This is a genomic window from Leeia oryzae DSM 17879, from assembly GCF_000376945.1.
GTDB lineage: Bacteria > Pseudomonadota > Gammaproteobacteria > Burkholderiales > Leeiaceae > Leeia > Leeia oryzae.
On the sequence record NZ_AQXU01000021.1, the window covers coordinates 171,419 to 253,198 of the forward strand.

Genomic DNA, 81,780 nt, shown 5'->3' on the forward strand with positions numbered 1-81,780 from the left:
CGCCTGTTACAGCGCAGCGACCTTGGCTGGACCGCCAGAGACCTGGACGACCTGCTGTTTTACGGCGCCATCGGCGTGATTCTGGGCGGGCGACTTGGCTATATCCTTTTCTACCAGTTCTCCGAATACGCAGCCCATCCGCTGGATATCCTGAAAGTCTGGCAAGGCGGCATGTCGTTTCATGGCGGCATGCTGGGCGTGATCTTTGCCATGCTGTTTTTTGCCCGCAAAAAGCAGGTCACCTGGATGACCGTCACCGACTTCATTGCCCCGACCGTACCGCTGGGACTAATGGTGGGCCGGATCGGCAATTTCATCAACGGCGAACTCTGGGGCCGGGTCACCCGTGCCGATGCCCCGTGGGCGATGCTGTTCCCGACCGCACGTGCAGAAGACCTGGCGTATGCCAAAGCTCACCCGGAGGTACAGAGCGTGCTGCTGCAACTGGGCGCCTTGCCAAGACATCCGTCCCAGCTGTATCAGGCCGCACTGGAAGGCCTGCTGCTGTTTATCGTGCTATGGATTTACGGGCGCAAGGTGCGGCCAACCGGCGCCGTGTCCGGCCTGTTCCTGTTCGGTTACGGCCTGCTACGCTTCATGGCCGAATTTGCCCGCGAACCGGATGATTTTCTGGGCTATCTGGCGCTGAACCTCTCCATGGGCCAATGGCTATGCCTGCCGATGATTCTGGTGGGCTACTGGATGCTGCATGTGTCTACCAAAAAGGGAAACCGCTACCGCTAAGCCCGGGTAGCGCGCAATCAAAAACAACAAGGCCGGGTCATGGTGACCCGGCCTTGTTGTTTTTGAATACCGGGCAAGTGGGCCCTTATTTGCTGTGCGAGCGTTTCCAGAAGCTGAGTTTGTCGGCCAGTTGCGCCAGCCAGCTATCCGGGAAATGCACCTTGGCCGGGTAGTACGGCTCGGCAATGATGTTTTCCGCCTCCACCCCTTTGCTAAGGGCTATCTTGGCCATATGCGGCAGCACCGCCGGCATGCCCGACAGGTACACGCGCAGCTGCTCAAAATCAGCCTCCAGCAACCGGAACGCCTCCAGAAACCCGTCCACCCCATACTCAGATACCGCAAACACCCGGTAGTCAAAGCCGTGCTTTTGCGCCAGCCGCTGGATATGCTCGTGATACAGCGGCGTCGCGGATTCACCGAAATGCCAGAAAGACAAGGTCGTCTGCCCGTCCGCCAGACTGGATTGCAAAATGGAGAGCGCCGACGCCATGCTGTCCCCCACCGCAGCAATCAGTGTGGGGCCATCGTGCCGGCCCCGCCAGTAGGCCTCTCCGTAAGGACCTTCAAACAGCACCTTGTCGCCGGGTTTTAGCAACCGCGCAAACTGCCGGGTGTAGGCACCATCCGGCCGTGCTTTGACCAGCAAGGTCAGCATCTGCTCGCCCGGCCGGTTGGCCAGCGAATAGCAGCGCCAGGGCAACCCGGCAATTTCGACACGGATGAACTGCCCGGGCGCAAACTGCAATGCGGCCCCCATCACCTGCAGCTCTACCTTCAGGTAACCGGTGTCGCCCAAGGGCTCGATGGCATGCACTTTGGCCTGACCGTAACGCACGGTAAAACAGGCTTCGTCATCGTCTGCCAGCCAGGCAATCGAGACCGGGCCGCGCGGGTAGGCCCGGCAGGCCAGGATTTCGCCACGGGCGGCATCCTCGGCGGTCAGGGCATCCGGACTGAACGCCTCCATCTCGACCTGGCCTTCGATCAGCTTGCATTTGCATTGGCCGCAATCACCGCCCTGACAGGCGTGCGGAAAAGGGACACCCGAACTCAAGATGGCTTCCAGCAAGGTACCATGACGGTAAGGGATTTCGGTGGGCCACTGCGCCAGGGTGATTTTTTGGGGCGCCAGGCGAGTTGTTGTATGTGGCAATCTGGTCATGCGTTAAATGGCCTTTGGAGAAAACAGACACCAGGGATATTAAAACTGCTTTCAAATGCCAATGCCTTGCCAGGGTGGCGGCAAAACACGGGCAGGCACTGCTACGTCAAAGTGTAGCACTTTCCGCCAAGCGGTACGGAACAATGCACCATTCATCCATCTGTCTGCACAAAAAATAGACAAATTTCTTTCGGATCAACCCGCTTCGAGTTACAATGCCTACCCCTGTGCATTATCTGTAACAAAGATATCCCTCAGGGCACATTTGCTCAACCCGGAAAAACACGCGCAGTTACCCGTATCATGCACATCGGCCCGATTACTCTTAAAAACAACGTCATCATGGCGCCAATGGCAGGAGTAACCGACAGACCGTTTCGCATGCTGGCCAAACGGCTGGGAGCAGGGCTGGCCGTCTCCGAGATGGTCACCTCCATTCCCGGCTTGTGGAAAACGGACAAAACCGTTCGCCGGGGTAACCATCAGGGTGAACCCGGGCCCATCGCGGTACAGATTGCCGGGGCAGAACCGACCATGATGGCAGAAGCCGCCCGCTACAATGTCGACAAAGGCGCCGAGATCATCGACATCAACATGGGTTGCCCGGCCAAAAAGGTTTGCAATGTGGCCGCCGGATCGGCCCTGATGCGCAATGAAGTGCTGGTGGGACAGATTCTGGAAGCCGTCGTCAATGCCGTACAGGTACCGGTGACGCTGAAGTTCCGGACCGGCTGGGATGCAGACAACAAAAACGCTGTCCGGATTGCACAGATTGCTGTCGAAAGCGGCATCCAGTCGCTGGCAGTACACGGGCGCACCCGCGCCTGCGGTTATACCGGTGCGGTGGAATACGACACCATCCGCGCGGTCAAATCGGCGGTATCCATCCCGGTGGTGGCCAACGGGGATATCGACTCGGCCCAGAAAGCTGCCGAGGTGCTGGCGTATACCGGCGCCGATGCGGTGATGATTGGCCGGGCCGCCCAAGGCCGGCCATGGCTGTTTCGCGAAGTGGTGCAGTACCTGCAGGACGGAACCCTCCCGCCCCCGCCCGGTTATGCGGAGATTCGGGACATTGTCCTGCATCATCTGGCCGATCTGTACGATTTTTACGGGGAAGCCCAGGGTTGCAAGATTGCCCGCAAGCATATTGGCTGGTACGTAAAACAATTGCCGGAAGGTGAGCTTTTCCGGCAGCGCATGAATCTGCTGACCGATGCGGGCAGCCAGCACCAGGCAGTGCATCAGTATTTCGATACGCTCATGACACAAAGCGGACACGCATGAGCGTCATCTCCTGTTGGTGAGTAGCCATCAGCAGGCCGGCCAGTCTTCCGCCCAAGCACAGACGGCCACACCCTAAAGACATATAAAGCAATAACAATAAGGATTTGCAAGTTATGAATTCACTCGATGTGCCAAACATCCAATTGACGCCCGTCACCGACAGCACCTGCGACCCGATCTCGGCGTGCGTCAACCAGGCGCTCAAGCAGTATTTTGCCGATCTGGATGGAGAAACGCCGGCCAATGTCTACGACATGGTCCTGCGCAGCATCGAAAAACCCCTGCTGCTGCACGTCTTGCAAGAGGCGGGCGGCAATCAGAGCAAGGCGGCCGACTGGCTGGGCCTTAACCGCAATACGCTTCGCAAGAAAATGAAGGAACATGGCCTGCTGTAACAGACAGCCCGCCATAGAATATCCTGCACCCCGTTTTATGTTAGTTCGACTATTTTTGCTCAGGAAAAACCATGGATCTCTGCAAAATCAAACGCGCGCTGATCAGCGTCTCCGATAAAACCGGCGTACTGGCATTTGCCCAGGCGCTGGCAGCCAACGGCGTTCACATTCTGTCTACTGGCGGTACCGCCAAACTGCTGGCAGACAATGGCGTGCCCGTCACCGAAGTCGCGGACTATACCGGCTTCCCGGAAATGCTGGATGGCCGCGTGAAAACCCTGCACCCGAAAATTCATGGTGGCATCCTGGGCCGTCGTGACCTGGAAAGCCATGTTGCCAAGATGGCCGAACACGACATCGGCAACATCGACCTGGTCTGCGTCAACCTGTACCCGTTTGAAGCCACCATCGCCAAGCCGGACTGCAGCTTTGAAGACGCGATTGAAAACATCGACATTGGCGGCCCGGCCATGGTGCGCTCTGCCGCCAAGAACCATGCCCATGTCGCCATCGTGACCGATGCCGAAGACTACGAAACACTGACCGCAGAAATGGCTGCGAACGATGGCGCGCTGAGCCTGAAAACCCGTCAGGCCCTGGCCAAAAAAGCCTTCAGCCACACCGCAGCTTACGATGGTGCCATCAGCAACTACCTGACCGCCCTGACCGAAGACGGCGAGAAACAATCCTTCCCGAACCGCCTGAACCTGCAGTTTGTCAAAGTGCAAGACATGCGTTACGGCGAAAACCCGCACCAGGGCGCTGCGTTCTATCGCGACCTGCACCCGGCCGCCGGCAGCCTGGCCCACTACCAGCAGTTGCAAGGCAAAGAACTGAGCTATAACAACATTGCCGATTCGGACGCCGCCTGGGAAGCCGTCAAGCAATTCGACGAACCAGCCTGTGTCATCGTCAAGCACGCCAACCCGTGCGGCGTTGCGGTTGCTGCCGACCCGCTGACCGCTTACCGTCTGGCCTTTACCACCGACACCACCAGCGCCTTTGGCGGCATCATCGCCTTTAACCGCGAAGTGGACGGCCAGACCGTAGAGGCCGTGACCGGCCAGTTCCTGGAAGTGCTGATTGCCCCGTCTTTCACCGCAGAAGCCAAAGAACTGATCGCCGCCAAGAAAAACGTGCGCGTACTGGAAGTACCGCTGACAGCCGGCGCCAACCACTTTGACCTGAAGCGCGTGGGTGGCGGCTTGCTGGTACAAACACCAGACCTGCACCAGATCACCGCAGCCGACCTGAAGGTCGTGACCAAACTGCAACCGACCGCAGCCCAGCTGAAAGACCTGCTGTTTGCGTGGCGCGTGGCCCACTTTGTGAAGTCTAACGCCATTGTCTTCTGTGGCAACGGCCAGACCCTGGGTGTGGGCGCCGGCCAGATGAGCCGTGTGGACTCTACCCGCATCGCCGCCATCAAGGCGAAAAATGCCGGCCTGGAACTGAAAGGCTCTGTCTGCGCTTCAGACGCGTTCTTCCCGTTCCGTGACGGTGTAGACGTGATTGCCGAAAACGGCGTATCCGCCATCATCCAGCCAGGCGGCTCGATGCGTGACGACGAAGTGATTGCCGCCGCCGACGACCATGGCATTGCCATGGTCGTGACCGGTATCCGCCACTTCCGCCACTAAGCAACACCAGACGCCAGATGCCTGTCTGACGGGCATCTGGCGTTTTGCTTTTTTGCCATTTGAAGAATGATTTGATTAATGTTGTCCACCTGCCAGACTGCAGTTGCAGGTGTCTAGTTTATCCGGAGTCCCCATGCCCATTGCACAGGTAGAATCACTCGATCACGAAGGTCACGGCGTTGCCCATGTCGAGGGAAAAACCATTTTCATTGACGGTGCATTGACGGGGGAAACCGTAGAATACAGCAGCTACCGCAAGAAACCGGCCTTCGAGAACGCCCAGATCAGCCGGGTGCTGAGCGAGAGCAGCCAGCGCGTGACCCCGAAATGCCAGCACTTTGGTGTGTGCGGCGGATGCTCGATGCAGCATCTGGAAGCCAGCGCCCAGGTGGCCGCCAAGCAGCGGGTACTGGAAGACAACCTGTGGCACATCGGCAAGGTCAAGGCCGAGCGCATTCTGCCCGCCATTTACGGCCCGACCTGGGGCTACCGTCACCGCGCCCGCCTGTCTGCCCGCTATGTCGAGAAAAAAGGCGGCATGCTGGTCGGTTTCCACGAAAAGCGCTCCAGTTTTATTGCCGACATGACCAAGTGCGAAATTCTGCCACCGCATGTCTCTGCCCTGCTGGTGCCGCTGCGCGGCCTGATTGCCGGTTTGTCGATTTCCCGCCGCATGCCGCAGGTCGAGCTGGCGGTGGGCGACAAGGTCACGGCGCTGGTGTTGCGCAACATGGACCCGATCACCCCGGAAGACGAAGCCCGCCTGGCCGACTTTGCCGCTAAGCACAGCAAACCGCACCCGATCCAGTTCTGGCTGCAGCCCAAAGGGCCGGATACTGTCTTCCCGCTGTGCCCGGCAGATGCGCCCAAGCTGACCTATACCCTGCCGGAATTCGGCATCGAAATGCCGTACAAACCGACCGAGTTCACCCAGGTTAACCCGTTTATCAACCGGGTAATGGTACGCCGTGCCATCGACCTGCTGGACCCGCAACCGGGCGAAGCCATTGCCGACATGTTCTGTGGTCTGGGCAACTTTACCTTGCCGATTGCCCGCCGTGGCGCAGAGGTACTGGGCATGGAAGGCAGCCGTCAGCTGTGCGAGCGCGCCGTCGAAAACGCCACCCACAACGGTTTGCAGGACAAGACCCGCTTTACCGAAGCCAACCTGTTTGAAATGACCGAAGAAGGCTTTCTGGCCCTGGGCGACTTTGACCGCATGCTGATCGACCCGCCGCGCGATGGCGCCATGGAGCTGGTCAAGTCCATCGGGCTGGCCATGCAGCGCCGCCCGGATGCCCTCAAGCGCATTGTGTACGTGTCTTGCAACCCGGCCACCCTGGCGCGCGACGCCAACGTGTTGGTACACGTACACGGCTACAAGCTGAAAGCCGCCGGCATCGTCAACATGTTCCCGCATACCGCCCACGTCGAAAGCATGGCTTGGTTCGAGCGTGACCCGGATTTTGTCCGCCCGGCCCCTGTCGAAGAGGTAAACGATGCAAACGAATGATGTCCTGCGCAGCGTGCGCTACATGCTCGACCTGAGCGAAGCCAAACTGGCAGCCGTCATTGCCGAAGGCGGCCAGGAAGTCTCGGTCGACGCGTTGCACCAGTACCTGAAAAAGGACGACGAGGCCGACTACCTGCCGTGCCCGGACGAGGTACTGGGTGCCTTGCTGGATGGGCTGGTGTATGTACGACGCGGCCGGGATGAAACCCGCCCGCAAGTGCCGGCCGAATTACCGGTGAGCAACAACACGGTGCTGAAGAAACTGCGGGTGGCTTTCGAGCTGAAAGATGTGGATATCCAGGCCATCCTGAAACAGGCCGGGTTTGATGTCTCTACCTCAGAACTGGGGGCGTTTTTCCGCAAGCCGGATCACCGCCACTATCGCCCGTGCGGCGACCAGTTCCTGCGCAACTTCCTCAAGGGGCTGACGCTGCGGGTACGCCGCTAAGCCGGGTGCCTTTACAGGTGGGACTCTGACTCGCGCATACGCTTGAACAGCCAGTCCCGCAAGATCGAGGCCGGCGCCGACTGCGACGACGCGCGGGTAGAAATCAGGTAGTAACCGCGTCCGGTTTTGACCCGCAACGGGTGCGGCATCACCAGCTTGCCGGTGCTCAGTTCATCGTGCACAAACAACGGGTCGATAATCGTCACCCCTACCCCGCGGCTGGCGGCTGCCACCGCCATGTAATCGGTATCAAAAATCTGTTCGGTCTGATGCCCGGTGGGCGTCTGCTCCAGCGCCGCCAGCCAGGAGGTCCAGTCTTGGCGGTCTCGGGTCGGGTGGATCAGCGTATTGGCCAGCAGCTGGGTGGTATCTAGCTTGCCATCGCTGCCGATCGGGCACAGGTCGGGCGAACACACCGGCGTAATGCATTCTTCGTGTAGCAACTCCACCTGGCCGGTCACCATCTGCGGCTCGCCGTAATGAATCACAAAATCGTACTCGTCCCAGCGCAGGTTGGGCGTTTCTTCCCACATGGTGGTCAGGTTGATCTCAATGCCCGGGTGATCCAGGTAAAAATCCCGCAGGCGCGGCATCAGCCACAAAAACGCCACTGACGGGTAGGACTTGACCCGGATCTGGTTACGCCGCGCATCCAGCAACTGCGCCGTGGTACTGGCAATTACCTGTAGCGCGCTTTGCGCGGCCTTTAACAACTGCTCGCCCGCCTCGTTCAGCTCTGGCAAACGGTTGCGCCGCTCCATTAGCGGAAAACCAAAGAAGTCTTCCAGATTCTTGATCTGGTGGCTGACCGCGCTTTGCGTCAGACACAGCTCGTTGGCCGCGGCGGTAAAACTGCGCAGACGGGCAACCGATTCAAATACTCTCAGGGCGTGTAAGGGCGGCAGGCGGTTCATGTAGTCTAGGCGAATGAGGGTTCCTCCCCGATTAGACAGACTGGCAGGCGCTTTGTCAAACCGCATTCCAGCGCCTCGCTCAGCACGCCGCTGTACTGCGACACCTCGGCAATCTGCAACTGGCTGTCGCCCCACAACACCACCGGGTCACCCAGCTTGATCGCATCCACGCCAGACAAATCCACCGCCATCACGTTCATGGCCACCTTGCCCACCACGCGGGTGCGGTTGCCCTTCACCAGTACCGGTGTGCCGGTCGGGGCCGTATAAGGGTAGCCATCACCATAGCCGCACCCCACCAGGCCGATCAGCATCGGTTTGTCGGCGGTAAAGGTGGCGCCGTAGCCCAGCGCCTCGCCGGCTTGCAGGTGCGACATGCCAATGATTTCGGACTGCAGACTCATCACCGGGCGGAAATCGTAACCCGCCGGCATCGGCTGACTGAACGGATTGTTGCCGTACACCAGCGACCCCACCCGGGCGATGGCACCATGGGTACGGGCATCGCGTAGTAATGCCGCGCTGTTGGCGGCGGTAAACGGCAATTGGTAGCGCTGCACGGCCTGGCTGAACACTTGCCATTGGCCTTCGATGTCGCTGTCCAGATCATCCGCACAGGCAAAGTGCGTCATCAGCCCACACAGGCGCACGGCCTTCAAGGCCTCGATACGCTGCAAAATGCCCGGCAACTGCTCGGGACGGAAACCGAAGCGGTTCATGCCGGAGTTCACCTTCAGCCAGATCTTGAGCGGTTGCGCATACACCGGCATGCATTCCAGCATCTGTAGCTGGGATTCGCTTCTCAGCACCATGTCGGCATTCAGCAGGCAGGCATCCTGCAAATCGGCTGCGTTCATCACCCCTTCCAGCAGCAGCACCGGGGTCTGAATGCCGTTCTCGCGCAGCGCGCGCAAGTCATCCATCTGGATCAGGGCAAAGCCGTCTGCATCCGGCAAGCCGGCCGCAATCCGCAGCAGGCCATGGCCGTAGGCATCCGACTTCACCACGGCAAACGCGCGGGATGCCCCGGCAATCTGGCGGATTTGCTGGTAGTTATGCCGCAGGGCGGCGAGATCGAGCTGGACTCGGGTGGTGGTATGCATGGTAACGCTCACAACAACAAAAAGGACCATCACACACTAACAACCAAAGCCCGGCGGCAAAAATGAATTGTTTACATCCGGTCATCGATTAAATTCATTCCACCCTGCACACCCCTGAAACAACCCATACCTTAACCTGCCTAAAACAGGGTATAAAGCCGCCTTGTCATTGAATAGCATCATAATATCCGGCCAACCATTTCGAGGCACCTCACCACATCCAGCAACCGTGACATTAGTTTTTTCGATCAGATCATGAGAATGATTCACTTCCGGCAGACCCGCAATCTGTGCAAAATGACTTTCAGATTTTCGGCATCAGGCACATGATGTCAGAATCCTTCCGGACAGTATGGATACGGGTAAAACAAGACGCCAACCCGCAATTGTGTTGTCAGCAAAAGTCATTTTTGGAGAGAGCATTGTCATGAAGATCAGTCGCATCGTTTTTGCCGCTTTAGCCTGTAGCAGCGTGGTTGCCCAAGCAGAAATCCCGGCCACCGTCCGTTTTGGTATCGACCCTACCTACCCGCCGTTTGAAGTCAAAAAATCCGATGGCAGCCTGGTCGGTTTTGACGTCGACCTTGGCAATGCCATTTGTGCAGAAATGAAACGCAAATGCGTATGGGTAGAAAGCGCGTTCGACAGTATGATCCCGGCGCTGAAAGCCAAGAAATTCGATGCCATCCTGTCTGGCATGTCCATGACCGAACAGCGCATGCAAGAGATCAACTTTTCTAACCGCCTGTTCCGCTCCCCTGCCCGCCTGATCGCCAAAGCCGGTAGCAACATCAAGCCAACCCCAGAATCTCTCAAAGGCAAGAGCATCGGTGTACTGCAAGGCTCTACCGAAGAAGTCTACGCCAAGACCTACTGGGCCACCAAAGGTGCCAACGTCCAACCTTACGAGAACCAGGACCAAGCCTATAACGATCTGGTCGCCGGCCGCCTGGACGCCACCCTGCAAGAAGCTGCCACTGCCGTGGACGGTTTTCTGAACAAGCCGCAAGGCAAAGGCTACGCCTTCACCGGCGCCATGCTGAAAGACGACAAGATTTTTGGTACTGGCTCTGGCATTGGTCTGCGTAAAGAAGACAAAGACCTGCAACTGGCCATCAACACCGCGCTGGCCAAAATCAAGAGCAACGGCACCTACACCAAGATCATGAAGAAATACTTCGACTACGATATTTCTGGTGACAAGTAAGCCCAGCTACTAAACCAGGTTGTCCGCCCCGGGAACTTCACCTTCTCCGCCCGGGGTAAGCAAGAAAAAGCGCAAGTCGTGTGAACGGCTTGCGCTTTTTTAATGGAGATAAGATTTGATGTACATCGCGCTAAACTGGCCATGGGCTGATGCTAACAATATGATGGAACTGTCTCGATTAATGCTAATTCTGAACAATAACCTTCCAATAAATTGCGCTTTATGCATCTGACAGTGGCCAAGTACCACCAAATACTCTTTCTGAGCTCACCCATGACTTTAAGGGGTAATGATATGGATTTCTATATTCACCAATTGTCCCTGGGTAAAAATCGCTTTCTTCGAGACGATATTCAATACTTAGGCCATTCTCATTTGCCAGATCCAAAAGATTATTTGGCAACAGCAGCGCTACTGTAGTATTTGACAAGCGAGAAGGTACGATATAACCGTAAAAATCATGACTCGTTAAATATTGATATTTCCTCATTGCAGCATCTGATAGGACACCATCAGAAAATTGGCGTCGAAGCTCATTTAGCACATTACTGATTGCTTTAATTTTTTTATTAGATAAGTTCCAGTATCTACTACCAAAGGCTGCATAATGATTGAAAATATCAGGGAATTTTACTAACTGAGGTGCGTCAGAGTCCCACGCTGAAAATATTGACAAATTATTAATATTTTCATTAGTAGTCTGCGCAGCTGCAATTGGCATCCACTTCCTACAAATAAGAGGAAGCTGCTCTTCACTAGGAGGGGTAACAGGATAAATTGTCGTTGGCTGCCAGCCAAGCCTTGTTATTACTTTATGGGCAATAATTAGAGCATAACTCAACCATGGGTGCTTCATACTTGAAAGTTTGGTAACCAGCACATCATGCCCGCCCCATTGAAAATCCTGAGAGATTTCTATTGATTTACTACCGTACTGATTGCCCCATGCGTATTCGATTTCAAATGGCGCTTCTAAAAACTCATCACCACAAGTGAAATCGCCAAGTCTTCTCCAATGCAGGCCTCTATTTGATCCCAATACCAAAATGGGAATTTCTTCAGGCGGAAGTAGGTAGCTAAGCACCTCCGTAGGAATCCCTCCAAAACATGCTAGCCCCCCCAATAGCTGTGCATCCTTTTCTGGGCCCTGCCCCAATCCTCCGAAGATGCTTGCAGCAAGTTTCTTTGCAATATCGGACTGAATTGTCAGCCTTAATTCTTCGCTCTTTAGGTTAATCGCAGATCTTGAAAGGTTGATAGCAACAAGAGAAGGCTCAACCAAATTAAGGAGTAGCGACGGGCTTATCCACTTTGAATGAGTCAAAAATGTCTCGACATAATCACGTAATCGCACACCAGGGGATACCGCACCAACCTGAATCCCTTTGAGAAACATTGACTCTTCATTTGAAATAAGTACATCATTGAGAACAACTTTCTCTCCCGCCAAAATCCAAGATTTATAATCAATAGATTCTTCAACATTACTTGGATCCCGTGGAAAAATCGCCCGGTAATATCCAGAATATAGCTCACCAATATTACCAATTTTGATATCAATTATGTCTGTATTCTTATAAATGATTTTCGCAGCGCTACCTTTTATATGCGTCACAATGTCACCGTCAAAAAGGCCGGCAGTATTTTCTTCTGACAAATAACCGGCATGAAGCACTTGACCATCAACGTGAATTTTAATCCTGTGCCGAACAAATCGTGATATCCGCACAATAGCATTACACAAGGCACTAGCTGAAAAATATTTGCTATGTGTCGAATTAATCATCATTCTTACAGAAGTACCGATAGGTATGTCAGATACTTTCAGTACACTAAAATGACTACTTCGTGATGGAATATTTATCAGAAGGCCACTACGGTTCTCTGATATATTCGGATCTCTACGAGTCTCAATTTCGATTTGATCGCTTACGGAGAAGCAACTCAAAAAACCAATACCAAATTGGGAAATAGCATCAAATCCTTTAAGCCTTTTTGCCTCTCGACTCTGATACCAACTTTGCCCGACTTGACAAAAGAATGACTTGAGAATTTTCTCGTCCATGCCAATCCCATTATCTTTCCATTCAAGCCTGAGTCCCTCTGTGCCAGTTGAAATTAGTATGTCAATTTCTCCTTTTAAAGATGCACATTCACCTCGCAGGATAGCCTCTCGGGCATCTATCGCATCAACACTGTTCTGAAGGAGCTCTCGGACAAAAACGAGTGGATCTCGGTCATATAGCTCATCGCTCAACAGTTGCAGAATTCGGTTTCGATCGAGTTCGAATCTGAGCACCAACGGTTCAAACCCGACAGCATGAATAGTCCAGCCAATTCGCGAATCGAGATCAATATCATAGATACTATTACTTGTACGTAATGTGTTTATAGACTCTTCAAATTGGACATCAACCCAAGATTGCAAATCAGCTATCGCGGCATATGTATGTGGGTCTGATGTGCTCCCAGTTATTACAATCCGACGAAATATATCTCCTTGCTTGACTGAGATTGGTGACAGTGCCCGGTGACGATCCCAATGCATCTTCGATACCCGATCTTTGGGAGAAATAAACCGCCAAAGAGCATATGGAGTTCTATCTTCCCCTATGTCAAGCAGGTCGACAATTCGGACATATGTAGCAATAGCTGCCAAGTTTACCGATTCGCCAAATACAGACATGGAAATGGGATAACGACTTGGATCACGGATATCTGAGGTATTAAGTGTGTGACCTTCTGCGATCTTTGCGACAGCTTCGGAGAAAACACTGCTAAATTGTTCCAAAAAATTACGAAGACGAGCACCACTACGCAGTCCGGATGTTTCACGGAGGTACTCACGCCAAGCCACATCCAAAGGTACCCCAGTCTCATCCGCAAGAGCTACGTACCTAAGTGCTGATTGAGGTTCCCCCGGCAATAATACAAAACTAGAACTACATACCTCCCCTCCATCTTTTAGAGCAGCAAGCTCAGATTCACTTACAGCCATACCCCAATCGTGAGCAACAAGGCCAAAGACTAGAAGGGTCAATTCAGCAGAGTTCAATCTCTCGAAAAGATTTGATCCAAGAATTCTATCGGCCAAGGAAAACAAATTGCTAATATGATCAACCCAGTCGTGGGGCGTATATTCAGGGAACACAGCTACGATATATTTACCCTCAGCCTCTAGCCGCTCTCGAAGTTGATTAAATAGAGCAAGCATGTTACTCGGCACTATAGTCGACGAAATCAATCTCTGAGAGAAAATCTGATATAAACGCGTCTGCTCAATTTTAGTAGTCATGGTTACTGTAATTCTCATTGGATTGTGTATTAAGAATTTTCATTTAATTACCATTAGAGCAACTTTGATAACTTCTCACCCGATTGGTAATGCGCTGCACACGAAATTAAAAGTCTAATTTAGAATTAAATTCTCATAATTTGAATAACATAATTTCGATTATATCACCGTAAATTTGAACACTATACTACTCAACGCTAGAGCAAGCTGAGTGATCCGGGTTACTCAACTTACAAAGGATAGATAATAGTGAAATATAGGTGGTTAAAATGCCCACTTCCAATTAAGTATAGTCAAAAATCGTTGTTACTCTCTTAGAATATTGGGAATAAATAAAAAAAAACGGGCCCCCTTACGGGGGCCCGTTTTTCAATCCAGAGAAAGTCCCGGATTAGTTCTTGCTTTGGTCAACCAGTTTGTTGGCTTTGATCCAAGGCATCATGTCACGCAGCTGGTTACCTACTTTTTCAATGGCGTGCTCGGCGTTCAGACGACGGCGGGCAGTCATTGAAGGATAGTTGGTGTGACCTTCCTGGATGAACATTTTTGCGTATTCACCGGTTTGGATGCGTTTCAGGGCGTTGCGCATGGCGGCACGAGACTGCTCGTTGATCACTTCCTGGCCGGTTACGTATTCACCGTATTCAGCGTTGTTAGAGATAGAGTAGTTCATGTTGGCGATACCGCCTTCGTACATCAGGTCCACGATCAGTTTCAGTTCGTGCAGACATTCGAAGTAGGCCATTTCTGGTGCGTAACCGGCTTCGGTCAGGGTCTCAAAACCCATTTTCACCAGTTCAACTGCGCCACCACACAATACGGCTTGTTCGCCGAACAAGTCGGTTTCGGTTTCTTCGCGGAAGTTGGTTTCGATCACGCCGCCTTTGGTGCCACCGTTAGCCGCAGCGTAAGACAGGGCCAGGTCACGTGCCTTGCCGGATTTGTCTTGGTAAACCGCGATCAGGGACGGTACACCGCCACCTTTCAGGTATTCTGAACGAACGGTGTGGCCCGGGCCTTTTGGCGCAACCATCACAACGTCCAGGTCAGCGCGTGGCACGATCTGGTTGTAATGGATGTTAAAGCCGTGAGCAAATGCCAATGTAGCGCCTTGCTTGATGTTTGGCTCAATGTCGTTACGGTAGACAGATGGCTGGCTTTCGTCTGGCAGCAGAATCATGACCAGGTCTGCAGTTTTCACTGCATCAGCTACTTCAGCCACTTTCAGGCCGGCAGCTTCTGCTTTTTTCCAGGATGCGCCGCTCTTGCGCAGACCGATGGTCACGTCCACGCCTGAGTCACGCAGGTTCAGTGCGTGTGCGTGGCCTTGTGAGCCGTAACCAACGATGGTTACCTGTTTGCCCTTGATCAGGGAGATGTCTGCGTCTTTATCGTAATAAACCTTCATTGTCGTTCCTTTATTTCAAGTCAGTGGCGGCTGCATATCGTGCATGCAACCGCCGATTTTCTAATGAGTACCAATCAGACCAGTCATTAACTGTCTGTTACAAAAAACTTCAGACCTTCAGAATCCGCTCGCCACGGCCAATGCCGGAGGCGCCGGTTCTTACCGTCTCAAGGATCAAAGCTTCGTCCACCGCCTTGATGAAGGCATCCAGTTTATGGCCCGGGCCTGTCATCTCGATGGTATAGGTTTTCTCGGTGACATCAATGATGTGCCCGCGGAAAATCTCGGCCATCCGCTTCATTTCTTCGCGGTCTTTCCCTGTTGCACGCACTTTGATCAGCATCAGCTCGCGCTCGATATGATCTGCCTCGTTCAGGTCAATCACCTTCACTACGTCAATCAGCTTGTTCAGCTGCTTGGTAATCTGCTCGATCACGTCATCAGAACCGGTGGTGACAATGGTCATGCGTGACAGGGTTTTGTCTTCTGTCGGCGCCACGGTCAGCGATTCGATGTTGTAGTTACGCGCCGAAAACAGGCCCGCAACACGAGACAGTGCACCCGCCTCGTTTTCTAGCAAGATAGATAGAATATGTCGCATGTTTCCGCCCTCTTAGCAAAGGTTACCGTAGTCACGCTCGCTCACCGGAGTGGGCGGGGCAACTTGCAGGTTACGCATGTGTGGAGGGAGATCCATCTGAGTCAGGCCTTTGCCGTTCTGAATCATCGGGAACACGTTTTCGGACTGGTCGGTGATGAAGTCCATGAATACCAGACGGTCTTTCATGGCCAGGGCTTCACGCAGCGCGCCTTCTACATCCGAAGGTTTCTCGATGCGCATGCCCACGTGACCATAGGCTTCGGCCAGTTTCACGAAGTCTGGCAGTGCATCCATGTAAGACTCGGAATAGCGGTTGCCATAGAAGAACTCTTGCCACTGGCGAACCATGCCCAGATAGCGGTTGTTCAGGTTAATCACCTTGACCGGTACATGGTATTGCTTGCAGGTAGACAGTTCCTGAATGTTCATCTGGATGGACGCTTCGCCGGTAATACAGCATACGTCGGCATCCGGATGTGCCAGTTTCACGCCCATGGCGGCTGGCAGGCCAAAGCCCATGGTGCCCAGACCACCGGAGTTGATCCAGCGTTTTGGCTCGGGGAACTGGTAATACTGCGCTGCAAACATCTGGTGCTGACCCACGTCGGACGTCACGAAGGCGTTGCCGCCGGTGATTTCACACAGTTTCTGTACCACATACTGCGGCTTGATGATGGTGTCGGAATTCTCGAAATACAGGGAATTCGGCGCACGCCATGCATCGATCTGCTTCCACCAAGGCGTAATGTCGGCCTGTTTGTGGTCGCTCTGTTTCAGCACGTTCAGCAAATCTGCCAGAACGTCTTTCACGTGACCCACGATAGGTACATCCACTTTCACGCGTTTGGCGATAGAGGATGGATCAATATCCACATGAATGATTTTTTTCGGGCTGGACAGGAAATGCTGTGGCACGGAGATCACGCGGTCGTCGAACCGGGCGCCTACCGCCAGCAATACGTCACAGTTCTGCATGGTCATGTTGGCTTCAAACGTGCCATGCATGCCCAGCATGCCCAGGTTTTGCGGATCTTTGCCCGGATGTGCGCCAAGGCCCATCAGGGTATTGGTCACTGGTACACCCAGCAGACGGGCCAGCTCGCGTACTTCGTCAGACGCATTGCCCATGACCACGCCACCACCCACGTAAATCAGCGGGCGCTTGGCATCCAGCAGCAGCTGGGCAGCCTTTTTGATCTGGCCTGGGTGGCCTTTTTGTACCGGTGTGTACGCACGCATCTGTACGCTGGTCGGATAGCTGTACTTGAATTTCTGCTGCGTGACGTCTTTAGGAATATCGACCACCACCGGGCCTGGACGGCCGGTAGACGCAATATAGAAAGCTTTCTTGATGGTGTCTGCCAGTTGGGAGACATCTTTGACCAGGAAGTTGTGTTTGACGCATGGACGGGTAATACCCACCATGTCGACTTCCTGAAAGGCATCCAGACCGATGGCCGGACGGTTTACCTGTCCGGAAATGACCACCATGGGAATGGAGTCCATGTAAGCAGTGGCAATACCGGTCACTGCGTTAGTGGCGCCAGGACCGCTAGTTACCAGTGCCACGCCAACTTTGTTGGAAGAACGTGAATAGGCATCAGCAGCATGTACAGCGGCTTGCTCGTGGCGAACCAGTACGTGGCGGAATTTGTCTTGCCGGAAAATAGCGTCGTAGATTTCTAGCACTGCACCGCCAGGATAACCAAAAACGTACTCGACGTTTTCGTCTTCCAGACAGCGAGTGAGAATTTCTGCACCTGTCAGTTCCATGATTTTGTGCACCCGAGGTAATGATAAAATTCGCTGAAATTACATAACACAGTGATCTGTCGCCGCCGATCAGGCGGTTCCGGGGTTGCCGAAAAGTTTGTCTGGCGTCGGCTTCGGGGCATCAGTTAAGCCAAGGGATGACAGGCTTTAGTGATTCGCGGGGTGTAGCGGGGTTGATGCTTTCCGAAGCAGCGGTATCGCCAGCTCGCGTTCCTCACCCAAGTAGTGACCCACCGGGGGAACGCTGCTAACTCGCGTTACGCAATGCGAACAAGCAAAATACATGATGACGAATATATTCGTCAAGCTGTTTGCACCTGATTGTATTTAAAAAGCTTTTCCCTCAGACAGAACGTCCAATTTGGGCGGGTTTTTGCGGTTTTTGAATATTCACGGGCAAGCGTGGTTTGATCAGGTAAAATACGCGCTCACTTATTATTTCATCTCTGGATTTCGCCAATGCGCAAGGATAACGCCCCCGTTCTGCAAGAAGTGACCCCCAGCCTGCCCCGCCGGCTGATTTCCATCGTGTACGAATCGTTCTTGCTGGCGGCCGTGCTGTTTCTGGTCGATCTGGTATTTTTGCTGGTGGTGCGCGCACTGGGCGGGCCGATCGAGCTGTACCAGCCGAATGCGCCGGTGGCCTTGCGTGTGTTGCAAGCCGTATTGCTGGGGGGCGTTTTGTGGGGGTATTTTGGCTACTGCTGGACCACCAGCGGCCAGACACTGGCCATGAAAACCTGGAAAATCGAGGTACTGGATCTGGCAGACCGGCGCCTGAAATGGAAACAGGCAAGCATTCGCTTTGCAATTGCTTTGGCGGGCACCGCTTTTTTTGGGGCCACCTACGTGTGGGCACTCTTCGACCGCGACGGCCAGTTTATGCATGACCGTCTGGCCGGTACCAAACAGATTACCTTCAAGCGCGTAAAAACCAAATAAGCGTCAGATAACGGGTCCGGGCACCCTGGCCTGCCAGCCCGGGCTAGCTGCCAAACCGAATCCGTCCGTATTCTTGCCACCACAACACCCCCACGGCCAGCAGCAACAGGGTCGTGGTCGGGGCAATGGCGGTCAGGATAGGCGAGAAGCCGTACAAAATGGACAAGTGCGCGACCAGCTGATTGGTCACAAAAAACAACAGTCCTAACAGCACACCAGCAATCAGCCGCCCACCGGCGTTACCGCTGCGCTTCTGGTACTGGGCAAACGGCAGGCTCAGCAGCACCAGCGCCAGACAGGTAAACGGATAACCCAGTTTGCCCCACAAGGCGGTTTCGTAGCGGCGGGTGTCCTGATGGTTGGCAGCCAGATGCTGGACAAACTGGTACAGCTGCCAGCTGGACATCTTGTCTGGCGTAGAGACCAGCACCCGCACCAGCTCCGGCGTCAGCCGCGAATGCCAGACGGCAGTCGGGATCATGGACGTTTGCACATGCCCGGCTACCAGCCGGATCTGGCGGATGTTCTGCAGCGACCACTGCCCGTTGCCGGCGTAACGCGCCTCTCCGGCAGAACTGATGGTATGAATCTGGCCCTGCTCGTTCAGTTCGAACAATTGCAGCTTGTGCACTACCTGGTCTGCCCCCAGCTCGCCCACACTGATGAATGTATTCTGGTCTTTCATCCACAGGTTATTGGCGATGGCGGTGGTGCCCATTTTGGCGGTGGCTTCTGCCCGATAACGCTTGGTCAGGTTGTCGGAAAACGGTACCGCCAGCTCGCCAATCAGAAACGTCAGCAGGGCAAACAGCAGCCCGACCCGGATCAGCATGCTGGCCAGCTGGGACAACGACACCCCGGCCATGCGGATTACCGGATATTCGGAGTCTCGCACCAGGGTAGACAGGGCAAACAACGAACCCAGCATCATGCTGATCGGCAACAGCTGATACATTTGCACCGGCAGCCGAAGTGCTACATAGATAAACGCCTGCTGCATGCTGCCAAACGCATCCAGCTCGTACATCATGTCGATAAAGCTGAACAGGCCCACCAGGGCCGCGCCCACCAGCAGGGTCGATCGGCTAATGCTGCTGATCAGGTATCTCATCAGAATCATGATGCGACACTCCGGCCAGCCAGCGATTGCAGCCCTTTCAGGCCGCCATAGGATTTCAGTACCAGCCAGGCCAGCGCAACAGCAGCCAGCAGATGCACCGGCCACAGTCCCAGTACAATCGACCACTTGCCTTTGACCAGCAGGGCTTGGGCAATCGACAGACCATTCATGTAGACCAGATACACCAGCAAGGCAATCACCACGTTCCAGGCACGGCCGCTGCGCGGGTTAAAACTGGCCAGTGGCACCGCCAGCAAAGCCAGCAGCAACGCAGAGATGGGCACCCCCAGCCGCCATTGCAGCTCGGCGCGCTTCTCTATGGTCTTGGCTTTCATCAGTGCGGCACTGGAGAGCGAGCGCACCTCGGCCGTGGGCATGGCGGCCTCTTTGGCCTTGATGCGTACCGAATACTTGTCGAATGAAATCAGGCGGTATTCTTTATCGTTGATTTCTTCATAACGCTGCCCCTTGTCGAGCGTCAGAAATTTGTCGCCACCCTTATCAGTTACCTGCGAGGCAAAGGCAGATACCATCACGCCGCGCTCCTGGTTGCGCTGCGACTCGACAAACACGCGCGCCACCTTGCCGCTTAAGCCGACATAATTTTCAATGAAATAGACGACATCACCACCGTGGGCGATCTTGAATACGCCGGGCGCGGCCAGCCCCAGATCGTCGCGTGTTTGCAACTGGGCCTCATAACGGTCTGACAGGCGTAACGCCCATGGCGTTACCACCATGCTGAGCGTGGCAATCACCAGAATGACAGGCATGGCAAACCAGAGTACGGGCTTGAACCAGGATAGCGGGGACACGCCCGCGGCCGACCAGACGTGCATTTCGTGGTCACGCCAGCTGCGCATGAACGTCATCAGGACAGCGACAAACAGGGTAATCGACAAAAAGACCGGGAGGGTTTGCAACAACTGGAAAGCGACGGTGGCGGCCACGGCATCGGCCGCGAGCTTGCCGACGGCGGCCTGGCCTAGCAGGCGGACAAACTGGATGGTCAACACGATGGCGAGCAGGGTGAGCAGCACACCAAGGGCGTTCAGTGTTAACTCTCGCAGTAAAGTACGACGATGCAACATATTGCGCTTTGACTTTATAGGGGGTCTCTGTGGATAATCGCTCTATCACCCGCAAGGCAATCGGACAGAATGGCGTAACATCATGTCTTACAGGTGTTAATAGCCTTTCATGCATACAGTGCGATAGGATACACGATTGTCAAACCGGTCTCACGCAATCATGGGCCTACGCGGGCGCCCACAAGGTAAACAATAAGGACATTGGCGATGGAATTTAGCATAAAAACAGGTGCAGCGGAGAAACAAAGCTATTCGACTGCAGTGGTTGGCATTTTTGAAAACGGGAAACTCAGCGCCGCTGCCAAGGCGCTGGACAGCCAGTGCAACGGCTTGATCAAGGCCGCCATTACCGATGGAGACATCACCGGCAAAGCGGGCAGCACCTTGCTGCTGCGTCACCTGCCAAACGTTGCTTGCCAGCGCGTATTGCTGGTAGGGCTGGGGGCAGACAGCAAAGCGGTAGAAGCCAAAGACTGGCTGGAGGCCATGCGCGCCGCCCTGAAAACCTTGCTGGACCTGGGCAGCACAGACGCCGCCATGTTCCTGACCGAACTGCCGGAAGATGCGGAATGGGCCGTCAGCCAGACCCTGGTGACGCTGGCCGACCTGCGCTACCGTCTGGAAGGCTTCAAAAAGCAGCCTGAGGTCAAAGTGGCACTGAACGCACTGCACCTGTTTGTGGGCAAGAAAGCCGTGGAAGACGGCGAAGCCGGCCTGAAACTGGGCCAGGCACTGGCCGCCGGCATGTCGCTGACCAAGGACCTGGGCAACCAGCCCTCCAACTATTGCACCCCTACCCACCTGGCCAACACGGCCCAGGCCATTGCGGACGACTACAAGCTGGACATCGAAGTGCTGGAACGCGCCGACATGGAAAAGCTGGGCATGGGTTCCCTGCTGTCGGTCGCCAAAGGCAGTATCGAACCGCCTAAACTGGTGAGCCTGCACTACCGTGGCGGCAACAAGAAAGACAAGCCGGTGGTGCTGGTAGGTAAAGGCATCACCTTTGACAGCGGCGGCATTTCCCTGAAGCCGGGCGAAGGCATGGACGAAATGAAATACGACATGCTGGGCGCCGGCACAGTGCTTGGCGTGATGAAAGCCGTGGCCGAAGCCGGTTTGCCAATTAACGTCACTGGCGTGGTTGTGACCTGCGAAAACATGCCGGCCGGTAACGCCAGCAAGCCGGGCGACATCGTCACCACCATGTCTGGCCAGACCATCGAGATTCTGAATACCGATGCCGAAGGTCGCCTGATTCTGTGCGACACGCTGACTTACGTGGCCAAGTTTGAACCTGCTGCCGTGATTGACATCGCCACCCTGACAGGGGCCTGCATCATTGCACTGGGTCATGTAAACACCGGCCTGTACGCCAACGACGATGCACTGGCCAATGACTTGCTGGCTGCTGCACAGGAAGCCCGCGACTGGGCATGGCGCATGCCGCTGAACCCGGAGTACGACGAGCAGCTGAAGAGCAACTTTGCCGATATCGCCAACATTGGTGGCCGGCCGGCTGGTAGCGTGACGGCTGCCATGTTCTTGCAGCGCTTTGCCAAAGACTACACCTGGGCGCACCTGGATATTGCCGGCACCGGCTGGAAGAGTGGTGCGGCCAAAGGGGCGACCGGTCGTCCGGTACCGCTGCTGGTATCCTTCCTGAAAAATCGCAGCAAGCGCAAAAAGTCTTAAGGCCGTATGACACAGGTTGATTTTTATGCACCTGTGGCAGACAAGCTGGCCATGGTTCACCGCCTGAGCAAAAAGGCGCTGGACCGTGGCTGGCGGGTCATGCTCTGGACGCACAATGAACTCCACGCCCAGTCGGTCTCTGACCAGTTGTGGAGTAACCCGCCCACGTCGTTTCTACCCCATGTCATGGTGGACCACCCGCAGGCTGCCGACACCGGCGTACTGATTGCCTGCAGCGACCAGCATGCCAGCGGCGCGTTACCGCACCACGACATGCTGATCAATTTTACCGATACGCCGCCTGCCCCGTTTGCCCGTTTCGAGCGGCTGGTGGAGCTGGTTGGCCCGTCTGATGAAGAGCGGCAACAGTACCGCGAGAGATACCGCTGGTATCGCGAGCGGGGTTACAAGCTGAACTTTTACGAACTGGAACCGAAGGCATGAGTCTCCCCCCGGATACGGGATTTCCGCTGGATGAAGACGAGGATGAATCTCCCGTCCTGTCCAAAATGGAAGCGCTGCTCAAACGTCACCGGCCGGGTGACCTGGCTGCCCCGGTATTAACGGAGGAAGCCCAGTCAACGGGGATGAGTGACTACCCTGTGCTGATGGACCCGGACATGCCATCCGTTGCGGACACCTTGTCCGGCGATGCCTGGTTTGACCCGGATGGCCCGATTCTGGATCTGGACAACATCCCCACCGATGATCTGCCTTTGCAGCTGGACATTGACGTCATCCCCACGATTGCGCCAGCCCCGGTGCTGCGGGACGATTTTGAGGCTGCCCCGCCACTAGAGACGCCAGGTGCTGAACCCAGCCCAGAGCCGGCCCCCCTGCCAGAGCCGCTGGCGGAGGACCTGGCGCAGCCTGAGGTGGTGCCGGATACGCCAGAGGCCATACCAGTTGCAGAGACTGCGATAGTTGATGCCACCGCATCCGATATTGTCCCTGCATCAGAAGCGCCACTGCCAACGGTTGAACCGGCACATGAGGACATCCCCACCCTACCAGTGCTGCAACAGGGCCCCGCCCATCACGCAGAGGAAGACGTGCCGGTCCTGACCGAACTGGCGCTGGAATATGACGAGCAGCACTTGCCCCTGCTGGACAACGAGACCCGGGCAGCGTGGGTAGCCGAGATGGTGGAAGAGGTGATTCGCGAGCTGACGCCAAGAATCACCGGACTGGTTCGCGCGCAGCTGGGACTGCAGATTGGCGCCCTGATGAAAACCGTGACCGAACATGCCACGACCCAATTGCAGGCGCATTGGCGCCAGGAACTGCAGCAGAAAATCGAACAGCGCGTGGTCGATGAAATCGACAGTACCTTGCGGCATCCGCTGCAAGGTCAGCATGACACCAAGCCGGCCGAGTAGACGTTTTTCCTGGCCCCGGCACCAGATCACCGGCCGGTGTCGCCTGCCGGGTTTTCCCCGACTACCGCCAGATACCTTGGTACTGGCGGTTTTTTGTTTCCCATCGCCTCGTCAGGTATAATTCGGGCAACTTTATCTCACATTTGACTGTAAGCACCCCTATGGAACTCGCAAAAAGCTTTGAACCCGGTGATATTGAACGCCGCTGGTATGAATTCTGGGCACAGAAAGACTATTTCAGCCCCTCCATGAACACCGAGGCACCCTCCTTTGCGATTCAGTTGCCGCCGCCCAACGTGACCGGCGTGCTGCACATGGGCCACGCCTTTAACCAGACCATCATGGATGGCCTGACCCGCTACCACCGCATGAAGGGCTACAACACGGTCTGGGTACCAGGTACCGACCACGCCGGGATTGCTACGCAGATTGTGGTAGAGCGCCAGCTGGCCGAACAGGGCAAGAACCGCCACGAGCTGGGCCGCGATGCCTTCATCGACAAAGTGTGGGAATGGAAAGACCAGTCTGGCTCTACCATTACCAGCCAGATGCGCCGCGTCGGGGCATCGGTAGACTGGAACCGCGAATACTTCACCATGGACGACAACATGTCCAAAGCGGTGACCGAAGTGTTCGTGCGCCTGTTTGAGCAAGGGCTGATCTACCGCGGCAAACGCCTGGTGAACTGGGACCCGAAACTGGGCACCGCCGTTTCTGATCTGGAAGTGGTGAGCGAAGAAGAAGACGGGTTCATGTGGCATATCCGCTACCCGGTGGTGGGTAGCGATGAAACAGTGGTGGTGGCAACGACGCGTCCGGAAACCCTGCTGGGTGACGTGGCCGTGGCGATCAACCCGACCGACGAGCGCTACCAGCACCTGTTGGGCAAACAGCTTGAATTGCCACTGACCGGACGCCAGATTCCGGTGATTGCCGATGATTATGTCGACGCGTCCTTCGGGACCGGGTTTGTAAAAATCACCCCGGCCCATGACTTTAACGATTATCAGGTGGGCAAACGCCACAACACGCCGCTGATCAACGTGATGGATCTGGAAGCACGCATTCTGGCCAAAGCCGATGTGTTTGCCTTTGACGGCAGCAGTACCCGCCAGATCGACCTGCCTGCCGCGTATGCCGGGCTGGACCGTCTGGAAGCGCGCAAGAAAGTGGTTGCCGACCTGCAAGCCCAGGGCCTGCTGGTTGAGACCAAACCGCACAAACTGATGGTGCCGCGCGGTGATCGTACCGGCTCCATCATTGAACCGCTGTTGACCGACCAATGGTTTGTCGCCATGCAAAAAGTAGGCGAAGGCGATGCCACCGGCAAATCCATCACCCAGAAAGCCATTGACGCGGTTGAGAGCGGCGAAGTCCGCTTTATCCCGGAAAACTGGGTCAACACCTACAACCAGTGGATGAACAACATCCAGGACTGGTGTATCTCTCGCCAGTTGTGGTGGGGGCATCAGATTCCGGCCTGGTACGACGCTGACGGCAAGGTGTATGTGGCACGTACCGAAGCCGACGCGCTGGCGCAATCTGGTGGCAAACCGCTGACCCGTGACGACGATGTACTGGATACCTGGTTCAGCTCTGCGCTGGTGCCGTTCTCCTCACTGGGCTGGCCAGAAAAGACCCCGGAACTGGATGCCTTTGTGCCGTCCGGCGTGCTGGTCACCGGTTACGAGATCATCTTCTTCTGGGTCGCCCGGATGATCATGATGACCACCCACTTTATGGGCAAAGTACCGTTCCGTGACGTGTACATCCACGGTATCGTGCGTGATCACGAAGGCAAGAAGATGTCCAAGTCTGAAGGCAACGTGATCGACCCGGTCGACCTGATCGACGGTGTGGCGCTGGACAAGTTGCTGGAAAAACGTACCACCGGCCTGCGCCGCCCGGAAAAGGCGCCGCAGATTGCCAAAGAAACCGAAAAGCTGTTCCCGGAAGGCATCCCGGCGTATGGCGCGGACGCTCTGCGTTTCAGCATGGCCAGTTACGCCACGCTGGGCCGTAACGTCAACTTTGACTTTAAACGCTGCGAAGGCTACCGCAACTTCTGCAACAAGATGTGGAACGCCACCCGTTTTGTGATGATGAACGTGGAAGGCAAAGACTGCGGCCAGGACGAATCGCTACCACTGGAATACAGCTTTGTGGACCAATGGATCATCGGCCGTCTGCAACAGGCCGAAGCCGACGTGACCACCGCGCTGGACACCTACCGTTTTGACATGGCCGCCCAAACCGTTTACGAATTCATCTGGAATGAATACTGCGACTGGTACGTGGAACTGGCCAAGGTACAGCTGCAAAAAGGCAACGAAGCCCAGCAGCGTGCTACCCGCCGTACGCTGGTCCGCGTACTGGAAGTGGCCTTGCGCCTGACCCATCCGCTGATGCCGTTCATCACCGAAGAACTGTGGCAGACCGTGGCCCCGCTGGCCAACGCCAAGAAGACCGACTCCATCATGGTCGCCAGCTGGCCGGTTGCTGTACCTGAAAAGATCAGTGCAGAAGCCAATGCCCGCATGGATGTGTTCAAGGAAATGGTCAACGCAGTGCGTAACCTGCGTGCCGAGATGAATATCGGCCCGGCCATCAAGGCGCCATTATTCATCGAAACCAAAGACAGCAGCCTGGCTGACTTTATCCCTTATCTGGCCCTGCTGGCCCGCGTGTCCGAAGGGCATATCGTGGCCACGCTACCGGAAGGTGATTCCCCTGTGGCCATGTGTGGTGATAACCGCCTGATGCTGAAAGTGGAAATCGACAAGGGCGCAGAAACCGCGCGTCTGACCAAGGAAATCACCAAGGTGGAAGGTGAACTGGAAAAACTGACCGCCAAGCTGGAAAAACCCGGCTACGTGGACAAAGCCCCGGCGCATCTGGTTGAACGTGATAAAACCCAGCTGGCGGACTTCACCGACAAGCTGGAAAAACTGAAAGTCCAGTTGGCGAAACTGGCCTAACAAAAAAGCCCGGTGTGAGCCGGGCTTCTTTTTTGCAACCTCGACCCGGTTTGTTTTCGACCGGTGAAACTTGATTACCCCGTTTAGCGAGCGTTGATTCCTGCTGGCGTGTTACTTGCGCCGCTGGTAAAACGCCATAACTTCTTCTCGAATCTGCCCAAGTTTTTGGCGTTGTTCGGCAGAGCGATAAAACAGATTGTATGCTTCAAACGGGATCATCTTCTCTTCGGTAGCAAAATGAATGCATGACTTCTTCAAGGCACGGATATCCATGGTATCTGCATCCATAAAGTTCACAATCAGCACCCGAAACACATTTTCATAACTCAGATTGACGTGCTGAATTTTTGGTAAGCAGCACATTAACTCAGAGAGGCAATTGGCTTGGCCCGCGGCATCCAGATTGGTTGAAAACGTCTTGAAAATATGTTCCTTGAGTCCGGGCTGGCTCTCGAACACAATTGTATTTTTTGAGGCTTCCAGCAAGATGGCAGGGTCAACCAACCCAGACAAAGGCATCACGTCATTATCCAGTTTCAATGCGTAAGCCATGGCCAGATTATCCGGATTACAGGGAACAGGAATAACGTCCTCCAGACTGAAAACGCTACTTTGCTCGGCAATTTTGCGGCGAATTTCTGAGATGGTGAGTTTATGCTTTGCAAATGAATAATCTTCAACACGCCCGGCTTGCTGAATAGGCTGAATGGTCACCCCCCGGACGCAAGCATAGCCCAGCGCATGCTGAATAACCGGACCGATTTCATCATCGTTCAGCCCCTTTTTCACCATCATCACCAAGGTGGTCGATATATTGAGCCGGTTCAGATTGGCAAGCGCCTGCTCCCGAATTTTCGCCAGTTCTGCACCACGCAGTACTTTGAGCCGATCATCTCTCAAAGAGTCAAATTGCAGGTAAATTTCCAGACCTTGCTTATAGGTCGCCAATCGCTCGACAAACGCCATATCTTTGGCCAGACGAATACCATTGGTGTTAATCATGACATGTCGGATTGGCCTGGTTTTAATTTCGTCTAGTATCTCGAAAAACTGGGGATGCAGGGTCGGCTCACCGCCCGACACTTGCAACACGTCGGGTTCCTTTTCATTGCGAACCACAACATCCAGCATTCTGCGTACAGCCTCCAGTGTCTTGTGGTTTTGCTTTTTGGGCCCCGATTCTGCATAACAGACGGGGCATTCCAGATTGCACTCCTCATTGATATCGATAATAGACAAGCAGGAATGCTGCATATGGTCAGGACACAAGCCGCAATCATATGGACAGCCGAACTCCATTTTTGTATTAAAGTAAAACGGCATCTCTGGTTTCTTGATGTAAACCTCTCTGCACTGCTTGTAATACGTGATGTCATCTGACAGGAGTACACGCTCTTCTCCATGTACGGGGCACCACTTGTCCATATACACGTGGTCATCCCGAAAAATCACGTGTGCCTGGATGGTTCGCAGGCAGGTCCCACACAGGGCTGTGGTTGTATCGTAAAACAGATAAGGACGTTCTTTTCTATCCATGAGCCGGGACTTTTACAGTGAAATATATGCGAATTACAAACCAGAGAGATGCAGCAAATGCGACCAATTGAATCCCGCTCCAGTTCATGCCTAGCAGATGGTAGGCAAACGGAACCGGCTTGATACTGTCGATACATAGCCGCCATGCCATATATCCAGCAGCAAATACTTTAAACATTAGGCCATTATGCTGCAGTAGCCTAGCGGACAATAAGCGCAAGACCCCCATGAACCCGGTCAAAAACAAGACTTCATAAATTTGGGTCGGATGACGTTTTATACCATCGCCAAAATCAATCCCCCATGGCAATGTTGTTTCCACGCCGTAAGTTGCATCATATTTACCAGCCAGGAAGCACCCTATACGGCCAATCGCGATACCCGACATGAGGCCGAATACCAAGAGATCACCGGTAGAACGCTGAATGCCGCAATACCGTTTGTACATTTCAATAAACAGATAAGCACCCAGCATGGCCCCCACGATGGTCCCTCCTCCTTGCGCCAGGGCTATCACGCTTTTTGCATGGAGATAAGACAGCGGTTCTTCAATAAAAGATACCAGTTTCAAGCCCAATCCAGCCCCGCTGAGTGCAATGAAGATCAGCAGCCAGGCATGACGGTGAATGAATTCATTGCCCGCCAATTTCTTGTTTTGATGGAATAAATAGGTTCCTGTAGCAATACCAAGCCACTGAAAAAATACATGCAATACGATAGACGACTGCTGAGAGATTGTAATGATTAACATCATAGATATGATACATGCATTTTCAACACAGATAAAATCATATGCGCATGCTAAAATCATTACTCAAACAACATAAGAATCTACTATTTCCTGCGGGGTAGACGTACTTCCCAAGTGAAATATTCCCTGCAAAAGCTTTCATAACCATTTGGGTTTTGACCACATTTCACGAAAAGCAGGTTTTCCGAATGCACTCATTTCTTTATTACATTGCACTTGTGCTCTTCGTATTCATAGGTATCGTTGTCTTTTTTTACCAACTGCTAATTAAAATTAGAAAAGCCATTAAAAAAGAATTTCCAGCAGAAGTTGACTTAATCAGGCATCAAGAACCCAACATAACAGAAAGTTCGGCATCAGAACTATCAAATGATTTGTTACGCCAACAGGCGGAATCTGGTGATGCCATATCACAGCTTGCACTCGCTAAGGCTTTTGCTAATGGAACAGGTGTCGAGCAAAGTTTCTCAGAAGCCGCGCGCTGGTGTCACAAAGCATCACAGCAAGGATTGCCTGAGGCCGTCTATATCATGTCTGAAAATTACCGACTGGGTTTAGGCGTTCCTAAAGATGAACAAATGGCAAAGTTATTACGTGCCAGAACCAGCTTTACCCCCCTAAAAGACAATCATATTCGCGAGCAACGTCATGATAAGGCGAAGAGCTTCTTGCATGTGACTGCAGCATTTATTGCTTATACCTTGCTAAGCATTGTATTAACCATATTATTTTTTATGTTGCTAATCACAATTTTGTGTAGTCAATTCCACCCGTACTGAAGACAGCTAAAAACTTCTTACATGGAACTGCGCCATTGATTGGGCATACGTTGCCAAGAGGTGTCAGAATCTTATTACTACTTTTATTCTGCTTCCTTTGCTGTCATGCCAAAGCTCTTGATGGATTCCGCGTTTCCCTATTCAACCTGCAAGGGCTGTCGGCTAAATGCCATTATCACTATTTTAGTGCTGCAGGACAGGACATGAACCCACCTTGGCCACTGCCATTCCAGATGCCGACGCTATCTTGCAAGCCTTGTTGTAGGTAGTCTTTTCCAACCCGTACCGCTTCCGTGAGGGGGAATCCACGAGCCAAGGCGGTGGCAATGGCGGATGACAGGGTGCAACCGGTGCCGTGGGTGTTCTGGCTGTGGATGACCGGGCCCGTGAAATACAGGGGTGACGGGGCACCGCGCATGCACAGGACATCGGTCATCTGCTGGCCAGTGACGTGACCGCCTTTGACCAGTACGGCGTTGGCGCCTTGGCGGATCAATTGCTGACCGGCGGCGGCGGCGCTGGCGGTATCGGTGACGGGCAAACCGGTCAGACAGGTGGCTTCGGGGACGTTGGGGGTGATCAGGGTCAGGATGGGTAACATCTGTAAAAGGGCCTGCACGCCGGCTTCATCCAGCAGGGCTTTGCCGCTGGTGGAGATCATCACTGGGTCGCACACGACGTTGGGGAGCTGCCAGCGCTGGATACAGTGGTGGATCAAACGTACGCGCGCGGCATCGACCAGCATGCCGAGCTTGGTTGCGTGCGGCGGGGTATCTTCGCAAAGGGCATCGATTTGTGCCTCGAGCTGGGCGACATCGACGGGATACACGGCGCTGACGCCCTTGGAGTTCTGCACGGTGAGCGCCGTGGGGACGGCCATGCCGTAGCCCCCGAGTTGCGCGATGGTGCGCAGGTCGGCTTGCAGGCCGGCGCCGCCACTGGGGTCGGAACCGGCGATGCTCAGCACCCGGGCAAACTCGCGCTGCTTCATCCCTGCATTGCCGCTTGCAGGGCGGCGACAGCGGCGGGCAAATCGGTTGCCTCAGTGACGGCCCGTACCACCGCGATGCTGCCGACGCCGGACTGCTGCACCATGGGCATTTCTGCCAGCGAAATGCCGCCAATGGCCACCAGCGGATAATGGCTGCGCATCAGGTCGACATAATGCTGCAGTTTGGTCACACCTTGCGGCTGGGTTGGCATCTGCTTGGTGGGGGTGGCAAACACGGCCCCCATGGCGATATAGCTGGGACGAATGGCATGCGCGCGCAGCATCTCGAAGTAGCCGTGGGTGGATACCCCCAGTCGCAGACCGGCGGCCCGGATAACGTCCAGCGAGGCGTCCTGCAGGTCTTCTTGCCCCAGATGTACGCCATAGGCCCCACACGCCACCGCGATTTCCCAATGATCGTTGATGAACAGCCGTACCGGGTCGTCCGGCCGGTCGTATGTGCGCGCGATGGCAACAGCCTGTTTGACTTCGGCCTCCACCACGGCAGCATCCGGATGCTTGCAGCGCAGCTGCACGGTACGAATGCCCAGTGCCAACAGTTTGCCGATCCAGTCTGCGGTTGGGACCACCGGGTATACGCCCAGCGCGGTCGGGCATGGTGCAAACGCCTGGTTTGATAACGGGTAGTCCCCCAGCAGCGGATAGTTGCTCAGGGTATCTGGCCAGTCTTCTCCCTGCCAGGCACACGCCAGTACCAGTGCATCGTGCAGATCAAAACCGTGGCACAGAAACGCGGCCAGGGTTTCCGGTAGCAGCGCCCCCTGCAGGCTGGACAACCGGTAGCGTTGCCCCTGGTAGCAGCAAGTCATCATCGCATACGGACCGTCCTGCCAAGTCACGATGGCAGCGCCACCGCGGGTCAGCCAGTCTTGCAATCGGTCATCTTCTTGCGCGGTCAGCCAGACGGTGGTGTGCGGGTCTGCAGTCTCGCCCGGGGCTGACTCTGTCAGATGCCAGTCTGGCACCGGGTGATCCGGCAACGGGGCCAGACGGCGAGCCAGCGGATACACGGTCAGGTTTTGCTCGGGGTGTTCCAGGGTTACGGCCATGCGCGCACCTCGGCCAGCGATGGTTGTGCAGGCTGCTGATGCCAGAACGGCGTACCTAGCACCGGCGTACTGGGGGCTGCTTGCAGCTGCGCCGGCATGGGGCCGGCGAGCCAGGCATCCCGCCCGGCGCGTACGCCAGCGGCAAACGCACCAGCCATGCGGACCGGGTCTACCGCCCGGGCGACGGCGGTGTTCAGCAACACGCCATCAAAACCCCACTCCATGACTTGCGCCGCGTGCGAGGGCAAGCCCAGCCCGGCATCGACAATCAGTGGTACATCGGCAAATCGCTGGCGCAAGGTCTGTAGCGCGCCGGGATTGCGCGGGCCTTGCCCGGTGCCGATCGGGGCGGCCCAGGGCATCAAGACTTCGCATCCGGCATCCAGCAGGCGACGACACAACACCAGATCATCGGTGCAATACGGCAGCACCTTGAACCCGGCCTTGACCAGATAAGCTGCGGCCTCGACCAGGCCGAAAGGATCCGGTTGCAGGGTGTCGTCGTCACCAATCACTTCGAGCTTGATCAGCGGGGTATCGAACAGCTCGCGGGCCATTTCGGCCGTGGTAATGGCCTCCTGCACCGAGTGGCAACCCGCGGTATTGGGCAGTAACGGTACCCCCAGCGTTTGCAGCAATTGCCAGAACGGTTGCCCGCTATCCGTTTGGCCCGCTTGCGTCTGACGCCTTACAGAGACGGTGAGCATGGCGGGTTGGGCAGCCTCTACGGCCTGTTGCAGAATGCGTGGCGAGTTGTAGCGTGCCGTGCCCAGCAGCATGCGGCTGGCAAAGGCTTGCCGGTATAAGGAAAAAGTATCGTTCATAGTGCTTGTCAGATTCTCCGGTGATCGGTCGAATTTGCTTGTGTTAGTGGATGCCCTTTAAGGGGATATCATGTCGTTCCATCCCCCTGTGGTGCGAAAGCAGTAGAGGGATGACGCAAAGCAATAGCCCCCCGCCAAGTCCTGTTAGCCACCGGCCATGGCCTGCACCACTTCGATGGCATCCCCGGCTTGTACTTGCAGCTGTGCGTATTGGCTACGCGGCACAAAGCTGGCGTTGACGGCGACCGCATAGGGTGGCACGGCGCCAATCTGGTCCAGGGCGCTTTGCAGGGTATCCACGTCTGGCAGGGTTCTTTCTTCGCCGTTGATCCACAGCTTCATGCGGCCTCCCGTTGCAAGTGGCTGCCGTACAGGGCGGGCCAGGCGGTTTGCTGATGCTGGCGGGCAAAGGCTAGCTGCGCATCAGGCTCGTTATCCAGCTGGCGGACCAGAGCAGCGAGTTCGTCCGCTACCACCGGGGCCAGCAAGAAGCCGTGCCGGTATAGCCCGTTGGCCGCAATGACGGTCTGACCGGTCTGCAGCTGTACCCGGATGGCCGGGTTGTTGTCCGGCAAGGCCGGGCGGCACTGGGTAGACATTTCTTCGATGCGGGCCTCGGCAAAACCGGGGTGAACGGCGTAGGCGGCGGAGAGCATCTCCAGCGCGGAGCGCACGCTCATCGGCGACATGTCTTCGGACTCCAGCGTGGTGGCGCCCATGACCACGCGGCCGTTTGCACGCGGCACCAGATACAGGCTATAGCGCGGGTGCAGCAGGCGTACCATGCGGCCGAGCTGGACGTCTGGCGCATACAGGCGCAGCACTTCGCCGCGTACCCCGCGCAACCCCGGCCAGCGGGCTTTTGCACCCAGCCCGCGGCAGTCGATGTGTAGACCGGCCGGCGGCAAGGCAGTATCGTCCACCGGATACTGCCAGTGACAGGTAACGCCTTCTGCGGCCAGCGTATCGGCCAGGGCGGCCAGCACCTGACGGTTGTCTACTTGTCCTTCATCCGGCAGGTACAGCCCCTCTGAGAAACGGTCAGCCAGGCTGGGGGCATGTGCTGCCAGACCGGCTGCATCGAGTCGCTGCATGCTGTCGGTTTTTTGCCCGGTCAGCGAATGCTGGCGCACCATGGCGACAAACTGGTGGGCCTCGGCCTGTTCCTGCCGGTGCCAGACCACCACCGTACCCTTGTGCTGGTAGAACACCGGGCGGGTCAGGGTGGCCAGTAGCTGCGGCCAGCGCGCCAGGCTATCGAACCCCATGGCGACGATATCGTTATCCGCCACGGCGGCTTCAGCCATCGGGGTGATCATGCCGGCGGCCACAAAGGCCGCAGCACCCTCGCCGGCCGGGCCAGCGGCGTCATACAGGGCAACCTGCCGTCCTTGCCGGCGAAGCGCCAGTGCGGTCAGCCGGCCCAGCAAGCCGCCACCGAGGACGGCGATCTCTGCACGGGTCGTCATTACAGGTACACCTCGCCGCCTTTTTTCAGGAACTCGATGCTCTTTTGCTGCATGCCTTCGAACTGGCCGTTAGCCGTGGCTTCGCGGATGTCCTGGGTGATTTTCATCGAGCAGAACTTTGGCCCGCACATGGAGCAGAAATGGGCGGTTTTGGCCCCTTCCTGCGGCAGGGTGGCGTCGTGGTATTCGCGGGCACGTTCCGGGTCCAGGCTCAGGTTGAACTGGTCTTCCCAGCGGAACTCAAAGCGCGCCTTGGACAACGCGTTGTCGCGCAGCTGGGCGCCCGGCCAGCCCTTGGCCAGATCGGCCGCGTGGGCGGCGACCTTGTACGTCACGATACCGACACGCACGTCTTCTTTGTCTGGCAGACCCAGATGTTCTTTAGGGGTGACATAACACAGCATGGAGGTACCATACCAGCCGATCTGGGCGGCACCGATGCCGCTGGTGATGTGGTCGTAACCCGGGGCGATGTCGGTGACCAGCGGGCCGAGGGTGTAGAACGGGGCTTCGAAACAATGTTTCAGTTCTTCGTCCATGTTCTCGCGGATACGCTGCATCGGCACGTGACCCGGGCCTTCAATCATCACCTGTACGTCGTGTTGCCAGGCTTTCTGGGTCAGTTCGCCCAGCGTGCGCAGTTCAGAGAACTGGGCTTCGTCGTTGGCGTCGTACACTGCCCCCGGACGCAAGCCGTCGCCCAGGCTGAACGACACGTCGTACGCCTTCATGATCTCGCAGATTTCGTCGAAATGGGTGTACAGGAAGTTTTCCTGATGATGCGCCAGACACCATTTGGCCATGATGGAGCCACCGCGGGAGACGATACCGGTCAGACGGCTGGCGGTCATCGGGATATACGCCAGGCGCACGCCGGCGTGCAGGGTGAAGTAATCCACGCCTTGTTCGGCCTGCTCGATCAGGGTATCGCGCACCAGTTCCCAGGTCAGGTCTTCGGCCTTGCCGCCGACTTTTTCCAGCGCCTGATAAATCGGCACGGTGCCGATAGGTACCGGTGCGTTGCGCAGGATCCATTCGCGGGTTTCGTGAATGTGCTTGCCGGTGGACAAATCCATGATGGTGTCCGCGCCCCAGCGGATGCCCCAGGCCATTTTGTCGACTTCTTCGGCCAGCGAGGAAGTCACGGCCGAGTTACCCAGGTTGCCGTTGATTTTTACGCGGAAATTGCGCCCGATGATCATCGGCTCCAGCTCCGGATGGTTGATGTTGGCCGGGATGATGGCGCGGCCGGCGGCGATTTCCTGACGCACAAACTCTGGCGTCATCTCGTCCGGAATATTGGCCCCCAGTGGTTGGCCGGCGTGCTGACGCAGCAGACCAGCGTAGCGCGGGTCGGCCCGCAGCTCAGCCAGTTTCATCGATTCGCGCAGGGCCACGAACTCCATTTCTGGCGTGATGATGCCCTGACGGGCGTAGTGCATCTGGCTAACGTTGGCACCGGCCTTGGCACGGCGTGGCGGACGGATATGCTCGAAACGCAGGTTTTTCGTCGCCGGGTCGATCAGGCGAGCCTGGCCAAATGCCGATGTCGGGCCGCTTAGCCATTCGGTATCACCACGCTCGTCGATCCAGGCTGCACGCAAGGCCGGCAGACCGCGCGCCAGATCAATGGCCTGGCTCAGGTCGGTATAGGGGCCGGAACAGTCATACACGGGGATGGGCGGGTTGCTGTCCACCTTGTCGCCCAGGCGGGTGTCGGTCTGGGAAATCTCGCGGTACGGGACGCGCAAGTCGTCACGGCTGCCCTGAATGTACTTTTTCTCGGAAGCAGGCAGTGGAGTCGGGCGGATCAGTGTGTCGATGGTCGGGTGTGTAATCGCGTTCATGGCATCCTCTTGTGTGTGGTGAGAAACAAGAGTGCTTACGCGGTACACCCAGTCTGACGGTTTCCGGTATGGAAACCTGTTTGGAAAAATCTGGATGGACTTCGAAAACTTCCCACGCTGGTATTATCCAGTTCGGGTGCAAAGGGTAACGTCTCAGCCCCACTGCCGTGGAGCACCCCTGTTTCGTTAATTTATTAGAGCATGGCTTTGGCGGGTCGTGCAAGTACCATTTATCGGCCATGCGACCAGTGGGCGAATGAACGCGAGAGGTGTTTCCGATTGGAAATAAACGAATAAATACCAGGGTAGATCACCCCGCACTACCCGCGCCAGACGGCGCGCATGCAGGATGGAGGTCACTCGCAGGCACGGGCTAGAAACGCCCGGCAATGCCTGAAACGGGTTGATCTAGATGCTAGGACGCTGGGTGGTCATCCACAGCACTTCGGCGTCTTCCTCGCTGGTTGAAACGGCACCGTGGCCCATCTTGGAATCGTAGTAAATGCTATCACCAGGCCCCAGATCGACCGGGGTATACAGCTCGGTATACACCCGAAGACTACCGGAAAGCACATAGATGAATTCTTCGCCTTCGTGGCGGGACCATTTGCCAATGTCTTCCGGACTGCGTGCGGTGATGGTGATCCGGAAAGGTAGCATCACCTTGTGTGCCAGTTCGTTGGCCAGCACCTCGAATTTGTAGGCCTTGCCTTGCGCATAACGTTCGCCTTCACCCTGCCGCGTGACCGCACGGCGACCACTGGCGGTCGGACCGGTTGCGGTACCAAACAGCGAATTGAACTCGATTTTCAGCCCGGCGACGATCTTCTGCAGCACGTCAAAGGTCGGTGACATTTGTTCGTTTTCGATCTTGGACAGGGTCGAACGGGACACGCCGCACAGCTTGCTGGCGTTCTCCAGCGTCAGCGCCTGCTCTTGACGCGCCTTTCGGACCCGTGCGCCCAGCGAGGTCGAAAAGGAGGCATCATTCGCCTCGAAACCGGCCAGTGCTTCGGTATCCAGCTTTTTCGGCTTGCTGATTTTGACTTCCATACGGTTCCTGCAAATGGTTTGTTTTCGCTATGGTAGCACCCCGCAAAATCGTTGCCAAACAGCTTCTTCCGGATGAACATCATCACAATGTTTATTATTGGAAACAAATCAAGCAAATCAGCGGCTTGCCCAACACCATCATCAAGGGCGAACGAGCGATCTGCACCATGACCAGCGCAGGCACAGAAGGTGTGCCAAAGGCAGATTGTCGGGCAACAGCCAACCTTCGCCGACACTAAGTTGACATGACAACGCCCCCGGCGGCGTCACACCTGAGGCATTGTGCAGGGAGAGAGATGGGCCCGGCGCAGAGACCGTGCTAGGCCAGCGTACCAGTCGTCCTTGCCTTGAGCAGCCGGTTCAGTACCGACACCGGATGCGGCAGGCTGGCACCGCTTTCGAGCTGGCTCTGGCAGCGGCAAGAATAACCGGTGGCCATCAACTGGCCCGCCTTGGACGGGTCTTCGACCTGCTTGCGCCAGCTCTGGTCATAAATGGTGGCAGACGTGGCACGATGCTGGCTTTCGTGCCCATAGGTACCCGCCATGCCGCAACAACCGGTTTTAGGCACCTGTAGCGTGACGCCCATGGCCGCAAACACCTGCTGCCACTGGCTGGCTGCCTGCGGCACGTTGGTTTTTTCACTGCAGTGGGGCAGTAACCAGGCCGGTGCGGATACCGTTGCAGCCGCCGGTAACGGATGGCGAGTCAGCCAGTCCGTCAGCCATTCCTGCACCAGTTGTACCGCCGGCAAGTCTTCATCCGGCAAGGCCTTGGCGTATTCGGAACGGTACGTGAGCGTCATCGACGGGTCGACCCCCACCAGCGGCACGCCGGTTCCGGCCAGCGCTTTCAGTTGTGCCGCGTTACGGCTGGCCACGCGCTGGAACCAGCCCAGAAAACCATGTACATGCAGCGGTTTGCCATTGGGCCGCAGCGGTGCCAGCCAGGGTTTGCCACCCAGCTGCCGGATCAGCTCGATCAGGTCCAGCAGCACTTGCGGCTCGAAAAAGCGGGTAAACGCATCCTGCACAATCACCACGCTACGGGCCAGGTCTTCACTGCGCTGCGCCCGCAAAGCGGCGGGCGATGCCATCTGCACCCCCTGCTGCCTGGCCAGCGCCAGCACATCTACCGTGGCCATGGCCGGCGTGTGTACCAGACCGATGCGGCGCAAGCCCCATTGCCCGGCCCGGCTCTGCGTCAGCAGGTTATACAGCGAGGGCGCTTTGGCCAGCACCGGCACCACAAACTCCAGTGCCGTCACGGCATAATCCTTGACCGGCCGCAGATAGCGCTGATGGTAGTGATAGAGGAATTTGGCCCGGAAGGTCGGCACATCCACCTTGATCGGGCATTGCCCCACACACGACTTGCAAGCCAGACAGCCATCCATGGCCGATTTGACCTGATGCGAAAAGTCCGCCTGCCCCAGCCGGCGGGAAAGCGTATGGAACACCTGCTTCGGCACCCGCGCCACGCTGGCCCAACCGGACCCGAGCGATACCTGCGGGTAATGGCCTTGCCCGGCCAGCAGCCGCAGCCATTCGCGCACCAGCGAGGCCCGGCCCTTGGGTGAATGCTGACGCTCGCGGGTGACTTTCCAGGACGGGCACATGGCGTCGTCCTGATCATAGTTGTAACAGGCACCGTTGCCGTTGCAATGCAGCGCTTCGTCGTATTGCTGCCGCACCGCAATCGGGATCTGGCGGTCGAACTGCCCCCGTAACGGTACTTCGTCCAGCCGGGTCAGCGCCTTGCCCGTGGGGGTGGCAATCTTGCCCGGATTGTACTGGTGGTGCGGATCAAAGCAGGCCTTGATCTGCTGCAACACCGGGTACAGCGGGCCAAAAAAACGGGGCGCGTATTCGGAACGCAAGCCTTTGCCGTGTTCACCCCACAACAGGCCATGGTATTTATGGGTCAGTGCCGCCACCCCGTCGGTAATCTGGCGGATCAGTACCTCCTGATCCGGGTCTTTCAGGTCCAGCGCCGGGCGGACATGCAACACCCCGGCATCCACATGGCCGAACATGCCGTAACGCAGGCCGTACTGGTCCAGCAGGGCGCGGAACTCGGCAATGTAGTCCGCCAGATGCTCCGGCGGTACGGCGGTGTCCTCCACAAACGGCACCGGACGGCGCCCGCCACTGGCGTTGCCCAGCAAACCGACCGCCTTCTTGCGCATCCCCCAGATGCGTCCGACGTCGGCGCTGCCACGAGCAATGGTATAGCCCAGATGGGTGCGCCCCCCGCCGTCTTCCCCTGCCAGATAGCGGGTAAAACGGTTCAGTTGCTGTTGCAGGCTGTCTTCATCCATGGCCAGACATTCAACCAGATTGATACCCTGAGTCGGGGTACCGTCGGCATTGTCGGGGAAGAACGCCCGCACTCCGTGCCAGACGCTGTCCTGCTGTGCCAGTTGCAGCACCAGCCCGTCCACCGTCTCGATGGAAGACGCTTGCTGCAGCATCAGCGCCGGCGCATCGCGCAGCGCCGCATCAAAGCTGGGGTAACGGATATTCACCAGCGCCGAGCAGGTCGGGATCGGCAAGACATTCAGGCGGGCCTCCACCACCATGCCCAGCGTCCCCTCCGAGCCGCACAGAATGGCGTTGAGGTCAAAGCGGCCATGCGCATCGTAAATGTGCGCCAGATCATAACCGGTCAGGCAGCGGTTGAGTTTGGGAAAACACGCTTCGATGTCCGCCTGGCGGGTATCGTGAATCTTGTCCAGCAGCCGGTGGATGTCCCCCACCCGGTCTGGCCGGCGCATGACGTCGTCCAGCGCCTCTCCGTCCAGCGGCGTACTTTCCCACAGGGTGCCATCCGGCAAGACGGTAGAAAGCGTCAGCACGTGGTCACGGGTTTTGCCATACAGGCACGACCCCTGACCGCTGGCATCGGTATTGATCATGCCGCCAATGGTCGCACGGTTAGATGTAGACAGCTCCGGTGCAAAAAACAGCCCGTGCCCGGCCAGCGCCGCGTTCAGCTGGTCCTTGACCACGCCTGCCTGCACCCGCACCCAGCGTTCTTCCACATTGATGTCCAGAATCCGGTTCATGTGGCGGGAGATATCCACCACGATGCCGCTGGTCAACGACTGTCCGTTGGTACCCGTTCCGCCACCACGGGCGGTCAGCACCACGGCAGAAAAGCGCGGCTGGGCGGCCAGTCTGGCCAGCAGCACCACATCGGCCGTGTGTCTGGGGTAAACCACCGCATCCGGCAGCCGCTGGTAGATCGAATTATCGGTCGACGGCAGCAGGCGGTCGGCGTACTGGTCACTAACCTCCCCGGCAAAACCGTGAACGGTCAGCTCGGTCAGGAATTCGGCATGGATCGGTAACACCGGCGCATCCGGGACAAGGCGAGGAATCATGGAGCTTACTTTACAAAAAACAGCTGAAAAACGGGCAGGTAGACCCTGCCCGGTATGGCGAGTGACGGATTAAACCAGATCCGCCAGGCTGCTGGCCAGACGCTGGAAGCCGTCATCAAGCTGCGTCAGCGGCATGGTCAGCGGGGGCAACAGGCGGATCACGTTACCATGTTCTCCGGCCGCAATCAGCAACAGGCCGTTGTCACGGGCCAGCACCAGCAACCGTTGCAGCTTGGCGGCGTCCGGTTTGCCGTCGGTGACGATCTCGAACGCCCGCATCGCCCCGACGCCACGGATGGCCCCCAGATGACGGCCAGCCGGGCCGGCGGCAATGGCGCGCAAATGCGTGTCGATCCGCTCGCCAATCTCATTGGCACGGGTCAGCAGGTCTTCCTCTACCATGGCATCGCATACCGCCAGCGCCGCCGCACACGCCACCACATTGCCGGCATAGGTGCCACCCAGGCCACCGGGCGGCAGGCAGTTCATCACCGCCCCGCGGCCACTCACGGCTGCCAGCGGGAAGCCGCCAGCCAGGCTTTTGCCCATCACCAGCAAGTCCGGCCGGACCCCGCTGTGCTCGATGGCAAACCACTTGCCGCTACGGCCAAACCCGCTCTGGATTTCGTCCACAATCAGCAGAATGCCGTGCTGGTCGCAGACTTGGCGCAGGTCTTGCAAGAAACCGGTATCGGCCTGCAAAAAGCCACCTTCGCCCTGGATGGGCTCGATGACAATCGCAGCGACGTCTGCCGGGTCAATCTCCACCTTGAACAGCCGTTCCAGCGAGGCCATGGCGGCTTCGCGGCTGACGCCATTGTCCGGGCTGGCAAAAGCGGCATGGTAAACCGGGCCGGGCAACGGGCCCAGATGGTGCTTGTAGGGCTTGACCTTGGCGGTCAGCGCCAGCGTCGCCAGCGTCCGCCCGTGAAAGCCGCCATCAAAGGCAATCATGGCAGTACGGCGGGTAAACGCCCGCGCCAGCTTGATGGCATTTTCCATGGCCTCGGCCCCGCTGCTGGTCAGCATGGTGCGCGGGTCATCCAGCATGTGGCACAGCTGGGCCAGCCGGCTGGTCAGCTGCACATACGGTGCATGCGGCATGGCGTTAAAGCAGCTGTGAGTAAAGCGTTCCATTTGTGCCATGGCGGCCGCCATCACACGCGGGTGGCGGTGGCCGGTGTTCAGCACCCCGATCCCGGCGACAAAATCCAGATACTGCTTGCCATCGGTATCCCATACCAAGGCATTCTCGGCCCGGTCCATATACACCGGATGCAGGGTCTTGATGCCCTGGCTGACCGAATCGGCCCGCAACTGGTTCAGCTGTGCAGTGGTCGTCATGGCAGTCTCCTTAGCACATGGCCGCGGTCATTTTGAAAATCCCCTGGGCGTTGCCGCTGTCAAAGCGCAAGTCCAGACGGGTTTCGCCACTTTGGGCATCCACGATGCGGTCACGGGTAATGAATTCGTAGAACGAGCCCGGTACGGTTTTCTCGACGATCTCTCCTTGCGGGCCAACAAAGCGGCGCTGCACCTGCGCGGCGCGGAAAGCGGTCTGGCGTACGGTGCCATCGCTGGAGACTTCTACCTGCGGCTTGATCGACCGGCCCAGCGCCGCCTGCTCTTCCGTCAGCGCAAACACGTCCGGCACGTGGTCGGTGGCATGGTTAAAGCAGTTACCCTCGGTGGTAATCCAGGCCATCTCGGCAGACTCCGCCAGAATGGTTTCATAATCCGCCAGCGCTGGCAGCGGGTGCTGCACGTCAAAACAGCCGACCAGTTTGGGCAGCAGACGCACGGCTTCCATTGTCGGCAAGGCGTGTTCTGCCTGCAAACGGGCCAGCAATTGCACATCGTCAGCCGTCAGCGGGTCGGCCGACTGACCCACCACGCGACCCACCGCCGCCTGGAACGCAGGCGTAAACTGGTCTACGTGCAGTTCAGACACAAAGAACTGGGCGATCTCTTCTGGCGCATCCAGATGCGCATACGCGCGGCCGGTCATGCGCAGCTTTGGCAGCGGATACACGCCCGCCACCGCAAACCCCAGGGGTTCCAGTACCCGCTTGAACGCCAGCTCCCCGGCTGGCAGTTGCCCCATGTCCGCCATCAGCACGGTCCGCAAGGCGCCATGGTCAAACACCACCTTGCCGCCACGCGCGACCTTGTCATCCACATAGGCTTTGCCTTCCGGTACGGCTTGCAGGTTTTTGTCAAACAGGGTCATGTTCATGGCTTGTGCCAATACCAGTCGTGACACGTTCGGTTTGACCGGTACCAGAGCGGCTGTCGGTACTTCGATCATCTGGAACAGCGCCTGGGTTTTGCCGGCACCCAGTACCGATTCCAGTAATGACCAAAGCTGGGATTCTTGCGGTTGCATTGCTTGCATGTTCACGTCTCTCTCATCAAAAGGGGGCAGTCATGGCAGGCAGAAACCGTGTTGCTGCCTGCATTTGTGTCTGGGTAGTGTGTCGGACTACCCAATCCCTCGCAAGCGATGTATAGTTGAAAGATCATAATGAAAACTCATGACCTGACCATGCGCCGAATCGTCCCCTCCCTGACTGCCCTGCAGTTTTTTGAAGCTGCCGTCCGGCACATGAGTTTTACCAGTGCCGCCAACGAACTGCATGTGACGCAAAGCGCGGTCAGCCGGCAAATCCGCCTGCTGGAGGACTTCTTGGGACAAGCCCTGTTCCAGCGGGTGAAACAGCGGCTGGTCCTGACGCCCGCCGGCGACCTGTACGCCAAAGCCGTACGCGACCTGATAGACCGGGCAGAAGCCGCCACCTTGCAGGTGATGGCCTACAACGGCGAAGCCGGCATCCTGAAAATCGCCCTGCTGCCGACGTTTGGCTCCCGCTGGCTGATCCCCCGTCTGGGCGACTTCAGCCGCCAGCATCCGGATATCCAACTGGAGCTCTCCACCGAAGTCCGGCCGTTCGATTTTGCCAACCACCATGCCGACGTGGCCATCCACTTTGGCTTGCCCACCTGGCCGGGCGCCGTCTGCCATCGGCTAATGGGCGAATCGATGATCCCGGTGTGTGCGCCATCGCTGCTGGCAGACCGTCCGCTCCCCTTGCAGCCGGCTGACCTGCAAGACTTTACCTTGCTGCAGCTCACCACCCGGCCGCAAGCCTGGCCGGAATGGCTGGAAGCCCAGCAGCTATCCCAGCAGACCGGCGTGCGCGGGCCGCGTTTTGAACAGTTTCATATGGTGATCCAGGCGGCGATTGCCGGGTTCGGCATGGCGGTACTGCCAGAATTTCTGATTCAGGAAGAGTTATCCAGCGGACGGCTGGTGAAGGCGTTTGATCAAACGGTTGAAAGCCGGCACGCCTACTATCTGGTCTACCCGGAGGCCCGGGCAGACATCGGCAAGATCAAGGCGTTCAAAGACTGGCTGCTGGCGTGCTGTGCCGCAGACCACACAGCCTAACTGCCTCGGCGCGCCTGCAGAATCCCGCCCAGAATCAGCACCCCGCCCAGCAGCTGGCCGGTCGTGAGTGTCTGGTTGAACAGCAGCCAAGCAGCAATGGCCGCCACCAGCGGTTGCACAAACAGGCCAATGGCAGAAAACCCGGCCGTCAGCCGCTGCATGGCACTGGCGATCAGGGTCTGGCCGATGATCTGGCACACCAGCGCCAGTGCCAGCAGTGGCCACCACAACACCAGTGACCCCGGCAGCCAGTTGGGTTCGACACCCAACGACAACGCCAGCAGCATCACCCCGCCAATGAGCGTATTGGTCCACATCACCCACAAGGTACTGTGCTTTCTGAGGGCCATTTTCAGGGCCAGCAGGTAACCGGTGTACATGCAGGCCGACACAAAGGCGATGAAGTCCCCCCAGCCGGCATGCGGCATGTCCGGGCTCGGCGCCACAATGTGCGGCCAGAGCAGCATCAGCATGCCGATCACCGCCAGCAGCAAGCCCACACCGTAGGTGCGCCATTGCAGCGGCTCGTTCAGCCATAGCCAGGCTATCAGCGTCATCAGCAGCGGGCCAACAGCCCCGATCAGGGTGGCATGCGCCACCGAGGTCAGCCGCAAAGAGGCATGCCACAGCGACAAATCACCGGCAAAGCAGAGGGCCGCCAGCACAATCATCAGGCTGACCTTTTGCTCGCCTTCACCGGGCGAACGCCGCCACAGCCAGAACAGGAACGGTGTGGCCAGCAGCATGCGCCAGGCGGCAATGGCAATCGGACCAACATCACTGAACAGCGGGAAAATAGGCGCAAAACCGATACTGGCCGCCCCCAGCAGCAAAGAGACCAGCGCCAGGGTATTCACACGGGAGGGGGAAGACATTCGGAACAACCTTAACTCAAGCCGCCATCAAACGCTGGAGGCACATATGACTTATCGCAGATGGCAGGTAGACAGAATCCGCCGGGGGATGGGGCGCCTGGCCAGTGCCAACGCCCCTCTGTTTTTACGTTTATTGCAGCACGATCGGCGCGTCACCATCCGTCTCGTCGGCGTCGCCCGTTTCATCATCCTCTTCTTCGCTGCCCTGCATCGCCCAGTATAGGCGGTCCGGCAGATAGCTACCCATCCCGAGCCGATAGGCTTCGTCCAGCGCCTGCCAGGTGTAATCCTGCGCATCCAGCACCGCTTCGCGCATCATCAGCCCGTTGGCCAGGCCGGTGGCAATCCCGGCCGACAAGGTGGCACTGGCGCCGTGGTAACTGTGCGGCAAACGCTGCCACGAAGTTTCCAGCACCTTGCCTTCCTGATCCTGATACAGGCGGTTGATAACCTCAGTGGTCGGGTCCATGGTGCCGGTAATCAGCACGTATTCTGCGCCCATGGCCAGAATCCCGGCAGCCAGGTCATCCACGCTCAGCTCTTCCGTACCATCTTCGTCTTCATCCTCGTCCGCATCATCAATCTGGTCACGCAGCAGGCGGCGGGCTTCCAGCAGGTTCAGCGTCACCAGCGTAGCTTGCGGCAACAGCATTTCATTCAGGGCATCGATCACGTCGTCTTCGGCCAGCTGGTCGCCACGGCGGGAGGCCAGACACGGGTCGATGATCAGCGGAATGTCCGGGTAATCGGCCACAATCTCGGCAATGGCGGCCACGCCTTCCACGCTGCCGACCATGCCGATCTTGAACGCCGCAACCGGCATGTCTTCCAGCAGGGTGCGGGCCTGATCGGCAATCCACTCGGCGTCGAGCTTGTGGACGGCTTCCACGCCCAGCGTATCCTGAATGGTAATGGCGGTAATCACGGACAAGGGATGACCACCCATGCTGGCGATGGTCATGATATCGGCCTGGACACCGTTGCCCCCCGTAGGATCAGAGGCGGCAAATGTTAAAACAATAGGAGGTGTATCCGACATGGTGGGCGCTTTGAGAACGTTCAAGTAGAATACCATTCTAACCGAAGCAGCCTGATTGTGCTGCCTGTTCGTACCGAGATTGGAAAAGGTAGAGAAATGAAAAGTTATATGTGCCTGATTTGCGGCTTTATCTATGATGAAGAAGCCGGCCGGCCGGAAGACAACATCCCCCCTGGCACCCGCTGGGAAGACGTCCCGATGAACTGGACCTGCCCGGACTGCGGCGCCCGCAAAGACGACTTTGAAATGGTGGAGATCTAAATCATGGCCCGACAACGCTGGGGCAAACTCGCCCTGATCGTACTGACCGCGGCGACCGTCGGGCTGACCGCCTGCAGGCATGTACAAACTACAAATAGTGGTAATGTCGATGTTAACCGCAAGCAGTACATGCTGGTCAGTGCACAAGAAACCGACCAGATGGCCGCTACCGCCTACCAGCAGACCCTGCAACAGGCGACCGGCAGCCATACACTCAACACCGACAAACGCATGACCGAGCGCGTGCGCGGCATCGCCCAGCGGCTGATTGCCCAAGTCGGCGTGTTCCGCAGCGACGCCAGCAAATGGCCGTGGGAAGTCAACGTCCAGCAAAGCAATGAGCTTAACGCCTATTGCATGGCCGGCGGCAAAATCATGGTTTATAGCGGCCTGATTACCCAGCTGAAACTGACCGACGACGAACTGGCCGCCGTGATGGGCCACGAAATGGCGCATGCGCTACGCGAACATTCGCGCGAGCGCCTGTCGCAAGCCTACGGTACTTCGCTGGCCCTCAGTATTGTCGGCAAGGCCGCTAAACTGGATACTGGCAGCCAGGATCTACTGGGAAAAGCCTTGGATGTAGCTTACATTCTGCCATACAGCCGCAAGCACGAAACGGAAGCCGATCTGATGGGCATCGAACTCTCCGCCCGCGCCGGTTTCGACCCGCGCGCCGCCATCAGCCTGTGGAAAAAAATGGGCAGCGCCGGTGGCAGCAAGCCGCCAGAACTGCTGTCCACCCACCCGTCAGACAAAACCCGTATGACCACCCTGGAAAATGCCATCCCCAAAGTGCTGCCGCTGTATGAAGCCGCACGCAAAACCCGCAAAGGCTAAGCGCAACGGATGAATACCTACGGCATCATCAAGGCACTGCACATCATCTTTGTCACCAGCTGGTTTGCGGGGCTGTTTTACCTGCCGCGCCTGTTTGTGAACATGGCCATGGTCACCGACGAAGCTACCCGCCAGCACCTGCAACTGATGGCCATCAAGCTGTACCGCTTCATGCGGCCATTGTCTTTGCTGGCCATCCTGTTTGGCGGCTGGCTGTGGCTGGGCTTGCATTTCCAGGGCGGCTGGCTGCATGCCAAGCTCACCCTGGTGCTGGGGCTGATCGGCTATCACCACTGGTGCGGCCGCATTTTGCGCCAGTTCATCGACGGCAAAAACCGGCACAGCCACGTCTGGTACCGCTACTTCAACGAGGTACCGGTACTGGTCCTGTTTGTCGTGGTGTTCCTGGTCGTGCTGAAACCGTTCTGATTCACACGTTGACACCTGCTCCGATCCACATTCACACATAAAGGCCTGACCATGGGCATGGAAATCGAACGACGCTTTAAAGTCAGTGGCGAAGCCTGGCGCGATCTGGCGCCGGGTGTCTGGTACAAACAGGGCTATCTCTCGGTAGAGGCCGCACGTACCGTGCGGGTGCGCGTAGTAGGCGACCAGGCCTGGCTGACCCTCAAGAGCCAGATTTCCCACATGAGCCGCCACGAGTTCGAATACAGCATCCCGCTGGCGGATGCAGAAACCATGCTCGCCACCATGTGCCCGATGCTTGTGGAAAAAAAACGCTACAAGATCTCGCTGGACGGTTTTCTCTGGGAGGTCGACGAGTTCTTCGGCGACAACCAGGGGCTGGTATTGGCGGAGATCGAGCTGCCCGATGAAAACACCGTCTTCACAAAACCCGACTGGATCGCTAAAGAAGTGACCGAAGATGGTCGATATACTAATGCATACCTGTCACAGCATTCGTATAACAGCTGGCCAGAGGAAAGCCGTTAACCACACCCCCGTGAGCGGCATCCGCAGACAGGTCACCCGAGGATGCCGTCATGACGTTCAAACCCATCAGCAACGACAGCTGGAATCTTGCCAGCCTGATCCGCTACGCGGCCAGTCCGCGTACCAGTGGCGGCCTCAGCAGCACCTATTCGCTCAAAACTGCCCAGCAGGAAGTCGTCTTCCTGAGCAAGCAGGCCAAAGACAACCCGTTGGTACTGGATGCTGGCAACACGTCCGGCACTGACAGCCTGACCGCTAAAACCGACCTGCTGCAAACCGCGCTCAAACAGATTTCTGCGTTCAGTCAGCAACTGCAAGCCCAGGGCAAACAAACCGCCAGCGCCATTAGTGAATCCAAACAACAAGCCGCCCGCCAGCATCTGGCCATGCTCAAACAGCGCATCGACCAGTTGAAGAAAATGCTGGTCTGGCTCAACCCGCAAACTGCCAAAGGCATCCTCGCCCAGATCAAGGAGCTGGCCAAGGAACTGCAACAAACCGCCAAAGACCTGTCGGGTAGCAGCGGCAGCAGTAGCGGCAACAGCAATGTCAGCGTGCAGACACCAGACGCACCGGCCACGGCCGCCACCGGTTCGGCAGACACCACCGCTAGCAGCGAAGCTGCATCCGCCGCCCAGGCCAGTGCGGCATCCGCCGCCAGCGCTTCCCGCCCCACGATTCAGGTCAGCAGCAATCCGGACAGCAAAGCCGCTCAGGAAGATGCCAAGGCCCTGCAAGAGGTCAGCAACAAGCTCAAGCAACTGTTTGCCATGGTCAAATCCCAGCTCAAGCGGGACAAACCCAATGACGACGCGGTCAAGGACATCGACAAACTGTTCAAGGAAACCGACGACATCAGCAAAAGCATACTGGCCGACCACCCGGACACCCTGGTACTGACCGTTGGCAACACGCCCACCCCCACCGGGAACCTGGGCACGTAAACCGACCATTGCGCTATATCAGCACAGCCAGTCAAAAACGCAGTAAAATCAGCGTTTCAGGCAAGCGGGAACCCGCACTGCGGCATTGCACCGCAACGCAACCTCCCCACCCCCAGTCAATCAGGCCACGACCCTTCCATGGGGTATCGTGGCTTTACACAGATCAGGAACCCACATGAGCCGTAACCAGGAACTCTTCGACCGCGCCCAACTCACCATCCCGGGCGGCGTCAACTCACCCGTCCGCGCGTTCAAATCGGTCGGCGGTACGCCCCGCTTCATCGACCGTGCCGATGGTCCGTACATGTGGGATGCCGACGGCAAGCGTTACATCGACTACATCCAGTCATGGGGGCCGATGATTCTGGGCCATGGCGACAAAGACGTGGTCGAGGCCGTACAGAAAGCGGCCACCCGCGGTTTCTCGTTTGGCGCACCGACCGAAGGCGAAGTCGAACTGGCCGAGCTGATCTGCGACCTGATTCCAAGCATCGAGCAGGTGCGTCTGGTCTCCAGCGGCACCGAAGCCACCATGAGCGCCATCCGTCTGGCCCGAGGCTTTACCGGCCGCAGCCTGCTGGTCAAGTTTGAAGGCTGCTACCACGGCCATAGCGACTCGCTGCTGGTCAAGGCCGGTTCCGGCTTGCTGACGTTTGGCCAGACCAGCTCTGCCGGCGTACCGGAAGACATCGCCAAGCACACCCTGGTGCTGCCGTTTAACGATATCGGTGCACTGGAAACCGTGTTTGCCGAAAAAGGCAGCGAGATTGCCGCCGTCATCATCGAGCCGTTCGCCGGCAACATGAACCTGATCGCACCGGGTGAGACCTACCACCAGCGTCTGCGTGAACTGTGCACCCAGTCCGGCACCGTGCTGATTTTTGACGAAGTCATGACCGGCTTCCGCGTCGGCCTGACCGGCGTTCAAGGCCGCTATGGCATCACGCCAGACCTGACCACGCTGGGCAAGGTCATTGGCGGCGGCATGCCGGTAGGCGCCTTTGGCGGCCGCAAAGACATCATGGCCCATATCGCCCCGCTGGGCGGCGTGTACCAGGCCGGCACTCTGTCCGGCAACCCGCTGGCCGTCACAGCCGGTCTGGTCACGCTCAACAAGATCCGCCAGCCCGGCTTCTACGACACGCTCACCCAGCGCGCCACCCGCCTGGCCGCCGGCCTGAAAGCCGCCGCCGACAAGGCCGGTGTACCGTTCTCCAGCCAGAGCATGGGCAGCATGTTCGGCCTGTACTTCACCCCGACCGTGCCGCAGAACTTTGCCGAAGTCACCAAGAGCGATATCGCCCGTTTCAACGCCTTCTTCCACGCCATGCTGGACGAAGGCGTCTACCTGGCGCCAAGTGCCTATGAAGCGGGTTTTGTCTCCATCGTCCACGACGACGCCGTGATCGACGAGACCATCGCCGCCGCAGAACGCGCTTTCGCTCGCATCTGACGCACCCGGGCGCCTGTCAGCCACTGGCGGGCGTCCTTCTCCCCTTCACCATATCGGGTAGACATGGACATCCTACAGCACACCGCAGACGTATTAACCCGCTTGCGCATGGGTACCGCACGCAGCGACATCCCGGCCGACATCAATACCGCGCTGACGCAAGCAGATGCCTTTGCCGTCCAGCAGTTGGTAGTAGCAGGCTGTCAGGATCACGTTGCCGCCTGGAAATGCGGGTTACCCAATGGCGACAAGCTGATCGCTGCCCCCATCCATGCCAAGGACGTGCACGCCACCGCCACCTGCCCGGTGCGCTGCATGGACGGCAAGGTAAAGGTCGAACCGGAAATCGCGTTTGTCCTGGGTAAAGACCTGCCCCCGCGTGAGGCACCCTATAGCGATGCCGAGGTGGTTGAATCGGTGTCGGATGTTCGTCTGGCGCTGGAGCTGATTGCCTACCGCTTCACGGAACCGGCATCCCTGTCGTTCGAGCTGAAACTGGCCGATTGTCTTTCCAACCAGGGTTTGTTACTCGGCCCCAGTATTCTGGCGCACAAGCAGCATCTCCCCGGCGCACTGACGCTGACTGTCGAAACGGATGCAGGTCCGAGTGAACTGGCCGCACAACACCCCAACCAGGATCCCTGGCTGCCGCTGTTCTGGCTGGCCAACTTCCTGACCCGTGAACACGGCGGACTAAAAGCAGGACAAGCCGTCATCACCGGTTCTTATGCCGGCGTGGTGGACCTGCCACCCGCTGGCCAAAGCCGTATCCGGTTTGGCGACCTGGGCGAGATGTTCGTCAACTGGGATAGCGCAGCCTGAGCGGCGACGCTACCGGAGCCCCCTGATGTCGATCACCCTCGTTGTACTGGCCGTGCTACTCATCCTGATTGGCGTTAGTGGCACCGTACTGCCTGCCCTGCCTGGCCCACCACTGGTGTTTGGTGGCTTATGGCTGCTGGCCTGGCAGGACCATTATCAGCGGGTCTCGGTCTGGGTGATTGCGTTTCTGGCGGCGCTCACGGTACTGGCACTGGTGATTGACATCCTGGCCAGCCTGTTGGGTGCCAAGAAAGTAGGGGCCAGCAAGTATGCGCTGATCGGTTCGGCACTGGGGACACTGATCGGCTTGTCAGCCGGGATTGCCGGCGTGATCATCGGCCCGTTTGCCGGGGCCTTTGTCGGAGAATACCTGTACCGGAAAGATCACGTACAGGCAGGCAAGGTAGGGATTGCCAGCTGGCTGGGGTTCATTATCGGCACCCTGCTCAAGCTGGTGATTGTCTGCATCATGCTCGGAGTATTCATGATCAGCTGGTGGCTCTAGCAAGCGGCACACCAGCTGATTTTCCAGCGGCGTCTTAGCCCAGCTTGGCCAGAACGGCAGCCAGCGGGTACAGGACCGATGCCCCCAACTGGCGGCTGCGTTCGCCGCTCCAGCCGGTGTCGGCATCCGGCAGATCATTGTTGTCCTTGAACGGCATCTCGATGGTGTATGCCAGACAGTCAAAATAATCCGCTACGTGGTTGGTCGCCAGGGTCATGTTGGCTTCGCCAAACTGGTCCGGCGCATAACCGTGGGTCACCTGGAAATCCGGGTTCACCGCCAGCCAGCTGGACTTGAAGGTGTTTTCCAGCTCGGCACGCCCGACATGGTAGCCCGGATTGCCTTCACTGCCCGCCACAAAGTTAAACGGAATGCTCTCATCCCCGTGGGCATCCAGAAACACATCTACCCCGGTCTGGCGCATTTTTTCGCGTACCAGATACACTTCCGGGCTCTTGTTCATGGACGGGTTGGCCCATTCGCGGTTCAGGTTCACGCCGGCTGCATTGGTGCGCAAATGGCCGCGGCAGCTGCCATCCGGGTTCATGTTCGGCACAATGTAGAACACAGCCTGTTGCAACAGGCGACGGGCCAGTGCATCGTCCGGGTCCAGCAGACGCAGCAGCACACCTTCTACAAACCATTCGGCCATGGTTTCACCCGGGTGCTGGCGTGCGGTCAGCCAGATCTTGCGCTTGCCGGCCGCGTCTTCGCCAACCTGCAGCATGTCCAGATCACGCCCGTCCAGGGTGGTGCCCAAGTGGTGCAAACGGCAGATGTCGCTCAGCTGCGCCTTGGACATCAGGCTCAGGTGACGTTCCCAGGTGTAGGGCTCAAAATACGCAAAATACATCACGTCATGCTGCGGGGTAATGCTCACCTGCATGGTCTGGCCATCGTAACGGGTCGGTACACGGAACCAGTTTTCGCGGTCATAGCTGGCCACGGCCTGATAATCGACCCAGCCTTCCGGGTAGGCACAGCTGGCCGCATTGTCAAAGACCAATGTGCAGTCCTTGCCGGTAGCGCCTTCCAGACGGAAGTAAAACCACTGGGCAAACTCGGAATGCGCGTCGTTCGGAATGCGCAGATGGGCCTCGCCACTGGTGCTATCCAGCGACACCACGTCAATACTACCCGCATCAAATGCAGCACTAATTCTCATAACATATCCTGAAATAATCCGTCGGCAGCAGGATTGTGTCCCGCGGCAGACAAGGGTTTAACGGGGGGCGTCGGCTTGTTCCTTGCCCGCCATGTATTCGGTGATGACCGGATGAGCCGCCCGGAACGCATCAATGCACAAGGGCACACCGCAATAGATCGCAGCGTGCAAAAACACCTCGCGGATTTCCTCGACCGTTGCGCCATTGTTCAGCGCGCCACGCACATGCCCCTGCAACTCTTGCGAGCGGCCCATGGCGGTCAGCATCGACAAGGTCATCAGACTGCGGGTTTTCTTGTCGACCCCGTCCCGGTTCCAGACCGTGCCCCAGGCGTGCCGGGTCACAAACTCCTGTAGTGGGCGGGTAAAGTCATCGACATTGGCAAAGGCACGCTCGACAAAAGCATCCCCCATTACCGCCTGTCGCTGGGCTAAACCTGCCTGAAACTGGTCATCGGTAGGCAAATCGGGTGGCAGCATGGTACGGCTCCATCATGAAGACCCTTCATTTTACAACTGATCCGCGCTTCTGACAGCGGGTAAGCAGAAATTCCCCGGCCGCTCCGTCAGACTTACTGACGAACGGGCCGCTTGGCCAGCTTGCGCTGCAAGGTACGCCGGTGCATGTTAAGTGCCCGCGCAGTGGCCGACACATTGCCGTCATGCTCGCTCAGCACTTTCTGGATATGTTCCCATTCCAGCCGGTCGATCGACATCGGCTGCTCGCTGGTATCGGCATGTTCGTCACCGTCGATCTTGTCAAACGCGGTCACGATGTCATCCAGACTGGCAGGCTTGGTCAGGTAATGCGTGGCGCCCAGCTTGATCGCCTCTACCGCCGTCGCAATGCTGGCAAAGCCGGTCAGCATCACGATGCGGCAAAACGGTGCCACCTTGAGAATGGCCGGAATCAGCACCAGTCCGCTGGCACCCTGCATTTTCAGGTCGATCAGCGCGTAGTCCGGCACCCAGCCGGGCAACACCGCCTGGGCTTCTTCGGCAGACGCATAAGCCATCACCGAAAACCCGCGCCGGGTCAGGCTCCTGGCCAAGATCATGCGGAAAGATTCGTCATCATCCACCAGCATCAGGGTTGGCAAATCCGGTTCACGCATGTGGTTCTCCTGTTGCTACCTGCAAAGGTTTGAGCGGTATCTGCACCGCGGTGCGCGTGCCGCCCTGCGTGCGGCGCTGCAAGCTGACCGTACCGCCCAGCTGGCCGATAGTCGCATTCGATAACAGCAGGCCCATGCCCATGCCGCCCTTGTCACTCTGGATAAACGCCTTACCGGCCTGTTGCAGCACGTCGTCCGATATCCCGGGGCCTTCATCATCAATGGTCACCCGCAACTGTACGGTATCCCAGTCAAAACAGATGGCCACCTGCTCGGGCGATGCATCGGCCGCATTATTCAGCAGGTTCAGCAGTGCCTGGTTCAGCGTATCCGGCCAGGCCGTCATCACCGGGACGGGTGCATCCGGCCAGCGCACCGCCAGCGGTACCCCGGGGCGCAGCAACTGCCAGCGCGCCAGCAGTGCCTGCAACGCCTGCTCAAGCGCCACAGGAGTAGCAGAACGGGTACCCGCTTGCCCCGCTCGGGAGGCCAGCTGGGACAAAATCTCTTTGCACACGCGCAATTGCTGCTGCATCAAGCGCACATCGTCTGCCTGAGGCGGCTGCTTATCCGCCGCCAGTTCATCCACCAGCAGTTGCAGGGTATTGAGCGGCGTCCCCAGTTCATGGGCCGCCCCGGCCGCCATCGCGCCCAGCGCCATCACCTGCTCATGCTGCAAGGTTTTTTCCCGTGCCTCGGCCAGCAAGGCATCGCGCTGGCGCAGGCTGGCCGCCATGCGCGATACCAGCGCCACCAGCATCAAGGCGCTGACAGAAAAGGTCAGCCCCATGCCCAGCCGGTGCAACAGCCAGGCCTGGTCCGGGTTGGCACCGGTCTGCAGCAGGGGAATCTGGAACTCCATCAGCAACAGGTACAGCGCCACGGTATACAACCCCAGCACCCAAGCCACCCATCTGGCCAGCACCGTGGCCGCCAGCGTCACCGGAATCAGCAACAGCGATGCCAGCGGGTTGCTCGCCCCATCGGCAAAAAACAGCACCACGCCCAGCGCGGTCACATCCACCAGCAACTGCAACAACAGCTCCTGATCTGCCACCCACCAGCCAGACGCCACCTGCGTCAGCCGGTAAATGGTGGCCAGGTTAAACAGCACCAGCAACGCCGCCACCAGCATCAGCGGCAGCCAGGGAATCTGGAACTGCCAGCGTAGCGATACCCACAGCGCCACCCCCAGCATCAATAGCAGGTTGGCCCCGCGCAACCACACCAGGCGGGCGAGGTTGAGGGAATTGGGGTGCTGCATCCAGGCAGACTGAAGTTTTGGCCATTTCATGTGGGGTATTTTACCCGCTCGGCCACTCAGTACCAGCGACAAAATGTCGCACATCGGGGAGCCCATGGCCGCAGCACTACCCGAATAGGCAGCGCGGGTGCTTTTCGGTATCATGCCCACACACCCGTGCATCACGCACCACCAAGGACTCCACATCCCCGCATGGTCATCCCGCCCCGCCATACCCTCAGGACACTCGGCATCGCCCTGCTGCTGGCCATTCTGGTGCATCTGGGCCTATTTTATGGCGTGATTTTTTCGCCGCCTGCCGGACCTGTCGCGCCCCTGGCCGTGCGCTTGCAGCCGTCCACTCCCCTTGCAACGCAACCCGCAAAACAGCCACTCGCCAGCCCGCGTGCACCTACAGCCCCCAACACCCGGGCCAAGTCAGTCCCACCAGCACACCCGACCGCGCCAGACAACGTGGTGACGGCCCCGCAAGAAAGCCGGACAACCGCAGCCGCAACAACATCCAGCGACCTGAATGCCGCCCCCCCGGCAAGCGTCCCCAAAGCCGCACCGGTCACAACCCCGGCCATCGCCAGCCCGCTCTCCCACGGTAGCGAAACCACTATTAAACAACCGCCCAGACTCCTGAAACGGATAGAACCCGCCTACCCGCCACAAGCCCGCTCGCAAGGCATAGAAGGCCAGGTCAAAGTCCGGCTGCACATCGACACCAGCGGCCGTCCCGTCACCCAGCAGATCATCAGCAGTAGCGGGTCTACCCTGCTGGATAACGCCCTGCTGGCCGTCGTCAGCCAGTGGCAATTCAGCCCTGCCGTGGCAACCACCGGTCAGGCGACCGAAGCCGACATCATCATCCCCTACCGTTTTCGCTTACAATCCACGGATGACGAATAACCCCGCAAGCCCGTCCCGCTTGTGACTACCGGACTACCCATCATGAACTGCCGCCCGCACTGCGGAGCCTGCTGCACCGCACCTTCTATTACCAGTGCTATCCCCGGCATGCCCAACGGCAAACCCGCGGGCGTACCCTGCATCCAGCTGGACGAGCAGCTGCTTTGCAAAATCTTTAACCACCCGGACAGGCCCGCCGTATGCGCAGGCTTGCAACCGTCAGTGGAGATGTGCGGGGAGAGTCAGGTGCAGGCAATGGTGTATCTGACGCGACTGGAAGTGGAAACTGCGCCGAGGTGATCGGGAGTGATGGGGGATAGTGGAGTCTGTACTATCCTGCCTACCTGTTGGGCTCCTGCCAGGAAGCCGTTACTAAATTTGAGCACAGGAGACTCTTTTCCCGTTACTCAATGTCCGATGCTGATCTAAGGCAGTCTTGGCAAATTTCACGTCACAAGATTCTGTAAGTTGTGGCGTTATACAACATCATAGGTTTCTTGGAAAAAGCGCTCTTTGTCATGAAAACTGATATGGACCAGCACTGTTCGCTCCAAACGTACGGTTGGATGAATTGCACTGTTTTTTGCAAACCAAAAGACCTCCTCCAAGGGCTCACGTTCATGCCAGGTCGTCATGACGATTCTGTCGTCAAGAGGTTCTGCTGGGAAAAACTGGGCGATGCTTGCCTCATCTACTGAATCGTCCCAAGCGCTGCAATTTTTCCCCCACGCCATTACATAAAGGCACCCTGAGCGAACTAGCCAATCGCTTACTAAAACTCTCCATTCAGCAGTTACCTCGGCATCCACAACAATTACTGCGCGATATGGGCTGGATGCGCAAACAGCTGGCAGTGAACTCCCTGGTTCAATTTTCTTGTACTCGACAGTTTGGCTCATAGGATAAGGCATTCAATGGTTGGGCGTATTATGCGGTTCTAATTGCTGTGGCTCTGGCGGCTTTATGGCTTATATTCTGATTTTAGTTTCTGGCCGTTTCCGGTCTAACGATGTTGCATCGTTGATACAAGCCATGCAGACATAACCGTTCAGCTGTCTTCATACAAATAAACCCCGAATAACATCGTTATCCGGGGTTTATTTGTTCTTGCGAAATACCCGCCGTCCTTACTCCACCGCCAGCTGCTTTTCTTCCAGATAATGCCGGATATGGCCGAGCAGCTCGTCTTCCTGATACGGTTTACCCAGGAACTGATTCACACCCAGGTCGCTCGCCACCTTGCGGTGTTTTTCTGCCGTGCGGGACGAGATCATGATGATCGGAATGTCCTTGGTGGCCGGGTTGTTGCGGATATTGCGGGTCAGCTCGAAGCCGTCCATGCGCGGCATCTCGATATCCACCAGCATCACGTCGGGTTTGTAATCACCCACTTGCTGCAAGGCATCCACACCATCCTTGGCGGTCATGACCGTATAACCCTGACGCTCCAGCAGCCGTCCGGTAATCTTGCGCACGGTCAGCGAATCGTCCACCACCAGAATATGCGGCAGATGCTGTACAACGACCGCTTCCTTGACGTTTTCTGACTGGTCCACCAGATGCCCCAGCCGGTCGGCATGCGCCATTAGTTCTACCGGGTTGATGATCAGCACAATCTGGCCAGAACCTAGTACCGTCGCCCCGGCCACCCCGATCACGCGGGCCAGTTGCGGGCCGATGTTCTTGACCACCACCTCCTGGTTGCGCGTCAGTTTGTCCACATGAATGGCGACGCGGCGGTTGGCGCTTTTCAGCAGCAGTACGGTGTTATAGCGCATCAGTTCCGGCAGGGTTTCTTCGTCTCCCAGCAAGCGGGGCAGATACCAGAACGGGTACGACTGGCCTTGCCACTCGATGGCTTTCTCGGCATACGCCTTGTTCAGCGGGTCGACCTTCAGTTCCTGCACCTGTTCCACCAGCCCTGACGGAATGGCGTACTGGTGTGCCCCTACCGTTACCAGCACGGTCTGGGTGACTGCCAGCGTCAGCGGCAGGCGCATGGTAAACATGCTGCCGGCGCCGGGGGTAGAAGTCACGTTCACTCGCCCGCCCAGGCTTTCGATCTCGCTCTTGACCACATCCATGCCAATACCGCGGCCAGACACTTGCGTCAGCGTTTCTGCGGTAGAGAAACCGGCCCGGAAAATCAGCCCCAGCAGTTCACTATCCGGGCGCTTGTCGCCCGGCTGGATCAAGCCTTGTTCCACCGCCTTCTCGCGCACGCGCGCTACGTCAATCCCGGCGCCGTCGTCCGACAGGGTCAGGATCATCTCGTTACCTTCCTGACGCGCCTCGATCAGAATCTCGCCAATCTCCGGTTTGCCCAGCGCCAGACGTTGCTCGCGCGACTCTAGGCCATGATCCACGGCGTTGCGCAGCAAATGCTCAAACGGGCTGGTCATTTTTTCCAGCACCGAGCGGTCAATCTCCAGACGGGCGCCCTTGATTTCCAGGTTGACCTTTTTGCCCAGGTCCTTCGCCGTCTGACGCACGATGCGATACAGCCGGTCTGTCAGGGTAGACAACGGCACCGTGCGGATGCGCATCAGCGATTGCTGCAGGTCACGTGTCTGCCGGGCTTGCGCCAGCAATGCGGCTTCGCTGTCGTCCACGTTTTTCAACAGGTTATGCTGTACCGTAGCCACGTCATTCACGGACTCGGCCAGCAGGCGGGTCAGCTCCTGCAGGCGGGTAAAGCGGTCAAACTCCAGCGGGTCAAACGCATCATCGCCTTCATGCAAGGTGGACAAGCGGGACTGCATCTGGCTTTCGGCCTGAATTTCCAGCTCGCGCAGCTGGCCACGCATCCGGTTGACGTTATCGGTCAGCTCCAGCAACGACTGTTTGAGGTTACGTACTTCGGCATCAATCCGGGCGCGCGCAATACTGACTTCACCGGCCTCGTTCACCAGGCGGTCGATCAGATCGGCCTTGACCCTCAGGGTTGCCTGCGCCTCGGTTGCCTCGCCGGCACCTGCGGCCACGTCGGTAGCCACCGCGGCGGTCCCGGCCACGGTGTCGCTAGTCGATGCCTCGACAGCGTCCTCTTTGCCGGTCAGCATGTCGCGGTATTGCAGCAACAGGTCCAGATCGCTTTCAAATGCATCAAACAGGGCATCATCCAGCAAGCCAACTTGTACTGCCTGCTGCACCCGCGTTTCCATGCTGTGGGTCAGTTCGCCCAGCCGCATGGCACCCGCCATGCGTGCACTGCCTTTCAGGGTATGCAGGGTACGCAGCAACTGCTGGCCAGGTTCGGTTGCGGCCGGGTCTGCCCGCCATGCGCGCAGTGCGTCGCCAATCTCTGGCAACAGTTCTTCTGCTTCTTCCAGGAAGACCGGCAGTAACTGCTCGTCCACGTCATCCTGCGCCTGAATCTCGATCTCCTGCGCCGGAGAGATGACTACATCTTCAGCCGTCGCAATCTCGCTGATTGGTGCGGGCTCAGGAATCTCTGCCCGCTCCAGAATGGCCTGCTGCAGCATGGTCTCGATCGGCAGCTGTTCCAGATCATCCGCAGTCATGCCGGACAAATCCAGCGGTGCCAGCTCCTCTGCGGACGAGCTGGCCGTACCGGCATCTGCGGGCGTTTCCCAACCGGCCAGCGGCTGGTCAGTCGCGGCTTCATCCGTCAGGTCCAGAGTCAGTTCGGCTGCAGCATCGGTCTGGATGGTCTGCTCGTCGTCAGGCTCGGTCAGCGCCAGCGGCAGGTCAATGTTCCAGGCTGCGTCTTCCGCAGCCGCAACAGCATTTGCGGCGGCCAGGGTCTGATTGATTTCGTCCAGATGCACCAGCAAGTCGTTTACTGGCATATCCAGCACGTCCGGCACCTCTGGCAAGGCCTCTGGTGCAACCTCCGGCGGGGCTTCGGCTGGCAAGGCGGCATCCGGCGAGATGTCCGGCACTGGCTCAGGCGTGACGCCGTCCAGCAGGGCAACGTCATCCAGATCGACCAGTAGGGAGGCGAGCTCGTCACCCCATTCTGCATCCTGTTCGACGGGCTCGGCTTCCTGTTCTTCGCTGATCAGTTGCTGTTCCAGCGTAATGTGCGGCGTATCCAGCGGTGCATGCAGGCGGGCGATCAGATCAGCCGCCGGTTGGGGTGGCTGCTTGTCTTCAATGCAGGCCACCATTTCATGCAGGGTGGCAATCGTTTCTGCAATCAGGGCAAAGGTGTCGTCATCCGCCGTATGCAGCGTAGCCTGTCTGGCCAGCAGGTATTGCTCCAGCGCTTCGGACAGATTGCCGACCGGGGTAAAACCGGTGGTATTGCCGATGCCGCGCAAGGTATGGGCTGCATGGGTAAATTCCGGCTGAATCCCGCCACCGGAAGACAAGGTATTCAGTTGTTCATCCAGCGTGGCCAGATGCTTGTCCGCCTCGGAGGTGAAGATGCCGTACAAGGTGGTAGAGATGGTGACATCCCCAATCACGTACTCCGATGGCAACACCTCTTCCGGTACGGCGGACGCCGGTTCTTCGATTTCCGGTACCGTCGTGATCTCTGCGACCGGTTCTGCCACGTCGAGGTCGGTCAGTTCGATATCTGGCAGCTCGATGTCCGGCAGTTCGAAATCCAGGGCTGGACTCTCCTCGACCACCATCGGGGCGGGCTCGGCCAGTTCATCATCCAGATCCAGCGACGGCAGCTCGTCAAAGACGGCAGACAAGGCTTCTGTCGGTGCTGCGGCCTCGGCCACCACCGGTACTTCCGGCAACGGGCCTTCCTGCCAGTGCTTGAAGGCCTCGGCCAGTGCCAGCAACGGGCCGGCATCGACCACGGCAGAACCCTCTGCACTCAAGGCACTGATCCAGCGCTGGAAATCATGGCAGGCAAAGTCGATCAGATCCAGTAAGGCAGGCTGTGCAGGACGATCTTCCTGCAACCAGCGGTTCATCACCTGCTCAATGGCCCAGGCGGCTTCACCCAGATGGGTCAGCCCCACCATCCGGCCACTGCCTTTGAGGGTATGGAAGCTGCGGCGAATCGTCGTCAGGCTGTCACGGTCTTGCGGAGAGACGCGGCAATTGGCCACGTGCTGGGACAAAGTACCGAGAATCTCCGTCGCTTCTTCAAGGTAAATGTCCAGCAGATCGGCATCGCTGGCCTCATCCACCGGCGCATCTGCCGCTGGTACGGATGCCAAGGGCGCGGAAACGACAGGCTCGGGCATGGGTTCCGGCACGGGCGCCAGCTGAATTTCTTCGATCTCGCTGTCTTGCGATGTATCGGCCACCGGCGCAGCAACAAATGTCTGCTCCTCGTCTGGCCATGCCAGTTCTGGCGCAGGCTCGGCCGGCTCGGCAGGTGTCGGTACAGTTGCTGCAGGTGTCTCGACAGCCGCAGCACTCAGGAAGGGCGCCAGAATCGCAGCGGCATCTGCGCGCTGGCTTTGCAGCGCCTCCAGATAAAACCCCAGGGCCGACAGCATCTCGGCCACTTGCTCCAGTTCTGTCTGGTGCGGCTCGCTTTGCGGATCACGCCATGGCTGGGTGCGTTGGGCTGCCAGCCGAATCAGCTGACTACCCGCCTCGGCCCCCAGCATCATGAATGCGCCATCCACCTGATGCATCAGGCTGGCCACCGATACTAGCACATTGCGCTGCGAGGTGTCGCGGAAGAAACCGTCCAGCTGCTGCTCGATCTGTTGCAGGTTGCCGGTAATTTCATGCGCCACTTGCGCCAGCAGCAGTTTTTCCTGTGCCTGCTGGCTGATCTGGTCCAGCAGCGGCGCCTCTGCGGTGCTGCCGTTGATGCGGGCAATGGCGTGCTGAATCTGGGCAGGTAGGTCTTCTGTCCATTTCGGGTACTGCTCTAGTGCCGTCTCGGCCAGTAGCAGCGCCGTCGCCACATTCATGGCATCGCTCTCGTGCGGCACACGGGTTTCAGGCAACTGTCTGACAAAACCGGCAATACCGTCAAACAGGGAAGACAATTCCGCCAGCCCGGCAGCCTGATGCTGGCTGCTTAATTGCTCCAGCTGCTGCAGGAACAAAGGCAAACGGTCCGGTTGCTGGGTGGTAATGCGGGTCCAGACATCCTTGGCCTGCTCGATACTGGCGCGCAGAGCACGCAAAGCCTGGGCCGACAGTACGGCCACCGCAGGTGCCTGCGCATTACCCGGCAACAAATCAGACAAGCCATACGTTTCTTTGACATCCAGTACGGTCGGAGACTCCGAGGCAGACACCGCTACCAGATACAGCATCTGGCGCAACAGGTTTTCCGGTGCCTTGGGCGTGCCTTCTACCAGCCGGCGCATCTGCTGGTCGAGTTTGGTCAACAACGGCTTGCCCATCTGGCCTAGCTGCGCATCACCCGCCATGGCCTCCACCATGGCAGATGCCACCCACCAGAACGCACGCTGGGCACTGGAAGGCTGCACGCGAGCCAGCTCCATCAGCGGCACGGCCAGGTGAGCCAGGGCGTCCGCTGCATTCGAGCGGATATAGGCAATCAGCCCGGTTTGATAGCGGGTACGCAACAAACGGCTCTGCGCCTTGCCGCCATCATCAGTAGGTACTGCAGATTTCAGGAAGTCCGGCAGGCTGACCAACAGGTCCGGGTAAAACAGGTCGCTGGCGGCATATTGCTCGCTGCCCCTGGCTTCAAACAGGGCACGGTAGGTATCAAACAGCCGTAAAGTGGTATTGGGTGCGCCATCAATCAGCGCAGAAATATAGTCACTGACTTGCGCCAGGGCCTTGTCAATCAGCGCAAAGACATCGGAATCCGTGGTGGCCGGCAGGGCACCAAGCAAGCCTTCAATGGCATGGGCAAATGCCGTCAGTCCGGACAGGCCAACCATTTCCAGCGCCCCGGAGGCCTGGTGCAGGTGGGTCTGGGCAAATTTCAGCTGAGTTTCATCTGTTGTGTTGGCGGCATATTGCTGCACATGCTGGCGGGCAAGGCCAACCGCATTGTCAATTTCGGCCTTTACCCAGATCAACGACCCCACATCGAAGTCAACAGTACTCATATTGGCAATTCCGGCAGAATGGAGAGATAAACCCGCATCCTGATTTCAGGGCACGATGCGGGAAAACGAACACGAATCAGGCAAGCTTGAAGCCGGACACCGAACCTTTCAGTTCGCGTGCCAGACCGGTCAGCTGGCCGATGGATTCGGCGGTCTGCTTGGTACCTTCCGTCGTCTGGTCAGTCACTGTCAGAATGTGCTGCATGTTGTTAGCCACTTGTTCCGCCATCTGGGTCTGCTCTTTGGTCGATAGCGAAATCGAATCAATCAGGGTCGCCAGGTTTTTCGACACGCTGCCGATTTCTTGCAGGGCCTGACCTGCCGCATCAGACAGACGCGCCCCTTCCACCACACCCTGGGTAGAAATTTCCATCGCGGCAACCGCATCCTGGGTATCGGTCTGAATGGTCTTCACAATGGCAGAAATCTGTTTGGTCGCTTCGGCAGAACGTTCCGCCAGTCGCTGCACCTCTTCCGCCACCACGGTAAACCCGCGCCCCGCCTCACCGGCTGAGGCCGCCTGAATCGCGGCGTTCAGCGCCAGTACGTTGGTCTGTTCGGTAATGTCAGAAATCAGTTCCACGATCTCGCCAATCTCTTGCGAGCTCTCACCCAGCCGTTTGATCCGCTTGGAGGTTTCCTGGATCTGCTCGCGAATCTCGTTCATGCCCTTGATGGAGTTCTGCACCGCATCGGCGCCTTTTTCGGCCGCTCCCAGCGACATCTGCGCCACACGGGCAGACTCAGATGCGTTGGTCGCCACATTCTGGATGGACTCCGCCATGTAGCGCACAGACACGTTGGTATCCATGATTTCGTCGGCCTGGGCTTCGGTCGCCTGCAGCAGGCGCTCGGAAATCGAACGGGCATCCTGGGAGGCCACCGCCACTTGATCGGTCGCCCGGTTGATACCGGTAATCAGGTTACGCAGTTCATCAATCGTATAGTTCATGGAGTCGGCAATCGCGCCGGTCAGGTCTTCCGTCACCGATGCACGCACCGTCAGGTCGCCATCGGCCAGATCCGACATCTCGTTCAGCAGGCGCAAAATCGCCTCCTGGTTACGTTTGTTTTCTGCTTCAGTCTGCTCCGCACGTTGCTGGATTTCACGGCTGTAGGCCAGACCAAACATCACCAGCCCCAACAGCGCCAGCGCCACGCTGGCAAACTTGCCAACGGTCAGCGCCAGGTTGGTACTCTCGCTACGGTAGATTTCGGTCAGTTCGCCCAGCCGCTTCAACAGGGACTCCGAATCCACAAACACCCCCTGAGAAGCCAGCTTGGCATTGACCAGGTTCTGCATGTTTTTAGAAAACAGGGTCACCGATGCTTCAAACGGCTGGAACACGCGCTTGATGTCGTTCAGTTTCTCGACGATGTCCGGGTTGGTCGCTGCGGTCAGGTGCAGGTCTTCATTCCCGGAGATCAGGCCTTCCAGCGTATCGCGGAAGGTGTTGGTATCCTTGCCCAGCATGAACACGATTTCGGGGCTGATGGTCGGTTCGGCCAGCATGGCGTTGGCGTTTTTGGACATCCGCTGGGTCAGCATCACCTGCTGGTTGGCCAGGCCAAGAATCCGGTTATCCGCACCGTTTTCCTGCATCAGGGCAACCAGCTGCTGGGACAGTTCCAGCAGTTCGGTATCCGAGGTGTTGATGTAGGACACGGACTGGGTCATCTGGCGCAATACTTTTTTCTCGCCAATGATGGTAGACACGTTCGGACGGTTGGATGGTGCAAACGAGCGCTTCCAGATATCGTCGATTTCTCTCAGTTTGACCTGGGCCACTTCCGGAGACGCTGGGGCCAGGTCAGACTGGTCCGGCAGGCAACTGCCGCCATTGATCAGCTTATCCAGCTCACAGGCAAAGTCTTTGTAAGCCTGGTCCAGCTGGTCAAAGGCCATCGGGTTGCCTTTGGTGGATTCGGACGCCGACACCGCCAGACGCTGCGACAGCATCTGCATTTCGGTCGACGTGGTCAGAAAGTTGGCGTAATGCGCAGAACGGCTGCCTTCATAGGTCGCAACGCCCACAAAACCGGCCAGCCCGACAATCATCAAAATCAGGGATCCGCCCTGTTTGCCACCCGGCAGCCGTGCCAGCAAGCCTGCATTGGCCGCATCGCTTTTGGGCTTGATCAGGCTATCCATAATGGAGGTCGTGCTCATGGGCTCAAACTTGATCTTCCCCTTCTCTTTCGAGCCAGAAGCAGAACGATGGAACAGGGTTTTGATTTTTTCTAGATTGAGCTTCATATACGCCCCTTGTTTACTGCATTGTATTTTTATGAAAGGCTGCTACCACTGGCCATTTCAGCTTATTGGAAACGGCTCACCTGCAAAAATTCAGGCTGGCGGATCAGTTGTGCCAGATGCAATTGCTGCCAGACCGTTTGCTGTTCATCCACAAAGCGGGTTCCAAACCATGGCGAGTTCGCATCTTCATCCGTCGCCAGCGGCTGCAACACCCCCACCTGACGCAAACCGATAATCTGGTCCACCATCAGGGCCGCGTTATCCAGCAGTCGTGGCTGGATCAATAACAGGCGGTTGGCCGGGCGAGGCTGGACGGGTGTTCCGTGCAGAAAGTGCGCCAGATCGGTCACGCTGTATAGCGTACCCCGGATGTTGGTCAGTCCCCGATACCAGTCGTGAGTCAAGGCGACTGGCAGAATGGGCGGAACAGAGATGACTTCACTGACCTGTGTCAGGTCAATCAGGTAATGCTGCTGGCCGACCCGCACCCCCAGGCTGGACAAACTCACTTGCCCGGCCGTGGCGGATTGCAGTCGCTGGGATACCCGCTCCTGAAACTCCCTGAGGCTGATGCGCTTGGCCATTTAGCTCAGCGCCGCAATCTTGGACAGCAGTTCAGCCTGGTCAACCGGTTTTACCAGATAGTCTCTTGCGCCCTGGCGCAGACCCCAGATCTTGTCGGTTTCCTGACCTTTGCTGGTACACATGAAAATCGGAATATGTTTGGTTGCTTCGTCACGGCTGATCTGGCGCGTTGCCTGAAAACCGTTCAGCCCTGGCATGACCACATCCATCAGGATCAGGTCAGGCATGATTTCTCGGGCTTGCTGGACGGCCTGTTCGCCACTTTCCAGCATGACAACCTGATAACCGTTGCGGGAGAGGATTTCTCCAAGGAAATGTCGTTCAGTTGGTGAATCATCGACAATCAGGATCTTCTTTATGGACATATTATTGCACCCTTACTGATGACTTGAAACGAGGCGTGAAGCACGCTCTGCAACCACATTAAGCAAACTGTCTTTGGTAAACGGCTTGGTCAGGTATTCGTCCGACCCTACCATTCTGCCCCTGGCACGATCAAACAGACCGTCCTTGGAAGACAGCATCACTACCGGTGTTGCATGATAACGCGGATTTTTCTTGATCAACGAACACGTCTGGTACCCGTCGAGCCTTGGCATCATCACATCGACAAAGATGATATCCGGCAGATAATCGGTGATTTTGGCCAGCGCATCAAATCCGTCTTCTGCCAGGATCACTTCGCATCCGGCCTGTTTGAGAAAGATCTCTGCACTGCGGCGAATGGTATTGCTATCATCAATCACCATTACCTTGATGCCATTCAGGTTTTGTGCACTGGTCACAATGCCCCCTTGGTTGATAGTACGGCCATCATTTCTTGTTCTTGCAAGCCAAACATAGCGGATAGCCCTCCCGCTAAGCAAATGGCATTTTATGGAAAAACCCGTGAAACGCAAAGCCGGATTTGGTAAAACCAGTCACAAAAACCGTGAATTGTTCTTTATACACAGTTTTCGTTTTTTCCCCAACCACTACGCTTTGGCATTTCATCCAGGGTCAACCGGATTTCAGCATCCCTCTGAGTACTTGCCACTGCCGGCGGCTTACCGGCAGATGCATGCCGTTTTTCAGTACGGCCTGCCAGTGGGGCTCGCCATCCACCTCACCAGTACGCTCGAAACCGTGCAACTGGGCGGATGACACCAGGCAATTGCGATGGATGCGAACAAACCGCTCCGGGAAGTCATGCTCAAGCTGTGTCAGCGCCCCCTCCAGCAGATACTCCTTGTCTTCAGTCACCACGGTGATGTACTTGAGCTCGGCCTTCATATACAGGATGTCATCCAGCGGCACGAGAATCACGCGGCCACGTTCGATCACCGACAAGAAGCTGCCGTGCGCCAGCGGAGCCGCCGCATCCTGCAGAACGGGCTTGATGCGCCTCAGCGCCTCCAGCAAGCGGTTTAGCCGCACGGGCTTCAGAATATAATCGGTGGCGGCCAGCTCGAAGGCCTTGATGGCATAATCATCATAGGCGGTGGAAAAAATCACGGCCGGCGGATGCGGCAAGTCGGACAAGCGCTTTGCCAGTTCAAGACCGTCCATTTCCGGCATGTGGATATCCACCAGCACCACATCCACCACTTGGGTTTTCAAGGCCTGCAAGGCAGAAAACCCGTTGTCCGCCTCCCCCGCGCAGACCACCGGCAACTCCTGGTGGCAGTCTTCAAGCAGCTGCTTCATGCGCGTACGGGCCAGCGCTTCATCATCTACCACAAACACCCTTAAAGGACTGGTCATTTAACCTCCTTCTGGTAAGGCATGCGGATCATGACCTGATAATAGTCATGTCCGGGTTGCACTGCCAATTCTGCATCCACATCAAAGTGCAGCAGCAAACGCTCCCGGATATTGGACATGGCCATTTTGTTACCCGCATGATGCGAACCTTCGCCAATGTAGGTATTGCGAATCTGGATAAATACCTCATTACCCTTTTGATAGATATTAATCCCGATCATGCCGGGCTGAATACTCGGTTCAATGCCATGGTACACCGCATTTTCCAGCAATGGCTGCAAAATCAGTGGTGGAATCATCGCGTCTTCGGGCATCTTGTCGATATGCCAGGTCAGTTGCAAACGCTCCCCCAGGCGCACCTGTTCAATTTCCAGATACTGGCGGGCCAGTTCGACTTCTTTTGCCAGCGGCACCAGTTGCCGGTTGTCTGCCATCAGGACCCGGAAGAGGTCCGCCAGGTTCTCCAGAATGCGCTCTGCCCGCCTGGGCTCTACCCGGATCAGACTGATGACGGCATTTAAGCTGTTAAAGAGAAAATGAGGGCGAATGCGGGCCTGCAAGGCCTGCAACCTGGCCTCGGTGACCGCGGGTGACAAAGACTGCTGACGCAAACGGAAGTATATCGCCAGCATAAAAACAGCCACGCCGACCGTCAGCATCAGCCGCTGCAACTCGAACAGGCTTGTGCTGGCCCACTTGGCCACCGTCAGGGCGCACAGCTCCGTCCACAGAAACACCAATGCCAGCCCCAGCGGGTACGACAGGCGCGCCAACACTTTTTGCAACAGGGACAGCCCCAGCAGCGTGGTAATCAGTACCGGTGCCATGATGGCCAGCAAATCGCTATACACGCCAGCCAGTTCAAACCAGGAGGGGGTTTTGTAGAGTGCAATCAGAAAGCAGACCAGCAAAACACCCAGCAAAATGCGCAGCAATACGCCAAGCTGGGTAAAGTTTGGCAGGCTCGGGGGTTGGGCTTTTTGCTTTATAATGTGCATGTGTTTTGAACTACCCCATCAGGTGCATATTTTGTACCCTTCAGGACAGATTGGTCCTTAAAGCAGGTTTGCTTTAAAATACTGATACTAAATGACAGTTGCTGCTTTCAACAAGGAAAATGACAATGCAATCCTCTGCCGACAAATTATGGTCAGGTCGCTTTAACGAACCGGTGACCGAACTGGTCAAACGCTATACGGCTTCGGTTGATTTTGACAAACGTCTGGCAGAGTTTGATATCCAGGGCTCTCTGGCACATGCCGGCATGCTCAACAAAGTAGGCATTTTGTCTGCAGAAGACCTGGCCGCCATTCGCCAGGGCATGGCAGACATTCTGGACGACATTCGTGCCGGTGCCTTTGAATGGTCGCTGGATCTGGAAGATGTTCACATGAACATCGAACGCCGCCTGACCGACAAGATCGGCGATGCCGGCAAGCGCCTGCATACCGGCCGTTCGCGTAATGACCAGGTCGCTACCGACATCCGTCTGTGGCTGCGTCATACCATTGACCTGCACCTGAACGAAGTACGCGCCTTGCAAACCAGCATTCTGGAACTGGCCGAGCAGCATACCGACACCGTCATGCCGGGCTTTACCCATTTACAGGTTGCCCAGCCGGTCACCTTTGGCCACCACTTGCTGGCTTACTTCGAGATGCTGCAACGTGATGCCGAGCGTCTGGCCGACTGTCGCAAGCGGGTTAACCGCCTGCCGTTGGGCTCTGCTGCACTGGCCGGCACCAGCTACCCGATTGACCGCCACTACGTGGCCGAACAGCTGGGCTTTGAAGCCGTGACGGAAAACTCGCTGGACTCAGTTTCTGACCGTGACTTTGCCATCGAATACACCGCGGCGGCGGCCTTGATCATGACCCATTTGTCCCGCCTGTCTGAAGAACTGATCCTGTGGATGAGCCCGCGCTTCGGGTTCATTGATCTGGCCGACCGCTTCTGCACCGGCAGCTCCATCATGCCGCAAAAGAAAAACCCGGACGTACCCGAGCTGGTGCGCGGCAAGACCGGCCGTGTCAATGGCCACCTGATGGCGCTGCTGACCCTTATGAAAGGCCAGCCACTGGCTTACAACAAGGACAACCAGGAAGACAAGGAACCATTGTTTGACACCGCGGATACGCTGTCGATGACGCTGGCCATTTATGCCGACATGATGCGCGGCGTCAAGGTAAAACCGGATGCCATGCGCAATGCCGTCCTGCAAGGCTTTGCCACTGCGACGGATCTGGCCGACTACCTGGTGAAACAGGGCCTGCCGTTCCGGGACGCGCACGAAGTGGTGGCCCTGGCGGTTCGACATGCGGAAAAAGCCGGTTGCGATCTGGCCGATCTGTCGCTGGAAACGCTGCGCACATTCTCTGAACTGATCGACGACAAGGTCTTTGCCGTACTGACCCCGGAAGGTTCGCTGGCCAGCCGTGACCATATCGGCGGCACTGCACCCAATCAGGTCAGACAAGCCATTGTGCGCGCCCGGCAACGTATCCAGAACACGTAATTTTGTTGCCATAGACTACCGACTCTCCGGACGGGGCACTGCCACCGACCCGTCCGGATGCCAGCCCAGAGACATCTCGTCTTGCAAGTAAAGCAACCGTGAGTGACCTGCATGCCAGGGGTCGCGCCCAGCCTCTCCGGCAGCCAGTGCAGGCATGACTGTAGATCCGCATGCCTCCGGCAAAACAGGCGCAGATGTTACCCCTCGCCATTTGGCAATCCATCTTATGCTGCTACACAAAACAGGCATTCATCAGCATTTCCGGTCATCTGGAAAGGTTTCAGGTATTATTCCTGCATGAATTGTGCATATTACTCACATGACACATCCCTCCAGAGCGGAATGGAGTAAGGATAGTGAACTCTCCCTTGTCTCATCAATCGATGGCCGGTAACGAGTTTCGCCGGTGGATGCCTGCGTTGCTGTCTATTGGTCTGGCAGCGGACGCCTATGCCATCTGGCACCTGACGATACCGGCCATGATTTATATGGTGGCTAGCTGCCTGGTGGTAGCATGGGTATATGGACAATGGTTACAGCAAAAAACACGACAACTGCTGACAAAGTTTAACCGGCAGTTAAGCGAATCAACTCCGGACGGCCCTGCGGCATCAGCCCGGATGCCGGATGCATCTCCCCAGCCCCGTCACCTTGAGGCCGCCTTCCAGCACGCCTTGCAGCAGGCCCGCCTGCAAACCGATTTTGCTTGCGCCGAGATGGACGCCGAATATCAGCAGTTGCGGCAGGAAATGGCACAACGCTCCCAGACGCTAGAATACCTGACACGTTTCCAGCGACTGCTGTCCAGCTGTTTTAGCGAACTGACCTTGACCCCCGTGCAGGAGATCGACAAGGCACTGGTGCAAACCATGTCCCAGATTGGCACCTTCATGCACGTAGAACGCGTGTCCCTGTTCCAGTTTGATGACCAGCACAATACCGTACGCTACACCCATGAATGGGTGGCGGATGGCCATCCATCCAGTATTCAGGATCTGGAGGTCATGAACCCGGATTCTTTTCCGTGGTGGTTCCGCACCATCCGCCAGGGCATGATGATCATTGAGAACGTCAACGACCTGCCGGCAGAAGCTTCCATAGAGAAAACCGTGTTGCAGGCACATGGCATCAAAAGTCTGGTGGCCTTGCCACTGTTTCATAATGAAGGGTTGATCGGTTACATCACCTACGACGCCCTCAGCAACTACCGGGACTGGCAAGAAGAAGAACTGACCCTGCTGAATCTGGCCAATACGCTGTTTGTCGGGAGCATTGTCAATGTACGGCGCTACCGTGACTTGCAGCAGGCACAGGAGCGCCTGGAGCAGACCAACCGGTCCCTGGAGGCTTTGTCGAGAACCGATGCGTTGACCGGACTGGCCAACCGCCGCTATTTTGACGAGATCAGAGCGATCGAATTCCGCCGCGCACTGCGTAGCGGCCAGCCTTTCAGCCTGATCCTGTGTGATCTGGATCATTTCAAACGCTATAACGATACGCTGGGTCACGTGGCCGGAGACGAGGCCATCCGGCAGTTTGCCCACTGCATGCAGCGGGTATTCACGCGTAGCGGGGACCTGTCCGCCCGTGTCGGCGGGGAAGAGTTTGCCGTCTTGCTGCCCAACACGGCGCAAGCCCAGGCCGTCAATCTGGCCGAGCAACTGAAAAACCGGCTCTGGCAACTACAACTGACGCACCCCTCCTCGCCCACGGCTGACCGGCTAACCACCAGCATCGGGGTCGTCACCCTGCATCCGGACATGCATGCCAATATTGATGCCCTGTACAGCTCGGCCGACAGGGCACTTTACGAGGCCAAGGCGCTCGGGAGAAACCGGGTGGTATCCGGTAGTAGCTAAGTCGTGTAATGGCTCAGGCGATGCGGACTGGAAACCGGTAAATGCGCTTTTCGGTCAGCAAGGCATCCAGGCGGATATCCCAGGGCTCTGATGGCAGTTGTGCCACCCGCTGGCATTCAAAGGCAACCCCAAGCAGCCATGGGGAACGCCTGCGCGTCAGGCGACGGACTTGCAAAGAGGTGTCATAAAAGCCGCCCCCCATGCCCAGGCGAAAGCCTTGGGCATCCACCCCCATCAAGGGCACCAGAATCACGTCCAGCTTTTCTGCACGGCATCGCTCCGGGTGTTTGCTCTCCGGAATGCCAAAACGGTTGTGATACCAGCGAGAATGTTCGTCGACCCTGGTAAACCAGAGACGGCGTCCATGTCTGGGTACAACGGGCATGAAACAGGCTTTGCCTGCACGGGCCAGACCGCACAACAATGGCAGCGGATCAAATTCGTCCGCCATCGGCCAGTACAAACCAACCCGCTGCGCCTTTTGCAGACGAGGCAAGCGTTGCACAAACGTTAGTGCACGCGCGGCAGCATAGCGCCGGTCAGCAGGGGACAGTTGTCTGCGCAGCGTACGAATTTGCCGCCGGATCGCCAGTTTTTGTTCAGCATGGTTAAGCGTGGTATCAGACATATGGTCATTCATGATCATGCGCTGTCTTGACTGGGTACTACCCGTATCGGGCAGTACCAAAGGCAAACTGACCCTGAAGGTCAGTTTTTAGAGGGATCCCCGCAAATGCCGCCGGTTTCTAGTCTTGAACCTAAGGTTCAAGGGGCCGCCTCACCGGTGCTTAAGGCATATTCGCGAAGAATTGCACACCACACCGAATCTCTGGCAACCGTTCAAAATATATTGGTTCAAAGATATCGAACCCAAACGAACACCGCAGGGATAAACCGGAAATTCTATAACTTCAGAACAATGAAGACTGTTCAGCAAGCGTCTTTTCAATCAACCCTTGCATACGTCCCATTCTACGCTTGAAATCACCAATGTCAAAATCTGGCGACACTTTCAAATGCAAAAATTCATGCGTAATGTTGAGCGCTGCCATCACGGCAATGCGATCAATACCGACGATTTTACCAGAATCGCGGATTTCACGCATCCTGGCATCCAGATAGGCGACGGCTTCCAGCAAGCCGGCTTCTTCTTCTGCCGGGCACGCCACCCGAAAATCACGTCCCATGATGCTAACGTCAAGGCCCTTGATTTCACTACTCATTACGCATCCTCAGGCAAACGGGACAAAAGCTGCTCCAGCCGGTCTGTAGCAGCCGTGATTTTCTGTTGCAGCACGAGATTGCTCTCTTTTTCTGCCTGCAACTGCGAAAGCAAATCGCGATTCTCTCCCCTGATCTGCTGACACAGGTTAGCTAACGCGACAATTCGCTCTTCTAATTGAATTAATTCTGCTTCCATCGTTTCACTATAAATGGAAAAAACCAATGCCGTCAAGGCTTAAGCCATGAAACTGCAAGTAAAATCATATTGATGCCTATCCGGCTCGCATCGCGCAGCCGGCTGGCCGGACGCCACCTACGCGGCGACCGTCAGGGCCGGTTTGCGGCGTAGCGCATAGGCTGCCGTCACATGGTTACCCGGTGGATGGAAGGTTACCTGCTGGCAAAGCGACCTGACCAATGCGATCCCTTTGCCGGAATGTTTCACATCCTGCAGCACATTGGCAGAAGGCTGCTGCGACACATCGAACCCGGGGCCAGAGTCACGCACATCGATCTGCAGGTATGGCTGACCACCCTCATGCTTTACGGCCAAATCGAGGCAAATACGACCTTCTTGCATTGCATACAAGCGGTCGGCCCGCTCGTCAAAATAGTCATCCATGCCGCCAGCCGACTCTTTAAGTGCCGAGTCCAGCTGCAACAAGCCGTGATCCAGCGCATTGGCAAACAGCTCGGTCAGGATCAGGAAAATCTCAGACCGTTGGCGGCGGGTAATCTCCATCTGGTCCAGCACATGGATTAGCAGCGGAATGGCATTGACCCGTTTGAGTTCGCTCGCCCCAAGCTCAAGCGAGAACGTCCAGCCTGCCACACTTTTCTCTGCGGCATACTCGTCCGTGTACTGGGACTGCAGGTGCATCCGGTCTGCGACTTCCCGCTGGCAGTTCAGCACCACCAGCGAGATATCATCGTGATGAGCCCTGCCTTGCAGGTGATCGACAATCGAATCCTGAATGGCCGTGGTTTCCTGCCCGCTCTGTGCAGATGCGAAGGCGGTCAGCAGGCGCTCCTGTCCATACAGCATGTTGCCTTCACCTTCGGCTTCTACCAAGCCATCCGAATACATGAGCACCCGGATATCTTCGGTAATGGACATCGCCTCTACCTTGGAGTCGAACATGGATTCAGACAGGATGCCGAGCGGCAGGTGTTTGGAACTAAACTCCTGTAATACCTTGCCTTGCTGGTTCAGGACATAGACTTTGGGAATGCCGCCGTTCCAGACCTCCAGACGGTTGGTGATCATGTCGACCGACACCAGCACGGCAGAAATAAACCGGTCTCTTGGCAGCAGTTGCCGGACCTTGGAATTGATTTCCCGGGCGATCTCGACAATCGAAAAGCCCTTGGCTGTCATGGTGTAAAACGGTTGGGTCACCGGCAGGACGTTCAGAGAAGCTGTCAGACCGTGACCCACGCCATCGGCCAGCATCACATACAAGACATCGCCCGGTGTTCTGGCAGCGGCCAGCAAGTCACCGGAGAGGTATTCGGCAGCCGACGTCCAGTAGGACAAAAACGGGTCTGCCAGTTTGTCACCGTTGACGATACGCCCCATCAGGTGCTTGGCCACCCGCAATTCTTCACGGGAGCGGTCCTGGTAGCGGGCCAGTTCGGCAGATTGTTCGTGCACGCGTTTGTTCAGGCTGACGCTACGCTCGAAGGCGCTGAGTTTGGCACGCAGGATCGGGAAATTGACGGGTTTGGTCAGATAGTCATCACCGCCGCCCGACAGGGCTGCCACCAGATCAGCCTCGTTATCCAGCGCGGTCAGAAAGATGACTGGAATCCAGCGCTCATCACGAATTCGCTTGATCTCGCGCGCGGTTTCGATGCCGTCCATGCCAGGCATGACCATGTCCATCAGGACAATATCCGGGTTGGCTTCAGCCAGACAGGCGATCGCCTCTTCTCCGCTTGAAGCTTCTACAACACGATGCTCACAGGATTCCAGAAAGCGCCTTAACAGCATCCGGATCATGCGGTCATCGTCAACCACCAGTATGGTCATTGGCACATGCGAGATTTGCACAAACCGTCCTTATTCCATCGTAAAAAGTTTGCTGAAATTGGCAATGTCCAACACTTGACGGGCGGTCCCGGAGCAGTTGGCCAACGCCACCTGCTTGCTGGCTGCGTCTGCCTTTTCTTTCAGCAGCATCAGCATGCCCAATGCAGAACTGTCGATATAGTCCACGCCATGGAAATCCAGCGTCAGTTTCCTGACCACCGATTCAGCTATGGCCTTGTCGATGATTTCCCGGAAGACCCGGTGAGAATTAAAATCAAACCTGCCTGTCAGCACGATGACGGCGACGGCACCATTGACGGTATAGTTTGCCTGCATAGTAGGCACTCTCCTGTAAATTGCATATTGGCCAGAACAGCTAACCTGTCATCAATATAGCGTATAAACGCCATCAGACCAAATGCATATCATTCCCATCGTGTACAACGCTGTCCAGCCCTTATACCCGGTTATGTTTACCCAGGCGTGATACCTGTGCCAGCACGCGTTCCGACATTTTGGACAAAGGCACGATCTCGTCTGCACCGCCCAGGGCGATGGCCTCTTTAGGCATGCCAAACACCACGCAACTGGCTTCATCCTGTGCCAGGTTATACGCGCCGGCCTGCTTCATTTCCAGCATACCCTGCGCGCCGTCCTTGCCCATGCCGGTCAGGATCACGCCAATGATGTTCGGTCCGGCCACATTGGCACCCGACCGGAACAGAACGTCCACACTGGGCCGGTGCCGGTTGACGGGAGGGCCCTGGTTCAGCTCGATGACATAATTGGACCCGCTGCGCGACAGCAGCATGTGCGAATGCCCGGGAGCAATATAGGCGTGCCCGGGCATGACCCGTTCGCCGTGCTCTGCTTCTTTGACCTCGATCTTGCACAGGCTGTTCAGCCGGGCCGCAAATGATTTGGTAAACATCTCCGGCATGTGCTGGGTGACCAGAATGGCTGGCGTGTCTGGCGGCATGGGCATCAGAAACTCGCGCAAGGCTTCGGTTCCGCCCGTGGATGCGCCAACCAGAATCAGCTTTTCAGTAGAGAACATTTTGGTACGTACACTCGGCAGGATACTGTCTGCCGTCAGTTTTGGACTCACGTCTACCACGCGCGACTTGACACTCGCACGTGCAGCCGCCCGTATTTTTTCCTGAATCTCATCTGCAAATGCTTCCATACCGTTAACAATGTCAATCTTGGGTTTGGCAATAAAATCGATAGCCCCCAGTTCCAGCGCTTTCAGAGTGACGTCAGAACTGCGCTCTGTCAGTGTTGAAATCATCAGGACAGGCATGGGCCGCAGGCGCATCAGTTTTTCGAGAAAATCGAGACCATCCATCTTGGGCATCTCGATATCCAGCGTAATCACGTCCGGATTGGTGTTGCGAATCACCTCGCGGGCCGCATACGGGTCCGCTGCCGTGCCAACCACCGTCAGGTCCGGGGCACGGTTGATGATTTCTGTCAGCAAGCTTCTGATCAGTGCCGAATCATCGACAACGACCACCTTGATTTTACCCATTCAATCCTCTGCCAGATCAGAACAGTTCGACCTGTCCATCCACTTTGCCATAATTGATGCGCATGCTGTAATCGCGCTCGCGCTGCACAATGGTGTTGTTGTGTACCGTTTTCAGTTTGCGCACCAGCACCCGCCCGGTCTTCGGAAAGAAGTACACTTTGCGCGGATAAATGTCGAGCAAGTCTTCCGCAACGATCGGGATGTTCTCGAGCGCCAGGAAGTTATGCACAAACTCTGAGTTACGCTGCCCGACATTAGAGATGGTAAAGCCGCGCAACACATTGCCACCCCCAAATACCTTGGCTTCCAGCTGGTGTCGTTTAGCACCATTCTTGAGCAACTGGTTGATGAGAATTTCCATGGCATACGTGCCATAGCGGGCCGACGTGGACAAGGGGCTGTCCGCATCGGCATTGGCATCGGGCAGCATGAAATGGTTCATCCCGCCCACACCGGTGATACGGTCCCGGATGCAGGCTGACACACAGGATCCGAGCACGGTGACAATCAGCATGTCGCGGGTGGTGACGTAATATTCCCCCGGCAATATCTTCGCCGCTTCGGTCTCAAACCGTTTGTCATAATATAGCGTCGGCGCAAGAATGTCTTCTTTTGGCGAAGCCATCCCTTACCCTTTCAGCCGATAAACCGTTTTGCCACAGGGCGTATAAATGTCCGCCACATGACTGAGGTGCTCGGAGTGGCCGACAAACAGCAAGCCGTCCTTGCGCAGCAAGGGAGCAAATTTTTCCAGCATCTTGCGCTGGGTCGGCTTGTCAAAATAGATCATGACGTTGCGGCAGAAAATCGCGTCAAATGGCCCGCGAATGGGCCAGCTGTTGTCGAGCAGATTGATTTGCCGGTAGGTAATCAGTTTTTGCAACTCTGGCCGCACCCGGGCAAACCCTTCTTGGGCACCGGCCCCTTTCAGGAAGTAGCGCCGGATTCTGTCGGGTGACATTTTTTCGACTTTATCCATGCTGTAGACGCCTTCACGGGCTTTGGACAGCACATTGGTATCCAGGTCACTGGCCAGAATGGCAGCATTAGGCGATGCCGACTGGAAATGTTCCATCAGGGTGATGGCCAGTGAGTAGGGTTCTTCGCCGGTACTGGCTGCATTGCACCAGATATTGATCTGGTGGCCGTCGCGTCCGACCTGGGCCAGATGCTGTTTCAGGATGTCAAAGTGATGGGACTCACGAAAAAAAGACGTCAGGTTGGTGGTCAGTGCGTTGGTAAACTCTTCCCATTCCGGTGAGTTCGGCTGACTTTGCAGCATGTCCAGATAACTGCGGAACGTGGAAATCTGGTTCATCCGCAAGCGTCTGGCCAGCCGGCTGTAGACCATCTGTTTCTTGCTGTCTGCCAGAGAAATACCCGCCCGCTGGTAAATTGCCTTGCGGACCAATTCAAAATCCTGGTCGGTAAACTGGAACTCTCTGTGTAAATCATCGCTAGACATAGTCACGCTCTTTATCTGAATACTTGTTTTAAGTGTAGCTTGGTGCTGGCACTTTTGCCGTCTTTGCCCGCTACATGTCTAGAAACTATCCCATTCATCCTCAGAACCTGTCCAGTGCGGCGTGGGCTGACGGCCCAGCGCAGGGGCTATCCCCTTGGCCGACACAGGATACGGCTTAGACGCAGAGCCATGCAACTGGAAGCGCCCGACCAGCCCGGCCAGGGTCACGGCCTGCTCTTGCAGGCTGACAGCCGCGGCGGTCGCTTCTTCTACCAGCGCAGCATTTTGCTGGGTAGCCGTATCCATTTGGGTCACGGCTTCGCTCACCTGCTGGATACCTGCACTCTGCTCGGCAGAGGCATGGGAGATCTCTCGCATGATGTCTGTCACATGTTTGACCGAGGCGACAATTTCATGCATGGTTTCCCCGGCCTGATTGACCTGTCTGGCACCGGCATTGGTACGCTCAACGGTGTCATTGATCAGTGCCTTGATTTCTTTGGCGGCTGCAGCCGAGCGCTGTGCCAGCGTACGTACCTCGGTGGCCACCACGGCAAAGCCTTTGCCCTGCTCGCCGGCACGGGCGGCTTCTACGGCGGCATTCAGCGCCAGAATATTGGTCTGGAAGGCAATGCCGTCAATCACGCCAATGATATCCACAATCTTTTTGGCCGATTTGTTCATGTCATCCATGGTCACCACCACTTCAGAAACTACCTCGCCCCCTTTGACGGCAATATTGGATGCCCCTTGGGCCAGCAGATTGGCCTCACGCGCGTTGTCTGCGTTCTGTTTAACGGTGCCGGTCAATTCTTCCATGCTGGCCGCTGTATCTTCGATATTGGCAGCCTGGCGCTCGGTGCGGTGGCTAAGTTCCTGGTTACCACTGGCAATTTCACGTGCTGCAGTATTGATGGTATCGGTCGAGATACGAATCTGGCTGACGATATCACTCAACTGATCGATGGTGGTATTACAGTCATCTTTCAGCTTGGCCAGCATGCCGGTAAAGTCGCTTTCCATGCGATGGGTCAGGTCCCCTTTGGCCAGAGAACCCAGTACTTCGCCAAGTTCGCGCAACGCACGCTCGGTGGATTCCAGCAGGGTATTCATGGATTCGGACAAGATCAGAAAGAAACCGTCCTTGTTATCCAGCCGGATGCGCTGGCTGTAATCCCCCTGACGGGCCGCCTGGATGACACCGCTGACCTCGGCCTGCACCAGCAGCAGATCCGTCTGGTCCAGCCATTCGCCAATGGTGCCGATCAGGACGTTTTCATCATCAAACACGGGAGTGGTCTTGACCTCGAACGTCCGTCCGCCAATGTCCATGGTGGTCGAGCGATCGGCTTTCAGTGTCCGCAGCACTTGGCGCACAGCCTCCGGATTATCATAGAACCGGGTAATGTCCATGCCGACAAAGCCGGAAGCCTGGAAGTCCGGAATCCGTTGGCGGATGCTGTTTTCCAGTTGCGCGACGGTTCGTTTCAACTTGTTGTTGGCGTACACCACCATGCCGTCAATATCGGTAATACGGACATTGGAGGTCACCGAGTCCAGCGCCCTGCGCACGCGCGCATTTTCCAGCGCCTGCTGTTGTGCTTCTTTCAGGGTGGTCTGCATCACTTGCAGATTGGCCAGCAGACTGTCTTTGTCGTTAGCCTTTACCGGAATCGCGCTGTCCAGATCACCGGCTGCCACCTTGGCAACCACATGGACTGCCTCACGCACATCGCCACCCAGACTGGCGGTGATATAGCGTGCAATCTGGACACCCAGCCAGACCAGCCCCAGCAAAATGAGACTGCCGACAATCCCCAACAAAATGGTACGGGAGTAGATGACGTCCCGGGCATTTTTCTCGTCGGCCGCAACGCGGGCATTGGCCAGCTGGACAACCTGGTCAATCCGGGCACGATGCTGCAGGTACAGTGCACGCAACCTGGGTAAGGTGGCCTGCGCCAGGGGCAGATCACCGCGCTGCAACGCCGGGATATAGACTTGGTCTCTTACATCAAGAAACGCTTTTCCAGACTGGTAGGCATCCACAACGAACGCCGCCTTCAGTCCGCCTTCTTGCAGGGCTTGGCGCCAGTATTCCTCGCGCGCCTCATAATCCTTGCGAAGCGCACGACTTTTCTCGATCAGCGGCGCGCGGTCGGATGCCGGCACAATCGACATTTCCAGCGCCACTTGCCATGCTTCCAGCAGATACGCAGGTGGCGGCAGGATATCGGCCACCAGATCCTTGCCCTGGATCACCTGCCCGTAGATGGGCCCGCCTACCTCCACATGCCGGAGTGTCGTACCGACCATCCCTCCCAGAATCAGGAGGCCAACACAAAAACTGCCGATCAACAACCATAGCTGGCGAAAAATGGATAAGCGGTGTAACCAGTGACGAGTCCCTGCCTGCTGCTTCATGGTGTGAATATCCTGTTTTTTTATTTATCCAGCGTTTGCCGGCACAACACGCCTGTCCGGCAAACGGGTACATCCAGTGTTAAAACTCTTCCCATTCATTTTCTTCACCGGCCAGGCCAGACAACGTGGACGGCAAGGATACGGGTGACTCATTCGTTTTCTCGATGGCTTGCTTCAAGGCCCGGATGGCATTTACGGTGTTGTTCGAGTTACGGAAAAAATCTCCGCCCAGCAAGCGTTGCGCCTGGTCTGTATGACCGGCATCCACCGCCTCTACAATGGCACCGACGCTCTGATGGAAAGCGGCATGGTGCTGACGCAGTTTCACATATTCGTCCTTGCGGTTGAATTGGGTCGCATCTCCATAAATCCAGCGGCCAAGGTCACACTGATTGTCTTTGCAAACTGTGCTGGCATCCAGTTTTTCGGAGGATTTGCCTTTGATGTAATCCATCAGCCGGCCTTTCCATTTCACGTGGGCCGTGATGGCGTCGTCAAAAGAAAAGGCTTGGTATTTCCTGGTTGTTGCCAGCTGGGTTGTATGGCCGATACTGACCCGTGGCTGCACGGCCACGGTATTCAAGCCGGACAAACGGAAGGCAGCAACTGCCATGGCCAGGCTTTGTGCCTGCTCTTCCAGGCTCTCGGCCGCTGCCGCTGCCTGCTCTACCAGCGCAGCGTTCTGCTGGGTTGCATCGTCCATCTGCGTAATGGTGGTATTCACTTGCTCGATACCTGCACTCTGCTCCGTGCTGGCCGCAGAAATCTCGCTCATGATGTCGGTCACCCGTTTCACCGCCGTCACGATTTCTTGCATGGTATGACCCGCCTGATCTACCTGGTTGGCACCTTCCTGGGTTTTCTCGACCGAGTCATTGATCAGGCCCTTGATCTCTTTGGCGGCCGCCGCTGAACGCTGCGCCAATGTCCGCACCTCGCTCGCCACCACCGCAAAGCCACGGCCTTGCTCGCCGGCCCGGGCGGCTTCCACCGCGGCATTCAAGGCCAGAATGTTGGTCTGGAAAGCAATGCCGTCGATCACGCTGATGATGTCGACAATCTTTTTAGAGGCATTGTTGATGTCTTCCATGGTCTGGACAACCTGACCCACCACCACGCCGCCCTTGACGGCAATATCGGATGCGCCACGTGCCAGCTGGTTGGCCTGACGGGCGTTATC

At 57.2% G+C, this 81,780-nt stretch carries 71 protein-coding genes, 1 other RNA gene, 1 pseudogene and 1 riboswitch (1 of these 74 running past the window's edge); of the genes and pseudogenes, 27 read left to right on the forward strand and 46 right to left on the reverse strand.

Annotation, left to right across the window (positions count from 1 at the left end; all coding sequences use genetic code 11):
- On the forward strand, window positions 1-744 hold the 3' portion of the coding sequence (gene lgt, locus F552_RS0108345; RefSeq protein WP_018151282.1) for a prolipoprotein diacylglyceryl transferase. 132 nt of this gene lie to the left of the window's left edge; the window shows 744 of its 876 coding nt (coding positions 133-876); its start codon lies beyond the left edge, outside the window; its stop codon occupies window positions 742-744.
- A gap of 85 nt (window positions 745-829) precedes the next feature.
- On the opposite strand, the gene F552_RS20020 is transcribed toward lgt, so the two are convergent.
- Window positions 830-1,909 (reverse strand): 2Fe-2S iron-sulfur cluster-binding protein, encoded by a 1,080-nt coding sequence (locus tag F552_RS20020; protein ID WP_018151283.1) that lies wholly within the window; start codon window positions 1,907-1,909, stop codon window positions 830-832.
- A gap of 303 nt (window positions 1,910-2,212) precedes the next feature.
- Here F552_RS20020 and dusB point away from each other — a divergent pair, with 303 nt between their 5' ends.
- From dusB to F552_RS0108380, 5 genes are all read left to right on the forward strand, one after another.
- Window positions 2,213-3,196: a tRNA dihydrouridine synthase DusB gene (dusB, locus tag F552_RS0108360; protein WP_026182525.1), complete on the forward strand. Its 984-nt coding sequence runs from the start codon at window positions 2,213-2,215 to the stop codon at window positions 3,194-3,196.
- Between the two features lie 113 nt (window positions 3,197-3,309).
- Window positions 3,310-3,591 (forward strand): helix-turn-helix domain-containing protein, encoded by a 282-nt coding sequence (locus tag F552_RS0108365; RefSeq protein WP_018151285.1) that lies wholly within the window; start codon window positions 3,310-3,312, stop codon window positions 3,589-3,591.
- A gap of 71 nt (window positions 3,592-3,662) precedes the next feature.
- Window positions 3,663-5,231 (forward strand): bifunctional phosphoribosylaminoimidazolecarboxamide formyltransferase/IMP cyclohydrolase, encoded by a 1,569-nt coding sequence (gene purH / locus F552_RS0108370; RefSeq protein WP_018151286.1) that lies wholly within the window; start codon window positions 3,663-3,665, stop codon window positions 5,229-5,231.
- A 133-nt stretch (window positions 5,232-5,364) separates the two neighbouring features.
- Window positions 5,365-6,744, forward strand: a complete 1,380-nt coding sequence (gene rlmD, locus F552_RS0108375; protein WP_018151287.1) for a 23S rRNA (uracil(1939)-C(5))-methyltransferase RlmD — start codon at window positions 5,365-5,367, stop codon at window positions 6,742-6,744.
- Complete coding sequence (locus tag F552_RS0108380; protein WP_018151288.1) at window positions 6,731-7,192, forward strand: YehS family protein; 462 nt, start codon at window positions 6,731-6,733, stop codon at window positions 7,190-7,192. The genes rlmD and F552_RS0108380 overlap by 14 nt, the downstream gene beginning before the upstream one ends.
- An 11-nt stretch (window positions 7,193-7,203) precedes the next feature.
- Here the strand turns inward: F552_RS0108380 and F552_RS18840 are convergent, their stop codons facing one another.
- Both F552_RS18840 and alr read right to left on the reverse strand, forming a co-directional pair.
- Window positions 7,204-8,172 (reverse strand): LysR substrate-binding domain-containing protein, encoded by a 969-nt coding sequence (locus F552_RS18840; RefSeq protein ID WP_083917456.1) that lies wholly within the window; start codon window positions 8,170-8,172, stop codon window positions 7,204-7,206.
- Entirely contained in the window at window positions 8,112-9,209 is a 1,098-nt protein-coding gene (gene alr / locus F552_RS0108390) for an alanine racemase (protein WP_033375171.1), read from the reverse strand. Before alr ends, F552_RS18840 begins: the two co-directional genes overlap by 61 nt.
- A 427-nt stretch (window positions 9,210-9,636) precedes the next feature.
- Between alr and F552_RS0108395 the strand changes: the two genes are divergently transcribed.
- Complete coding sequence (locus F552_RS0108395; RefSeq protein ID WP_026182527.1) at window positions 9,637-10,416, forward strand: ABC transporter substrate-binding protein; 780 nt, start codon at window positions 9,637-9,639, stop codon at window positions 10,414-10,416.
- A 220-nt stretch (window positions 10,417-10,636) separates the two neighbouring features.
- On the opposite strand, the gene F552_RS0108400 is transcribed toward F552_RS0108395, so the two are convergent.
- The 4 genes from F552_RS0108400 to ilvB all read right to left on the reverse strand — a co-directional run bounded on the left by F552_RS0108400 (window position 10,637) and on the right by ilvB (window position 17,493).
- A complete protein-coding gene (locus F552_RS0108400; protein ID WP_026182528.1) occupies window positions 10,637-13,711 on the reverse strand; it encodes an HD domain-containing protein in 3,075 nt (1,024 codons plus the stop codon).
- Window positions 13,712-14,102: 391 nt separating this feature from the next.
- Window positions 14,103-15,119 (reverse strand): ketol-acid reductoisomerase, encoded by a 1,017-nt coding sequence (gene ilvC, locus F552_RS0108405; protein WP_018151293.1) that lies wholly within the window; start codon window positions 15,117-15,119, stop codon window positions 14,103-14,105.
- 109 nt (window positions 15,120-15,228) lie between these two features.
- Complete coding sequence (ilvN, locus tag F552_RS0108410; protein WP_018151294.1) at window positions 15,229-15,720, reverse strand: acetolactate synthase small subunit; 492 nt, start codon at window positions 15,718-15,720, stop codon at window positions 15,229-15,231.
- Window positions 15,721-15,732: 12 nt separating this feature from the next.
- Entirely contained in the window at window positions 15,733-17,493 is a 1,761-nt protein-coding gene (gene ilvB, locus F552_RS0108415; RefSeq protein WP_018151295.1) for a biosynthetic-type acetolactate synthase large subunit, read from the reverse strand.
- 459 nt (window positions 17,494-17,952) lie between these two features.
- On the opposite strand from ilvB, the gene F552_RS0108420 reads away from it, so the two are divergent.
- Complete coding sequence (locus tag F552_RS0108420) at window positions 17,953-18,435, forward strand: RDD family protein (RefSeq protein WP_018151296.1); 483 nt, start codon at window positions 17,953-17,955, stop codon at window positions 18,433-18,435.
- Between the two features lie 43 nt (window positions 18,436-18,478).
- Here F552_RS0108420 and lptG read toward each other — a convergent pair whose 3' ends face one another.
- Together lptG and lptF are read right to left on the reverse strand one after the other, a co-directional pair.
- Entirely contained in the window at window positions 18,479-19,555 is a 1,077-nt protein-coding gene (lptG, locus tag F552_RS0108425) for an LPS export ABC transporter permease LptG (RefSeq protein ID WP_018151297.1), read from the reverse strand.
- Entirely contained in the window at window positions 19,552-20,646 is a 1,095-nt protein-coding gene (gene lptF, locus F552_RS18845; RefSeq protein WP_018151298.1) for an LPS export ABC transporter permease LptF, read from the reverse strand. The genes lptG and lptF overlap by 4 nt, the downstream gene beginning before the upstream one ends.
- 207 nt (window positions 20,647-20,853) lie before the next feature.
- On the opposite strand from lptF, the gene F552_RS0108435 reads away from it, so the two are divergent.
- The 4 genes from F552_RS0108435 to F552_RS0108450 all read left to right on the forward strand — a co-directional run bounded on the left by F552_RS0108435 (window position 20,854) and on the right by F552_RS0108450 (window position 26,698).
- Complete coding sequence (locus tag F552_RS0108435; RefSeq protein ID WP_018151299.1) at window positions 20,854-22,341, forward strand: leucyl aminopeptidase; 1,488 nt, start codon at window positions 20,854-20,856, stop codon at window positions 22,339-22,341.
- Between the two features lie 6 nt (window positions 22,342-22,347).
- On the forward strand, window positions 22,348-22,785 hold the full coding sequence (locus F552_RS0108440) for a DNA polymerase III subunit chi (protein ID WP_018151300.1): 438 nt from the start codon (window positions 22,348-22,350) through the stop codon (window positions 22,783-22,785).
- Window positions 22,782-23,720 carry a hypothetical protein gene (locus F552_RS0108445; protein WP_018151301.1) on the forward strand — a complete coding sequence of 313 codons (939 nt, stop codon included), beginning with the start codon at window positions 22,782-22,784 and terminating at the stop codon, window positions 23,718-23,720. The genes F552_RS0108440 and F552_RS0108445 overlap by 4 nt, the downstream gene beginning before the upstream one ends.
- A 161-nt stretch (window positions 23,721-23,881) precedes the next feature.
- Window positions 23,882-26,698 (forward strand): valine--tRNA ligase, encoded by a 2,817-nt coding sequence (locus F552_RS0108450; protein WP_018151302.1) that lies wholly within the window; start codon window positions 23,882-23,884, stop codon window positions 26,696-26,698.
- Between the two features lie 111 nt (window positions 26,699-26,809).
- Here F552_RS0108450 and F552_RS0108455 read toward each other — a convergent pair whose 3' ends face one another.
- Window positions 26,810-28,234 (reverse strand): radical SAM protein, encoded by a 1,425-nt coding sequence (locus F552_RS0108455; protein WP_018151303.1) that lies wholly within the window; start codon window positions 28,232-28,234, stop codon window positions 26,810-26,812.
- Window positions 28,227-28,988: a prolipoprotein diacylglyceryl transferase gene (locus F552_RS18850; RefSeq protein ID WP_169333584.1), complete on the reverse strand. Its 762-nt coding sequence runs from the start codon at window positions 28,986-28,988 to the stop codon at window positions 28,227-28,229. The genes F552_RS0108455 and F552_RS18850 overlap by 8 nt, the downstream gene beginning before the upstream one ends.
- 185 nt (window positions 28,989-29,173) lie before the next feature.
- On the opposite strand from F552_RS18850, the gene F552_RS20025 reads away from it, so the two are divergent.
- Window positions 29,174-29,764, forward strand: coding sequence for a tetratricopeptide repeat protein (locus F552_RS20025; protein ID WP_018151305.1), 591 nt, complete (start codon window positions 29,174-29,176; stop codon window positions 29,762-29,764).
- 178 nt (window positions 29,765-29,942) lie between these two features.
- On the opposite strand, the gene thiD (F552_RS18860) is transcribed toward F552_RS20025, so the two are convergent.
- From thiD (F552_RS18860) to F552_RS0108500, 7 genes and pseudogenes are all read right to left on the reverse strand, one after another.
- On the reverse strand, window positions 29,943-30,755 hold the full coding sequence (gene thiD, locus F552_RS18860) for a bifunctional hydroxymethylpyrimidine kinase/phosphomethylpyrimidine kinase (RefSeq protein ID WP_018151306.1): 813 nt from the start codon (window positions 30,753-30,755) through the stop codon (window positions 29,943-29,945).
- Window positions 30,752-31,411, reverse strand: coding sequence for a thiamine phosphate synthase (gene thiE / locus F552_RS21095; RefSeq protein ID WP_373280220.1), 660 nt, complete (start codon window positions 31,409-31,411; stop codon window positions 30,752-30,754). Before thiE ends, thiD (F552_RS18860) begins: the two co-directional genes overlap by 4 nt.
- A gap of 404 nt (window positions 31,412-31,815) precedes the next feature.
- A complete protein-coding gene (locus F552_RS0108480; protein ID WP_018151308.1) occupies window positions 31,816-32,649 on the reverse strand; it encodes a thiazole synthase in 834 nt (277 codons plus the stop codon).
- Between the two features lie 144 nt (window positions 32,650-32,793).
- Complete coding sequence (gene thiS / locus F552_RS0108485) at window positions 32,794-32,991, reverse strand: sulfur carrier protein ThiS (protein ID WP_018151309.1); 198 nt, start codon at window positions 32,989-32,991, stop codon at window positions 32,794-32,796.
- The gene (locus tag F552_RS0108490) at window positions 32,988-34,118 is read right to left on the reverse strand and encodes an FAD-dependent oxidoreductase (protein WP_018151310.1); all 1,131 of its coding nucleotides are present in this window, start codon (window positions 34,116-34,118) and stop codon (window positions 32,988-32,990) included. Before F552_RS0108490 ends, thiS begins: the two co-directional genes overlap by 4 nt.
- A pseudogene (thiC, locus tag F552_RS0108495) lies at window positions 34,118-35,905 on the reverse strand (phosphomethylpyrimidine synthase ThiC); the annotation flags it as partial. The gene F552_RS0108490 and the pseudogene thiC, both read right to left, overlap by 1 nt.
- Before the next feature lie 152 nt (window positions 35,906-36,057).
- Window positions 36,058-36,155, reverse strand: a riboswitch (TPP riboswitch).
- Between the two features lie 218 nt (window positions 36,156-36,373).
- Window positions 36,374-37,018, reverse strand: coding sequence for a helix-turn-helix domain-containing protein (locus F552_RS0108500; protein WP_018151312.1), 645 nt, complete (start codon window positions 37,016-37,018; stop codon window positions 36,374-36,376).
- 29 nt (window positions 37,019-37,047) lie between these two features.
- Here F552_RS0108500 and F552_RS0108505 point away from each other — a divergent pair, with 29 nt between their 5' ends.
- Window positions 37,048-37,257, forward strand: coding sequence for a hypothetical protein (locus F552_RS0108505; protein WP_018151313.1), 210 nt, complete (start codon window positions 37,048-37,050; stop codon window positions 37,255-37,257).
- Between the two features lie 80 nt (window positions 37,258-37,337).
- Here F552_RS0108505 and ydiJ read toward each other — a convergent pair whose 3' ends face one another.
- From ydiJ to F552_RS0108520, 3 genes are all read right to left on the reverse strand, one after another.
- The gene (gene ydiJ, locus F552_RS0108510; RefSeq protein WP_018151314.1) at window positions 37,338-40,403 is read right to left on the reverse strand and encodes a D-2-hydroxyglutarate dehydrogenase YdiJ; all 3,066 of its coding nucleotides are present in this window, start codon (window positions 40,401-40,403) and stop codon (window positions 37,338-37,340) included.
- 69 nt (window positions 40,404-40,472) lie between these two features.
- Entirely contained in the window at window positions 40,473-41,747 is a 1,275-nt protein-coding gene (locus tag F552_RS0108515) for an aspartate aminotransferase family protein (protein ID WP_018151315.1), read from the reverse strand.
- Window positions 41,748-41,757: 10 nt separating this feature from the next.
- Window positions 41,758-42,798 carry a DUF1338 domain-containing protein gene (locus F552_RS0108520; RefSeq protein WP_033375074.1) on the reverse strand — a complete coding sequence of 347 codons (1,041 nt, stop codon included), beginning with the start codon at window positions 42,796-42,798 and terminating at the stop codon, window positions 41,758-41,760.
- Between the two features lie 129 nt (window positions 42,799-42,927).
- Between F552_RS0108520 and gcvA the strand changes: the two genes are divergently transcribed.
- Window positions 42,928-43,851 carry a transcriptional regulator GcvA gene (gene gcvA, locus F552_RS0108525; protein WP_018151317.1) on the forward strand — a complete coding sequence of 308 codons (924 nt, stop codon included), beginning with the start codon at window positions 42,928-42,930 and terminating at the stop codon, window positions 43,849-43,851.
- On the opposite strand, the gene F552_RS0108530 is transcribed toward gcvA, so the two are convergent.
- Window positions 43,848-44,726 carry a DMT family transporter gene (locus F552_RS0108530; RefSeq protein WP_018151318.1) on the reverse strand — a complete coding sequence of 293 codons (879 nt, stop codon included), beginning with the start codon at window positions 44,724-44,726 and terminating at the stop codon, window positions 43,848-43,850. The two genes, gcvA and F552_RS0108530, sit on opposite strands and share 4 nt — an antisense overlap.
- Window positions 44,727-44,856: 130 nt before the next feature.
- The gene (thiD, locus tag F552_RS0108535; protein ID WP_018151319.1) at window positions 44,857-45,801 is read right to left on the reverse strand and encodes a bifunctional hydroxymethylpyrimidine kinase/phosphomethylpyrimidine kinase; all 945 of its coding nucleotides are present in this window, start codon (window positions 45,799-45,801) and stop codon (window positions 44,857-44,859) included.
- Between the two features lie 60 nt (window positions 45,802-45,861).
- Between thiD (F552_RS0108535) and F552_RS0108540 the strand changes: the two genes are divergently transcribed.
- The 8 genes from F552_RS0108540 (at window position 45,862) to F552_RS0108575 (ending at window position 51,547) form a co-directional block, all read left to right on the forward strand.
- Complete coding sequence (locus tag F552_RS0108540) at window positions 45,862-46,026, forward strand: rubredoxin (protein ID WP_018151320.1); 165 nt, start codon at window positions 45,862-45,864, stop codon at window positions 46,024-46,026.
- A gap of 3 nt (window positions 46,027-46,029) precedes the next feature.
- Complete coding sequence (locus F552_RS0108545) at window positions 46,030-46,866, forward strand: M48 family metallopeptidase (RefSeq protein ID WP_018151321.1); 837 nt, start codon at window positions 46,030-46,032, stop codon at window positions 46,864-46,866.
- 9 nt (window positions 46,867-46,875) lie between these two features.
- Entirely contained in the window at window positions 46,876-47,295 is a 420-nt protein-coding gene (locus tag F552_RS0108550; RefSeq protein WP_018151322.1) for a CopD family protein, read from the forward strand.
- Between the two features lie 51 nt (window positions 47,296-47,346).
- The gene (locus F552_RS0108555; protein ID WP_018151323.1) at window positions 47,347-47,823 is read left to right on the forward strand and encodes a CYTH domain-containing protein; all 477 of its coding nucleotides are present in this window, start codon (window positions 47,347-47,349) and stop codon (window positions 47,821-47,823) included.
- A 50-nt stretch (window positions 47,824-47,873) separates the two neighbouring features.
- Window positions 47,874-48,767, forward strand: a complete 894-nt coding sequence (locus F552_RS0108560; protein ID WP_020404942.1) for a hypothetical protein — start codon at window positions 47,874-47,876, stop codon at window positions 48,765-48,767.
- Between the two features lie 175 nt (window positions 48,768-48,942).
- Entirely contained in the window at window positions 48,943-50,220 is a 1,278-nt protein-coding gene (gene hemL / locus F552_RS0108565) for a glutamate-1-semialdehyde 2,1-aminomutase (protein WP_018151324.1), read from the forward strand.
- A gap of 63 nt (window positions 50,221-50,283) precedes the next feature.
- Window positions 50,284-51,042, forward strand: coding sequence for a hypothetical protein (locus F552_RS18870; RefSeq protein WP_051078281.1), 759 nt, complete (start codon window positions 50,284-50,286; stop codon window positions 51,040-51,042).
- Window positions 51,043-51,067: 25 nt separating this feature from the next.
- The gene (locus tag F552_RS0108575) at window positions 51,068-51,547 is read left to right on the forward strand and encodes a DUF456 domain-containing protein (protein ID WP_018151326.1); all 480 of its coding nucleotides are present in this window, start codon (window positions 51,068-51,070) and stop codon (window positions 51,545-51,547) included.
- Window positions 51,548-51,581: 34 nt separating this feature from the next.
- Here the strand turns inward: F552_RS0108575 and F552_RS0108580 are convergent, their stop codons facing one another.
- The 4 genes from F552_RS0108580 to F552_RS0108595 all read right to left on the reverse strand — a co-directional run bounded on the left by F552_RS0108580 (window position 51,582) and on the right by F552_RS0108595 (window position 55,235).
- Window positions 51,582-52,712, reverse strand: coding sequence for a M14 family metallopeptidase (locus F552_RS0108580; protein ID WP_018151327.1), 1,131 nt, complete (start codon window positions 52,710-52,712; stop codon window positions 51,582-51,584).
- Window positions 52,713-52,769: 57 nt separating this feature from the next.
- Window positions 52,770-53,192 (reverse strand): 4-carboxymuconolactone decarboxylase, encoded by a 423-nt coding sequence (gene pcaC / locus F552_RS0108585; RefSeq protein WP_018151328.1) that lies wholly within the window; start codon window positions 53,190-53,192, stop codon window positions 52,770-52,772.
- A gap of 92 nt (window positions 53,193-53,284) precedes the next feature.
- Window positions 53,285-53,827: a response regulator transcription factor gene (locus F552_RS0108590; RefSeq protein ID WP_018151329.1), complete on the reverse strand. Its 543-nt coding sequence runs from the start codon at window positions 53,825-53,827 to the stop codon at window positions 53,285-53,287.
- Window positions 53,820-55,235, reverse strand: a complete 1,416-nt coding sequence (locus F552_RS0108595; protein WP_026182536.1) for an ATP-binding protein — start codon at window positions 55,233-55,235, stop codon at window positions 53,820-53,822. Before F552_RS0108595 ends, F552_RS0108590 begins: the two co-directional genes overlap by 8 nt.
- A gap of 48 nt (window positions 55,236-55,283) precedes the next feature.
- Between F552_RS0108595 and F552_RS0108600 the strand changes: the two genes are divergently transcribed.
- On the forward strand, window positions 55,284-55,985 hold the full coding sequence (locus tag F552_RS0108600; protein ID WP_018151331.1) for an energy transducer TonB: 702 nt from the start codon (window positions 55,284-55,286) through the stop codon (window positions 55,983-55,985).
- 42 nt (window positions 55,986-56,027) lie between these two features.
- Window positions 56,028-56,285 carry a YkgJ family cysteine cluster protein gene (locus F552_RS18875; protein ID WP_033375078.1) on the forward strand — a complete coding sequence of 86 codons (258 nt, stop codon included), beginning with the start codon at window positions 56,028-56,030 and terminating at the stop codon, window positions 56,283-56,285.
- A 176-nt stretch (window positions 56,286-56,461) separates the two neighbouring features.
- Here F552_RS18875 and F552_RS20530 read toward each other — a convergent pair whose 3' ends face one another.
- The 8 genes from F552_RS20530 to F552_RS0108650 all read right to left on the reverse strand — a co-directional run bounded on the left by F552_RS20530 (window position 56,462) and on the right by F552_RS0108650 (window position 68,548).
- Window positions 56,462-56,884, reverse strand: coding sequence for a DUF7684 family protein (locus F552_RS20530; protein WP_033375081.1), 423 nt, complete (start codon window positions 56,882-56,884; stop codon window positions 56,462-56,464).
- A 228-nt stretch (window positions 56,885-57,112) separates the two neighbouring features.
- Window positions 57,113-62,965: a hybrid sensor histidine kinase/response regulator gene (locus F552_RS0108615; protein WP_018151334.1), complete on the reverse strand. Its 5,853-nt coding sequence runs from the start codon at window positions 62,963-62,965 to the stop codon at window positions 57,113-57,115.
- A 76-nt stretch (window positions 62,966-63,041) separates the two neighbouring features.
- Entirely contained in the window at window positions 63,042-65,222 is a 2,181-nt protein-coding gene (locus tag F552_RS0108620) for a methyl-accepting chemotaxis protein (protein ID WP_018151335.1), read from the reverse strand.
- Between the two features lie 62 nt (window positions 65,223-65,284).
- Window positions 65,285-65,806, reverse strand: a complete 522-nt coding sequence (locus F552_RS0108625; RefSeq protein ID WP_018151336.1) for a chemotaxis protein CheW — start codon at window positions 65,804-65,806, stop codon at window positions 65,285-65,287.
- Entirely contained in the window at window positions 65,807-66,172 is a 366-nt protein-coding gene (locus F552_RS0108630; protein WP_018151337.1) for a response regulator, read from the reverse strand.
- A gap of 12 nt (window positions 66,173-66,184) precedes the next feature.
- The gene (locus tag F552_RS0108635; protein ID WP_018151338.1) at window positions 66,185-66,592 is read right to left on the reverse strand and encodes a response regulator; all 408 of its coding nucleotides are present in this window, start codon (window positions 66,590-66,592) and stop codon (window positions 66,185-66,187) included.
- A gap of 214 nt (window positions 66,593-66,806) precedes the next feature.
- Window positions 66,807-67,550: a LytR/AlgR family response regulator transcription factor gene (locus F552_RS0108645; RefSeq protein ID WP_018151340.1), complete on the reverse strand. Its 744-nt coding sequence runs from the start codon at window positions 67,548-67,550 to the stop codon at window positions 66,807-66,809.
- The gene (locus tag F552_RS0108650) at window positions 67,547-68,548 is read right to left on the reverse strand and encodes a sensor histidine kinase (protein ID WP_018151341.1); all 1,002 of its coding nucleotides are present in this window, start codon (window positions 68,546-68,548) and stop codon (window positions 67,547-67,549) included. Before F552_RS0108650 ends, F552_RS0108645 begins: the two co-directional genes overlap by 4 nt.
- A gap of 125 nt (window positions 68,549-68,673) precedes the next feature.
- On the opposite strand from F552_RS0108650, the gene argH reads away from it, so the two are divergent.
- Together argH and F552_RS0108660 are read left to right on the forward strand one after the other, a co-directional pair.
- Window positions 68,674-70,065 (forward strand): argininosuccinate lyase, encoded by a 1,392-nt coding sequence (gene argH, locus F552_RS0108655; protein WP_018151342.1) that lies wholly within the window; start codon window positions 68,674-68,676, stop codon window positions 70,063-70,065.
- Window positions 70,066-70,421: 356 nt separating this feature from the next.
- The gene (locus F552_RS0108660; RefSeq protein WP_156802264.1) at window positions 70,422-71,924 is read left to right on the forward strand and encodes a sensor domain-containing diguanylate cyclase; all 1,503 of its coding nucleotides are present in this window, start codon (window positions 70,422-70,424) and stop codon (window positions 71,922-71,924) included.
- Window positions 71,925-71,937: 13 nt separating this feature from the next.
- Here F552_RS0108660 and F552_RS0108665 read toward each other — a convergent pair whose 3' ends face one another.
- The 11 genes from F552_RS0108665 to F552_RS20360 form a co-directional block, all read right to left on the reverse strand.
- The gene (locus F552_RS0108665; protein WP_033375084.1) at window positions 71,938-72,552 is read right to left on the reverse strand and encodes a 5-formyltetrahydrofolate cyclo-ligase; all 615 of its coding nucleotides are present in this window, start codon (window positions 72,550-72,552) and stop codon (window positions 71,938-71,940) included.
- 92 nt (window positions 72,553-72,644) lie between these two features.
- Window positions 72,645-72,817: non-coding RNA, 6S RNA (ssrS, locus tag F552_RS20355), on the reverse strand.
- Between the two features lie 18 nt (window positions 72,818-72,835).
- Window positions 72,836-73,147 (reverse strand): cell division protein ZapA, encoded by a 312-nt coding sequence (locus tag F552_RS0108675; RefSeq protein ID WP_018151345.1) that lies wholly within the window; start codon window positions 73,145-73,147, stop codon window positions 72,836-72,838.
- Entirely contained in the window at window positions 73,147-73,380 is a 234-nt protein-coding gene (locus F552_RS0108680) for a hypothetical protein (RefSeq protein ID WP_018151346.1), read from the reverse strand. The genes F552_RS0108675 and F552_RS0108680 overlap by 1 nt, the downstream gene beginning before the upstream one ends.
- A gap of 81 nt (window positions 73,381-73,461) precedes the next feature.
- Entirely contained in the window at window positions 73,462-75,201 is a 1,740-nt protein-coding gene (locus F552_RS0108685; RefSeq protein WP_156802265.1) for a SpoIIE family protein phosphatase, read from the reverse strand.
- 9 nt (window positions 75,202-75,210) lie between these two features.
- Window positions 75,211-75,516, reverse strand: coding sequence for an STAS domain-containing protein (locus tag F552_RS0108690; RefSeq protein ID WP_018151348.1), 306 nt, complete (start codon window positions 75,514-75,516; stop codon window positions 75,211-75,213).
- Window positions 75,517-75,637: 121 nt separating this feature from the next.
- Entirely contained in the window at window positions 75,638-76,711 is a 1,074-nt protein-coding gene (locus F552_RS0108695; RefSeq protein ID WP_018151349.1) for a protein-glutamate methylesterase/protein-glutamine glutaminase, read from the reverse strand.
- Between the two features lie 16 nt (window positions 76,712-76,727).
- Complete coding sequence (cheD, locus tag F552_RS0108700; protein WP_018151350.1) at window positions 76,728-77,336, reverse strand: chemoreceptor glutamine deamidase CheD; 609 nt, start codon at window positions 77,334-77,336, stop codon at window positions 76,728-76,730.
- A gap of 3 nt (window positions 77,337-77,339) precedes the next feature.
- Window positions 77,340-78,176 carry a CheR family methyltransferase gene (locus F552_RS0108705; RefSeq protein WP_018151351.1) on the reverse strand — a complete coding sequence of 279 codons (837 nt, stop codon included), beginning with the start codon at window positions 78,174-78,176 and terminating at the stop codon, window positions 77,340-77,342.
- 78 nt (window positions 78,177-78,254) lie between these two features.
- Window positions 78,255-80,600, reverse strand: coding sequence for a methyl-accepting chemotaxis protein (locus F552_RS21035; RefSeq protein WP_018151352.1), 2,346 nt, complete (start codon window positions 80,598-80,600; stop codon window positions 78,255-78,257).
- A 79-nt stretch (window positions 80,601-80,679) separates the two neighbouring features.
- Window positions 80,680-81,780, reverse strand: a 1,101-nt coding sequence (locus tag F552_RS20360; protein ID WP_018151353.1) for a methyl-accepting chemotaxis protein, incomplete at its 5' end; no start/stop codon positions are given.

What these genes read in the sequence shown, in the direction of transcription:
- F552_RS20020 (WP_018151283.1), bottom strand. Translation starts at nt 1,909, where the DNA reads ATGACCAGATTGCCACATACAACAACTCGCCTGGCGCCCCAAAAAATC.
- dusB (WP_026182525.1), top strand. Translation starts at nt 2,213, where the DNA reads ATGCACATCGGCCCGATTACTCTTAAAAACAACGTCATCATGGCGCCA.
- F552_RS0108365 (WP_018151285.1), top strand. Translation starts at nt 3,310, where the DNA reads ATGAATTCACTCGATGTGCCAAACATCCAATTGACGCCCGTCACCGAC.
- purH (WP_018151286.1), top strand. Translation starts at nt 3,663, where the DNA reads ATGGATCTCTGCAAAATCAAACGCGCGCTGATCAGCGTCTCCGATAAA.
- rlmD (WP_018151287.1), top strand. Translation starts at nt 5,365, where the DNA reads ATGCCCATTGCACAGGTAGAATCACTCGATCACGAAGGTCACGGCGTT.
- F552_RS0108380 (WP_018151288.1), top strand. Translation starts at nt 6,731, where the DNA reads ATGCAAACGAATGATGTCCTGCGCAGCGTGCGCTACATGCTCGACCTG.
- F552_RS18840 (WP_083917456.1), bottom strand. Translation starts at nt 8,172, where the DNA reads ATGCGGTTTGACAAAGCGCCTGCCAGTCTGTCTAATCGGGGAGGAACC.
- alr (WP_033375171.1), bottom strand. Translation starts at nt 9,209, where the DNA reads ATGCATACCACCACCCGAGTCCAGCTCGATCTCGCCGCCCTGCGGCAT.
- F552_RS0108395 (WP_026182527.1), top strand. Translation starts at nt 9,637, where the DNA reads ATGAAGATCAGTCGCATCGTTTTTGCCGCTTTAGCCTGTAGCAGCGTG.
- F552_RS0108400 (WP_026182528.1), bottom strand. Translation starts at nt 13,711, where the DNA reads ATGACTACTAAAATTGAGCAGACGCGTTTATATCAGATTTTCTCTCAG.
- ilvC (WP_018151293.1), bottom strand. Translation starts at nt 15,119, where the DNA reads ATGAAGGTTTATTACGATAAAGACGCAGACATCTCCCTGATCAAGGGC.
- ilvN (WP_018151294.1), bottom strand. Translation starts at nt 15,720, where the DNA reads ATGCGACATATTCTATCTATCTTGCTAGAAAACGAGGCGGGTGCACTG.
- ilvB (WP_018151295.1), bottom strand. Translation starts at nt 17,493, where the DNA reads ATGGAACTGACAGGTGCAGAAATTCTCACTCGCTGTCTGGAAGACGAA.
- F552_RS0108420 (WP_018151296.1), top strand. Translation starts at nt 17,953, where the DNA reads ATGCGCAAGGATAACGCCCCCGTTCTGCAAGAAGTGACCCCCAGCCTG.
- lptG (WP_018151297.1), bottom strand. Translation starts at nt 19,555, where the DNA reads ATGATTCTGATGAGATACCTGATCAGCAGCATTAGCCGATCGACCCTG.
- lptF (WP_018151298.1), bottom strand. Translation starts at nt 20,646, where the DNA reads ATGTTGCATCGTCGTACTTTACTGCGAGAGTTAACACTGAACGCCCTT.
- F552_RS0108435 (WP_018151299.1), top strand. Translation starts at nt 20,854, where the DNA reads ATGGAATTTAGCATAAAAACAGGTGCAGCGGAGAAACAAAGCTATTCG.
- F552_RS0108440 (WP_018151300.1), top strand. Translation starts at nt 22,348, where the DNA reads ATGACACAGGTTGATTTTTATGCACCTGTGGCAGACAAGCTGGCCATG.
- F552_RS0108445 (WP_018151301.1), top strand. Translation starts at nt 22,782, where the DNA reads ATGAGTCTCCCCCCGGATACGGGATTTCCGCTGGATGAAGACGAGGAT.
- F552_RS0108450 (WP_018151302.1), top strand. Translation starts at nt 23,882, where the DNA reads ATGGAACTCGCAAAAAGCTTTGAACCCGGTGATATTGAACGCCGCTGG.
- F552_RS0108455 (WP_018151303.1), bottom strand. Translation starts at nt 28,234, where the DNA reads ATGGATAGAAAAGAACGTCCTTATCTGTTTTACGATACAACCACAGCC.
- F552_RS18850 (WP_169333584.1), bottom strand. Translation starts at nt 28,988, where the DNA reads ATGATGTTAATCATTACAATCTCTCAGCAGTCGTCTATCGTATTGCAT.
- F552_RS20025 (WP_018151305.1), top strand. Translation starts at nt 29,174, where the DNA reads ATGCACTCATTTCTTTATTACATTGCACTTGTGCTCTTCGTATTCATA.
- thiD (WP_018151306.1), bottom strand. Translation starts at nt 30,755, where the DNA reads ATGAAGCAGCGCGAGTTTGCCCGGGTGCTGAGCATCGCCGGTTCCGAC.
- F552_RS0108480 (WP_018151308.1), bottom strand. Translation starts at nt 32,649, where the DNA reads ATGAACGATACTTTTTCCTTATACCGGCAAGCCTTTGCCAGCCGCATG.
- thiS (WP_018151309.1), bottom strand. Translation starts at nt 32,991, where the DNA reads ATGAAGCTGTGGATCAACGGCGAAGAAAGAACCCTGCCAGACGTGGAT.
- F552_RS0108490 (WP_018151310.1), bottom strand. Translation starts at nt 34,118, where the DNA reads ATGACGACCCGTGCAGAGATCGCCGTCCTCGGTGGCGGCTTGCTGGGC.
- F552_RS0108500 (WP_018151312.1), bottom strand. Translation starts at nt 37,018, where the DNA reads ATGGAAGTCAAAATCAGCAAGCCGAAAAAGCTGGATACCGAAGCACTG.
- F552_RS0108505 (WP_018151313.1), top strand. Translation starts at nt 37,048, where the DNA reads ATGGTAGCACCCCGCAAAATCGTTGCCAAACAGCTTCTTCCGGATGAA.
- ydiJ (WP_018151314.1), bottom strand. Translation starts at nt 40,403, where the DNA reads ATGATTCCTCGCCTTGTCCCGGATGCGCCGGTGTTACCGATCCATGCC.
- F552_RS0108515 (WP_018151315.1), bottom strand. Translation starts at nt 41,747, where the DNA reads ATGACGACCACTGCACAGCTGAACCAGTTGCGGGCCGATTCGGTCAGC.
- F552_RS0108520 (WP_033375074.1), bottom strand. Translation starts at nt 42,798, where the DNA reads ATGCAAGCAATGCAACCGCAAGAATCCCAGCTTTGGTCATTACTGGAA.
- gcvA (WP_018151317.1), top strand. Translation starts at nt 42,928, where the DNA reads ATGAAAACTCATGACCTGACCATGCGCCGAATCGTCCCCTCCCTGACT.
- F552_RS0108530 (WP_018151318.1), bottom strand. Translation starts at nt 44,726, where the DNA reads ATGTCTTCCCCCTCCCGTGTGAATACCCTGGCGCTGGTCTCTTTGCTG.
- thiD (WP_018151319.1), bottom strand. Translation starts at nt 45,801, where the DNA reads ATGGTATTCTACTTGAACGTTCTCAAAGCGCCCACCATGTCGGATACA.
- F552_RS0108540 (WP_018151320.1), top strand. Translation starts at nt 45,862, where the DNA reads ATGAAAAGTTATATGTGCCTGATTTGCGGCTTTATCTATGATGAAGAA.
- F552_RS0108545 (WP_018151321.1), top strand. Translation starts at nt 46,030, where the DNA reads ATGGCCCGACAACGCTGGGGCAAACTCGCCCTGATCGTACTGACCGCG.
- F552_RS0108550 (WP_018151322.1), top strand. Translation starts at nt 46,876, where the DNA reads ATGAATACCTACGGCATCATCAAGGCACTGCACATCATCTTTGTCACC.
- F552_RS0108555 (WP_018151323.1), top strand. Translation starts at nt 47,347, where the DNA reads ATGGGCATGGAAATCGAACGACGCTTTAAAGTCAGTGGCGAAGCCTGG.
- F552_RS0108560 (WP_020404942.1), top strand. Translation starts at nt 47,874, where the DNA reads ATGACGTTCAAACCCATCAGCAACGACAGCTGGAATCTTGCCAGCCTG.
- hemL (WP_018151324.1), top strand. Translation starts at nt 48,943, where the DNA reads ATGAGCCGTAACCAGGAACTCTTCGACCGCGCCCAACTCACCATCCCG.
- F552_RS18870 (WP_051078281.1), top strand. Translation starts at nt 50,284, where the DNA reads ATGGACATCCTACAGCACACCGCAGACGTATTAACCCGCTTGCGCATG.
- F552_RS0108575 (WP_018151326.1), top strand. Translation starts at nt 51,068, where the DNA reads ATGTCGATCACCCTCGTTGTACTGGCCGTGCTACTCATCCTGATTGGC.
- F552_RS0108580 (WP_018151327.1), bottom strand. Translation starts at nt 52,712, where the DNA reads ATGAGAATTAGTGCTGCATTTGATGCGGGTAGTATTGACGTGGTGTCG.
- pcaC (WP_018151328.1), bottom strand. Translation starts at nt 53,192, where the DNA reads ATGCTGCCACCCGATTTGCCTACCGATGACCAGTTTCAGGCAGGTTTA.
- F552_RS0108590 (WP_018151329.1), bottom strand. Translation starts at nt 53,827, where the DNA reads ATGCGTGAACCGGATTTGCCAACCCTGATGCTGGTGGATGATGACGAA.
- F552_RS0108595 (WP_026182536.1), bottom strand. Translation starts at nt 55,235, where the DNA reads ATGATACCGAAAAGCACCCGCGCTGCCTATTCGGGTAGTGCTGCGGCC.
- F552_RS0108600 (WP_018151331.1), top strand. Translation starts at nt 55,284, where the DNA reads ATGGTCATCCCGCCCCGCCATACCCTCAGGACACTCGGCATCGCCCTG.
- F552_RS18875 (WP_033375078.1), top strand. Translation starts at nt 56,028, where the DNA reads ATGAACTGCCGCCCGCACTGCGGAGCCTGCTGCACCGCACCTTCTATT.
- F552_RS20530 (WP_033375081.1), bottom strand. Translation starts at nt 56,884, where the DNA reads ATGAGCCAAACTGTCGAGTACAAGAAAATTGAACCAGGGAGTTCACTG.
- F552_RS0108615 (WP_018151334.1), bottom strand. Translation starts at nt 62,965, where the DNA reads ATGAGTACTGTTGACTTCGATGTGGGGTCGTTGATCTGGGTAAAGGCC.
- F552_RS0108620 (WP_018151335.1), bottom strand. Translation starts at nt 65,222, where the DNA reads ATGAAGCTCAATCTAGAAAAAATCAAAACCCTGTTCCATCGTTCTGCT.
- F552_RS0108625 (WP_018151336.1), bottom strand. Translation starts at nt 65,806, where the DNA reads ATGGCCAAGCGCATCAGCCTCAGGGAGTTTCAGGAGCGGGTATCCCAG.
- F552_RS0108630 (WP_018151337.1), bottom strand. Translation starts at nt 66,172, where the DNA reads ATGTCCATAAAGAAGATCCTGATTGTCGATGATTCACCAACTGAACGA.
- F552_RS0108645 (WP_018151340.1), bottom strand. Translation starts at nt 67,550, where the DNA reads ATGACCAGTCCTTTAAGGGTGTTTGTGGTAGATGATGAAGCGCTGGCC.
- F552_RS0108650 (WP_018151341.1), bottom strand. Translation starts at nt 68,548, where the DNA reads ATGCACATTATAAAGCAAAAAGCCCAACCCCCGAGCCTGCCAAACTTT.
- argH (WP_018151342.1), top strand. Translation starts at nt 68,674, where the DNA reads ATGCAATCCTCTGCCGACAAATTATGGTCAGGTCGCTTTAACGAACCG.
- F552_RS0108665 (WP_033375084.1), bottom strand. Translation starts at nt 72,552, where the DNA reads ATGTCTGATACCACGCTTAACCATGCTGAACAAAAACTGGCGATCCGG.
- F552_RS0108675 (WP_018151345.1), bottom strand. Translation starts at nt 73,147, where the DNA reads ATGAGTAGTGAAATCAAGGGCCTTGACGTTAGCATCATGGGACGTGAT.
- F552_RS0108690 (WP_018151348.1), bottom strand. Translation starts at nt 75,516, where the DNA reads ATGCAGGCAAACTATACCGTCAATGGTGCCGTCGCCGTCATCGTGCTG.
- F552_RS0108695 (WP_018151349.1), bottom strand. Translation starts at nt 76,711, where the DNA reads ATGGGTAAAATCAAGGTGGTCGTTGTCGATGATTCGGCACTGATCAGA.
- cheD (WP_018151350.1), bottom strand. Translation starts at nt 77,336, where the DNA reads ATGGCTTCGCCAAAAGAAGACATTCTTGCGCCGACGCTATATTATGAC.
- F552_RS0108705 (WP_018151351.1), bottom strand. Translation starts at nt 78,176, where the DNA reads ATGTCTAGCGATGATTTACACAGAGAGTTCCAGTTTACCGACCAGGAT.
- F552_RS21035 (WP_018151352.1), bottom strand. Translation starts at nt 80,600, where the DNA reads ATGAAGCAGCAGGCAGGGACTCGTCACTGGTTACACCGCTTATCCATT.